The organism is Mesorhizobium sp. M0676 (assembly GCF_040320535.1).
Lineage (GTDB): Bacteria > Pseudomonadota > Alphaproteobacteria > Rhizobiales > Rhizobiaceae > Mesorhizobium.
Genome location: NZ_JAMYPU010000007.1, coordinates 1 through 114,256 on the forward strand (window position 1 = coordinate 1; position 114,256 = coordinate 114,256).

The following is a 114,256-nucleotide window of genomic DNA, read 5'->3' on the forward strand; positions in this document are numbered from 1 at the left end:
CGGCGCGGGCGCAATGTATGGCGGGTACCCGGTTTTAAACACAAATTTTCGCCGTAATTTTCTGGGCACATGGGCGGCCTCTTGGTCCATGGGTACGCCCTTTCCTATTGGACTGACGATCTCACGCGCCTCTGAGCGTCAGGTGCAAGGTCTCGGCGAAGCGATCGGGATAGGGCGCAAAGCCCATATGGTCGCCGGGGAAGGCGGCGCGCTTGCTGCCGAGCCTGTCGGCCAGCGCCTTGCCCATGCCGTCGATCGGCTGGCCGATGGACTCTTCGCCGATGCCGACCACGACCGGGCGGCCGCGCAGCGCCTCGATATCAGGACGGTAGAGCGACAGCGGCATGACGCCATGCGCCAGCCAGTATTCGAAATTGCCGCTGACCCTGGCAAAGGTCTCGGCCTCCTCGGGCGACGGTTCGAACGAAGGCGGTCCGTCCTGCGGCCCGGCTTCATCCTGACCCGGCCCTTCCGACAGGCTGTTCTCGCTGAAGAATTTCTGCATCGCCGCCTTGACACCCTGGCTGCGATAGGTGTCGTGCAGGTCGCGCATGCCGGCCAGTGACGGCGACGGGTCGTCGAGCAGCATCATGCTGGGCGGCTCATGCGCCACCAGCGCACGAACCCGGCCGGGATGGCGGGCGGCGAGGTTGAGCCCGATCTGGGCGCCGCCGCTGGTGCCGAACACATAGGCCGGTCCGGCGCCAAGCGCCTCGATCAATCGCGCAGCATCGTCGCCATGGACATCGAGGTCCTGCTCTTGCGGCTCTCCGTCGAAGGTGCTGCGCGAATTGCCGCGCGGATCATAGGCGACCACCGTGTAGCGGTCGGCGAGGTGGCCCGCGACATCGGCGAAGACGCCGGCGTCCTGCGGTCCGCCGGGGATTATCAACAGTACGGGGCCGGAACCGCGCATCTCATAATAGAGGCTGGCGCCCGGTACTTTCAGCGTCGACGTTTGGGGGGTCATGTCCATCTCTCCTGTTGTTCTCATGTCAAAGTTCGGGTTTGCGCCGGGTCCGATCATTTGCCGGTCACAACCATGAGGTTGCCCTCGCTGTCGCGGAATTCGGCGACCGTGCGGCCCGGCTGCCAAGGCGCTTCCTGCGGCTCGGTGATGATTTCGACGCCGCGCGCCTTCAGGCCCGCGACCGTTGCCTCGACATCGCCATCAACGAGCACCAGCACGGGCTCAGTGCCCGGCGTGTCATCGGGGCGTTTGACGAAATGCAAATTGGTGACGGCGCCGGGAAATGTCAGCTCGATCCAGCGCCAGCCGCTGTCGCCCATCAGCTGGTCCTCCGCCACCTGGCAAGCAAGATGTCCGGTGTAGAAGGCCTTGGCGCGGTCCTGGTCGAACACCGGCAATTCGGCAAACTGGATGTGCATGATGGGTCTCTCCTGCTCCTGGACGGCTGCCGCGCAGCCGTCGACGGGAAAGACGATCCGGACGATCGAAAAGATTCGCCGGGCGACGAATCTTTTCGAGGCCGCGAAACGTCTTCTCCGTGCAGAGTTGAAAAACAGGAGACGACAATGGGCTACAATCTCATCCGCTACGGCGTGAAGGACGAAAGCATCGCCGAGAACCGTATGCTGGTTGCACAGGTGTTCGAGGCACTCGACGACACGAAGCCGCAATCCGTGCGCTACCTCGTCCTGGAACTGGAGAATGGCGAGTTCATCCATCTTGTCAGCCAGGATGGCGACGGCCTGACGGGGCTCGCAGCCTTCAAGGCCTTCAGCGCCGATCATGCCGGGCGCCGCTCGACGCCGCTTGCCAGATCGCCGGCAAAGATCGTCGGCAATTATCGTATGCTGGCCGGCGAGGTCGTGCCGGCTTGAATGCAAAGACCGGCATTTTGGGAACGGACAGGATGAACACAGCAAAACTCGACCGCGTTGCCCTGGAGGCGATGCTCGGCGCCTTGCGACCGAAGCTGCACCGCTACTGCGCCCGCATGGCCGGCTCGGTGATCGATGGCGAGGACATCGTCCAGGAGACACTGATCAAGGCACTGCAGGCCATCGACGGCGACGCCACCGTTGGGCGTCCGGAGCAATGGCTGTTCCGCATAGCCCACAATGCCGCGCAGGATCATCTGCGCCGGCGCCAGCGGGAGCAGGCGCGCATGAGCGAGACCGACATGACGACGATCGAAGACCCCTCCGCAAGCGCCGATGCGAGGCTCGCCACCGCCGCCAGCCTGCGAAGCTTCATGCAGCTGGCAACAGTGCAGCGCAGCGCCGTGATCCTTATCGACGTGCTTGGCCTCAGCCTGCACGAAACCTGCGAAGTGTCCGGCGCGACGCTGGCCGCGACCAAGGCAGCGCTGCATCGCGGGCGGTCGCAGCTGCGCCTACTGGCGTCACAGGACGAGCAGGCGCCTGCCCCAAAGCTCGACGCCGGTGACGAGCGGCGCCTGCGCCGCTATGTCGACCTGTTCAACGCGCGCGACTTCGACGCCGTGCGCGCGTTGATCGCCGAGGATATCCAGCTTGAAGTCGTCAACCGCACCCGCATGCGCGGCAAGGCGCAGGTTTCCAACTATTTCGGCAATTACGACCGTGTCCAGGACTGGGCGCTGTCGCTCGGCTTCGTCGACCGCAGGCCGGCCATCCTGATCCGCAACCCGCAAACGGGAGATGACGCCGTGCGCGGCTTCATGCTGGTCGACTGGCAGGATGGAAAGGTCAGCCATATCCGCGATTTCCGCTACGCGCCCTATTGCCTTGCCGATGCGGACATCCGCTTCATCGACGAGTAAGCATCGGCCAGAGAGCGCGGACTTCGCGCCTCAGGCGAAGCTTTGCAAATTGGCGTCCTGCAGCTTGGAGCCGGCGAGCAAGGCCTCGAGCACCTGCTTCTTGAGCGACAGGCACTGCGAGCGGGCAAGCTTTGCGATGGCCGAGACTTCGGCCAGCTCGCAGGCAAGCACCAACTCCTTCTGCTGGCCGATGATCGCTTGCGTGAAGTCGCGCGATTTGAAGCCGAGATGGAGGACACGCTCCGACTGGTCGAGCGTTTGGTCGAGCAGGCGAACCAGCCGCAGATTGCCGGAGAGTTCGGCCAGGGCCAGGCGAAAGGCGCGGTCGGCCGCCAGAAAGGCGACATGGCTGCGCAGCGTCTCCGGCTTCAGCACCTTCTGCGCCGCCAGCCTGATGTCGTCGAGCCCGCGTTCGGTGAGGTTTGCCGCGGCCACCCGGAACACTTCCGGTTCGATCAGGCTGCGGACGTCGAAGATCTCGTTGACTTCGCGCAGGCTGAGCGGTGCGATGACATAGCCGCGGCGCGGCTCGCTCTTGATCAGCCCTTCCTGCGTCAGGCGGGCCAAAGCCGAGCGGATCGTCGCCTTTCTGATCTGGTAGCGGTCGCCGATCTGCTTTTCGGTCAGGCTTTCGCCGGGTTGCAGGACGCAGGCGACGATGTCGCTCTTCAGCTGCTCATAAGCTTCCTCGCTGCGCAATATGTCGGCGGTCGACGGCGCCTTGACGGCGGACGGTGACACTGATTTCGGAAGAGCCATATCTGCCTGCCCGTTTGGTCTGCCCGCGTAGTCTGCTTGCCGGTTTCGACCATCCGGTTGACGGGTCTGCCGGCATTCGCTAGCCTGAGCATCTCAGTTGTATTGGTTGAGCTTCCCAATGGAGATGACGCCAAATGTCTCTTGCCGCCAACTCGCCTCTCTACGCCGTAACCGCCGATATCGTCAACGCAGCCAAAGGTGCTCATGCCTTCGAACGGGTCAAGGCGGTGCTGCGCGAACACACCGATCGCTTCCATGCATCAGGCGTGCTCGCGCATGAGGAACACGACGATGAGGTGCTGCTGCATGCCAGCCCGGACTTGACCATCTACCACATCACGCTGTCGCCCGGCCTGCAGTACCCGCCGCATAACCATCTGATGGATGCGCTGATCGGCATCTACAAGGGTAGCGAGACCAACTTCATCTATCCCGTTGACGGCAGCGAGATCGATGCGCCGGAACGCCACGACATCGCGGCGCCCGCCGTGGTGCACATGACCCCTGATACTGTGCACGCGGTCGCCAACACCGGCATCGCCCGCTCAGGCGCGCTGCATGTCTATCTCGGCAATCTGACCGAGACCCACCGCCACATGTGGAGCCCGGGCAGCACCCACGCCGAGCCGTTTGACAATGAGCGGTATCTGGCTGGAGCGAGGCCTATTGGGCCCTGATCCGGGAAAGGCGGAAGAAAAGTGAGCGTGCTGCGCGGCGCGTGAATGAGCATTCAGCGTCGCTGCGCCCAGATAACGGTCGCCGCGTACTCTCCCGTTTCAAGAACATCGCAGCGCGTTTATAGCGCAGTCAGGCTGACGACTGGGGTAATAAATGAAGAAGCCCGGAATAGGCGGCGTCCAGTTCTCCAGCACTCGGATGAGGCGGTGCTCGGCAACGTGTTCCGCGACCTGCTCTTCATATGCGAGCCCAAGACCGGCTAGCGGATCGCAGGAAATCGCAGATTCGGCGGAAATGGCGCGCCCGAAGAGACGCAGCGTACGATCGTCTTAATCATTGATTCTATTAATCTATTTTACCGTAACGTAGCATGTCTGTAGCATGAACCGGTGACAAAAACCAGTCGCGACCGGGCTGACCGGTTTGGGCACGGACCTCGCAACACTTGCGTTGGCAAATGACTGATTTGGGGACCCGGAAGTTGACTGTCAGCTTTCAGGGTGAAAATCGCATAAGCAGGCATTCGCCGCGAGGAGCCAGCGTCACAGCCACGCGACGCAACAAACAAGCTCCACGAGCGTACCCCTTCCTGTAAGCACGAGTTTCCCGTTCTGCCTCCTGTGATCTACCAGACCATCAAGGCAGCCTTATTGATATTCCGAGGCCAGTTGCGGTCGCATTTGCGGGGTCGACGACCCCTCCCTCCATTTTTATCGGAAAGATACTGGTTGTCCGGGCGGGCCAAACCTGACACCGGCGCTTGGAGGCAGCATCGAGTATTCCGAAAATTTCCGGATACAATTGTCAGCCATGCCGTAGCCATGGCGCATTTGCGTTCTCAGGCGCCGGATTCTCGTCGCAGTCAAGTTGAGCCGGCGGACGCTCGACGGCCTTAGAGGGCATAGCTGAATTTTCGATCCGGTGGCTCCGCGTCGTCGTGCGCGCGCTGCTGTCCAAGTACATAAGCCGGGGCAGAGATGTCCCGGCTTTTTTGTGTTTGGTGACCGCATCCGGTATCGAACCGGCTGAGGCGAGCGAGGGTTTCCCTGGCCCCAACCCTCACGCTCCTTCCCGCCCTTTAGCGCCGCTAGCGTTGTGCAATCCCGACGATCCGGGTAGTGCGTTGCCTGATCCAATCGGAATTGTGAAGCATGGCCCATCTGACAAAAAGACAGCATTACGTCCCAGTTACTTACCTGGAATCCTGGGCAGGTTCGTCCGGTCGAGTCGCTCTGCATGATCTCGAGGGGAACAAATGCATTCACACCGCGCCCGAAAATGCGCTGGCCATAAGCTGGTACTATGAGGAGGATCCGACTTCGCCGGACAATCGCGTCGAGGCGATCCTTTCTGCCGCCGAGGGAAAAGCCGCAACTTCGCTGAGGAAGCTCATCGCAGCATCGAGCGCTTTCTCACCGCAAGAGGTTGCACGCAATCTCAATAGGACGCTGACTGTTGAGGACGAGACAGCTCTGAAGGAGTTCGCCTGTTATCAATATCTTCGCGTACCCGGTGCGATTGAGCAAAAAGCATTTGAGCTGCAGACCACCTCGCTAACCGAGGAAGAGAAAAGGCGCGGTTTGAATCCAGGCTATTTTACGGAGAGTGGATTCGATTACGTTCTTCCACGGTTCCGATCGATGAACTCGATTTTTTACGTTTCTGAAGGCACCGAGTTTATCACGTCTGATTGGCCGTGCTTCGATATCAGCGATTCCGATTTTGCTCCGGCGTTGGGAGAGGAAGTGGGCGTCAATCCCGGCGTTGTGACGTACTGCCCCCTGGCGCCTCGCATTACCGTGCTTCTCGTGCATAGAGAGTTTTCAGGGGGGACTAAGAAGGCGCCGAGGGGATCAGCAATGCCGATGACGAACCAGCTAGTTCGGAACCAAAACGCACTCGTTATCCAGCGGGCTGTACGCTGGGTGGTCGCATCAAAAGATGAGCCATTCATTTTTAAGGCCGCTGGCAAACGGGTTCAGGAGAGTTGACTCCATGGCTGAGATACTGGTCGATCTTAAGGTAGGCGTCCCGGTCAAATCTCCGATTCTCGATGTGCGGGTCATCGCCCTCTACAAGGGCAAAGAGCCCGGGCCTTTTGATTATCTTCAAGGCATGCGTTCAGGCATCCTCCGGGCGTTAGGCAATCCGGAGGAAACCGAGGTGGCGCGCCGCTATCATCGCCGGGAGCAAGAGTTTTTCGAACTGCTTTCCCAGAAGGTACCGGGGCCCGTCACCGCCGTTTTGTCCCCTCCGAGCGATTTTGCGTGGCAAGCCGAGCCCTATCGGGAGGCGATAAAAAGGAAATTTCCCAATGCTATCGATTTGACCCCGGCCATGACGCGCCCCGGTCAGTTTCGTGCGGGGAAGGGGGCCACAGTTGACCAGGTCGTCTCCGGTTTGAGCTACCAGCCACAGGGTACCGAAAACGGAATCGAGCAGCTCGTCATTGTCGACGACACCTTCACCACAGGCACGACCGCGGCGGCTATCGTGTTGCTTCTGCGTGAGCATGGCCTGCCTGAAGAATGTGATGTGATCCTGGCTTGCCCGCTTTGGCTCGATACAGTGACTTGATTGCAGGTGTGCCCCTGAAACGCGTCAGAGTCGCGTTTCACATGTTCCGCGTTTCGACCAAAAACAAGCTCCACCCGCCTCGGATTAGAGACTCAGCAGCCGCAAGCGTTCAGCATTTTTGCGGGGATCATGGCAAGCCGGTCGGTGAATTCGTTGAGGTGGACCTGGCCGAAACCATCGACGAATTGAACTGGGAAAGCGATAAACGCCGCGAAAAGGCAGGACCTTCCCTGATACTCACTCGTTTGGACCGCCTTTATAGGTGGGCGCATCATTTCGGCGATGTCCGATACGCCCCAGCCAGCCTACGGGATCAAGCGACGGATACTCTGAGAGGGCGGTGAAGCTGACGGAGATGGAGCGACCGGCACCCAGGGGGTTGTGGATGGCTGAGCCGATGGCACCGAGGACGGTGGCTGGCTCGCAGCGGTGATTTGCTGCACGGCGGACACGCTTCCTGGGTTGTAAGCGATCATTGGCCCGGAACGACCAGTTATAAACCCGACGGAGCCGGGGGCTGCGTAGCGGATAACGCCGTCTGGAAATGCAGTTGAGCATGCTCATGCGCATTCAATGGTGCCCTGAAATGAACCTTGTTGAAGTCAACTGCGAATGAAGCGGCCGAGTTCCATTGGCTTCTTGGAAAGAGAATGGGACTGCGGTCGCCGAATTGGATCGCAAATGGTTCTTCAAGATTCCGGCGTGTTGCAAGCCCATTGACCGATCGATGGTCAGCACCGAGACTTCATCCTGTACCTCACGGTTGTGGAGAGAGTTCATGATGTATCGACGCGAAGTGCTGACCGGACTTGGCGCCTCGGGATATTGCTTGCCGAAAAGCAAAATCGGGTAGACCATAGATGAAAGAGTGTGTCGCTAAACAACTTCCGATCCTGAGCGGGGGGGTGGGGAATGATGGGCGCTTATTTAGTGCAGATTGGCTTGGCTAGCCTTCTGGCTCTCGGGACAGCTCTGCAATCTGCGATCGCCGCAGAAACCTGCGTCCGCGTTTCTTCGCTGGCCTCGCCGGCAGTCCCGCCCGACCCCTCCAGCGAGGGCGGCCTTTCGACATTCACGGGCAAGCTTGATTGTGGCCTGGTTCCGGGAGGAATTGCCTGCCTTTCGAAGGATTCGCTCCCGTTCGACCAAGCTCTCGCAGCACTGAAGGAGATCGCGTCCGCCGCAGCGAGGTGTGCCGGCGCGAAGCGGCACATGTTCTACGCCAACTCCGTGACGGCCGTCGTCGCCATGGACGGCGAGCCAGAGATTATTGTGGCCCTTAACGAGGCGGGCGGTCCGGAGTCGAATTCCTTTCACGTGCGTGAGTTCATTCGGCGCAAGGACGATGCGACCGGAACGGCGGACGCGCCGAAAGCGAGCATCGCGCCGAAAAGCGAGGGCGGGGCCAACGGGGCGGGTCTCGCTACCTCCGCTAAGGTGCCACCTCTGCCGTGTGACCAGTTGAAAGAAGTGCTGTCGAAGAATGACAAGCTCTTTGAGGCACTGCGTGGTCCAACAGAGGACGTCGATCAATGGACCGCCAATCTGCAACTCGGCGGATGGCAAGACTGCTATATCGCGCTGCTCGATCCGAATCAGGCCTATTTCACCTGCAAGAGCGGCCCCTTCGCGCTGAGTGAGCAGATCATCGCTGGGATCGAGGTCGTAAAGATCGATGTCGGTGCATGCCTCGGCTCTGACTGGCAGGTATCCGCACGGACTGATCACAAGAAGCGCGCTGCATACACCTTCGAACGCGCGGTCGAGGATCCGTCGGTAGAAATTCGCCAATCGCAAATCGGTAGAAACAAGGACTGGTGGATTTCACTGGATGTCACCTCGCCGACGCCCTGACGTGCGGGTCACACCACTGGCTCCGGAGGACTGGATTGTGAGACTGCGCCGATTCATTGTGATGGCTTTCGTGATTCTAATGTCGTCCACGCCGGCATCGAACGCGGGTGACGAGAAGATACTGCCGAGGCCACTCCTCGATTTTGCAGACGTTCGCAAGGCACAGATCGCGATCTTGTCGGCCGCCGCGCAGGAACCATCCTCCGCGGCGCGCGACAAGGTCGTGCTCGATGCGATTGAACTCATTGCTCCCTTGGCCGACAAGGGGGACGGGGAGAAGGTGGACCTCGCCCTCGCCCGCGCAGGTTCGACGCCGGACAACGAGGCCTTGCTTGCCAAGTGGCGCAAGCTCCGCGAGATCAGCGTTTCCGTCCAGAATTCTTCCGACGTGCTCCCTCTTGATCCGAGCGGCACCATGCGCGGGGAGGTCAACGAGATCGCGCTGGCAGCTCTGGCTCCCGATCGCGACACGCTTGTCATCCTTCGGCGACAGGTTGACGCCCTGCCGGCCACCCGGCGTCGCGATGCGCTTTCGATGGGGGTCGTAGCCGAGCTCGCCATCGTCGATCGGTTGGCCAATGACAATGCCGCCGTGGCGGCAGATGTCGCCGAGAGCATTCGGGCCCCCGGGTGGTCTTCGACGACGGCGCCGCTTGTTCTCCAGCTGGTGCAGTTGAGGGCGGCCGCGGCGGCCGACGCGAGCCGCGGAACCGACACCGCCCGCCGTGCGCTCGACGAAATGCTGGATACGGCAAAGCGCGCGCGTACCTACTGGTCGTTCCATCCCGCCCTGACGTTATTCGACGAGGCAGCGGCCAACCTTGCCGTGCAGACAGGCCAGAAATCGGTTGGGCGCTCCCTGCTCTCCTCGCTGATGACCGAGGATCGCGGGGGTGAGGGAGCCTATCTCGATCAAAGCCAGCTCGCTGGCCTTGCATTTGATCTCGACGACATTCCACTCGCAACACGCATTTTACTAGGTTCACTTGCGTCGAGCACGCCGCCGGGCGCCCGCGCCGGGGATGACTGGCTACAAACGGTCCAGCTATTCTACGGCCTCCATGTCGACGATAAACTCGCCGCGAGGGCGTCGGTCCTGTCGGCTCTCCTTGGTGATCCAACCATGGCCCCACCGAACTCCCCCGTTCATGATTGGCTGCTCCTCCAGCTCGGGGAACTCTACCTGGACGCCGGTCAGGAGATCGGGGCACGCGCGCTGCGGAAGCTGGGAGCGAGGCAGGCGCCTCCTGAGGAAGGAACAGTGGTAGCGGATGCTCCGCAGACCGCCGCCGCGCTGGAGGCAAAAGCTCTGGCGTTCGATCCAAATCGTGGCGACTCCGATCCCGCGGGACGCGCTGCGGTCCTGAGGCAGGCCATTCGGCAGCGACTTTATGGCGAGGGTTTCAATGACGAGGGCGCCTTCATTGCGCTCAAGATTTTGATCGGGGACATCAATAGCCTTAAGGCGGCCGGCGGCGCCGGCGAGGTTGACGACATCATCGGGCGTCTCGCGCAGAACTTGCCCGAGTTACTTAAGCCACCACCCCCGCCGAAAGGCGCGCAACTTGATAACTTCATGATAAACGTCGAAGTGGGGATCACCTCTGTCGTCGAGGAGTTGCTTGCCGACGGCTACGAAGCATCTGCCGAACGACTACAACTGGCCGGCTTCGACTTCGAAGCGACCCAGATTCGCGCCAACTTAGCGAGTCATTACGCCGATGGCTCGCTCGGGACATCGGTCACGGCAGCGAGCATTCTCGGCCAGCGCATGCTCAATGCGCAGTTGCAGGTTCCGGCTGTGAATGCCTTCATGCGCGCTATCGTGAGGCCGATTGGCGGTGGGCAGCTCGGCGATCTCCCAGAAATCGAGGAATTCTCCATCCTCTCCGCTCTCTCGACGCTGCTTGAAGGCGCAGGTGACGAGCCTATTGCCGGCCGCTTCAGCGCTGGTGTGAAGGCGCTGCAGTTCGATTTCACAAAGTCCGTTTCGCCTTCCTCGTTCTGCGAGACGCTCACCACATTGGCGCGAGGCGCTGTACAGAACCGGAACACACCGATCGGTGCGACGCTCATGGAAGAGATGCGCGCGGCCTGCCCTGATAGCGCCTCCGATATGACGGCCGAGGAGCCGCCCACTATTTCAAACGCCTTGCCGACAACCTGGATCGATGAGGAGGTCCGCCTGCGCACGCTGCAACCGCCTGGCGAGGGTGCCCAAGGCAAGCCCGGAGCAAGTACGGATATCACCACCTTTTCTTGCCGGACCGAGGGTGGTTTCTCGGACCCGGTCCGCGTTGCGCGCCTCGCGGCGCTTGACAGCGCACGCTCCATCCGACCACCGGATAGCCGCCTCGAGGCGCAAGCCCTCCTACGCCTTGCTGCAAGCTATGATGCGAGAAGCGAGCCCGGCATTGTCCTCGATTTGTGGCGTTCGACCCTTGATGTCTCGCTCTATGGCGAAACTCCATCTGGTGAGGCGAGCGGAACTGCGCTCGCCTGCCTCGGCGAGCACTTTCTGGCGCTCGACAGGCAAACCGAAGCGCGCCGCCTCGCAGAGGCTACAGACCAGCAGGTGCGCGCGCGATTGCCGGACGACTACGATGCGTATAGTTCCGCGCTGCGGGCGGCATCGCCCGTGCTCGCTGACATGGCATTGCACACACCCGCCGATGCCTCCAACGGGATCGATGCCCTGACGAGCCTCGGCGCGGAAACACTGCCACCGCGGCTCGTCAGCGTGCTCGCCGACGTCCGGCGACGTGCGCGCGTCGCCCCGCCATCGCGAACAGCCGAAGACCTCGATCGCCTGAGCGCTCTCGCCACCTCGCGGCTGGGGATCGAAAGTCGAGCGACCGGACTTGTATATGCGGTGCAGGCCGAGCACGAGATCCTTGCCGGCAGCATCGATCACGCGATGGCCTTCGCCGATCTGCTTGCGCTTTCAGAGGCGGACCGGTCCCCAGCCGGTCTTGACGACAACGATTTGCACGAGCTGGCGGATCAGCTCCGTCTGTGGGCCGAGGAGATCCGGAGGCAGCGCATGGAGATCCAGCCATCGCTCGCTGCCTTGGCACAGCTTGAGTCGGATCCGGCGGCTGATTCGGCCCAATTGGCGCATGACCTGCGGGATTTGGTCGCTCCAGCGATGCGCGCCGGGCTGCCGGACACCACGCTCGACGTGTTCCGCCGCTGGATTAAGCTGCATCCGGACTTCGATCAGACAGAGTCGTTCATCCAACGCTCATCGCCTGAAGACGCTGTCTCCGACATCGTGCAGGCCTGTTCGTCGCTGCAACTTGACTCTATGGGGGTGACCGATCCGCGTTTGTTCCCTCGGGATTGTGCTTCGGTGGCGTTCGCCGTCGCGAACCTTGTCGCCGCGGATGCTCTTGAGGTGATGCACGCCGAACAGCCCGAGCAGCGAACCAAAGAGGAACTTCCTTACTCGTTCGAATACGTGCACGACAGCCTCGCTCCGCTCCTTGGGGATGGGCGCTTCGAGGGGGAGGCGAACCTCACGGATCTGTTCAGATGGTCGACCGAAGTGCGCCCGACGCGGCTGAGCACCACGGTCGACGATCTGGTGATTGCAGACGGTTCCAAGGATGGACAGCCGCGCTTGGCCGTACAGTGGCACCGCGCCCTGTCCACATGGCTGCGGGACCAAGCCAAAGCCGAGTGCGCTGCCGATTCCGACGCCGGCTCCGCGGCGGCATCTAGCGCTAGAGACGCCGCAAGCGCCTCCGCCGGGGCGGTCGCCACCGCATGGCGCGACATGACGGCGGGCTTGCCCGACGAGGCCGTGGTCGCTGCGGCACCAGCGCTCGACGTCGCTGCGCTGCAGGGCTCTCTCGCCGAGAACGAAGCCATCCTGGACTTCATTGTGACCGGGAACCAGGTGATCATTTGGCTCGTAAAGAGAAATGAGTTGACACTGCGCTCGGTGCCGCGGGGAACCTTGAAAACGGATACGGACACTCTTCTGGGGCAAATCAGCAGCCACGAATCGCTGTCGGAAGGCTTTTCCTTCGATTCGTCCGAACGTCTCTACGCGCAGTTGCTGGCGCCAATCGAGGGCAGACTCGAAGGTGTGAACGAACTCTATATAGCGGCCGACTACGAAGCGGGACGCGTTCCGTTCGCCGCTCTTGTGAGCTCGGCGCCTGCATCGCCGGTTTGGCGGGTTTCCGACCACTGGACGCCACCCTGGCTCGTCCGCCAATTTGCTGTCACCGCGATCCCGTCCATCGGTGGGTTCGCGGCATCCAGAACCAAGGCAAGCCGGGCGCCCCGAGGCGTCCTAGCGATGGGCGACCCACTGGTGAGCGCCGTCGATCCGGCCGCGCCGGAGGGAGCGTGCGAGCGGGTCCTGGCCGGTAATCCACCGCTTGCGACAAGCGAAACTCCGGCTCCCTTGCCTCCGGCGGCCGTATCAGCTCTCGGGCCAACACCCGGAGCCGCCACCGAAATCGAGAAAGCCAACTCGGCCGCGGGGCGGCTGGGCCGTCCCATTCTCGCCAGAGCCTCCTTCTCGCGTCGCAACCTGCTCGAGGCCAGTCTGTCCGATCAGGGTCTGCTCGTCTTCGCCACGCACGGCGTCAGGGAAACTCCGTGGTCTTCGGCAAGGCTGCTCGTATCACCGGAGAGCCCTCAGGACAGCCACTGGCTTACAGCCGAGGACGTGGCGGCCCTCCCTCTCGACGCCGATCTGGTTATTCTCTCAGCCTGCAACAGTGGGCTCGCGTCCGGGCGCGGGGGTTTCAACTCGCTGATGACTGCGTTCATGGCGGCGGGCGCGCGACAGCTCGTGGCGACCTCTTGGGAAATCGGGGCGCAGACGGCCGAGGCCATCACGATGCCACTCGTCCGGAAATATGTCGCTGACGGGTCGCGCAACTTCGACAAGGCGCTCCAGTCCGGGCAGAACGATATGCTGGCGGCCCCCTACGGCACAGCAATCCGGCATCCCTACTACTGGGCGGGCGTTTTCCTGCTCGGAGCCTCAACCCGCTAAGGAGCAATGGTCATGTTCGACACGAGAGTCGTGGCGGTCCTGTCGGTTCTGATCGCCCTTTGCCTTGGCGATCCGGTGTGCGCGGACGAGGACGACTTTCTGGTATTCTCCGTGGCTGGAGACGCCACGATAGACGATCTGCCAATGGCGGTGGGAGAACATGTCGGCCAGAAAGCGCGGATTTCAGTTCCGGCCGGCGGGGAGGTCACGCTCTTCGGGCCGTCCGGGAAAGTGGTCGTCAAGGCCGGTTATAGTGGGTTGCTGACAGCATCCGAGGCGCCTGCCGCTCCACCAGCCAAGCCCGCCGTCACACCGTCCCTATGGCGGTTCGTGCTGTCGACGATAGCGTTCGCCGGTAACCGCGGAACGGAAGCGCAAGATGGGGTTAGCGGCTGGGCGTTTCGCATCGACACGCCTGGGAGGAAATGCCGTGTGGCAGGGCGCCCAGCTTCGATCGGCGTCCCGACAATCCTAGTCGGACGCCTGGCCTTTGTACGCGAGGTGGCCAGCGGCCGTCAGGCAATGGTCGCGCTCCGCGCGCAGCAAGCAGACTGGCCAGCGTCGTTACCCCTCGCCAGATCGTCCACTTATGAGTCGGTGATCAGCGGCCTCGGCAAGCGCGTTCGGTTTCAATTGGTGGAGATCGCGGGCGCGTCCACTCTGTCGGATCAGCTCCTGCGACGGCTCGTAGAGACCGGATGCAGCGAACAGCTGCTTCAGTTCGGCGCGGCGGCCCCGGCCGACGTGGTACTCGGGGACGGACGATGAGCGGCGACGGTGCCCTCCCGCGACTGAAGTCACTTCTGGAATCGCTCGGAGCCGCCGCGGCAACCTTGGCCTTGATCGGCTACTGTTCGCTTCGGGCCCATCTGAACCACCTCGGAATTCCTTCCTCGGTAGACGTGCCGACTGTCCTCTACTTGCAAGAAGCCTATTTATTCGTCTCGGCCTGGATCGCCACCGTCCTTCTGCTGTCTCTGCCTGCCGTTCTGGTCTACGGCATCGGAAGGCTTTCAGCCTCGTGGTTCCTCCGATTCCCGCTTGACCTGACGACGAGGTTATTGCGGATGTCCGCCGCGATCTTTGTCTGGGCCGCGCCGATCTTGCTACTGCTCGCTGCGAGAACATTGATGCCGAGCGAGCAACTCGCCAACCTGCTATGGCGGCAGTCGCCCACTGAGACCGCCGGTCCCGAAATCTTCGCCTGCGCCGTCGCTACTACGCTGCTCGCGCTGTCGATCGCCGCTGCCGATCCACTCTACGCAAAGGCCGGGGAGACGCTCGGCTGGTATGCCGCCCAACTGCTTCGACTGCTGCAATACCTTGTTGCGGCAGCTCTTCTGTGGGTTTCCATCTTCATCTTCAATACCACCCCGCCCACAATCCCTGACTATCCCGTCGTGAGGCTCGTGGCCGCCGACGACAAGCTTATTGCGTGCGGGCTTCTGGTCTTTTCCTCCGCCTCTGAACTCGTCCTTTGGCGCGAGTACCGGGCGCGTCCGGGCGAAAGTCTGTCGATATGGCCACGAACATCCTTCCGCACCTTGCGCTTCGACGGCCGAAACACACTGGGCGATTTCGCCAACGCGGCGTCTGCCGCGAACTGCGGCGATGCGCCTCTGCAAGGGAGCCGATCGCTAAATTCAGCAGAAGGTATACCGCGACGATCTGGATGACATTGGCACTCAAGACTGCGTTCGGCGACGGCGGGCCGGCCCTCCAAAACCCGGCGACGTTGAATAAGCATTCACCGTTGACATAACGATTACAGCTCCGAAAGGAGAGATTTAGGAGTGCCAAGTAACAATGGGTTGATTAAAAATTCCCTGCTCTCGGAAACAGGAACTTAAAAGGAAGCTATCAGCAAAGAGCGATAAGGGGGAGGGTGCCGCCCCATTGATCAGCTAGTGAGATGGGCGCGGGCATGCTAAGATCCGCGCAAGTAGGAAGAAGGCTATGCGAGGAGAGAGCAGATGTACGCGTTAAATCGCCACCTCTTAACAACGTTCACTCTGGTGATTACTCTTGCCGCTGTATCGACAGCAGCGGGTGCGGATTTTTGCGACGATGTCCTCGCCGCTCTGGGAAAGTCGTCCGATCTAAGCGCATTGCGAGGCAAGCTGATCCAGGACAAGATTTGGGAATCCAATATCCCTTTTCCAGGAATTCCGATGGCGATTGACGATCCGTGCACTGTAGAGGAATCGGACGACGGAGAATATTATCTGTCTTGCAATATTGTTACCACGCGGAAAAAAGACGTTGCATTGGAGGCTTATACCACCTTCAAAACCTACCTGACGAACATTTGCCCTCTAGAATCAGATGCTACGTTCCAGGAAATGAAGTTTATGGATTATCCAAGTCTAAGCTTCTCGCACAAGAGCGAGACAGAAAGAGGGATGCTCATTGTCATGGAGACTTCACAACTTACGGCGGGTCTAGAGGCGGTTCCTGCGTGGATAGTAAACCTGACAATAAGAAAAGGGGAAGAATAAGTACGCATCTGTTAGCTACACGCGGCGCAGAGATCGAGTTCGTCGATGAAGAATTCGATGAGTCGGACAGGGGGGTAGCGGCGCCAGTTCCAGTGACACTGCCGAAATTTGTGGAAAATTTGCTTCACCCTCTCCAAAGTAGTTTTGTGGTGTGCATCGGGCAGATCAGCAGGCTTGTGGAGGGAACGCCAATTGGTTGGGATGCGGCTCTGACCCTTATGCGTGGGCGAAGACCAAGTACCCTGATGAATGCAAGAACGTTGAACAGAAGGTGCTGTCCGACGTTTCCGGAAACCAATGTGGGTACGCCACTGTGCAGCTTACGTGCATTCAATGAGGCCGCTCAGTGCCCGCCCGAGGCACCGTAGTTGGAACGGAAACCGCTGCCTCTCGATCGATGTCGGCCATCCTGCAACGCACCCTCGGCGCACGCACCGATGCCGCAGATTTGATCATAAATGGAAGCAGATGAGCCGGCGACACAATACTGTTTCTAATAGGTATGATGGTCTAGTTGTTTAGACGTGGTTTCGACGGAGGAAACAATGTCGGAAGAAAATAATGCCTCTCTTCGGGCCTTTGTGAACGGCGTCCTCAGGCGCGACAGCATGGATATCGAAGCAGCAAAGGCACGGCTCCGCCCCGAAACAGTCTCTGAAGGCGTCGAGGCCGTGGCGCCGCCTCCTCGCTCCGAGTCGGATATGCTCGAAGCGGTTATCAGCCTACATCGCCCGGTACTTGCCGTGGTAAATGACAAAGTCGATCCGGATGCCACCAGCAACGGCATCGACACGGAAGAGGCGGAACTCACGAAAATCGTCCGCGGGAGCACAGAAGCGCTCGACCGGGTGATCCGGTCGGTGGGTCGCATCGATCTGCCTGGAGACGGCAGCTACCCCTGGATCGGTACGGGCTGGATCATCGACTCCGAACTTGGCAACGACATCATTGTCACCAACGCGCATGTCGCCAAGCACTTTGCCGAGCGGTCCGGTGAGGGCTTCGCCTTTTCGAGGCTGCCGTTCAAGAGCACACGCGAAACGCCCTATGTCGACTTTCGTCACGAAGGCGCGGACACACCCGCGCGCTCATTCGGCATCAGCGATGTGATCTATATCGCCAACGACATCGATGCCGCATTCCTTCGCGTCAAGCGCCAGGGCTCCGCCGACGGGCTGTCGCAACCCATCTCGCTGCTGTCAGGTTCTCCCAAATCAGGAACATCCGTCGCGACGCTCGGCTATCCCGGTGCCGACCCCGGTGTCTACGACGTCGCCGCGCTCCTCAGGATCTTCGGCAATGTCTTCAACACCAAGCGGCTGTCGCCGGGGCGCTTCATAGGAACCGATGGTCTGGGTCTGATGCACGACTGCTCGACCATGCCGGGCAGTTCCGGCTCGATCCTCGTCGAGCTGAGCACAGGCAAAGCACTCGGCCTGCACTATCAAGGTGTTCCATTCAAATCCAACCATGCAGTCCCTGCGGCGGCCATCGCCAAGCTCATCAAGGATCGGCCATGGGCCGGTGGGTCTGAAGCCCGCAAAAATACCCCGAAGGCTGGCAGTGGCGAAGGAAATCCGACAATGGGAAACAACAACAGCGATACCAAGATTCAGCTCGCTGCCGGCGTCATCCGGATCGAAATCCCGCTTCAGATCACCATCAGGCTGGGAACACCCGTCATCGTGTCGGGCGGCCAAGCCAGCGCATCGGGATCCGTGGCCGGAGCCGACCAATTGGCCCTGGCTGCGAGCCCCGCTGAGGCGGCGAAAGCCGTGGCGCGGCAGCTTGCCGACCGGGCCGACATTGTCGATGTCCGCTACACCTATCTGTATCGCGACGGATTGCTAACCGGCGATAAGGGCATAGTGGTTCGCACGATGCCCGATGCGCCGGAGGACCTCTCGAGTCTGGATCTTCAGGCACCCGCGAACGGCGTTCCACTGGTCGTGGAAACGGCCGATCTTGCTTCGGTGGCGCGCAAGCTCGCGCCCGAAGCCGTCGAGCAGCCAGACTCGCTTGAGGCAGCCGCCAAAATGGCCGGCTACCAGAGAGATCTGACGTTGACGAAGTTTGCGCTTGAGCCGGTCAAAGAGCACATGCAGATGACTCTCCATGTAAGTCCGGAGGCCGGGTGGCGCGTGCTCGCGAGCTTCTTCAGACCGAACGACTACAACCGCATTACCGTCGGCATGTACAATTTCACCGCCCCGCACATCATCGGCGCGGTTAAGATGGGCCTGCAGCGGCGAGGTTCTCGCATGACAATGACTCTCGACCGCCTTGCGAGCGACTCCATCGGTGGTACCGGCGTCAAAGAGCACGACGTGGCGGAAGAGACGACACTCGACGACTTTGCCAATCTGGCGAGAAATCGCTTTAAGTGGACGCCTGCGGCGTTGACTGGCCCCAACAAGCTCTTCTTCAACGCCTATCACATCAAGGTCGCCGTCCTTTCGCAAGGTGACGATGACAACAAGCGGTTCTGGCTGTCATCCGGCAACTGGGCGTCGTCAAACCAGGCACCCTTCGGCGACGACAGGCCGATCGAGAGCCTGACCTGGTCCGACGTGCAGGACTACGATCGCGATTGGCACGCGGTCGTCGTCAACGACACGCTCGCGACACTGTTCCGCAATCATCTGGAACAGGACTATGACGATGACGTGGCTGCAGGTCGGGAAGAGGCGGCTGGGGGCCAGTTGCCCGACCTCGTGGTACCTGACGGCTATTTCGTCGAGGCGCCTCGGCCCAAGCCGCGCTACACCCCCTTCCCGCCGCTCAAGCTTGACGAAGAGATCGAAGTCACTCCCATCCTGACGCCCGACAACTATCCGGAGATAGTCACACCGCTCATCAAGAATGCGAAATCCCGCGTGCTCTTCATCAACCAGTCCTTCGACATCAAGGAGGACGAAAGCAGCATTCCGGCCCACTATCTTGGCCTTCTCAAGGCGCTGTTGAACAAGCAAAAAGAGGACGGGGTCGACGTACGTATCATCTTCCGCAGCGGCTACGGCAAGGAGCGCGACATCATGCGCCGCGCTGTAGAATTCGGGTTCGACAAGGACAAAATAAAGTTCTACGGCACATGTCACACCAAGGGCATCGTCGTGGATGACCAGCTAGTGCTGCTCGGCTCGCAGAACTGGACCGGGGCCGGGACCAAGTTCAACCGCGACGCCTCACTGCTGGTGCGGCACAAGAAGGCCAACGAATACTTCGCCAAGCTCTTCCAGCACGACTGGGACAACCTGGCCACCAACCGCGTTGCAACCATCCACCCCGGTGGCAGTGTGAGGCTCGCATCTGGCGAGGAAGCCTTGGTCGCCGCCGATGGTCGCCGGGTAGCCCTCAGCGATATCCTGGATCCCTGAAATGACGCCCCTCCCCAAACCAACCCGCCGCAGCGCCAAACGCGAAAGCGGCTATGCGCTGCCTCCGACAGCCGGCGACATCGTTGCCGACGCGACCAGTCGCACGCGTCTTGGCCTGATGAGCGAGACCAACGGCGGCAGCTCCATTGAGAAGGTACCGGGCTTCAATATGCTCCGGCCCTTGACCGCCGGGTTCGGTCAAAAGACCTTGGCCGATCCGGCCATTCTCGCGTCGACGCCGGATGGTGGCTATTTCTCGACCTTGCCACGCGCCTTGAGGCCGCCAACCGAAGGCTACGGACCGCAGGGAAAGCCAGAGGACGTCATCGGTATCGACGACCGGGTCCAGGTCGTCGATACATCGGTGATTCCGTGGCGCTGCATTTGCCACCTCGAAATCACCTATCAGTCCGGCCAGGTTGGTTTCGGCACTGGATGGTTTGCTGGTCCACGCACGATCATTACCGCCGCCCACTGCCTGTTCACGCGCGGTGAAAGCCCACAGACGGCCGACCAGATTAGAATTGTTCCAGGACGTAACGGCCGACTCGCCCCCTACGGCTATGCGCTGGCGACGCAGTTCAAATGGGCGCCCGGGTGGGAGAAGGCCAAGACTGACGCAGAAGCTGCCGCCCACGACTATGGCGCGATCTTTCTCGACAAAGATTCCGACGTCAACGGCGCACCTTTCGGCGACCGCATCGGCTATTTCGGTATGCGATGGTACGCCGCTAACGAGGAGGCCCAACTCGACATGTCAATCGTCAACACTGCGGGCTATCCGCACGAAGCCACAAAGGCCTACGGAACGATGTGGTTCAACGCAGGGCGAGTCAGGATACAGAAAACTGGCAAGCCAGCACCGCAATTCCTAGAATACATGGTCGACACCACCGGCGGCCAGAGTGGCAGCCCGGTCTTCGCCCTCGACTCCAAGAACAACCAACGTCTTGTCGTTGCGATCCATACGACGGGAAACTTCGTCAACCGGGGCGTCCGGTTAACCGCGGAGGTGTTCGAAACACTGTCTTCCTGGGTAGGTCCAATGGGGTGACTGAAATGCACAAAGGTTGCCCGTCAGTGAGGCGCAAAATGTGGCGACGAAACTGTCCGCGCTGCTCAGGGAATTCGCCCCATAGCGCCAGCAACAATAGTAACAGTCCCCTCTTACGGACGGGTCCTCTCATACTGCCTTGTGGGCCATGAAACGGAGGGCAAAATGCGGAAATGGCTTAAAGCATTGATGGGCAAGGGGAGCGACGCTCCTCGCGAGAGTGGCACGCCAGTGCGGTCCGAGCCTGAGGCCACCGACCCGGCTCCCGATCCGCCGTTGCAGGGACTGGAGGTAAACTGCCCACGACCGATCATCGATTTCATGCCTGATCTTTACGAGCAAGTTGCGGCGGTGAAGGCAGATGCCAAAGTCAAAGTGGAAAACGAACACTACTGGCGACATGTCGGTCATGTTGTGGGGGCAGCCTATGCGTTGCTGAGCTTCATGCTTGAGTCGCTTCCCGTGATTGCGAACCAAAAGGTTCAAGCCCTGCTGGCGCTGAAGTATCTCGAAGCGACACATGGCATATTCCAGAAATATTTCAGTGATTATGACGAGGACGGTTATGGCGCGGCTTCGATTGCCGAAATTATCGAGTTTGTGGAGAAGTCTTTGAATGGTCTGACAGATGCGCCGTCGCCGTCTTTTTTGCGAGATTCGGCGCAAATCGAGGCACGAGCCAACGCTTACGATCGTTATGAGTTGGCCTGGGACCCGACTTATTTGGAAAGTGTCCTCGTTTCCCCGAGCAAAGCTCACCCGCGGATGGTTGTTGAACTTGCAGTCAATGCCTCGCTGGATCAATTGGTTCGAGTCCATTCTCTGGTGGACTCAGACGAGCTCCATGAGGCCGTGTCGCTGATACCTCAGTTGAGGCGTGGCCTCGAATTCCAAGCGAGCTTGCAAGCGATTTTAGGATGGAACTTCCGAAACCTACGCCTGCTGTCGCTCTCCGGGTTGCCGTTTCATGTCGCGCGCTATGAGTGCCTGCACATACTTCAACTCAGCCTCAACGCTCACAAGATCTGGGCACCGGTGGGCAAGCCGGACAGGGTCGCAGTTGACGGGGCAATCAGCGAGCTGATCGCCCAGTCGCAGCGGATCGACCGCGACTTCTATGACGCCGACGATGTCGCGGAAATGCTGGGGTTGGTGCTTCGGACATATCATGAAGGCGTGTACGCTGACGGGGAAACGGATGTAGAGGAGTTGGAAAAGTCTGCGTCCCTGCAGCGTGACAATGTGGCCATGCTAGTTTGCCGGATCAATCTCGCTATCGCCTATCAAGACTACCCGGTTGCCAGGCACATCCTCGATAGCGCAATCAAGTTTGCCGGCCGGTGCAGGCAAGACATCACGTCAAAACTAGGGTCGCAGTCGTGGTGCTGCATCGCTCGGGCGATTGGCGAGTTGTGCACTTCACAATCGCGGGATGAAGAGGCGCTAACCTGGGCCTGCGAAGCGGTTTCGGCGATGGCATCGCGCTCTCACCGTCCAGCCTTCGCATCACCCACTTTCATGGACGAGATCCAGGCCACTTCGATCTTTTCTCTCGTTTCAAGCGTCCTCCGAAGCAAAGACAAGGAGAGCGTTATAGGTCAGCCGCAGTTATGGTTGCTGCTGAAAGGGATGTCGGCTCTTCGCGACCACATTCGTTCTCCCAACCTGCCAGCCGGGGCGGGGATGGAACTCGCCAGTCTGCCGATCGACACCAGGTTGTTCGTGTATTTCAAGATCATCAATCTGCAGGCGCTATGGAGCGAATATATCGAGCGCAACAAACAGGCGCGTGAATCCTGGCGGTATGCTGTGCGCGCCCACCGTACTACGAAAGCGCTGGTGGGCGCGACCAACGTTGACGATTACTTTGCGGCCTACGCGAAATTAGAGTCAGCCGATAGTGAATATAAGCCAGAGCTTGAGTACTCAAGGTACATCCTTTTCCGGCTGACAGGCGGTGACCAGACGTTGAAGTTTTTTGATCTCGGCCACGCCGCGGCAATCGACAGGATGATTGCGGACTACCGGGGGGTCGTTTGCGGCCTGGGCGAGGCTGAGAGCCGGGCGAAGCTAATACCTCCGGCGCGAATAACGATCACCCATTTTCCTCCGTCTGAAGACGAGGTAACGGATGAGAATTTCTTCATTCCCCTCAAGGCGTTGCGATTGAAGTCGGCTCTGGGTCTGGGGTTTTCAGCCCAGCATGACACAGAACTCATCATTGTTCCGGACAGCGAAATATTCCGCATCCCGCTCAATACGATTTTTATCAATTGCAGAGCGGAAGACGATGAGCGGGTGACTGTCTCGAAGGCGTTGACCTTGGCCCAAGCACTGTCGTCCCTGACATCCGGATCTGCGGAACCCGTCACGTTGTCGCAGGGGGCCATTGTTGCAGACCCGATCTACGATCTCGACGATACAGTCCAGCGGTCAGATCTCACTCTCGATTTTTCCGCTGGAGAGGCTGCCGCGATCGGGGTAATTTTTCCATCAGTTCACCTGACTGGCCTTAATGCCAACAAGAGAGCGTTCCTCAACTTGAAATCCCCGTCGTTCATCCATCTCAGCACACACATGACCACACCAAATGACGCCGTGGTCCCGACCGACGAGATGGCTCTGGTGTATGGCGACCTTCTGTTTCGCAAGGGACCACAGGAATCTGCGCGCGACCGCGGTATCGCTCTTTCCGGCATGGCTAGTCGCCAGATGAAGGATGCATTCGTCGATGACGAATTTGGTTCCGGTGTGTTGTCGGGGGAGGAGTTCCGCACATTCAATCTGACGGACACAGTTTTCATAACGTTTGCCGGCTGCGACAGTGCCGTTGTTGACGTGGATTCAGCTTCCGGCTTGGCGGGTTTCATCCATGATGCACTTCAAGGTGGTGTAAGGTTTGCTATCGGATCTGTCTGGCCACTCAGCGACGAGTTTTCGGCTTTGTTTTTCACCCGCTTTTATCAAGAGCTGTCGGAGGGCGCTAGTTCAGGAGCAGCCTTCCAAAAGGCGTTGGCCAAAACACGCTCTTCTGCGTCATCGACATTCCAGTGGGGGAGTCTTGATTTTTATGGAGATCCATTCGTTAATCTATCGCTTAATTAGTCGCCAGATGGTCTGGGCGCTTTAGAGGAGAGGGCGTTGTCTCTAGTGTCTATTGAATCTCCGTTGTTTTCGACCCCAGGACTTCGGGCCTCCATCGAGAAAATGATCGCCGATAGTGGAGTTGAGGGGGGCATTCAACTGAAAGGTCACCCCGGAGCTGTTCGTAGCTTCGATGCCTCGGTTGTAATTAGCCTCGTTGGCTTGGCTGGAACGGTCTTGGGGAGCCTCATTGCCGGGCTGATTAAGCTTGCCGGTGACAAGGACGGCAAAAAGATCGTCATTACGACATCGAACGGCGGTCACATTGAAATACCCGTTGGCACGACGCCCAAAAAGCTGGCGCAGTATATATCCGCCCTCAACGGTGATGACGTTAAGAAGCTAAGGCTGGAGTGATATTTTGCGCTGGCAAATGGGGCCGGCGGAAGTGGCGAACTAAGCACGCGGGGCGACCGTACAGCGCTGTAAGTCGTGAGGTCTGTTGGTCTTCGCGTCATTTGCTACCATTGAACACGCGGGGCAATTTCGTTGGATTGCGACAGCTTCGCGCCTTTTATTTCGGACACGGGCAGGTACAGAGCACCAGTCTGATTGTCCGCAGAAAGCCGGGGTTGCGGTTTGCCAAGGCCGTATCGCGGGCAAAGCCACCACTTTGCAGGCGGCAGACCGAACCTGCCGATGATACTGCAGCGCTGACCCTGCATTATGACTCTTGGCGCCCGGTTCAGGACGAGCCCCCTGAGGCGTTGAAGTCGCCCTTGTCGAATACACTTGGCCGGATCGCGCACCGTCAACATGCGCATGGCGAGCAAGACCTATGGCCACCACCGCGAGACCGTGTTGATGGCCTCTATGGTTCCTGTGACATTGGCGCCGCCCGCCGATGCGGCAATGATGGGCGCCGCTTCGCCGACCAGCTTCAAGGCCCCGATCCTGGACCGCTGCGCGATGTCGCGGGCAAGGCTGCTGTTGCTCGCGCTCACCGTCCAGAGCATCTCACTCAGCCGCGCAACCTCCGCTGCGTCTCCTTTCGCGGCAGCCTCGCCCATTGGCTTCATCCACGCCTGCTCGAGGATTTGGCGTGAAAGCGCCTCGATTGCGCCTGACACGCTCTCGCAAAAAGATGCGCTCTCGGCCACTTCGGCGCGCAGCGCCAGCCGGTCGTCAAGCGGGACTGCGCGATGGACCGTCTCTGGGCCAAGCAGTTTGACGCCCAACTCGCGCTCGCTTGCAAGCGGTATTTCAGCCAGGGCCCGGAAAGCGTCTTCGCGTCGGCCAAGCGCTCCCATCTCCAAAGCGATGCTGAGATAGGCGCGTGCTCTGGTCTCGATTGAACCGATCCTTGCGGCAACCTGCCCCGCCGCCTCCATCTTGCCCGCCGAGGCTAGTCTTATGCCCAACTCGTGCAATTCATCGTCGCGCGCCGCCGGAGCGTTGATGCCGCAAACGGCGGTTACAGCAAGCTCCACATAGCCCAGATCTGCAGCGCGGCGCGCGGCGCGGCCGACGATGCGCGCATTCAGGTCAGAGTTTCTGATGCGGGTTGTGGCGGAAAGCATTGCTTCCAGTTCGCCGGGCGATTTCAGCTTGGTCATCGTCAGCGTCAGTGCTTCGACGATCCACCACTCGCTATGGCGGTTCGAGGCAGCCTCCACGAACGCAGACAACCGGCCCGCGCTGATTGCCCCGATCAGGTCGATCATGATCTCGGTCAAGCTGGAGAGCTGTCGTCCGACCGCTTCCCGATCTGCATAAGTTGCCAGCAGATTTTCGGGATATTCTGACGGAAGGAAGGGCATGAGCTTGTAGACGGCAGCAGACTGCTGGTTCAAATCATTGTTTAGAAAATATTCTTCAAGAAGCGACTTCAGCATTTCTTTATCTGTCAATACATACAACCCAATGCGCATGATTGAGTCATACTCAAAATCCGAGTCTGCCGGCCGCATCTTGGACATGGCTTCCGTCCAAAGCGCCTTTGGATCGGTACGCAGTGAGTAGAGGGCCAACTCCGAAGACCAATAGAAGTGCCTCGCAAGGCAGGAAAGCAATTTGTCCTGCTTCAACCCGTCGAGCCGTCCGGTCTCGAGCGCGGCGAAGAAGTCCGTCCTGAAATCGACGACGCTGATGGTTCCAGCCAGGGTTTCGATGTCGCTGTCAGCCTCCAGGGTTGCCAATTTCCCGAGAGCTTCGAAAAGACCAATCTCATAGACGAAGTCGTCTGATGAGGGTGTCGCCGACGACATATCGGTGGCGTTGTCCAGGTCACGAACCTCGAACTCCGGAATGAGGCCAATCGTGTGTAATGCCTTGAGACGCTTTTGCGCCTCCGCCCGAAGCTCATGCGGTGTGTTGGTCGCCAAGGCTGTGGCAATGGTGATCGCAAGGCTTTCACTTTGCGGTCGGTCGTCGACGATCAAATCGGTGAGATCAAAGCTTTCGGAAGCTGACTTGTCCTCGTGAGTGGCGGTTTGGATGGAAGCGTTTTGCTGCTGTCGGTGGGCGCGGGTCGCGTCGGACGGATCGCCCGGGTGACTCAGGCCGACGCCATTGCGCGCTTGGGCAAGACCTTGCCCTTGCGGCAGTGGGCGGGCCAACGCCAAGCATTCGTCGATCGCCGAAAACGTCTGGTCAAATAGCCTTTGCAGCATCGCCGATGGGCAATAAGAGATACATCTCGCCAAGATCTCCGCCTTGGCCAATCCGGCGGGCCATTCGGCGATCTTTGCCAGGCTGAGCGCCATGACCGGGGCCCTCAGCGACTCCGGTAGGGCGATCAGGAACGTGACCTGATTTGAAGGGCCAGCACACCACTGCACAACCTCACGCAGCAGCGCCTCCTGTTGCGCCGGTGGAACGAGCTCCACAAGCGCCGCGGCAAGAACGGTGCGCCTTGCGGTGGGCGCCTCTGCGAGCAAAGTCTCTTTTGCGCGCGAGATCGCGGCGCTCACGATATCGGGCAGATCCGTTTGGTCTTGCGGTCCGCTGTCAAGCAGGCTGGTGACCGCCTTGGCAAGGCTTACCAGGAGTTCCAGTCGCTTGTCGTTGCTAACCTCGCTTACAACCCAATAATAGCCTTTCGCAGCCGTCCAAATCCCGCTTCTGACGAGTGAGGCAAGCACCGCGGGAGACAGGCGGCGAGCGCCGGATATCGATGACAGGCAGAACGCCCATAGCATTTGCTCGGCCGCGAATTCTGGGCCCTGCTTGATCGCAAGGGCAAGCATCTTCTCCAGATCGGCCCGATAGCTGGCAAGTTCTCCTTGCTGGTCTTTGATCTGAAACCAGATGTTGCGGCCACCGGCGTCTTCGGCAAAGAGGAGGTCACGCAAGGTGCTAAAATCGTTTGCCTGGGCAAGATGCCATGCGAGATGATCGTGGATATAGCCATCATCGGGAATGGCGGTAAGCGGCCCGGGATGGGTCTTCCGGTAATTGCGAACGACGCCGGCATGCGCTTCCGGCCTGGGAATGCCAAGCCCGCTGGGTGGCGGCAGACCGAGCCGCTTTTGTGCTGCATCCCTGAGAAGGGCGTGCATGGCGTAGGCATTGTCGGCCTTTTGCAAGAGGGCGTCATCCTGCAAGGCGTTCAAGATCATCGACGCGGCTTTTAAGGGTTTACCAAGAAAATGGGCAGCGATCGCCGCATCGAACTTAACGCCATCCGGCATCATGCCTAGACGTATGAATGCCTCCCACAGAGGCCGGTCGCGAGCAGCCAGCAGGTTGATACTGAGCGCAAGGCACTTGTCGATTGCCAGGCGCCCCGGCGATGACACGCCGTGGTCTTCTTCATCGACCTCGACAGCGAGAAGTTGGTCGCGAATGTCCGACAGCGAATAGCCACGGCCGGCCAAGGCTCCGGCAAGCTCCAAGGCAAGCGGGAGGTGCCCGAGTTCGCTGACAAGCAGCCTCGCGTCCTCTTCTGCGGTTGCGTCCAGCGATGCACCAGCCGAGCGCTTCTTCAGCAGCATCAGCGACTCGTCGTCGCTCATCGCGTTCAGCGTCCAGATCTTGGCGCCAACGCGGTCGGCCACGTGCGCGAGGCGGGTCGTCAACAGGGTGCGGCAAGCCGAACCGCCGACGAGAAGCGGCTGAGCGTCGGCCTCGTCCCATGCATCGTCGATGACGATCAGCATCGACTTGTTTTGAAGCAGGGTGCGCAGATATGTGCTGCCGCTTTCCAGCGACAACGGCACGTCCAGTTTCTCGCCGAGCGAGCGCAACCAATAGGTCATCGTCTGGAGCAGATGCGGCGTCTGGCCAAGGCTGGTCCACAACACCCCGTCGGGGAAGCGTTCGCGAACCTTGTCCGAGCGTGCGGCAGCGATTGCGATGCTGGTCTTTCCGACGCCACCAAGCCCGTGCACCGCGGCAATGGCCAGCGCGTGGTTTGAACTCTCATCGGAGATAAGTCTTGCGATCAAATCGTCCAGGTCGCCGCTTCGCTCAACATAGTGGGATGGCAAGGGCGGTATCTGCTGGGAAAAGCGCCCCGCCTCGGGTCCACTTGCGCCGCGAGCATTGTCCTTTTCAAGTTTCTTTTGAGCATCAACCGCGCGTTGCCATGCAGGGTTGGCGCCAATTTGTTGCACGCCGAGACTGTCCAGCGCTCGACCCAGCCGCTCTCCTGAGACGATCCATCCGCCAAGGTCTGTGCGGCGGTCGCGCGTGGCAGTCACCATTCCGGACACGGCCCGGGTCTTCATGTTGAGCAGGGGGCCGCCGCTGAATCCGGGCTCGATCTGTCCGCCTTTGAGCTTCCCCTCCGATTCCGTGGCGCCGCCGGGGCGGCGATAGTGCGTTTCGCCCTCAAATGTCGCGCTGAATTGGTCAAACTCCTCGCGTCCGGATCGCGCCGGAAAGCCGATGCCGATGACCTGGTCGGACACGAGCATATTAGGATCGAGTTCGACAAAATCGTTGTCGGTTGACCCGACCTTGACGAGCGCGATGTCATCACCAAGCAGCCGCGCAATCACCACGCCGTCTTCTTGGTGAAGCGAACCGTCGCTTCGCCAATGCTTCACAGCCAGGACATTGCCCTCAATGTCGCCGACCACGTGATGGCAGGTCACCAAGATGTCGGGGGTGATAAAAAAGCCCGCACCTGGGCGCTTGCCCATGATCTGGCGGCAACATGAGCGCAAATGGGCGACGATAGGATCAGACATCGTGTTCAGTTGGTCTAGGCCCCGGCGTGGGCCCATTCCATGCTGATCTTGAGGTTGGCCTTTGTGCTACCGCGGGCGATCAGGGCGACGAGCTTGCCCTCCTCGAGCCCGAACTCGATGCCGACCTCGACCGCCGCCTTGCTGGGCTGGGCTTTCTTGATGGCGCTTCCGATGTGGTGCGCGATTTCTCCGACCAGGGTCGTCACACGATCGAAGGGTATTGAATCCAGGAGGCCGACATCTTCACGCCCGCCTCGCAGCTCGACCTCGATAAAGACACCGGAATCGCCCAGCTGCTGCCACCCGGTCGAGCTCTCGTCCATCCAACTCCTCCTTTGCATCTTTTCGACCAGCGTGCTTGTCTTATAAGCTGTCGTGATTGAACCTTTTCTTTGAAGTCTAGTCTAGCGCCAAGTTCTCGCCAGCCCCTGTAGGATCACCAAATAACTCGGCATATTCGGCCGCGGCACCATCTATCTCGGCGCGAGATCATCTGGATCTGAGGCGAAGAGAGCCTTCTGCAGTGCGCCTTACGGTGGCGAGCGCCACGCAGCAGCCATTTCGATGCAAGCGCGCAAAGACGAACTCCGTATCGGCGCGCTCACTGGCGCCGTTTATCAAAGGCACAGCGACCACCTAGTTTACTGCGGAGGGATATCAATAATCTGGCAAGGGTCGAGCACGATATACATCACGCGATTCGGGACATCCACGTTATATTCTCCCAGCTCACCCGAGATGACAATTCCCGGCCGAATAGCCGAGACCAGCCGCAGCCGTGCCATACTCTCTGCGTCATCTGTGGACACACGACAGAAGAACCCTTTTCCGGGCGTAAGAGCAGGTCCAACCTCGGCAGCGAGTTGGATGAGCCAAGATGATGGCTCCTCCGTGTAATCAGAAACAAAGGCTGTCATTTGAGCGACTCCTCGCTGCCGCAGCTTCGCTTCGGCTTCTCCAGCATTCAATGGGTTGGATAGGAGCAATAGGTGTTCTGCAAAGAGCTCCCGCATATCGTTATACGGCGGCGACTTTTGAGCAGCCGACCCTCCGTCCGCGTTCGACGAATTTGCGTCGGCTTGTGATACGGCGCCTATGGCGTCGCTTTTTTCGGCTTCTGCCAATTGTTCACTGGATGAAACACTCTCTGGATTGAGCGTGACAATCACATCGTTGCCCGCCAGCCCTGGCGAGTTTGCGACGATGTCGTTATACGGCGCGCATTTGGATACCGCACGTAAGGCTGAATTGAGCAGGACTTGGTCCGACTTGGTCGACGCCAAACCCTCGTCAATCCCTGTTGGCTTTCCATCGAGCTCTCCGGTCGGCAATAGACGCATGCGGATGGAGACCGGGTTTTTCGCATCCGACGGATAACTCCAGCAACCGAAGATTCGGGAAACGAGGTCGTCCAAAACCTCTTGATTGATCTCGGCTCCGGCTTTTGATGACTGGTCTACAACTGTTGCTGCAGACGCCGAGGGAAATCGCGCGTCGAACAGGACGGCGAATTGAAAACCGGGTGTTCCCGCCGGCGCCATGACCGAAACGATTAGCGAGGCAACCCAGATCAAAATGTATCTTCGCGCTGACCTCTTCGTCACCGCTGCGGATCTGAAGAAATAAGACCAAAGCGACATGTTAGTACTCCGTGAATTCAAAGGTGTTGCGAAGCCATGTGTGATGGAGCGCGCCCGAGCGTTGAGTTGCGTGGCGGTCGGTGTCGGCGACCAGTTGCGCTGAAGGGCGAGAATGTAGAGTATACTCCGTGGTGAAATACTCGACAAGGCGCTGCTCTCTCGTTCATGACGATACGAGAGGTGCTAGCCTTCAATTTGAAGGCCCTGAGGAACGAGCTTGGGCTTTCGCAGGAGGAGCTTGCTCATCGGGCGGAACTCGACAGAACCTATGTCAGCTCGTTGGAACGGAACGTTTATAGCGCCTCTATCGATGTGGTTGATCGACTAGCCAAGGCGTTGAACGTCGACGCTGCCGACCTCTTGAAGCGACCGAAGACAAAGAGGTGATCTCCTAGCCACTAGCGGCGCGCCTCATATTAGCTCAGCGGTGGCTCACACAAAAAATGGCGTCGTGCGGGATGATGTGCTGCCGTCCTTTAGGCCTTGGCCGCTCGTGTGCCATGCGGCAGGCCTCGAGAGAGATCCGCGCATAGCCGCTACTGTCGAATAGGACGAGGGAGCTGCGGCTGATACGGCGGACGACCGTCCAATGGTTCAGCGAGCCAAAGACTGACAACACTACGGCCTGACCTGGTTGTCCAACCCAATCGCCGAGACGACGCAATATCTCTTCAAAACATGGCTGTTCGTCTCGGCCCAGCATAGATTTCGCACGGATGGTCAGATCGTGTTCGGTCGCCAGATGCAAGATCGCGGCCTTCAGCAAATACCTTAAAGGCTGTGTGTCGATACCGTTCGACGCGGCGTGAGCCGCCCCTACTGATTGATCGACCGATTCCAGCAATGCGACAAAAAGATATTGCCAAACGGCTGGCCGGAGAAGGTTGCCATGCACGCCGAGCGCATTGAGTTGATGACGGCGTAGATGCCGCAGAGGCCATCGAGCTCGCCCTGGCGAAAGGGAAGAAGAATAGGATGAGACATCAGATCTCCTCCAGCGTGGGTTTCGCGGGTCTAAGAGGCAGTCGACTGCAATGGGCCTTCAACGCGCACCACTCGAGCTGGCAGGGAAAGCTGTCGCGTATGTTGTTGCCATTACAGACGGCCAGTTCGTCGGCAGCACAAAATCGCCAGACAGCGTGCTGAAGCGATCGAGGTGAGATTGAACCGTCGACAGTAGATAATCGCGCTGCCAGGTCGCGCAGCACCGTCTCGCAGCCGGTCGAGCCGTAACATCGTTCACCGTAGAGGTGGTCGGCTTCGTAAGCGGTCAAGATGCCGGTTCGATGCAAAAAATTGTGCACCAAAGAGTCGACCACGACGATCGACGCGCCAACAATGTTCCAGCGTTTGCGATCATGACCGGCACTCAACAAGATATTGGACAGCATCATACCGGCGAGTTTGCGCGAGACGCCGACGATTTGCGTGAAAGCCGTAAGCAAGATTTCGCGACCGGCGTCCACCGCTCGCTCTTCGTCGTCGGTGACGTAAAGCAGCCTATCGATGAAGCCGACTAGGTCGCCATCGCACTCGTCGCGGATGAAGAAGTAAAGCGAAAAGGCTTGCTCGTTCAGAACGCCTTTTCGCAGCACCAGCTTTGGTACCGGGCAGGCAGCCAAGCCGTCTGGGTTAGCGCATGACACGGTTGCCTTGCGATAGCGGCAGCCGCGATAGCTGTCGAAGTCTTCAAGTTTTGGACAGAGCGGCTGGCTTGCTAGTGAGCCGGCAATGCCGTGCCATTCGGCATTGCCGTGTTTGGCGATGTAGGCTCGCGCGTGAGAGTCTCGGATTCCTTGATAGCTAAAGCCGTCAATTAGTGTGCGGTAGAGCGACGACGTATCAGCCATCGCAATCGCGTCGGACAGCTCGACCGATTGATCGAGGATCATCGGGTCCAGAAGGGCACCGGCTTCTTGTGAGGTTAGGGAGCGCAACACGGCGAGCATTGCGACTGCCTCGTCAATGTTCTGCACCATGTTTGCCCCCTCAATACTCATCGGCGCGCATGATGGTCATTACGCGTGAGGTCACGTTGGGGTCTGCAGCGTTTGGCGAGTGATATGTTCGGGTTAGGTCGTAGTAGTCGATCTTCCAGAGGATTTTTATGTCATCGACGGTCATCACGGCGCAGTCGCGCTGACCATAAGGATCGTTCTCCGGCGTAAAGGCATCGAACTCAGTAACTGCTACGATGATCTTTCTGACCATCGATGCACCGAGCCCGGCGATGCCTGTTGTGATAACGAAAGTGCCGCCGAGGCGACGGATCCTCAGATCGTCATTGAGCTGTCGAATTTTGGCGAGGTTTTCATCGAGCATTTGGTTGATCATTTCGACGTCGGCAGGTGACATTCCGTGATCTTTATCGGTCATGAGTTTTTCCTTTCTTGAGCGCGAGCGGATGCGACCCGGCGGCACACCTGTGCTGGCGGGTGAACAAGTCGGTTGGAGAAGGGCGGGACTAGAGGAGACGCATCAGCTTGCGTTGCGCGGTGGCGTCGCCGTCTATGTAGGACTGTGTGGTGGTGAGGGATTTATGGCCGGCGAGTTGCTGAACGTCTCTGAGCGAGCCGCCGGCCTTGTGTATCAAACGAGCCGCATGGGTAATGAAGGTTCGCCGGCCAGAGTGTGACGAACAACCATCGAGCCCAAGGTCGCTGTAGACCCTGGCAAACCAGTTCACGATGGTTTTGGCGCTCATGCGGGAGCGGCGCTCCGACAGGATGACTGCTCCGACAAGATCAGCCTTATTAGCAAGCTGCCTGAGCACTTGCGCAAGGTCGGGATGCATTGGAATGCGGCGGCCGCTGCCCTTCTTCGCCGCCCAGCCCGGCAGTTCGATCGAGGGCCCGATCTTGCCACTCGCGGTGAGTACCATCGACCAGTCCAGTGCCGCGATCTCGCAAGCCCTAAGTCCGGCCCGGAAACTTAGCAATACAATCACTTGGTTTCTGTGCGGCAGTCGGCTTCGCTTGCTCCACGCGATGAGCGCACGCATTTCCGACGGCCCCACCAGTTTGGCTGGCTGGCCACGCATATCAGATGTCCTTTGGCTTGATGTGTCGATGCCGAATGGCAGCGCGCTGTTACTCGGCGCGTGACAGCACCATAACACGTTTCGGCGACAAATGCAACCAAAGATTGCATTTGTCAAAAATCGGTTGCATGAAAAGGTTTTGGCGGGGGCATTCCCCCGCCAAACCCCAACATCGCGATTATGGTCTCGGCGCAATCACCGCTACAGTACGCCGAGCCATGGTGAACGACGGCATATTCGGCCAGTCGCGCCAGGACAGTGTAAGCCGCTCGCCGCTCGAGTCTTCAGCTAGCACCACGGCCTCCCACCATCCATCTTCACGGCCAACCGTGGCGAGCACGATTGACCCTGCCGATATACCTGCCCAAAGGTCCGGCCCAGCGGAGGGCATACTGCTGACTGAGCCTCCCTGTTGCTCCCCGCCCTCTGACGGTTTCAGCTCTTGCTCGGTGCCGATCAAAGCGGCGAACTTGTCATAGACATCCTGTTTTACAAACGAGCAGCTTACCCTACCCGCCGCCGTCAAGCGACCGGCTGGTATGTCGGCTGCAAGCACGACTAGCTCTTCGGTCGCCGGAACTACTACCGCGAAGCCTTGTCGATGGGCTGCCACCACGGCGGCATCGATTGCTTCACCAGAGAAGAAAGCAGCGCGGGGTTTGTTGTCGACATTTGCAGCTAAGATTATGGCTATTCCATCCATGGTTATGTCCTCACGAAAACAATTCACAAAGTAGAACATAACATGGACAAAGCAAAAAGTCAAATATAGAGACAAATATATCGCCGAACGCGACGAGATCTGTATACAAATTATGTACCTGCTGTACGCCGCCTGAGCGGTCGCCAGGGTCAATATATGAATGGAAATAGGGTCAAAAATTCCTCGCCTCGCATTGCTAACGCTCTTTTCATTTACGCAGTAGGTAAAATATCGAACTGCGAGGTCGCCGGCACGGCGATCGCGACTGACGAGGAAAAGCGCGAAGGCAGTCTAGTTGAGCTACTCCGCCCGCATTGGCAGCCGGCGCACAGGACAGAACCTCAGAGCATCCGGGTTGACGCAAAAATTCGTCGGTTTGCGCAACCGCAGCCGTGATATGCGTAGAAGCAGCGAACCGGCCATGTCGATGGTCTCCTCGATTGTGTCAACCATCGCGGCGCCCTCAATACTCATCAGTCCGCATCACGGTCATCACGCACGATATTACGTTGGGCCCTGCAGCGTTTTGGCGAGTGATTTGTTCGAGTGCGATCGTAATAAGCGTTCTTCCAGATGATCACGCCCATCCACCGGCATGACCGCGCAGTCGTGCTCCGCGTACTGGTCGTTGTCCTTCGTGAAGGCATCGAAGTTACCGATCGGCCATGATCTGGTCGACGGCCGCGGCACCAAGTCCGGCTATTCCCGGCGTGAGGATCGTACCACCGATCCGGTGGATGCGGAGTTCGCAATTTCGATCGTAAAAATGGGGATGTTGAAACTTCGCATGGGTAGGAAAGGAGGATCTTCAAAAGATCCCCATTTTCCGGATTTAACGCGAAAGATTTCGATCAGAAATTCCGCCATTTTTTCCAAAAAAAGGGGATCTTCAAACATCCCCATTTTTACGCTCAGGCGAAAAATTGTGGTTCCGTAAAACGCTAATTCGATTTGCGATGAAAAGTCGCCGGGCTGGTTGTCTTCACCCGGAAACGCTTCGCTCCATAGCACTTCAGGTCCCGCGCGAGTTTCACCGCGCGTGAATTGATCGGCTTTTGTCAATGAGGACCACGACCATGCACAACAAGTACCAAATTCTCCCACGAAATATGCAGGACGAAATTGATGCCTTCGGAGATATGATCACCATGCACATTGACGCAGGATGGACACCATTTCTTATCACGCTGATGTTTCGACACATCAGTGGGAGTGAAGCCCACCGGTTTTCCGTGATGCTGGATGAAACCAAACGCGCTTACTCAATCCACGCGAAGCGTGTTGGTCGTCATTTCCGGTCAGAAGAAAGTCGCGCAAAAATGTCGAGGTGGTTCATGCTTCCGGACTTCCCGATCTTCAAATTTCAGAAGCAGTCGCTAAAGGCCTCGTCGATAAACGATGGACAGCACATCCAGGGTATCTATCTTCTGCATTCCGAGAATCGGCTTAAGAAGAGTCCTACGTATGAGTTCAGGGATGAGCGCCACCGTTATACCCGGCCCGACCGCTCGTTGACGATCATCGACGCCAAGCTGATTGACAAAACGCCACGTGACGCGGTCGACTACATCTGCAAGGCTCTTAAGACGGGAAGAGCGGACCGCGATCAGCTCTTCATCCTGCCGGACGACCGTTAGCTCAAGATTTCAAAACGATCACCTTTTGGTGTCGGGGTAAGCCTTTTTGGACCGCGATCACCTTATCGGGTGGCTTGCTCGAACGGCCACTCGACTTCTGCAGCTTCACGCTCGGTTTTTTCATTGGTTTCGTTGCGGAAGGATATGAGCGCTTTCTCAACCCCTTTTTTTCTAACCAATAAAAGATATCCCTAGGAGGGACTCTTTGAGCGTGTGCCAGCACCATTGCTTTGGCCCACGCGCTGATGGTTTGGACCGGGCGCTCATCAGTTATGGCGAGCAGGTAATGAAAAAGCGACGTATCCGCCCGCTGCCGACGCTCGAGCTTTTCTGCGCAGTACCGGGCCAGGCTGTCGGCCGCGTTTGATTCATAGGTCTCCCAGGCGACCCGATAGATCTTCGACATCTGACAATATTTGGCTTTGTTGCCGCCCTGAGGCTGGCACCGCCTAACCGCTGACTTCAAGTCCCTTACGACCCCTCGCCAGTCAGCTTCACTCAATTGTGCCGGATTTCGCGCCAAGATAGCACCTATTGCATGTGACAGTTGAGCTCGCCGAAATGAGACAAGACACCGCAGTTCTGATAATCGTTCAATCTTGCAAGAGGTCAAGGAGCGGTTTGCTCTGGACAATGTTCGGTGTTGTCGTGCGTGGCAGGGTGCGAAACCGCCTGAGTCATTGCGGCTTCCCATCAGACATTGGCAGGATCGATGAGCCGAAATTGGCGTTGAGTTCACAATGGCCGAGGCGCCTCCCAACGCGTCGACTCCGACCGCAATCGCTGGAAATGCGGAGGTTGGTGGGCGATTCACCGCAAACGGCACGATCCAATCATGCGGTTGCGGTGCGCGAGAGTCGGGTTTGCGGCTTGCAGTGTCGTTGAGGATACCAACCGCTGGCGCTCGTTAGACCCGCCCTATCTCAGGCGCAAGTTGGTGGCATGGCTCTCTGGAAGGCTCGGACTGGTGAAGCCTTCGGGTTGGTATTCGCCGCGATCCTGGGGTGTAGCCGTGGTGACTGCGCCGTTGTCCAGTAATGCGGCACCATGTCAACGAATAGGGTACAATAACTGGGGACTTTACCCGCCGCCCCTCCATTCGAAGCCGCATTTGTCCGGCTTCCCATTGCAAAAGCTACAGAATTGCTGTAGCTGTTGCGCATGACGGCCGCTGTCGCGCACAGTTTGTGCGAGGCGGTGTGGCGACACGCTAGATGTAGATATGTGGTCGATGGGTCGAAACCAACCACACGCATTTTTCGCGCAGTTATTGGTGAAATGAACGCACCTAGGCAGCCATCTCAGCCCGTCCGGACCACACGTGCCGATGTTGTGGTCACCATCTGCACGTTTCGAAAACAAGCGCGGCCGACGGTCGAGTCAACACCCGCATCCCTGCCCATCGACACCCAGGAGAAGGTGCAAGCTGCGTGGATCGAAAAGGTCCAGCGACTACCCTTTAATGTGGCGGCGGGCAAAATTTACGCGGGACGCGGTTTTTCGTTGGCAACTCGTGCGTCAGAAATCGCTTCGGCCAAGCTCTACATTCTGTCTGCAGGACTCGGTCTGATTGCTGCGGACCGCAAAGTTCCTTTATATGGCCTCACAGTGTCCGCGGGGCATTCGGACTCTATCGCAGCCAGAGTTAGGGGTGATTTCAACCCCGGCGCCTGGTTCTGTGGCTTGCAATCATCGCCCCTGTCGGACCGTTGGGTCGACGCAGTTGGTCGAGGTTCCGGACGCATTCTGATCGCACTCACTCGACCCTATGCTCAAATGGTCGGTGAAAGCCTGAACGCACTTGGCCCGCTGGCTTTAGCTCGACTGAGAATTTTCGGTGCTTCCCTTGCCTCTGCATTGCCGCCGGCGTTGCATCCTGCGCTTGCTCCCTACGATGCGCGACTAGAGGCTATCCTGCCTGGAACCCGGTCAGATTTCTCCCAACGGGCGTTGCATCATTTTGTGGGGTTGGTTGCGGGAGAGGGCAAGCAGGATCGTGACGCCGATTATGCGGCAGTTACCAGCGCCCTCGCCAAGGTGACGGCGCCCGAGAGGCCGCGCCGGCCGCGTCGATCTGATGCAGAGTTGCTTGAGTTGATCGCGGCTCGCCTGGAGTCGCAATTGGGCGTCGCGCGCATGTTGCGCGCCCTTCGAGACGAAGAGGGTGTCGCCTGCGAGCAATCCCGGTTCAGTCGGCTCTATCAGATTGCCCTTCAGAAGAGAGAGGCAGCATGACACGGCCCCGGAATACGACGGAGCCTACACTCGCTGTGCGCGCGGTTAGGACAGAGCAAGCGGACAAAGCTGTTTACGCCTTTTTTGTTGCTGGCGCAGATCTGCTAAAAATTGCGGAAATCAGCCGCGTCCACCGCGACGGCGAAGGCACCTTGCAAGGGTTTCAGCGCAAGGGGATCAAGAATCACGTTCAGGCGATCACAGAATTCCTAGACCAGGGTCCTGTGCTTTTTCCGAATGCCATTATTCTGGCGATCTCGCCACGAGCACGCTTCACTCAAGCACGGGGTGAGAGACCGAGTGGCGACGTCCGGGTTTGTGAAGCAGGGACGTTACGAATCCCACTACCGAAGGACGGCCCAAAGGCGGCATGGATAGTGGATGGCCAGCAGCGCTCGATCGCTCTGTCGCAAGCTCAAAACAAGAGCTTTCCGGTTCCGGTTGTTGCCTTTGTTTCGGAGGAACTTTCAGTTCACCGAGAGCAATTCATCTTGGTCAATAAGGCCAAGCCCCTTGATCCTCGACTGATCAACGAACTCCTTCCGGAAGTGGATACCGCGTTTCCGCGGGACCTTTCATCTCGGAAGATTCCTAGTGAACTGGTCAATCTTCTCCAATCGGCGCCCGACTCCCCGTTCCGCGGTCTCATCAAGAGGTTGTCCGAAGATTCCTCCGATGCGGTGGTTACAGATTCCGCTTTGGTCAAGGCGATCAGAAACAGCATTGGTAGCGCTCTCGGCTCCCTGGCCCCCTATAAGGCGACGGCTGAATCCCCTGCCGACATCGACGCCATGTATCGCGCCCTTGTCGCTTATTGGAGTGCTGTGCGCGTCGTGTTCCCAGAGGCGTGGGGTCGTCCGGCTACCGAAAGTCGACTTATGCACTCGGCGGGGATCGAGGCCATGAGCCTCTTGATGGACCGCATCATGTCGCGTGCCGCGCCCGGCGCAGACTTGCTCGCTCACGCGACCGAGTCACTTTCACGCATCGCTCCTTACTGCCGCTGGACCAGTGGCCGGTGGACCGAGCTTCAACGTGATTGGAACGAAATTCAAAATGTCGGCCGTGACATCAAACTTTTGTCCGGTCACCTGGCGCGCCTCGACCACATGCACGCCTTCGCCAAGGTGGCCTGATGAAGTTTCTCTTTGCAGACAGCGTCGATACGATCGACCCCGACTACGATTTCATTGAAGATCGCAACGGCAGAGGCCGGTTAGTTCACCGGGACGACGAGTACCCGCACGAATTCCTGGAGCAAGCACCGTATGACGGGATCCTCGTATCCCGCGGCATCGTGGGAGATGTAGGGCACCCAGGGAAGTATTCTGAAGCTCAATTAATGCGATTCCGTCGAGAGGGCGCGCGGCGATTTCTGCGTTATCCGCTCGAACGATTTCCGGAAAGCATCATGCTGGGGGACTGTGGTGCCTTCTCGTACCGCAACCTACCAGAGCCACCCTATCGCGCTGAAGACACGGCCGAGTTTTATGCCGACGGCGGCTTCACCCACGGATGCTCACCCGACCATCTGATCTTCGATTTCGACGATGTTGGTGTGACCCGCAATTTGCATGATGTCCCTGAAGATGTGCGCGGTCGATATGAGATCACGCTTCAAAATGCCAGCGAGTTCCGCCAAGCCTCAAAGGCGCTAGGACCGGGATTCACGCCTTTGGGCGTCATCCAAGGGTGGTCAGCAGAGAGCATGGCGGAGGCCGCACGGAACCTGGCGAACATGGGATACGACTACTTGGCCATTGGGGGCACAGTGCCCCTGAAGATCGGACAGATCCGCCGCGTCTTGGACGCGTTGCGTGCCGTCCTTCCAGACCATGTCCGCCTTCACCTGCTCGGTTTCGGAAAGATCGAAGAGTTGGCGGTGCTCGAGAAGTACCGCGTAACCAGCTTTGACACGACTTCACCCTTGCTGCGGGCGTTCAAGGACGCACGAAAAAACTACTGGTCCCGCACGGCCAGTGGCGATCTCTCATATTACACGGCAATACGCATCCCTCAGGCTACCCAGAACAACAAGCTCAAGCAGAAGGCGCTTGAAGGGAGCCTCAACCAGGAGGATGCGAGGCGCCTCGAAGACACCGCCCTCTACCACGTTCGCGCCTATGCCGCCGGCGCGGCCACACTGGATCAGACACTTGATGCGGTGATGGAGTATTGGGCGGCCCTCAATTGGGACGAGGAGGCTTCGCCGGGTCGTCGAGCGGATGCAGCGGCCCGACAGCGCAAGACATATACGCACACGCTTGGCGATCGACCTTGGGAACGGTGCAACTGCCGGGTCTGTCGGGAAAGCGGTGTGGAGGCCGTTATTTTCCGGACCTCCAATCGCAACAAGCGCCGCGGCATCCACAACCTCCACGTCTTCCACACCCACCTAAATGAATTTCGACTGGAAACTGTATGAGCAAAGAGCATGTAATTAGGTTCGACGCACTCGCGCCGGTTCAGAGCGACACGTTGGCGGTCTTCACCTTCGTCGCCAAGGCATCGGATGTTGCGCGCATCGCCCGCATCGAGCGAGCAGGACGCGACGACGGCGGCGCCCTTCAAGGTTTTCAGAGACCGCAGATAGCGGGCCACATTCGCGAAATTCGCGATTACCTGGAAAAGCCGAACTCAATCTTGCCCAATGCGATAGTGGTCGCTTTCATGGGTGGTGCTCGATTAGAGCCCGCGATGAGCCCAGGCGGCCGCCTTCAACAATTGGTTGTCGATACGTTCAATGGCCCTCCTGGCTGGATCGTCGACGGGCAGCAGCGCTTCACTGCGCTTTCCGAGCTTCGCGGCCGCGAGTTTGAAGTGCTCGTTTCAGGCTTTCTCTGCGAAACAGAGGAGGAATTGCAAAAGCAGTTCATCCTGGTCAACAACACCCGACCGCTGCCGAAGGCGCTTGTCTATGAGTTGCTTCCTAAAGTCGGTGATCTACCCACACGCATGTCGAGCCGATCACAGGCCGCCCTTGTTACCGAGGCACTCAACTATCGAAAGGGATCTTCGCTAAAGGGGCTGATCAAACAACAAACCAACCCAAAGGGCGTGATCCGCGACACCGTCCTCCAACGGGTGATCATGAATTCCCTCAGTGACGGAGCCCTCCGGCTCTATGCAGGCGAGGACCAGCTTCTGCTCGCGCAGGGTGTCACGACGATGAGCGAGTTCTATCACGCGGTTCAGCATGTCTTCTCGGACGATTGGGTTGGGCAAACGCCCAAGTCCTCTCGGCTACTACACGGCACGGGTATCATCGCGCTGGGCTATGTCATGGATTTTCTGAACAGCGTTGCAGGCGCCTCCACAAGAGACGAATTTGCTGCGGGCTTGCGACTGCTCAAAGGAAAGACCGCCTGGAGCGCGGGCGAATGGGAGTTTGGTTCAGAGCGCCGTCGCTGGAACGGGTTGCAGAACGTCCCGGCCGATGTCCGGCAACTGTCGTTTCACTTAATCCAGGTCCTCAAACGGCGCCTCGCCGAAAACGAGAAGGCAGCCTGAGACTATGAGCTACGCAGTCAAAGAGATGTTTTACTCGTTGCAGGGCGAAGGTCGTCACACGGGGCGGCCGGCCGTTTTCTGCCGGTTTGCGGGTTGCAACCTATGGAGTGGTCGGGAACGCGACCGAGCGAAAGCCGCCTGCAATTTTTGTGACACCGATTTTGTCGGCGTCAACGGCATTGGTGGTGGGCGGTTCAACGATGCGTCTTCCTTGGCAATCGGGATTGAGAATATGTGGGGCGGTGGGATGTCCCAACGATTCGTCGTTCTCACAGGTGGCGAACCGCTCCTGCAGGTGGGTGATGAGCTTGTGTCGGCACTCCATGACCGCGGGTTCGAAATTGCCTTGGAGACCAACGGCACGCTGGCGGCCCCCAACAAGATTGATTGGATTACCGTTAGCCCCAAGGGGGCGACAACCTTGGCGCAAACTACGGGAGATGAACTGAAATTGGTGTTTCCCCAAGCCGGCCTGGATCCGAAGGCCTTCGAAAACCTCGCGTTTGACCACTTCCTTCTGCAGCCGCTCGACGGTCCTCAACTCGAGGCAAATACAGCGGCGGCGATAGCCTATTGCCTGCAGCATCCGCACTGGCGCCTATCTCTCCAAACTCACAAATTCATGGGGATCCGATAATGTACGAACTGAGCAAGGAGTTTCGCTTCGACGCGGCGCACACGCTCCAACGTCAGGTTGAAGTCGAGCCGAGCCGCAGGATTCATGGCCATTCCTACCGCGCAGAGGTAGTCGTTCGCGGCCGTCCTGATCCGGAGAGTGGCATGGTCATCGATCTAGGATTGCTCGATCAGGCCCTCGAAGAGGCTCGCGATGGTCTCGACCACCGCTTTCTGGACGAGATTAATGACCTTGGACCCGCGACAATGGAAAACCTTTCGTCGTGGATCTGGCGGAAACTCGCGCCGATCTGTCCGAACTTATGGCGAGTGACTGTAAGGCGCGATAGCGACACCGGAGCCTGTAGTTTCTACGGTACGGACACTCAGTAATGTCAGATGCATCCGCGCTCGTACTTTTTTCCGGCGGTCAAGATTCCGCTACATGTTTGGCTTGGGCTCTCGATCGGTTTGAGCGAGTAGAGACGATCGGCTTCGACTACGGTCAGCGGCATCGCGTAGAACTCGATGCGCGTATCGAGTTCCGTGCTGGCTTGACGACAGCTTTTCCGGCCTGGGCCGCAAAGCTCGGTGAGGATCGTGTTCTCGACCTGTCGGTGCTCGGCGAAATCAGCGACACTGCGCTGACGCGGGAAGTTGAAATTGCCACAACGTCTTCCGGTCTACCGAACACTTTCGTGCCCGGTCGTAATATCGTTTTCCTCACCTTCGCCGCCGCAGTGGCCTACCGCCGAGGTCTAAAGCATGTGGTGACAGGCGTCTGCGAAACCGATTTCTCAGGATATCCGGACTGTCGAGACGACACGATCAAGGCGCTTCAAGTTGCCCTCAATCTCGGCATGCAGAGCCGCTTCGTTCTAGAGACGCCACTGATGTGGATCGACAAGGCGCAGACTTGGTCCCTTGCGGAGCGTCTAGGGGGGATTCCCCTGCTAGATCTAATCCGGGACCGCACGTTGACCTGCTACAATGGCGACATCGAGCGTACCAACGAATGGGGTCGTGGCTGTGGCGGGTGCCCGGCTTGTGAACTGCGCGCCGGAGGATATCAAAAGTTCCGCTCAGTGGTTCAGGAGACAGCCGATGTCTGATCTGGATACCAGGCGCAGGATCGAAGGCGCGATATTCCTCGTCGCCTTCGCCTGCACAATCCCACTTGCCAACTGGCTCATCGGAAATGTGGGCACTGTCTGTGTACCAGATGGACCATGCCTCATCCCGGTTGCGCCGGGCATTGTCGCACCCAGCGGCGTTCTCGCGATCGGCGCAGCATTGGTTCTCCGCGATCTTGTCCAGCGACGGCTCGGCCTCATCTGGTCCTTTGCCGCCATTGCTGTGGGTGCGGTTCTTTCGGCCTTCTTTGCGCCTCCTGCATTGGTTATCGCCTCAACGGTCGCCTTCGCCCTGTCGGAAACGGCGGATCTTCTAGTGTACACGCCGCTTCAGCGTCGCGGCTTGGTGCTAGCAGCGACTGCCAGCAGTGTTGTGGGCCTGATCATCGACAGCATCGTGTTTCTCACCCTCGCGTTCGGAAGTCTCGATCTTCTCCCAGGGCAGATCCTTGGTAAGTTATGGATGGTCGCTGCGGCACTACCGGTATTGGTCTGGATTAGGTCGCGGGGTCGCCGGCTTGGCATATTGACGCCTTAGTCGAGAGCGTTGATCAACGCGTCCGGACAACGTGTCTATGCCGCCTGCGGCCAAGCGTCGACGTTCGACAGGATGTTCCGAGCGCCATAACGCCTCCAAGTAACGTTGGAGGGCGATAATGAAAGTTGCTTAGCTGGAGCGTGAATGATTTAGTCCACTTAGGGGGTGGACCACAATGATTCTAAAGCGGGCTGATTTCGCGAGGCGAGCAGGCTCTATCACCCTACGCGCACCGGCGAGCGATCTTGCGTGTTCGTAAAAGCGATCTCCGGTGAATTAGCCGGCTGGGGGATCGGCAAGCTGCTGTCGCAGGACGGACCGACATGCACGGTTGAATATTTTGATGCGCCGATGTTGGAGCCCGTACTTAGGCAGTGCTCGTCGTCGGAACTCCGCTCCGTCTCGATAGCTGCTCAAACTCGAGTTTATGCAGCCGAAGCTACTTTCGGCTTTTGGGAAGTAGGTCGGGTTCTTGATGACCACGGCGACAGCCAGTTGGTCAGATTCCCAAACGGCAAGACGCTCTACCTACCGATCTCTAAGGTCTTTGTCCGCTGGGATCGCTCGATCAAGGATCCAACGTCATTTTTGGGTGCTGGAATCAGCGAGACGCCGCGGTTCGCTGATGGACGGGGACCTTTCGTGCGCACTCTCTTGCAACAGCGTTCGGCCGCGCTAGGGATGTCCGCGCTCCCTTCATCTGCAATCGATCTGGAGGCTCATCAAATCGAGGTGGTGCGGACGGTATTGCAGGATCCGGTCCAGCGGTACCTACTCGCGGACGAGGTTGGGCTGGGTAAGACGATCGAAGCGGGCGTATTGATCCGCCAATGCATTCTCGACGATCGCGAGGCGGCTTACATCGTTGTGATTGTACCGGACGCGTTGGTCTCCCAATGGCGGATGGAGCTTTCGGCGAAGTTTTTCCTCGGGGATCTGCTTGATAAGGCGATCTTTGTCGAGCCGTTCTCTGGCCGTGAACGCATCGCCTCGCACGTCGCGAAAGCGACGATGCTGGTGATTGATGAAGCGCATCACGTCGCTGCTGACGGAGCTAAGGAATCGGTGTCGGTCTACGACCTTCTCGTGAAAGCGGCCCCGCGAATCGAACGCGTCCTGCTCCTCTCCGCGACGCCTGCCCTGCACAACGAACGTGGCTTTCTCCGCATGCTGCATCTGTTGGACCCCCAGGGCTATCCGCTCGATAGCGAGGAAGCGTTCCGGCGCCGCATCGAAAGCCGGAAGGCCTTGGCCGAGATTGTCGCCACCCTCACTCCTGAGAACGCCCTCTACCTCGACTATACTTTGGACCAGCTCTCGGAATTGTTCCCGGACGACCTGCGTCTAGGGCAGGAGACCGGTCGGTTGCGGGAGCTTCTCACGAAAATGCCCGCTGAGGACGACCCCAAACTCGTCGAAGCTATCGCCAAGGTTCGAGACCACCTGAGCGAGGTCTATCGATTGCATCGAAGGATCCTGCGTCATCGACGGCGGAGCGTCAGCGGCGTGACGCCCGATCGGGCGGGCCTGGAGGAGGTCCACTACACCTCTGTCGCCACATCGCGGGCGGCCGATCTCGCCGAAGACTGGCGTCTTACGGAGATGTCGGAACAAAATCTCAGCGATCCAGGGTCGGTTCGCCTCACCGCAGCGATCGACCTCGCTGAACAAAGATTGGGATATAAGTTGTCCGCCAGCGATGGCGTCCGCCAACGATGGTCGCCGTCAGACCTGGGAGCCTCCGAGATATATCAGCGAGCCACGGCCGCGCTGACGGATTCCATGCGGTCAGCTGACAGATTTGAGGCGCTTGCACGGGCGATTGACGCGCGATCATTGCCGAAAGTGCAGTTTATCGTTTTCTGTTCTGATCCGGAGACCGCTGACGCGCTGGCGGCTAGCCTTTCTACGAGCCTTGGGGTCGTTGTAGATCGACACGACCCTAAGGGCGAGGCTTGGCGGGCGTTTTGCGACGACCCGAACCGACCGGTACTCGTCTGCGACTATCGCGCCGAGGAAGGGCTCAACCTCCAGGGCGGCGAAAAGGTCGTCGTCCATTTCGATCTGCCCTTGAACCCCAACCGCGTCGAGCAACGTCTGGGGCGAGCAGACCGTTATGGATCTGGTCGCGCCGTCAAATCACTCTCGCTTTGCTGCGACAGTGATCCTCTCGAGGCCGCTTGGACACGTTACCTGGATGACGGGCTCAAGGTCTTCGATCGATCGATCGCAAGCCTTCAGTATCTGACTGAGGAAGTGGTCAAAGACCTTCCAAAACTGTTGCTAGTGGAAGGCGTAGAGGGAGTCGAGGAACTTCTCCAACAAGACGGCGGTGACGACGGACGTATCGAGCGTGAGATTAAGAGCATCGACGAACAGGACGCATTGGACGCGCTTGGTGCCCCGCGGGCCGAAACTCTCGACGCACTATCGGACCTCGACGATCAATGGCGTCAAATCGAAGCTGACATTAGCGGGTGGGTGCAAACAACGCTGCAGTTTGACCGCAGACAGGATCCCTATGCGCGGGACGCGAGGGAAGTTTCATCGGCGCCTGGAGGCGTTTTCCGATACCGGTATTTGACGGGCGATCGCCACACGCTCATTCCGCTCGAAGCGTTCGTGCAACGGTGCCGACCGGCGATCGACACTGAACTGAGGGTCGTCGGTCGCGATGTTTGGACCACCCCGTATACCTATCGACGCCTTTCGGCTCTTTCGCGGCAGGGGCGTTCCGCTGGCGCTCGGGTCCTGAGGTATGGTGATCCGCTCCTCACGGGTCTCAGCGATATCACTCAGCGGGACGAACGAGGTCGTTCAACAGGAGTGTGGCGGCACGCGCTAGGAACCCCGGATGGGGCCGGTCCTCTCTTTTTCCGATTTGACTTCGTCGTCGAAACGGATGTTAGACCTGCAGTGGAGGTGCTTGACCTAGCTGGTCATCTCACGTCGTCGGCGCTCTCGTCCGTCGGCCGCAGGGGCGACATGGCCTTGGCCCCCTTCTTCCATACCGTCTGGCTTGACGCCGATTTGCTAGAAGTGAGCGATGCGGCCTTGATCGCCGCTTTGTCAAAACCTTATGCGATCGAGGCCGGCGATCAAGGCGGGCGGGACTTCAACTTGAATCCCAGGCGTTGGCGCATCATAAGAGAAATGGGGCTTGCCCATATAGAGGAATGGCCGGAAGTTTGTCGCCGAGCCCGAGTGCGAGCGGAGGAATGCCTCAGGGCTCTTCCACTCTTGAACGAGGGGTTAGATGAGGCGGCCCGGCGCGCTGAAATGGCCGATGCAGCGCGCCTTGGCCTGCTGCAAGCTCGCGCGCATCGTTCGGAAGTCGGTGACCTGCGTGATCTCGAACTTGAGCGAGGCTTGTCCGAGCAATTGATCGTCGGGATCCGGTCGCCGCGGGTCTCACTCGACGCGGTCACAGCATCGTTCATCGGCAAGAACTTGGCCGTCGCCGCAGCGTTGGCACGTGCATGACTGGGCCCGTTCTTGATTTCGAACACCTCTACGAAGTCCTCGCAGGCTGGCCTGCTATCCCTGTTCCAGCGAGCGCGCGAGACGGCCTCTTCGAAAGGGCGCGGCACATCCTTCTGACAGCGAGCGTTGGCACGGGCTCGTTGCCGATTGCCGACCTTATTCCGATCCTCAAGCACATCTTGCGGCGGGAGTCGCTGCAGGCCGGCGCGAATGCGCAATTTAGGGTGCCACTGACGAATCCTTGGCCCAGCGAACCGGAATGGGCGCGGTTCGGTGTCAGTGCGCATAGCCAGACAGATCGCGACCTTCTGATCGAAGCCCTGCCTTGGGCGCCGACCTGGCTGTCGAGATCAGATGTCCCCGTGTTCGAGGATGTCTTTCGGCAAGCGATCGTGCGCAAGGATTGGACCACCCCAATCGACCCCTTCCTTGCCGAGCCCAGCGGTTTTGCTTCCTACGTTTCGCCGGGCCAACGCGAGGCAGTACGAAGCGTATTTTTGATGCGCCCAGGCGACACTCTCATCGTCTGCCTTCCCACCGGTTCAGGGAAAAGCTTCGTCGCGCAAGCGCCGGTCCTAGTAAGAGGCCCCGAGGGCGGTCTAACGCTCTGCGTCGTGCCGACGACAGCGCTCGCCCTAGATCAAGCTCGGCAGATGTCTGAGAGGCTGGCCGGAAGGGCTCGTGCCGGCGCAGGGGAGCTCCACCTCGCCTGGCATGCGGGCCTCTCTGTCGAGAGGAAGAACCTTATCAAAGCGGCTATTCGGCAAGGACGCCAGGGGGTCCTTTACTGTTCGCCGGAGGCCGTGACGGGTGCCTTGCTCCCGGCGTTATACGACGCCGCAAAGGCCGGTCTGCTCGATTACTTCATCGTTGATGAAGCACATTTGCTCAGTCAGTGGGGCGATGGCTTTCGACCCGCATTCCAGATGATCGCGGGCATTCGTCGCGGCCTGCTTCGAGAATGCCGGAACGAACCGTTCCGGACGATTTTGATGTCCGCCACCCTCACGCCGGATGCCATCGGGACGATCGACGCGCTGTTTGGACCGCCGGAGTTCGTGCAGATGGTCGCGTCCGTCCACCTTCGCCCAGAGCCGCAATACTGGATACACCGAGAGGACGACTCCGCGGCCAAGCAAGCGAAGATACTCGAGGCGGTCCGCCACGCTCCTCGCCCACTCATCCTCTACGTCACAAAGCGGGCGGACGCTGGATCTTGGCGCCGGCGCCTTCAGGCGGAAGGATTCGGCCGCGTCGCCACGTTCCACGGCAAGACGCCGGACTCCGAACGGCTGAAAATCATCGAAGATTGGTCTCAAGATCGGATAGACATCATCGTCGCAACCTCGGCGTTCGGTGTGGGCATCGACAAGAGTGATGTAAGGGCCGTGATACATGCCGCCGTGCCCGAAACGGTCGATCGGTTCTACCAGGAGGTCGGTCGAGGTGGTCGTGACGGCGCCCCCGCAGGATCGTTGATGATATACGGCAAGGCGGACCTCGATGTCGCAGAACGAATCGCCTCGCCATCACTGATCAGTGACGAACTCGCGTTCGATCGCTGGGAAGCAATGTATCGAAACGCCACGAAATTGAACAATGTGGGGCGCCGGTTCTTGCTCGACGTCTCGACAGTGCCACCCAAACTTCGCCGCCAGACCGACTACAATCAGGCCTGGAACATGCGGACCCTAATCATGATGGCTAGAGCGGGCCTGTTGGACTTGGACGCTATGGCCCCAGAAGTCCTAGAGCAGAGTACTGAAGAGACTGACGCTGACTTTGATCGTCGCACTGAGGATCATTGGGCGTCCTACTACACGCGCTGTATCATCGAGGTGAACTTCGGCAACCACCTTGACAAGCCAGGTTTTTCCTCACTGATCGCTGCAGAGCGGTCCCGCGCGTTTGTCGCCGCGGAGGACAATGGCCGACTACTCAGTTCGTTGATCAGCGGCAACTACGAGATCGGGGAACTGTTGCACGGCCTCTACCAGAGTTACACACCCGGCCGAGCCGTCATCGTCTCAAGCGCTTGCGGCGGCTGTCCCAGCCACCGGCGCGATGACGTCACCAATATGGATTACGCTGAACCGGCAGTTTCAGGCATCGAGCGGATAGTAAGGCAGGACATCTCAGCGTGGATGACCAAATTTCCGCATCTTTCAGCTGCCGCCCCGATCATTTTGATCCTTCCCGACCCATGGGACGACGCAACTGCACTATCCATCGCGTCGGATGCGGTCGCCGTTTTCAACGCGCACGAGGTTGCTGTGTCGCGCCGCTTTAGGTCGGCGACTCAGGCGCTCAAGACTCTGCACAGACGATCCCCCAGCGGAATGGTGCTTCTAGAAACGCTTGAGGACGAGGTCAGAAACCCGTCCACCGCCCCACTGATCCGCGTGAGCATTCTTTCGGAGCAGAGTCCGCCGCCACCCCATGTTTTTGAGATATCGCGGCCGCTGCACCTTATCGTTGCCTCGGCGTCACTTGCCGATCCATATCATCCCGGTCGGCGTCTGGGTGAGGTCGGAGCCAACACGCTGACGTTAGAACAGTTCCGTTCGGGAGCACGCCAATGACAGTGCTGAACCAAGCCAGCGACGGCCAGGTGAACACGCTGATCGCGCTCGTCAGAGCGTCGGTTAGCTTCGGGCCCCGGTCGCGTGGAGATCTCCTCGCGATGTGCGGGGGTGATCTCGAAATTGTCGAAAAGTCGAAGCTGAACGGGTCATTTCTGCGATGGTTAGAACTGGGTCTGTTCGAGACGGTCGACGATCTCACGGCACTGAGGGAACCCTATCGATCTCGCCTCGGAAGTGATGTGTCTAAAGTGGAGACGCTGCTACCAGCCGTCGCGCGCGAGATCGCGTTGCTCACCGAAAACAATGCTCGATTCTGGGAGCAAGAGGGCTCTAGAAGCGCAGACTTGAGCCGTGGTCTTTCTTGGATGCTGGCGCAGGACGTTTATACGCTCGACACCTCGAACCATGCCGCAATTCAGGCCTTAGAAGCGGTCCAGGTGAAGGACCCGCAAAAGCGGATGCTCCAGAACGACACCCGCTACAACACGCTGAAGTCCTGGATGACATATCTTGGCTTCGGCCGCGAAGGCCCGCTCTTCGTTGTCGATCCTACTGAGGCCCTCAGAGGGGTCCTCGACGACGTGTTTGACAGCAACGCGCCGCTCCCCGCCCGCGCCTTCCTTGCCAAAATAGCGGACGCTCTGCCGGTGCTCGATACCGGCCTGTACCGCGCCCGGGTCGAGGAAACCCTTAAGGACTCGACCTGGGAGCCTGCCGCCGAGGGCGTGTTGTCGACTTCGCTGTCCAGGGCAATCGAACGCCTCGTCGACGCGGGCGAACTCGAATTCGAACAACGAGACGACAACGAAGAAGGCCTTCAGATGACAGGTTTCGGAGGCCGCCGCTGGCGCGCCTTCCCATACATTCGTCGCGGCCCCACCCGTACCGGAGCCGCGTAATGCTGGACAACTACTGGCCACTGGAATCCCAGGTCAACGCCTGCATCAAGAACGAGGCCGAGACCGCGGATGTCGCCGTTCTTTTGGCAGTCCACCAGCCCTCATCGTTGGTGACGATCGACGTTGGCACCGGCACGCACACGGTTGTCAGCGAGCAGGATCTGCTCGACGCCTTTCTGACGGACAACGTGCCGGGCGGGACCCTCCTGTTTCCGATTACCGGCGCCTCGGGCGCGGGGAAATCTCATATCATTCGTTGGCTTGACGCGCAGCTCCAGCGATCACCGAAGCGCGACAAGCTTCACGTAATCCGTATCCCAAAGAGCGCGAGCCTTCGGAACGTCGTGGAATTCATCCTCGAGCCCCTCAAGGACAACGCCCGGTATAAGGCCGCTAGTGAGGACCTCAAGCGAGCCGTCGCCGAAGTCGACGTCGCGACCGCTGCCGTCACTTTTCGGGCACACCTAGAGAACGCGCTGGCCGATATTCGAAGGAAGCTGGAGGCCGAGGCCCAGCGACATCCGGAACGGACAGACCTTCGACCCAAGATCGGTCACGCGAAGGACCTGCCGAAGCTCTTTTCCGATCCGGCACTCTCGCAGCATTTCGTAGAAAACGTGTTGTCGCGAGTGGTCTCGCGTTCCCTTCGGGGCCGCAACGAAGCCGACGACGAGGCCGACGATCAGACGCAGTTCACTCCTGCCGATCTCGTCCTGCCGAATAGTGTGAATCTGGGTGATGCCTCTCTTCCAGTTCGACAGTACTACAAGACGATCGTGGCCAGCGCCGACCCGGCCCGGGTAGGTGTTGCGATAGATCTGCTGAACGAGGCTATCGACCCCGCAATCGGGAACGTGTTTCAACTCCAACAGTCTACGGGCGGAATCACATTACAAGATATCATTCTTGCAGTTCGGAAGACCCTTCTCGATGAGGGAAAGGAACTCGTTCTGCTCGTGGAGGATTTCGCGGCCCTTTCAGGTATCCAAGACGTTCTTTTGAAGGTTTCTATCCAGGAAGGCGAACGGGACGGGAAGACAGTGCGCGCGACGATGCGGACTGCAATCGCCCTGACCGACGGCGTGCTCGCTTTTCGCGAGACAATTTACACGCGAGCCCAGCGCGAATGGGTGGTTGGCGGTCGCGATCTGTCTGACGAGGAGATCAGAGCATCCGCTGTGGAACTCGTTGGCGCCTATCTGAACGCTGCGCGATGGGGCGAGGACTCTCTTCGGCGGAAGTTCGCCGACTCTGATGAGCAGACCGCAGGCTCTTGGCTTGGCACGTGGCGCGACGAAGATGACGATGCCGCCCAGGAGCTTCTTGGCGCCTTCGGTGCATCGCGTGCTGGCCATCCCTTATTTCCTTTCAATCGTCAGGCCATCACAGCCCTAGTTGACGCACACCTAGTCAAAAACGGGCAGTTGGTCCTTAACCCCCGCAAGGTTATCAACTTCATCCTGCGCAGCACGCTGCTGTTACGCAGCGAGTTCAAGGCAAAGGCCTTTCCTTCCGCAGATCAGAAGGCCGTCCTCCCGAACTCCTGGCTCGTCGGCTGGGTCAGACGGGCGGGTCAGACGGAGGCGAACCGCAAACGCCTTGGCCCATTGTTGGCCATTTGGGGTGGAAACCCGACGACGTCTGAAGGCATCGCAGGCGTGCCGCCAGGTATCTTTAAGGGGTTTGGGCTTCCTACGCCGGCGGAATTGGACAACATCACTTTTTTGGCGCCGGAAGAACCCGTTGAAGCCACGCCGACTGCCGCCACATCAACGCCAGCGCGCAATACACCTACCCCCTCCCGCGCCGCAACAGACCCTTGGTTCAGCGACCTCCAAGCCAAAGTCGACGCTTGGTCGGCCGGAACCCCATTGGGGCAGGCCGAGGCCAACGCTATCCGATCGGCGTTGGCAGGGATGATCAAGGACGCGATCAATTGGCCGGCTCTGCGTTTGCGGCCGCAGTCGATCCGTCCAGGCTCAATCCACATCGCCAATGCCAAGGGCAACGCTCCCGCCAAGCGGGTCCTTCATGTCTGTGAGCGTTTCGAGGATGAAGACGGCCGGATCCGCGCCGCTATGCTCGGAGCATTGAGGTACACGCGAAACCAACAGCGATGGGCTTACGAGGGTGCAGACGATGATTACGTTGCAACGTGCAACCTCGTTGACAAGCTATCCGCGCAACTTAGGCCCATGCTCTTGGATGAGGCTAGTCGGCAAATCAACGCGATCACGAGGGGGCTCATCATGCAGGCTCGCGTTGCCGGGCTCACGCCGCCAGTGAAGCTGAACAACGTGCCGGCCCTCCTCGCCGCAACATTCGAACAGCTGCCACCTATGGTGCCCCAGGCCTTCGACGACGGCTGGGAGAAAGTTCGAACTTCCGTTTGGGGCGATGTGAACGGCACACCGGCCCGAAAAACTCTTCAGAAGGACCTGCTTGATCTCCTGGGCACATTCCAGGGAACTGGCTCGGTGCTCTTTGGCCTAGATGGCGTGCGTCTTCTAGACAGCCTGGCCGCCGGCGAAAAGGATATCGAGGCGGAAACCGCTTTGCCAGAGGACCTGAACCCGGAGACGCGAGCCTATCTGAGCCCGCTAAACGCGAAGCGATTGTGGGCTCAATTGCAGAGCGTCATTCGGAAGTTACACGACTTCCGAGCACAATTGAGTGGCTACATCGATGCCGATTTCGACAAGAGCGCCTTCATCGAAGAGCTTGAACAGGTCGCGTCTTTGCTGATGTCGACGTCGAACTGGACCCGCAACGACATTAGTCTGAAGGACTTCGAGCGGCGCCTTATAGAGTTCCGAAGCACCCCAATCGTGGACCTCGTCAACAAGGCGACGCTCGTTGATGAAGCCAACGCCGAGCAATTAGCCAAGGTGCTCAACGCTCTCGGTTCACTGGATCTCTCATCAGTAGACCGCACCGTCTCGTTCTTAAACATTGTGGATGTCATCGTCACTGGCGCCGAGCAGACCGTCGACCGTGTTTATTCCACTCACGAACAGGCCAATCCGGCCAAAATCGCAGACGAGATTGACGCGCTCTTGACCCTACTCGCCAACGACAGCGTAAGTGAGTTCCAATGAAAGACGCACTCCCACTTCGCGTCTCAGCGCTTCGGCAGAAGCTGACTCGACTTCAAGGTCTCACGGCGAACGCGAAGGAGGCCAGCGATCTGGCGGTATTGCGAAAAGAACTGGCGACGTCAGCGCAGGCCGTTGCGAACTTAGTCAGGCAGCAGACAATGCTCTCTGGCTTGGGCGTCAAGATCCAGCCGCCGGCAAGCCTCAGCAATGTTCGAAAGAGAGCCACCACAGTCAGGGAAAAGTTTCGGACCGAGAAAAAGTCCGCAACCCTAAAGAAGGGGACGGGATGGACGTCGCTATTGAGCGACGGAGACACGGCGATCAGCGACATCGAGCGAGCTCTCCTGGATGGTTGGAGAGATTTTCGCATTGCTGTCTACTCTGGCGACACGCCAAGCGTCATCGACAAACGGATCGCCCGCACGCCGCAAAATGTGCAGGCTCTTAACGAGTACGAGCAGGTTTACAGCCAGTTCTCGGCTCTTTTCCAGACAGTGCCTACGAGCGCCGCAACCGTTGAGACCTCCAAGAAACTCGCGAGCGATCTGGTACGGATCTCAGAGAAGTTTGATTTCGCGGTTGGCACCGAGGTGAAGCGATTTCTGGCTGCGGTTCAGAGCGGCGGAGCTCCGCTAGCCCTGTTGACCGCCGAAGTGTTGAAGTGGCTCGCCGACAACAAAGCTACGGAAGGTTATCTGATTCGGGCCTCGCGCCAGCCATGACCTCCGACGATGCACTGCTGATCACCGTCCTGGACCAGATGGAGCAGCAAGAGGCTCGTTTGCTGTCATGGGGCTTAGTAGACGCGTTCCTAACCGGCCAAGAGCTTCGAGAGATCATCGATGATGCGTTGAACGCGCTCCCCTCGTTCGATGGTCTAACAATTCTTCACGCCTCGGATGTGCTTGAGAAGCTCCTCCAGCGGACTCTGGTTTTCGACGTCGGGGAGGAACCCGGAGAGCGCTTTCGATCGAGGATGGCCGAGGGCGTCAGGCTAATGTTTCGGCTACGACAGCTCTTTCCGAAGCACTCCGGCCCGATCGGTTGGCAGGACGCGCCGACGCTGGTCGCCGACTTCCGTTTCATTTGGAGACGCCGGCGATATCCCAAGCGAACCATCTCGGCCGACGCCGCGATTGCCGAGATAGCCGAAGCACTTGGTGATCACGAGGCCCGCAGCGCGCTCGACGCCCTCGTGCGGGGCTACGGTTCTGATTTCACGCTGTCGAAGTTCCAGGTGGCTGCCACCAAACGCATTCTCTCTGGCCTCGACAGCCCATCGTCCCAGGCCACCTTGGTGAGTGCGGGAACCGGTAGTGGCAAGACGCTGGCCTTTTACCTGCCAGCCATGGCGCAGATCGCCGCACATATTCGGCGTGATAGGTCGGACACCCGCTGGGTTAAGGTTCTCGCTCTATACCCCCGCAACGAGCTCCTGAAAGACCAATTCGCCGAGGTCTACTCCCAAGCACGCGCTCTCGACGCTACCTTGGCCGCGCAGGGAAAGCGAAAGGTCCTGATCGCTACCTTCTTTGGCCCTACGCCGGCAAATATGAAAGCAGCCGAACACGGGTACGGCGATGAGAAACGCGGGAAGTGGCCCGATCATCGGGATGGGATTGTTTGTGAATCGATGCGGTGCCCGACAGAGGGCTGTCAGGGCAACTTGGTTTGGCTCAACGAGGACCGGAAGCGGAATTTGGAGAACCTCCGTTGCGATGCGTGTGGCCATCGCATCCGTGAGGACGAGATCATCCTGACCCGTGAGCGCCTGAATTCAGAGAGCCCGGACATCCTCTTCACCACAACGGAGATGCTGAACCAACGGATGGCGGACTCCGAGACACATCACCTTTTTGGGCTGGGCGCTAAAGTAGAGCGCCCCGTCGAAATGATGCTGCTGGATGAAGTCCACACCTACTCGGGTCGCTCCGGCGCGCAGGTCGCGTTCCTTTTGCGCCGCTGGCGTACGCTGCTACGAAAGCCAGTTAGCTTTGTCGGGTTGTCGGCAACGCTGCGAGATGGCGCCAAGTTCCTGGCCCAGCTGACGGGCCTTCCAGAGCAGGCGTCGGTCGAGATTACGACGATCGCATCGGACATGATCGACGAGGGCGCCGAGTACATGCTCGCGCTTAGAGGCGACCCCGTATCACAGGCGGCCCTTATGTCGACCACGATTCAGGCCGCGATGCTTACCTCGAGGATTCTGGATAATCCACGCGAGCGAAAGAGCCACGGTGTCTTCGGCGAGCGCCTGTTCTTGTTCACCGACGACCTCGATGTCACGAACCGCATGTATTATGCGATGCTGGATGCCGAGGGCCGAAACTCATGGGGGAACTTCGACACCCAGAACCACCCTCAGGGCGGTTTGGCCATTTTGAGACGCCCAGCGGCAAGTCTGTTGCGCAAGAGTCACGGCCAGGATTGGCAGGCTCCGCTCGATATCGGGCACGAATTGAATGGCGGAGACCGTAAGGCCGTCGGACGTGTCATGTCGTTGGATCCGGGCGTCGGTCAGAACCTCGACATTGTCGTGGCCACCGCCGCCCTGGAAGTTGGATACAACGACCCCCTAGTTGGGGCCGTCATTCAGCACAAGGCTCCCCGGGATGTCGCTCAGTTTCTGCAAAGGAAAGGCCGGGCCGGCCGCCCCCGCCGGATGCGGCCTTGGACAATTGTGGTCCTATCGGATTACGGGCGCGACCGCATCGCCTACCAGGGCTACGATCTTCTTTTCGATCCTGAGTTGGCGGTGCGAACTCTGCCGACGGGCAACCGCTACGTCCGACGGATCCAGTCGGTTTACGCGACGCTCGACTATTTAGGCCAACAACTCGACGCGGCGTCAGACGGTAGCGTGTGGCGAAACCTCAGCGGTCCGACCACTTGGCGCGCCGATACCGACCGCCAAGCCCGGATGGTACGCGCCATCACACGCATCCTTAGTGAACCCGCTGAACGTGACCGCTACGCAGCCTTTCTCGGCCGCGCACTCCGGCTTGCCGACAAGGAAGTCGCGCTTCTCCTTTGGGACTATCCCCGTCCCCTTCTGACCGAGGTCCTGCCGACAGCCCTTCGACGGCTAGAAACCGCGTGGCGAACCGAGGGCTCCAGCCCCGAGACCGTGATTAATAACTCCCCGTTGCCGGAGTTCGCGCCCGCCAACCTGTTCAGCGATCTGAACTTGCCGGAAGTCCTAATCGCTCTGCCTTCCAGGAGCGGACAGACCCCCGCTCCTCAGGTGATGCCGATCTTGCAGGCGATGCGCGATTTCGCGCCCGGCCGGGTCTCTCGCCGGTTCGCCTTGAACCACGCGGCGGAGCGGCACTGGGTGTGTCCCACCTTGGACACTAGTCCTCGCCAAAGCGTTGCCCTGGCGTCGATCTTGGAGGCAGAGCCGCTCGGCGAGTGGGCGGTGACGACGGACATAGGCATCTTCCGCTACCCCGTCCATCGACCTCTGCGGATCATCACAGAGCAGACGCCGCATAACATCCTCGACACCTCCCAGGCTCGACTGGAGTGGCGCACTCAGATCGTTGCGCGGGCGAGCGGTCTCGTCCTTGAGATGCCTCAACGGGACCCTTGGTCGAGCCTTGTCTCTGAGGTTCGATTCTTCACGCACCAAAACCTCGCCCCCGTGGAGGTTCGGCGTTTTGCGGTCGCTAGCGCGGCCGAGATAAAGTACAAAAACGGTAGCACGGCTCAAAAGACTTTTACTTTCGAGGCTGACGGCAATCCAGCAGCCGTCGGATATAGCCTCAACACCGATGCGCTGTGCTTGAAGCTCGCTCACCCCGAGGCGCTTTGGTCATCGCTCGGGGGTGAAGGCAGTGCCCTCTATCGCGCCATGCGTACGGCTCGCTTCCATCACCAGGCGACCCGTGGGCCGTACTTGGCGAGCGTCGACAACGTCTTCGCGCGGGAATGGCTGGCTCATCTTCTGCTCGCCGCCCTCTCGAACGAAGCCATCGCCAAGTCGATCTCGCTGCGAGAGGCGGCGGAAAACCTCGCAACCGGTGTCGCCGACCTTTCGCTCGGTGCGACGCTGACAATCCTTTTCCAGTCGGCCGTCGTCGACGACGCCGACGCCCATGGCAACACGCAAGACAAGCTGCGTCAGTCCCTTTCGATCCACCTAGCAAACCCCGCCGTCGTCGCCGACCTCCACAGTCTGGCGGCGATCCTCTGGACCCCGGTTAGTCAATCCTGGGAGCCATGGCTACAAGAACGCTTCTCGGTCACGGTCGCGGCGGCGGCGATGAATGCCATCGCGAGCCTGTGCCCCGATATTGACGTCGACAGCCTGGTCGTCGACATCGACGCCGGGCCGCGCGAGCCAGACGATGTCTTCGCGGCCTCGTCGCGCGAAATCTGGATCAGTGAACTTTCACCAGGCGGCAATGGCCTGATCGAAGATGTTCTGAAGCAGTATGCGGATGATCCTCGCCGGTTCTTCAGCCTCATGACCGCCGCTCTGCGGGACAATGATTTTCTGCTTAGCGATTTCCAAATGGTTCGCTTTCTTGAGGAATTGGAGACGCATCCGGGTGGCGATATTGCTGGCGCTACGGCCCGATATCGGTCAGCATATGGCGCTAAGCAGAGCCATGTTCGCCTCACCGAACTGAGGCACACCTTGGCGGCAGAAGGGTATGTCACCTTCCACGCGTTTGTTGTCGCCGTCGCAAATAGGATATTGCGCCCTGGGTCCGGGCCTGCGAGCGATAGCTTCCTGCTCGCGGCACTGACTCGTTGGTCTTCGGAGGAGGTACGGCTCGGCGTAGAGTTGGATGCGCGCGTCATCGCCTATCGCCTCGCACGCCGCGCTGACATCGACGCTGCGCTCGTCGACGCAGGCATTGAGGTCCCTACTATCAACCCCGATCAGTGGCGCTTTTCCGTCATCTACAGCCTCCTCTGGCCTCGCGGCGCCCACATCCGCCGATCTGGCTTAAGTCTGTATTCAGCTTTCCGCGATTTGCCGTCCGCAGAGCCACTGTTGCTGAAACCCCACCTGGGTCGCGGGCTTGAAGTCATCGCCATCCACACTGAGGGCTGGGAAGAACTGTGCCTCGCACGATTGGCAATCGAAGGTGCCGCGACCCTGATCTGCCCTATGAACGCGGCATCCGATCTAGCGGACGCGCTGAGCTTTCTTGCCACGAACCCCGTACAAGCCGACTATCTCTCTGTTTACGCCCGTGTTCAGGCGGTGCGGCGTGTACAGGACGCCTTCGAGATCGACCTCGATATCGCGGAGGCGGTGCAATGAGGTTTGAAAGTCGACGCATCTTCAAGAGCCTCGCCACCAGCCAGAACGTGGTTCGCGAACTGCTTCAGATGATGTTTTTGGGCGAACTGATTTCTCCTGGAGGACAACGCGCGTGGCTGGTCAGCCCTTGGATCAGCAATGTGGTGTTATTCGACAACCGCGCCGGAGGCTTCAGTGCCGTCAATCCGGAGTGGGGCGCGCGCGAGGTGCGTCTTATTGAGATTGCGCTCTATCTTATGGCACGCGGGACCAGCATTGGCATCGCCACCAATCTTGACGAGCACAATGACGCGTTTTTGGACGCGCTAACGGTTGGCGCTGAGGAGGGTGGGCTATCAGAAAAATTGAAAATTGTTAGGCGCAAACATCTGCACGTCAAAGGCATTCTGCTAAAACGTGGGCTCCTGACGGGATCGATGAACCTCACGTATCGCGGCCTTGAGTTTAACGATGAGACCGTCGTCTACGACACGGCCCTCCAAAGGATCGCTGAGGCCAGACTGAATTTCGAATCCTATGGAAGGTCAGAGGGATGATCGCCGGCCTTTCCGAAACCGAGCGCCCGTGGCTGGAGCGGTTCTTCGGTGCGCCGAACGAATTGATCTGGGCCGACATCGAAAAAAGCGCCGCCCCCGCGGATAGGCTCGACGCCGTCCTGCCATGGTTGTTGAGGCTGAAGGATGGGGCCTCCGACGCGCCGATTATCCTACCGTTGTACCGCAATGGGACCGTAGCCGGGTGGTATGCCACGGCCTCAACAAAAGAAGGCGAGCAGCGACTTCGAGCAACTCTCCGCGCTTGGTTCGGACCATCATACCTTTCCCACCTGCAGGTCGCCGATTCTGCAAACCCCAGCGCGGAGGCAATGCGGACCCGCTTCGGCAAGCAAGTCCTGGCTTTCAAGGGGCCCGACAGCTCCAAAATAGGCGAGCGCCTCGCGTTGCTGGCAAAGCTGGACGCCCAACGCCCTCATCTAGGCCGAACCGAACCGCGACCCGTAGGCCGGGTGCGATCCGATCTGGAACGTGCGTTGCTCTCTCGGGATGAAGTGAGTGCACTAGCACTTATTGCTGAACTCCGTGGCTCTGGCCGATTGAACGAGGAGAATCTCAGATTTCTCGATATCCGGCTCATGGCCGGGCTCGGCCAATGGGAGCAGATCGCTCGCGACTACTGGACGATCAAAACTCTCGCTGACCTTCCCCTCCCGCCACAGACCCTGTCGGACCTCGTCGAGGCTCTTTATCGAATCTATGTCGATGAAGCTGAGGTGGCAGGCGACGCCCGAGCGGTTCGCCTTGCGTTCGAAGAGCGGGTCGCCAAGCCCTTTCCGAGGCTGTTCGCGTCGCGCCACGGCGTCCGAACACGCCGCGTGGTAAAGGCCTTCGTTCTCTATGAAAGCATCCAGACAAAGCCGGACCCCACCATTCTCGAAGGACTATTAAGTCTACTTCCCACGGAGGACGCAACCTGGGCTGATGCATTCATCGGCGCGTCGAACAAACTCGAGTCCGCTGTCGTGGACAAGGCGCAGGGTGGGCCAGTCGCTCAGTTGTCGGACGAGGCCGAAGCAGCATTCGAAGACGGCCAGTACGATCGGGCATATGAACTCTACTTAGCCAAGCCGCTTCACCGGAAATCGCTCAGCGTGCTCCTGTCGTGCGTCCAATTCATCGGCACGGCGGAAGCCCGACGCCGGCTACTCGACACATTCGACGCTCAACCATCAGTTCATGAGGATCTGCCAAGCGCCCTCGTTTTGCGCCTACAGAGCCTGCGCGATGGGGCTCCTTCGGAAGAGTCGGAGACTGAAGGGCCTCTTGAACCAGCCGGTTGGATGCGCTGGGCTCGGCGTCTAGCTGCCGGATATCCTCCCGAGACCGCAGAAGCCGAGGTCCTTAACGACCGGGCGATGTGGGACGCCGTTCCGTTGCGGTCCAACGTCCAGCTCTGCGGGGAATTTTCCAACCTGATCGGGAATCTCAGCGACGGCGCGGCCGACGTCGCGCGACGTTCCCTATCACTTATAGTGCCCGCCTTTTTCCCGGAGGGTGAGCCTACCACGCAATCAACTAAGCCTTTGGCGACTGTAATCCTGCTCCTGATCGCAATGGACGAAGCCGTGGCCCGCGGAGATCTTGAGATCCTGAGTACGATCCTCGCCGCGCTGCTCGAGTTTGGGCTCAGCACCCAAGAGTATGTGACGACAGTCGCCGACCTTGAGGCCATCCAAGATCGAGTGGCGTCATATGCCAATTTGGCGTGGTCCTTGGACGTATGCGAAGCTCTGGCGATTTCGCCAGCGCCCTCTAGTGAAGCGAACGAAGCCAGATTGCGATTTTTTCTCAAAGTCGTCAGTCAATCGCATGGCTTTGCGCATCGGCTCGGCTCCCACGACTTCCTGCCGATCAAGCTTTTGGCCCGTGACTACGGCGTGGATCCTTCCGCCATTGCGGACCTCCGCCCGACCCTTAAGGCGGCCGACGATGCCGACACCGGCGAGATGCTCGCGGGTAAGACGATCGGTATTTACACCCTAACGGAGGCGGCAGGCGCGCGCGCCAAGTCAGCCCTGAGGGAGCTCTTCCCATCCTGCGCCGTCGAGGTGAACTCTGACACGGTGTGCACCTCGAGCCTTACGAACCTCGCGAGGACAGCGGACATCTTCGTGTTCGCGTGGCGAAGTAGCAGTCACCAAGCCTTTTTCTGCGTCAAGGATGCTCTAGGCGGTCGCGATCCCATCTACGCGGCAGGCAAGGGAACGGCGAGCCTGGTGAACGCGGTGCGCGACGCTATTAGGTAATTCTGCGAGACGGGTTCGTCCGGACGCCTAAGGTACCGAAGTATCGCCCGAAGCAAACATACAATGCGAGCCCCATCCAGAACGTCAGCCGGGACATAGAGAGGCTACGCGACTATCTGATGAGGATAATTCGCGACGACATTCGAAAGGGCGGCAAGACCGCGCCGGCAAAGGCATAAGGATCGGACCCATGGCAACACAAGCGAGCAACGACACCGAGATCACTGAACAGGTCCGAAAGGCCTGGTTGTGGGTCAAGGACTCTCCCCTGGTCATCGATGACGAGAACATCGCTCGCTTCTACGATGCGATCGTCCGTCCGGCATTCAAGGACGGGCCGCGAACCATTCGTCTCACCAAGGAGCAGAGCGAGGAAGTCCAGACGAGCTTCATGGGCACGGTGCGTGGTGGCTTGTCCGGTCTTTTCGGCATGTTCACGGCGGAAGCCGAGGGCAGCGCGCAACGGCAGAAAACCAAAGGTGGTAACGAGGGGAGCGAACAGGAACTGGTGCTCGAGCCGATCAACACGTCGCACCGTCAGCTTGAACAGTTGATCGTCTACTATTCGCTGCTTCATCCCGAGCGCCTTCTCGTAGGCGACAACACCGCGCTGCTGGACTGGCATGGCAGACACCTCGCCCAAAGTCTACCGCGAGCCCTCTGCTTGATCGACCTGCCGCCTGGGCTCCGCTTCATCCCGATGGCCGCCGAGTTCGAGAACGGCAAGGTGCAGCGGCTTTTCCAGGATCTGGCGAGAAAGGCCGGCCGGGATTTGCCAGCATACGATCGCGACCACAAGGCAGCCTACTGGCTCAGCTTGACCGACCTAGCAGAGCCGGCGCGGGCCGCCGAGGTTATCGAAGAGGCATCTGCGGAGCACGGAAGGATCGAGTGGATCGATTTCCGCGTGGTGCTCGATGGGACTGGTAGCTCGGTGCACCTCCATCTCGAGTCGCGCGGCCGCTACTTCACTGGCGCCTTCGCATATACGGTAATTCGCCGCGTTGGCGGTCATGGCCTTCGCCTCGTTGGAACGCTCAAGGACGGCCCTGATATGAATGTCCTGGCTATTTACGAAAAGTGAGGTCGTCGATGAGTGCTCCGTCTGGACCGCCACAATGAATTTGCGGCTGCGGCATGCTTTGCCTGAAGTTCGACTTTGATCCAGGCGATTGGCGCTTCCCTCGTGTCCGCAGTCTTTTCAGCGTTTTAACAAAGGTAGAACGCCCCCTTCTGGCCTAACACGGGGGTATTCGTGGCCGTTTGGCACGAAAGTCACGAGTGGCTTTTCCAGCGCGGCAACACAAGTCCATCGTACGTAACCCGATCGATCTCAGCCTTCAGCCGCTCCAGCGAGATGCCGCGATCCATAACTCCGTCGCTCCGGCGCATTCGTCCATAGCTGCGGCCGACTCCGCCACCAGCATGGCCAGTGAAAGCATGATGAACTTCCTCGGTGAGGCCAGCCTCGCGGCACGCACGTTTGAAGGTGTGACGAAACGAATGAAATGTCTTCGATGAGCTGTCGACGGCGTACTCACCCAAGTAGCGGCCAAACCACTTCGACCACAACTTTGCTTTCGGTCCGATTGGCGAACTGAACTCGGCCCAAAGCGGATCGTCAGCCTTTGCCTTCTTCGCTCGTTCAGCGACATAGTCGAGTAAACCAGCGGCGATGAGGTCGCGATGGATCGGCACTGACCGAGCCGAGCTCGTAGTCTTCAGGTTCTGATCATCGCCGTCGTCATTGAAGTCGATGAAAGCAATGCCGGCGCCACCGGTACGAATGTCACCGAGCCTGAGCTGCGCAATCTCAGATCGCCGCGCGCCAGCGTAAAGTGCAATGACCGGGAACCAAAAAGCGGCTTCGCCTTTGCCGCCGAGTTGACGCTTCCCTTCGACGAAGACCGGTGAAGCAAATAGCTTGTTCAACTCGCCGACGCTGAATGGCTCGTAATGGCCCTTTTCCATCGTTGATACATCGAAGGTTACATAGAACGGATTGGACCACCCCGAGGCGGCATCGAAGTGTCCGTCCTTCTCAGCCTTGGTCAGAACGCCGGCGAGAAGATTCAGGCTCTTGTTGATTGTCTGAGCGTCCCTTGGCTCGTAGGCGCTGAGATCATTCTTCAGCAATTCGGGCAACCGCATCTTCGCCAGCTTGTGTGGCAGTCGCTTCGGCACGCGAGCGAGCGCGTCGCGAAATTCACGAGTGTGCGTTTTCGTGATCTTGCCGACGTCGAGGTCACCATGCAATTCAACAAACCTCTGCACGGCCCGCGTTGCTTCGTTGATCGACTCCTGACGTGGCTTCCGAGCCGACCGACTGTTCGATTGTGACCAGTTCGCCAGGGCGGTGGTTATTGGCAGAGCTTTCGTCGTGGGGAGCTCAGGGGTTGCGATCTCCTCTCCGTTCAGCCGCTCCGTAATAGCTTGCACGGCCTTCCTCTGTGCCTTGATGAATGCGAGCTCAAGCTGCCGCCAGGTGGGATCATCCGGGTGGAGGACTATCCCGGCGTCCTCAACCGACTTGTTGATGATCCGGTGGATCGCTTCACTGCCGCGCATTTTTGCAACTTCATCACGCGACAGCTTGTCGAGCGAGGCTACGATTGCTCGATACGCCGCAATGTCACCGTCAGTCATCCCGGCTCCATCCGGCGAAAAGGCACCGGTGTCGAGGTCGAGTCCAAGACCCTTCCTGCGCAATGCCTCGTCGTTTCTCATCAGCCTTGCGGTGTGAGCAGCTGCAAGCGCATCGATTGTAGCTGGCGCGATCTCTGTCGGCGGCCCGTCTGTAAGTGATTTCCTGGCAAGATCGACGAGACGGTGAGCTTCTTCGATCAAAGGAAGGGCGGCTCGTTCGGCTGTTCGCTGATCGTTGGTTCGCAACGATTTGACCAGCTCGCTCTTAAATCGGCCAGACCTGCGGTTCACGCACCATTCGATTTCTTCCGGCCAAGGCATCGGGAACGGCCGGCCCGCTATGTCGTCAGGCAGAGCAAACCGGAATTCGAACCGGTTCGCGCGACGTTGGAGGTATTTCATGCGCGCCATTTTACACCCCGAATGTAGCACGCGAAAGTAGCACGCGTGCAGATCAGATCGCAGTAAAATCAACGCCTTAAGCGATTTCAAGCACTTGCTTGAAGAGTGGCGCGCCCGAAGAGATTCGAACTCCTGACCCCCAGATTCGTAGTCTGGTGCTCTATCCAGCTGAGCTACGGGCGCGCAACAGGCCATGCTTTACATAGCCCCGCTAACCGATCCTGACGACCGGCCGCGACAAGACGTGTTCCCTAGCGACTGAATTTCCGAAAAGCAAGCCAATCCGGCAAAAGTTTTGTCGCAGCTGCTTTCGACGGTGCCGATCAAGGTGTGCTGAGATTCAGCTCAGTCCGGCTTCGGCTGAATATCAAATACAGCTCAGGCCGGGCGGCGCAGGCCGCTGCGGGCCTGGTCGAGGCGGACCGGCTGGTCGGGGATGGTGACGGCGAAGGTGGTGCGTCCGCCGATCGATTCGACCAGCTCCACCGTGCCGCCATGGGCGCGGATCAGTTCGTGCGCGATGGCCAGGCCAAGGCCGGTGCCGCCGCTGCGGGCCGAGCCGCGAAACGCCGCGAACAGGTTTTCTCGCGCTTTTGCCGGCAGGCCGGGACCGGTGTCGGTGACAATGATGCGGCTTACGCTGCCTATGCGCTCGGCCGATACGGCGAGCCGGCGCACCAGCGCGCTCTCGGCGTCGGCCGCCATCGCCTGCACCGCATTGCGGCACAGATTGGTGAGCACGCGAAACAGCTGGTCGGAATCGGCATCGACCTCGAAAGCGAGCTCGACGGCATTGACGAACTCGATGCCATCTTCGATGTCGAGCAGGCCGTGGACGTCGTCGACCAGCTGGCGCAGCCGCAAGCGGCGGCGTGAGGGCGCCGGCTCCTGCGTGCGACCATAGTGGAGCACGCCTTCGGAATAGGAGACGGCTCGGTCGAGCGCGCGCAACAGCTTTGGCGCGAAGGCCTGCACCGTCGGGTCCTTGACCAGGCGCAAGCGGTCCGACATCAGCTGCGCCGAGGCCAGGATGTTGCGCATGTCGTGGTTGATCTTGGAGACGGCGAGGCCAAGGTCGGCAAGGTGCTTCTGCTCCGACAGCATCTTTTGCAGCCGTTCCTGCATCTGCGACAGTTCGCGCTCGGCAACGCCGATCTCGTCGGCACGGGCGGCCGGGTGGATGATGCGCCCTGGATCGTCGGGCGCCTCGGAAAAGGACAGCATCGAGCGCGTCATGGTGCGGATCGGGCCGATCATGATCAGGTCGATCGCGGCATAGACCAGCATTGCGGTGAACAGCGAGATCAGCAGCGAGACGAAGGCGACGTTGCGCGAATAGCGCAGCATGGCGTTGCGCAGGGAATAGTCGGGCATGATCAGCTCGAATTCCTTGTCGCTGTCGCCGACGGGGCCGAACACCCGCAGCATGCGCTTGCCGCCGAAGAACAGCGTATCCAGCGCCCCGGTCATGCCCTTGATCATGCCGACATTGGCGATGTCGATATGCTCGTCGACCTGCGGCGGCATCTCGGCCACCACCAGCAGGCGCGATACGCCGCCGTCGCGCACCGCGATCGCCTTGGCGCCGATTGCCATCAGCACGTCGTTCTGGGCGGCGCGGGAGAGCGAATTGGGCTCGCCCTGCACCAGCACGATCGACACCGCGGCAGCGGTGCTTAGCCGCTCCTTCAGCCAGGCCAGGCGGTAGCTGGCGATCCAGGGCAGGAAAATGAGGACTTCGGCCAGGAGCACGAAGACAATGGTGAGCAAGAGCAGCTTGGTCGACAGGCCGCGCGCCAAGGGCACTGAACGATTGGGCACCGAACGGCTCGCAACCGGGCGAACGGTCGCCGGGCTGGCATCGGCTGTCGCCGGGCCGCTCCCTTCATCCGCTGATGCAACTTCGCTCATTAAGGCCTGTCTTCACAAACGCTTGATCGGTTGAGATTAGGCGATTGCGGCTTTTTTGCCAATTTCATCCTTCGTTGGACGATGGTACCAGCAATAAAGATAGCCTCGAACTGGGTGTTCGCGCCGCGACGAACGGGGTGTCGCGTCGTGACGAACTGGCAGTTCGCACTGCGACGAACTGGCGTTCGCGCCGGATTGACTCCCAAAACCCTTCTTTCTATAAGCCGCTCACGCTCGGGCCATTCGTCCCGGCGCGGTTTCGATCGCGCCAATGCCGGCCCGGCAAAGCTCCTGTTACACAGTGACAGAATCAAGAAGGGCCGCACCCCGCGGTATTAAAACAAATGAAGCGTACCTACCAACCGTCCAAACTCGTCCGCAAACGCCGGCACGGTTTCCGTGCTCGCATGGCCACCAAGGGTGGTCGCGGCGTCGTCGCAGCTCGCCGCAACCGCGGCCGCAAGCGGCTCAGCGCCTGAACGGAAGACGAGATCGTTGCCCGCAACCGGCAAGCCAGTGGGACCAAACCCCAAGCGGCTTCTGAAACGTGCGGAATTCCTGGCCGTCCGCCGCGGTGAAAAGCGGCGCGGGCGGCTTTTTCTCGTCGAAGTTCTCGACCGCAATGACGGCCTGCCGCCGCGCGTCGGCTTCACCGTCACCAAGAAGGTCGGCAATGCGGTTGTCCGCAACCGCGTCAGGCGGCGGCTGAAAGAAGCCGTGCGCACCCATGCCGCAAGTGACATGGCGCCCGGCAATGACTATGTCATCGTCGGGCGTGAAGACGTGCTCACCATTCCGTTCGGCCAGTTGAAGGCCGAACTCTCCCGCCGTCTCAGCGGAACACGATAGGCCAAGGGCTTTCGATGGAAAACAACCGGAACTTCTACATCACCATCGTCTTGTCGGTGCTGATCCTCGGGCTGTGGCAATATTTCTATGTGCTGCCGCGCAGCGAACAGCAGCGCGAGGCGGCCCGCATCGAAGAGCAGCGGGCGGCGGAGCAGAAGAAGGCGGCCGAGGCCGCCAATCCCGGCGGCACGCCGGCGCCCGCGGCGCCCGGCGCCATTCCAAACGCGCCCGGCACCTATGTCACGACGCCGGAAGGCCGCGCGCAGGAAGTGGCCAAGACGGCCCGCGTCAACATCGACACGCCGAGCCTGTCGGGCTCGATCAACCTCACCGGCGCCCGCCTCGACGACCTAAAGCTCAAGCACTATACCGAGACGGTCGACAAGACATCGCCGCAGATCCAGCTGCTCAATCCGCAGGCGCTGCCCACCGGCTATTATGCCGAGATCGGCTTTGTCGGCAGTGACACGACCGGCACGGTGCCGGGCCCGGAAACGGTCTGGAGCGTCGACGGCAATGCGACGCTGACGCCGGCGACGCCGGTGACGCTGACCTTCACCAACGACAAGGGCCTGACCTTTAAGCGCATGATCTCCGTCGACGGCGACTACATGTTCACCGTTTCCGATGCGGTGCAGAATTCAGGCTCGGCCCCCGTCACGCTGTCCAATTACGGCCGCGTCATCCGTTTCGACAAGCCGGCCGTCGCCAGCTCCTATGTGCTGCATGAAGGGCTGATCGGCGTCACCGGCACGGAAGGCCTGCAGGAGCACAAATACGCCGACATCGAGAAGAACAAGCTCTATACGCCGAGCAAATCGACCGATGGCTGGCTTGGCATCACCGACAAATACTGGGCGGTCACCCTGGTGCCGACCGAGAAGCAGCCGTTCCAGCCGCACTATGCCTATTACGACAATGGTCGCCCGCGCTACCAGTCGGACTTCCTCACCGACCCGATCACCATTGCCGCCGGGCAGTCGGCGACGGTCGAGACCGAGATCTTCGCCGGCGCCAAGGAAGTCAACAAGATCAACGCCTACGCCCAGGACCGGCAGATCAGGCTGTTCGACCGGCTGATCGATTGGGGGTGGTTCATCTGGATCACCAAGCCGATGTTCTACCTGATCGACACGCTGTACAAATTCTTCGGCAATTTCGGTCTGGCCATCCTTGCCACCACCGTCGTCGTCAAAACCCTCTTCTTCCCGCTCGCCAACAAATCCTATGCGTCGATGGCGAACATGAAGAAGGTGCAGCCCAAGATGCTCGAGATCCGCGAGAAATACGCGGACGACAAGATGAAGCAGCAACAGGCGATGATGGAGCTGTACAAGACCGAGAAGATCAATCCGCTCGCCGGCTGCTGGCCGGTGGCACTGCAGATCCCGGTGTTCTTCTCGCTCTACAAGGTGCTCTACATCACCATCGAGATGCGGCACGCGCCGTTCTTCGGCTGGATCCAGGATCTGGCGGCGCCCGATCCGACCTCGGTCTTCAACCTGTTCGGCCTGCTGCCCTTCGCGCCGCCGGCATTCCTGCCGCATATGGGTGCCTGGGCGGTGGTCATGGGCATCACCATGTTCCTGCAGATGCGCATGAACCCGACGCCGCCGGATCCGACGCAGGCGCAGATCTTCACCTGGATGCCGGTGATCTTCACCTTCATGATGGGCAGCTTCCCGGCCGGCCTCGTCATCTACTGGGCCTGGAACAACACGCTGTCGATCCTGCAGCAGGGCGTGATCATGAAGCGCCAGGGCGCCAAGATCGAATTGTGGGACAATTTGGCGGCGCTGTTTCGAAAGAAACCATCGCCGGCTGAATAGAAGGCGTGGCAATCAAAGCCCCGGCTCGTCCGGTGTTTTTTGTGGACGAGGCGCGCATCACGTTCCCGTGAGGCGCGAAACTTGCGGCGTGCATCCGGCGTGGCTGCTGCTGTACCGCCAAGGCCGATCAACACCGATCAGCCCTAATCCGAAGACCGCTGTTTTTGATCCGTGACCCCGTCATGTCCATCGCGGGGATGCGGCTCGTGGGATGGGCATTCGCCTTTAAGTATCTGTTATTGTTATTGTTTTTTACTCTGCATCGAAACTTTTCCGCAATCGCCGCGTAACTCTTCCCGACAATCGAATCAACAATTGTCGCACCAGAAGGGTTCTCCAATGGCAAAGTCCATCCTCAAGGCATTCTGCTTTTCCGCCGGCCTGGCTCTATCGGGCCTCGCAGCGACGACGGCCTATACGCTCGCCAATCCCGCCGTTGGCGGCGCTGCGATGCTGACCTCGAAGAACATCGTCGAGAACGCCCTCAACTCGCCGATCCACAAGACGCTGGTTGCCGCCGTCAAGGCCGCCGGCCTGGTCGACACGCTGGAAAGCGCGGGACCCTTCACGGTGTTTGCGCCGACCGATTCCGCCTTCAAGAAACTGCCGGCCGGCACCGTCGCCACGCTGGTGAAGCCCGAAAACAAGGACAAGCTGACCAAGATCCTGACCGCCCATGTCGTGGCCGGCAAGATCTCGGCCAAGGATATGATGACCAAGGCCAAGGCGATGGGTGGCAAGTATGAAATGAAGACCGTCAGCGGCGACACGCTGATCGCCGAGGTCAAGGGCGGCTCGCTCTACATCGTCGACGAGTCCGGCGGCGCCGCCAAGGTGACGGTCGCCGACGTCAACCAGTCGAACGGCGTCATCCACGTCGTCAACAAGGTGCTGTTGCCGAAGTAACGGCTTTACGCAACGGGGAATGACGGCGGGCTGCGACGGGCTTTCTCGGTCTGCCTTCCCCACCTCACGAGGAGGTGCCATTCTTTTGAAGCCGTCTTCGACACCACCGGGGTCCTGCTTGTCCTTCGCAGGGCCCCGTTTTTTTGGGTTTCAGGGCGCCTTAGCCGACGGCGGCGGTCGACCTGATCGTGATCTGCCGCGGCACGAACTGAACATCGAAGCCCAGCAGGGCTCGCTCATCGGGCGATTGGTGCTATAGGGCGGATCACGCCATCTAGAATGGCGGCTTTAATTTGCGCCACTCTCGACGGATCTCGCCATGGACGGACCCAACCCAGACATCAAACACCCCATCCCGATGCACACCCGCGTCGGCTTCCTCAAGCCCCTGGTCACCGCGCCGAATATCGAGATCGGCGAGTTCACCTACTATGACGATCCTGACGGACCGGACAAATTCGCCGAGCGATGCGTGCTGCATCATTATCCCTTCATCGGCGACAAGCTGATCATCGGCAAGTTCTGCGCCATCGCGGAGGGCGCGCGCTTCATCATGAACGGCGCCAACCATGCCATGTCCGGCTTTTCCACCTATCCGTTCAACATTTTCGGTCATGGCTGGGAGCAAGGCTTCGACCCGAAGACGTGGTCACAGGGAGTGCGCGGCGACACGGTGGTCGGCAATGATGTATGGATCGGCATGGGCGGTGATCATGCCCGGCGTGTCGGTCGGCAATGGCGCCATCGTGGCGGCGAAATCGGTGGTGACGCATGACGTGCCGGCCTATGCGATCGTCGCCGGCAATGCGGCAAAGGTGGTGAAGATGCGTTTCGACGACAGGACGGTGCGGCGGTTGCTGGCTGTGGCGTGGTGGAATTGGCCGGTGGACAAGATCGGCCGCAACCTCAACGCCATCCGGGGCGCCGATATTTCCAGGCTGGAGGCAGCAATTTGAACGCGCTGGGCAACACGGTCATCGGCACCGACCTGTTCACCAAGGGGTGGATCTTCATCCGCGGCGTGCCGGCGATGAAGTTCCTGCCGCCGGAGGGGCCGCCTGAGATCGCCTTTGCCGGCCGCTCCAATGTCGGCAAGTCGTCGCTGATCAATGCGCTGGTCGGCCATAACGGGCTGGCGCGCACCTCCAACACGCCGGGCCGCACGCAGGAGCTCAACTATTTCGTGCCGGGCGGGTTTTCCGGCGAAGGCACCGACTTGCCGCCAATGGCGCTGGTCGACATGCCGGGCTACGGCTATGCCAGCGCGCCGAAGGAAAAGGTGGACGATTGGACCAAGCTGGTCTTCGACTATCTCAAGGGCCGCGTGACGCTGAAGCGGGTCTATGTGCTGATCGATTCCCGCCATGGCATCAAAGCCAAGGACGACGAAGTGCTGTCGCTGCTCGACAAGGCGGCGGTGTCCTACCAGATCGTGCTGACCAAGACCGACAAGATCAAGGCCGCCGGCGTGCCGCAGCTGATCGAAGAGACATTACTGAAGATCAAGAAGCGGCCGGCGGCGTTTCCGTTCGTGCTCGCCACGTCGTCGGAAAAGGGCGAGGGTCTGGACGAACTGCGCGCGGCGATCGTGCTGGCGGCCAATGGCGGTTAAAAGCAACTCCGGGAAAAGTGTGAAGCGGTTTTCCGTCCGGAGTTGCGAAAAAAGACCTTTGGCTAACTAGGCCTTTGCCTTGGACTTCGCCTCGAGCGCGATCATCTGATGGCTTTCTTCCTCGGCAAGCTTTTCGGTGCCGTAGGACTTCAGGAACAGGCTGACGCCCGACCGCACGATGTGGTCGATTTCATCCTGGCTCGGCGCCTTGGTGCGGTAGGCGAAGATGCACTGGCGAAACAGGCCGGCGAGGCACAGTTCGGTGAATTGATAGGCGGCAAGATCGACATCATCGATCTTGAGCAGGCCGCGTTCGATGGCTGCATTGAGGAACTTGACCACCTTGTCGTGGCCGCGTTTGGGGCCACGTTCGTAAAACCGCGCGCCCATGTCCGGTATCCTGTCGGAGGCGCCGATCACGGTGCGTTGCGCCTGGATGACCTTGGCCGAGGTGATCTTCATCGACAGCACCTTGCCGAACTTCACCAGCGTCTGGCGCAGATCGTCGGCGCGGTCGAGCATGTCGTACATGTTCTTGAAGATGGTGCCGCGCTCTTCCTCGATCAGCGCCTCGAACAGCTCTTCCTTGTTGGCGAAGTAGACATAGATCGTGCCCTTGGAGACGCCGGCCTCACGGGTAATGTCGTTCATCGACGCCGCTTCGAAGCCCTTGTCGATGAACACGCGCCGCGCGCCCTCAATGATCTGGCTGCGCTTGACCGGATCCTGGCCCGCCGCCGGGCGGCCGCGACGCGCACTATCCAGCACATCGCACGGATCATTTTCGACGTCGGGTAACGTGTCGGCCATTAAAGTCACACCTCGCGAAATAATTCGAACCGAGCGGTTCGATTGCTCTTGATATGGGCCTGCTTTAGCGCTATGTCAACGTTCGCATCGAACCGAACGGTTCAGTATAACACATTTTCCTTATGTAGCTACGGTAGCGAGATATCATGTCCTCGAACACGCCAACCACCGCCGAAGTCCGCCCCTTTCCCAACGCCAAGGTCTCGCCGGTTATCGAAGCGCCGGAAGCGCCCATCAAGCCTGCCGCCGAAGTTTCGGCCGAGGTGCCGGCCAAGAAGAAGCAGTCGGCTCGCTCGTTCATGCTGCCGATCATCGGCCTCGCTCTGCTCAGCGCCGGCGCCTGGTATGGCTATAATTACTGGACCGACGGCCGGTTCCTGATCTCGACCGACGATGCCTATGTCCAGGCCGACATGTCGTTCGTCTCGCCGAAGATTTCCGGCTATGTCGATCAAGTCAAGGTCTCGGAGAACCAGCAGGTCAAGGCCGGCGATCCGCTGCTGACGATCGACGACGGCGACTACAGAATAGCCGTTGCCCAGGCGGAGGCGCAGATCGCCACGCTGGCCAAGACGCTCGACCGTATCGACGCGCAGACCAAGGCGGCGCAAGCTTCGCTGCAACAGGCGCAGGCGCAGAAGGTCGCCGACCAGGCGGCAGCCGACAACGCCGCTCGCGCCCAGCAGCGCGCCGCGCAACTGGTCAAGACGCATGTCGGCACACAGGCGCAACTGGACGATGCCCAGACCGCTCTCGACCAGGCCAATGCAGCCCTCGTCGGCGCCGACGCGCAGATTGCAGCCGCACAGGCCAATATCGGCGTGTTCGAAGCGCAGCGCGCCGAATCGGCCAGCACGCTGGCTTCGCTGCGGCTGAACCGCGACAAGGCCGCGCGCGATCTGTCCTTCACCGTGCTCAAGGCGCCTTATGACGGCGTCGTCGGCAACCGCTCGGTCGAGCAGGGCGACCTCGTCAGCCCCGGCCAGAAGCTCGCCGTCGTGGTGCCGCTGGACAAGCTCTACATCGTTGCCAACTTCAAGGAGACGCAGCTGGCCAAGCTGGTGCCCGGCGAGAAGGTGCGGGTCTCGGTCGACGCCACGGACGGCCATGATTTCGAAGGCACGGTGTCGTCGCTGGCGCCGGCTTCGGGTGCGGTGTTCTCGCTGCTGCCGCCGGAAAATGCCACCGGCAACTTCACCAAGGTGGTGCAGCGCATCCCGGTTCGCATCGACGTTCCGGCCGATGTGCTGAAGGCAGGCAGGCTGCGCGCCGGCCTGAGCGTGGTCGTCGCCGTCGACAGCCGCACGGCTCCGGCTACGGCGAACTGAGCGAAAGCCGGGAGCAACGCCATGGCAACCGCAACCATAACCGCAGGAGCGGCGCCGGCGCCTGCCATGCCGGCGGTGCCGACGACCATCTCGACGCGCCGCCTCATCGCCTTCCTGGCGATGGTGTTCGGCATGTTCATGGCGATCCTCGACATCCAGATCGTCTCAGCCTCGCTGGCCGAGATCCAGGCCGGCCTCAGCGCCAGTTCCGATGAAATTCCATGGGTGCAGACCGCCTATCTGATCGCCGAAGTGGTGATGATCCCGCTGTCGGGCTTCCTCAGCCGGATGCTGTCGACGCGCGTGCTGTTTGCAGGCGCCGCGGCCGGCTTCACGGCGGCCAGCGCGCTGGCCGCGACCGCCACCAACATCGACCAGATGATCGTCTACCGAGCCATCCAGGGCTTTATCGGCGGCGGCATGATCCCGAGCGTTTTCGCCGCCGCCTTCACCATCTTCCCGCCGTCGCGCCGCGCCATGGTGTCGCCGATGATCGGCCTGGTGGCGACGCTGGCGCCGACCATCGGCCCGACCGTCGGCGGCTATATCAGCCATGCCATGTCGTGGCACTGGCTGTTCCTCATCAATGTCATTCCAGGCATTCTGGTGACGGTCACGACCTGGACCCTGATCGATTTTGACAAGCCCAATCTCGGCCTGTTCAGCAAGTTCGACTGGTGGGGCCTTGCCGGCATGGCGGCGTTTCTCGGCTGCATGGAATATGTGCTCGAGGAAGGTCCGAACCATGACTGGCTGCAGGAACAGGCCGTGTTCATCTGCGCCATCATCATGGTTGTCGGTGCGGCGCTGTTCTTCTGGCGTGCCTTCACCGCCGAGGAGCCGATCGTCGATCTCAGGGCCTTCACCAACGTCAATTTCGCCTTCGGTTCGCTGTTCTCCTTCGTCATCGGCATCGGCCTGTACGGTCTGACCTATCTCTACCCGGTGTTCCTCGGACGCATCCGCGGCTACGATTCCTTGATGATCGGCGAAGCCCTGTTCGTCAGCGGCCTGGCGATGTTCGTCACTGCGCCGATTTCCGGCATCCTGTCGAGCAAGATGGATTTGCGCATCATGATGATGATCGGGCTGTTCGGTTTCGCTGCCGGCACATGGTGGATGACGCATCTGACCGCCGACTGGGATTTCTGGGAATTGCTGATCCCGCAGATTCTGCGCGGCAGCTCGATGATGCTGTGCATGGTGCCGATCAACAACATTGCGCTCGGCACCTTGCCGCCGGACCGGCTGAAGAACGCGTCGGGCCTGTTCAACCTGACCCGCAACCTCGGCGGTGCGGTCGGCCTTGCCGTCATCAACACCGTGCTGATCGATCGCAGCGCCTTCCACTACGCCAGGCTGGCCGAGCATGTGGAATGGGGCAGTGCGGCGGCGCAGACCAAGCTGCAGAACATGACGCTCGACTTCCAGCAGACTCCCGGCCTCGACGCCACCAAGGCGGCGATCTCCAAACTGTCGGGCATGGTCCAGCAGCAGGCGTCGCTGCTGTCGTTCATGGATGTGTTCACCATGCTGACCGTGCTGTTCGCGACCATGGCGGTCTTCACCCTGGTCATCGCCAAGCCGGCGCCGCCCGCGGGCAGCGGTGGCGGAGGCCATTGAGCGCGCCGGATCCCCCGCCTGGCGCCCTCATGTGTGACCCCGGAAATCACCCCCGATTTCCGGGGTCACGCTTAAGCATCGATCGTTGTCAAGCTCCTTGGTCGAGGCGGCCCAAACCATTTGGTCAGCGAGTCGGTTAGCCCGGCTGCTTCAGGGCCGCCGACCCAGGCCACATAACCGTCAGGCCGGACCAGCACTGCGCGTGGGGCTTCGACTGCCCCCAGCACCGGAAGCTCCCACGCGCCATCGTAGCTGGCGTCGACCAGCTGAATCCGCTCCACCCACTGGCCGATACCAAAAGCGCCGGGCTCACCAAGATTAAGCAGCAGCGGCCGAGCGTCGTGCAGCAGGGCGAAAACCGGCAGCGGACCGGCAGCGGTGACGAGGTCGAGATCCGGCATGCGACGCCCCAGCAGCGGATGCCCCTCGCCAAGATCGTAGTGGATGTCCAGGCCGGACAACATGCCGGCAAAACGCTTGCGCGGCTCTTCCATGCCGAGAAGTTCCGACACTGTATCGCGCAGCGCCTTGGTGCGCTCGTCTTCGCGACGGAGCACGACCGACGCCATGGTGTTTTTCATCACACGCGCGGCAATCGGGTGGCGCTCTGCCTGGTAGCTGTCGAGCAGGCTTTCGGGCGCAGTTTTCCTGACCACTTGGGCGAGCTTCCAGCCCAGATTGACCGCGTCCTGCACGCCGGTCTGCAGCCCCTGTCCACCGTCCGGTGGATGCACGTGCGCGGCGTCGCCTGCCAGCAGCACCCGCCCCTTGCGGTATGAGGCTGCCTGCCGGGTCATGTCGGTGAAGCGGGCCAGCGATGTTGGATTGTGGACGCCGTAATCGGTGCCGTAGACGGCAATGAGCGCCTCGCTGAGCTCATGCAATGTGGGCACGCCGCCGGCCCCGACCTCGCGTTCGGTCACCAGCACCCGCACCGTACCGTCTTCCAGTCTGCTGAGGCCGTGAATTCCGATGGCATCGCGGTGGATACCCCATTGCGGCTCTTCCGTTACCTCGATCTCGGCGATCAAATTGCTGGTTGTCGGCTCGGAACCGGGGAACTCGATGCCCGCCGCCTTGCGCACGAGGCTTCTGCCGCCGTCGCAGCCGACGAGATAATCGGCACGAAGCGACCCGCCATCGCTCAGCGCGACATCGACGCCGCCGCCATCCTGCACCAAGCCTGTCACCTCGCGGCCACGGTAGAACGTGACGCCAAGCTCCTCGACCCAGTCAGCAAGGATGCGCTCTATGTGCTTTTGCCACAGCGCCAGCCCGTAATTGTGGCGGGTGGGGAAGTCGCTGATATCAAGCGAAACGCCGGCGAAGCCTGCGACCTGTGCGGTCTGGCCTTGCGACAGGAACCGATCGGCAATGCCGCGCTGGTCGAAGATCTCGATGGTGCGCGAATGCAGGCCGCCCGAGCGCGCGCCCGCGAGGTCCTGGTTATCGCGCCGCTCGACGATGGCGACATCGATGCCGGCCAGGGAAAGCTCGCCGGCCAGCATCAACCCGGTCGGGCCGCCGCCGGCGATCACCACGGAATGGGATATTCGCGGCCGGTCCGCATCAACACCGTCGGTCGATTTGGAGGTCGATTTGGGCTCGCCGTCGCGAGCCCGTGCTTCAGTTCGTTGCATAGGTTCTGGCCCTCTCGTTAAGGGCTGCGGAATCTACGCATAAAAAGCCGTCTGCCAATTCTTGAAGTTGACTGTTTTCGCCCCATTTCAAGATATAGGAGGCGGTCGTCACACCGGCGCCAAATCCCCACGCCGCTAAAAGACGCCGAACGGTCAGGCAGTGGCCGGCTTGAAGCTGAGCGCAACGCCGTTGATGCAATGGCGCAGGCCGGTCGGCGCCGGGCCATCGTCGAAGACATGGCCGAGATGGCCGCCACAGCGGCGGCAGTGGACCTCGGTACGGGTCATGCCGAGCGAACGGTCCTCGGTCTTGCCGACGGCGTTGGCAATCTCTTGCCAGAAGCTCGGCCAGCCGGTGCCGGAATCGAACTTGGTCTCCGAGGAATAGACCGGCAGGTCGCAGCCGGCGCAGGCGAAAATGCCCTTGCGGTGCTCGTTCAGCAGTGGGCTGGTGCCGGGATATTCGGTGCCTTCCTTGCGCAGCACATTGAAGGCTTCGTCCGACAGGATGGCGTGCCACTCGGCGTCGGTCTTGGTGACCTCGAAGGTTTCGGCAGCTCTGGCGGACTGGGTTCCGCCCAAGCGTAGCGCTGCCAGGGCGCCGGCGACGGCCGCAAAGGCGACGCCACTCAAAAGCAAGTCGCGACGGTTCATGACGGAAATCCTCCTGCGGATCATTTTGCCAGATTTGGCCGCCACTGGAAAATCAAAAGCCGGTGACGGTTGCCCTGCAAACCGAACGCTCCAAGCCGGCTCCGCGTTTTGTGGCGGACGGCGTGGAGCGCTCGGAAGATTGCGCGGCCCGCGAAGGGGGAGCCGCGCAATCAGAGAGCTTACCGCCTGTTCGTCGGCGGCAGGGGCTTTGTTACATCTTCGGCAGCAGGACCTTGTCGATGACGTGGATGACGCCGTTCGACTGCTCGACATCGGCGATCGTGACATTGGCGACATTGCCGTTCTCGTCGGTCACGGTGACCTTGCCGCCATCAGCCTTGAGCGACAGCTCGCAGCCGCCAACCGTCTTGACCTTATGGGTGCCGCCATCGGCCTTGGCCATTGAGGCGACATCGGCGCCCATCGCTTTAGCGCCGATGACATGGCAGGTCAGGATCTTGGTGAGCTTGTCCTTGTTCTCGGGCTTGAGCAGCGTCTCGACCGTGCCAGCCGGAAGCGCGGCGAAGGCCTCATTGGTCGGCGCGAACACGGTGAACGGGCCGGCGCCCTGCAGTGTCTCGACCAGGCCGGCAGCCTTGACGGCGGCGACCAGTGTCGTGTGATCCTTCGAATTGACGGCGTTCTCAACGATGTTCTTGTTGGCGTACATGGCGGCGCCGCCAACCATCGGATTCTCGGCATAGGCGATTGTGGCGAGGGCGGAGACGGCAATGGTACCGGCGAGCAAAAGGGTGGCGATTCTACGCATAGTGTTCGAACTCCTCGGGGTTATTGTTTCCTCTTTCGGGAACATGAGGAGATACGGAATAGAACTGCTTGAGTTTCCGCGCGCCGGGAAAAATTATCCTTTATTTTGTCAGCGAATTATCTCCGGAGATCGAATCTCTAATCTCCAGCAGCGTATCCAAAACGAAAACAGCGGAAGATGTACTTCCGCTGCCTTCATTATCAGGTCATGGTTTTACGATCTATCAGATGCCCTTCAGGTCGCCCGCGGCAACGACCGGTCCGGTCGGCAGTCCGGTCGTCGAACCGCCCGTCGGCTCGACGCTGACGGCGAGCACGGCGCCCTGCGCCAGCTTCTGCTGCACGGCCGGGGTAACCGGGATATGGGCGACCTGGCCGGCGGGGATGACGCCCATCGAGACCGGAGCATTCTTGCCCTCGATCATCCACAGTTCGAAGTCCTTGCCGGCGGCGCGTTCGCCCGAAACCAGCGACAGGCCGACATCGCGGCGCGATGCGTCGTAGACGACGAGGTATTTGACGTCGCTGCCTTCGGCAGCCAGCGAGGCGACGAGGCGCTCCTGCGGCACGACGACCGGCGACCTGACGTAGGGCACGGCGACATAGAGTACCAGGGCCGCGAGAGCCGCTGCGGTGAGGCCGCGCCAGAAGCTAAGGCTGGACCACAGGCTGCCGCTCGGGGCCGTCGTCGACGCCGCGGTGGAGGAGAACAGCCGGCGATCGATAGCCGGCTTGATGGTGGCCGGCGGCTCTACCTCAGCATAAGCGGCAGCCATCGGCGAGAGGTTCACTTCCCAGGAATCGACGAGACGGGCAAAGCCGGTCTCCGCGTCGATGCGTCCGGAGGCTATCTGGCGTTCATCCGCCGGCAGCACGCCGAGAACGTATTCGGCGGCGAGCAGGTCGTCGCCTCCACGTTCCGGTCCATTTTCTTCTGCCAGGGTCATCTTTCCAGACATTCTCTAAGTTTCAACAGGCTGCGGCGCAGCCATGTCCGCATCGTGTTGAGCGGAACCTTGTGACGTTCCGCGAGCTCGGTGTAACTTTCGCCGTTCAAATAAGCACCCCGAACGGCTTGGGCCCGGTCTTGTTCCAACTCTTCAAGGCACTGATAGATGCGCTCGGATTCACCGCCCGCAACAACCATAGCCTCTGGCCCCGGACCGGGGTCAGCCACGTCGAGCGCGGCATCGATATCGGCAGCGGGCTTGCGTCGCGACCGGATGCGATCAATCGCATGATTGCGTGCTATGGCCACCAGCCAGGAGATTGGGCTTAGATCGGAAACAGCGAAACGGTCCGCCTTCGTCCAAACTTTTACGAAGACCTCTTGCAGCGCTTCTTCCGCATCTCCGCGATCCTTCAATACACGAAGGCACACGCCGAAAAGTTTCGCACTGGTTTGCCGGTAAAGCAGATCGAACGCAGTCCGATCCTTCATCGAGGTCCGGACAATCAGGGTGGAGATATCCTGCGGCGTCATACGGACAAGCTAAGCGATCACGATTTATTTGCAAAGGCAGAAATCTTGTTGTCCACGCAAACGATGTCCTCGCCCGATCGCCAGTAATCGCCGGTCGTGCCAAGGAAATCGGCTGTCGTTAGCCTCCCGCAGAAAGGGGAACAGCAATGTCGGCCGAACAGATGCTGTGGGAGAACGATGCAACCGGCTTGGCGGAGCTGGTGCATAGAGGCGAGATCTCGCCGCCGGACCTTGTCGATGCTGCGATCGCGCGCGCCGAGGCAACCCGATCATTGCGCATCCGCCGCTTGCCTGAGGCGCCATGGACCCGAAGGGGGCCGACGAGCTCATCGAAAACCTGCTCGACAAATTGCATTTGACCCGTCTCTTGGAGATCAGATCCCTGTTTGGGCAATTGATGGACAAGAGCCTGTGGTTCACCACTGGCCGGCGATCCAGAATGGCCTGCCGCTCGACATCCAGGGCGTCGGCCGCCCCGGCGACGAGCAGACGGTTTTGTCGCTCGCCGCGCAGATGGAGAAGATTTCCGGCTGGCTGACGCGGCGGGCGCCGCTCAAGGTGCCGGCCTGATCCGGCAGATTTCATCATCGTGATAGCAAAGCTGTTTGCGGCCTGGGCCAATTCCCGCTAAGACGCCGCCGTCCTTACCCGCATCCAGGGAACCATGCCGATGACGGAGATCACCGCCACCGCCGAAATGCAGGCCGCCCTGCTCTCGCGGGCCCTGCCCTATATGCAGCGCTACGAGCACAAGACGGTGGTGGTGAAATATGGCGGTCATGCCATGGGCGATATCGAGCTCGGCAAGGCTTTCGCCCGTGACATCGCGCTGCTGAAGCAGTCCGGCGTCAACCCGATCGTCGTCCATGGCGGCGGGCCGCAGATCGGCGCCATGCTGGCCAAGATGGGCATCGAATCCAAGTTCGAAGGCGGGCTGCGCGTTACCGACCAGAAGACGGTCGAGATCGTCGAAATGGTGCTGGCCGGTTCGATCAACAAGGAGATCGTCGCGCTGATCAACGCCGAGGGCGAATGGGCGATCGGCCTGTGCGGCAAGGACGGCAACATGGTGTTCGCCGAAAAGGCGCGCAAGACCATGATCGACCCGGACTCCAACATCGAGCGTGTGCTCGATCTCGGTTTCGTCGGCGAGCCGGTCGAGGTCGACCGCACCCTGCTCGACCTGCTGGCACGCTCGGAAATGATCCCGGTGCTGGCGCCGGTGGCGCCGGGCCGCGACGGCCACACGTACAACATCAATGCCGACACCTTTGCCGGCGCCATCGCCGGCGCCTGCCAGGCGACGCGCCTTTTGTTCCTGACCGACGTGCCCGGCGTGCTCGACAAGAACAAGAAGCTGATCGACGAGCTGACGGTGGCCGAAGCCAAGGCGCTGATCAAGGACGGCACGGTGTCGGGCGGCATGATCCCCAAGGTCGAGACCTGCATCGAGGCGATCGAGCGCGGCGTCGAAGGCGTCGTCATCCTCAACGGCAAGACGCCGCATGCGGTGCTTTTGGAACTGTTCACCGAACACGGCGCCGGCACGCTGATCGTGCCCTGAGGTGCAACTGGCTTGGCGGCCAGTCGATCGGCTGGCCAGCCGTTAGGCAGGCTGGGGCAGGCGCGCGATGACCTTTATCTCGAAGTCGAAGCCGGCTAACCAGTTGACGCCGACCGCCGTCCAATTGGTGTAGGGCGGTTCACCGAACACCTTCAGCCGAACGGCATCGATCACGGGCCATTGCGCTGCCGGATCGGTGTGGAAGGTGGTCACGTCGACTATATCGTCGAACGTGGCGCCCGCTGCTTTCAGCACTGCCGCGAGATTATCGAAGGCAAGCTGGACCTGCTTTTCGAATGCAGGTTCGGGCGACCCGTCCTCGCGGCTGCCGACCTGGCCCGAGACGAACAAAAGATCGCCCGATCGGATTGCAGCAGAATAGCGATTGATCTCGTAGAGAGCCTGCCGGCCGGCAGGAAATCGTGTCACGTTTGGTCATTTTCACTCCATTGTCCGGGGCACTCACATACGTCCCGTATGCATGAGGTGGGTACATACGCTGCGTATGTCAATAACATACGGTACGTATCTATGAATGGCAGCGAGCCTGTCAGGCGCCGGCAGAGATCGCGACAGCCGCTTCGGCCGGCTTGCGCGACGGGCGCATGACGACCATGGATTCCTCATCGGCATCCTGCGGAGCGCCCCAGAACTCAGCCAGCGTCGGACCATCCTTGAGGCGGCGGTCGCGGGCCAGAAAACCCCAGACCTCGCGGAACCACACGCGGCGGCCCATTTGCGTGTACCAGCGCATCGAATGGCGCTGTTCGGGATCGGGGTGGAAGAGAATGCGCGTCAGCGCGTTCGGCCGCGACTGCACCGCGACCTCGATCAGCTTGATCGAGAAGAACAGCATCCACGGTTTCAGCCGGGTCATCTGCAGCACCTGGTGCTTGTAGTCCCACAGCCGGGCATCCGTCTGGATCACCTTTCGGTTCTTGGCGATGCGGAAGAACGGCGTCCAGCGGTGCGGCGTGACATAGAGCGCCTGGATCTGGTCGGGGTCATAGGCAAGCAGCTGGCGAAAGCCGCGCCACAGATCGCGAAAGGTCTCATCCTCGAACCCGGCCACCCAGGTCGCCATGGACAGTATGCCATGCTGGCGGAGCAGCCGGATTGCCTCGCGGTCGGATGAGGTGCTGCCGCCCTTGCGGATCAATTGAAGCGTCTGTTCGTCCGTGTTTTCCATGCCGAGCAGCCAGCGGATGACGCCGGCCTTGCGATAGAGGTGCAGGATGTCGGCATCGCGCACGATGTCGTCGGCCCGGGTCGAGCCGACGATCAGCACCGGCACGTTCTCGGCGATCAGCGCATCGAGAAAGGCGCGCCAAACCTTCTTCGACACGGTCGGGTTTTCGTCGGCGAGGTTGATCAGTTCGACGCCGTGCTGGCGGTGCAGCCAGGCAATCTCCTGCGCAAATTTCTTGGGGTCGCGGTGCCGCCAGCGGGTCCAGAAACCGCGCTGGCCGCAATAGTTGCACAGATGCGGGCAGCCCCGCGAAAACTGCATGACCACGGCGCGCTTGCCGCCCCAATAGCTGTAGCGGCGGTGATCGATCAGCTCCCAGCTGACGCGGTACTCGTCCAGATTGGCAGTGGTCCCGGCCGGCCGCGTCGCGAAGGGGCGGCCGAGATCGTCGCGATAGGCGATACCCGCGACATCGCCCAGCGGCCGGCGATTGTCCAGTGCCACGACCAGGGCAAGGATGGTTGCCTCGCCCTCGCCGCGCACGATGAAGTCGAAGACATCGCTCGCCGCCAATATGTCGCGCCAGTGATAGGTCGGGAACACGCCGCCATAGATCACCAGCGTCGCCGGCTCGAGCGCCTTGACCATGCGGGCGATCGCGAGCGCGGTGGGATGCGCCGAGGTCGAGCCGGAGTGGCCGATCAGGATGCAATCGGGCTGGCCGCTGAGCGCATCGCGCACCAGCGTTTCCAACGGCATCGGCCCGAATTCGGCATCGACCAGCCGGACTTTATGGCCGGCGTCGATAAGCGGGCCGCCCAGTGCCAGCAGGCCGAGCGGTGGCAGATGGTCATCGGGCACGCGGCTGCCGATGGCGGTGTGCGGCGGATTGATCAGCACGATGTTCATGACGGACCTTTGAGCGACGGTCCGCATGGCGTAGCCGGCGTTTCAGTTTCGCATTTGGGCTCCGTTCAGCAGTTTGCGTGCAGCTTTTCCGCAGAAATGGCGATGCGTGTCCTACCGCCTGAGGTGGGCGAGCGGCACGTGGCCCGGGCCCTTGATGTTCTGCAGCACCAGCTGGGTGTGAACGTCGCGCACGCCGGCAAGGCGCATCAGGCGGTGCATGACGAAGGCGTTGAGTTCGTCGACCGACGGCACCATGACGTGCAGCAGGAAATCGTGGTCGCCGGTCATCGTCCAGCATGACGACACTTCGTCCATGCGTTGCACGGCGGCGATGAAGGTTTCGGGCGAACCGTCGCTGTGGCTGGTGAGGCGCACCTGGATGAACACCTCGACCATCAGGCCGACGGCGCGGCGGTTGAGCACGGCGGCAAAGCCCTTGATGATGCCGGCCTCCTGCAGCGCCTCGAAGCGGCGGGCGCAAGGCGTCGTCGACAGGCCGATCTCCTGCGCCAGTTCGGACACGGGCTTGCGTCCATCGCGCTGAAGAACATCCAGCATCTTGATCTCGAAATCGTCGAACTGAGGCATTTTCACTCTCTTTCAGCTTCTGCTTGGTGATTTTTACCTCAAATCATGGACCCAAGCCATCATCAAAGCTGAATTGCCTCGCCGGCCGCCGCTAGACTCTGCGGACAGATTCAAGTGTCACGATCAGGGGAGAAGAACCATGACGACGATGAGCGTTGCCGAATATGCCCGTGATTGCGCGGCGCAAGGCCTGCGTGGCGACTATTCAGTGTGCCGTTCCGACTTCACCGTGGCGCAGGGCTACAACTACAGCGCCGACGAACAGGCGGTGTGGCGCACGTTGTGCGACCGGCAGACCAAGCTGACGCAGAAGCTGGCGCACCATTCCTATCTCGATGGGATCGCCGCACTCGGCCTGCTCGACAAGATCCCGGATTTCGGCGCGGTCTCAGACAAGCTGCGCAAGCTGACCGGCTGGGAAATCGTTGCCGTGCCTGGCCTCATCCCGGCCGCGCCCTTCTTCGACCATCTCGCCAACCGGCGCTTTCCGGTGACCAACTGGCTGCGCACCAAGGACGAGCTCGACTACATCGTCGAACCCGACATGTTCCACGACTTCTTCGGCCATGTGCCCATCCTGACACAGCCGGTGTTTGCCGACTTCATGCAGATGTATGGCGAAAAGGCCGAGAGCGTGATTGCACTGGGCGGTGACGAGATGATCACCCGGCTCTACTGGTACACCGCCGAATACGGGCTGATACAGGAGGAGGGCCAGAAGCGGAAAGCTTTCGGCGCCGGGCTGATGTCGTCGTTCACCGAATTGCAGTTCGCCGTCGCGAGCACGGACGCGCACCACGTGCCCTTCGACCTCGAAACGGTGATGCGCACCGGCTACGAGATCGACAAGTTCCAGCGCGCCTATTTCGTGCTGCCGTCCTTCGACGTGTTGCGCGATGCGTTCCGGACCGCCGATTTCAAGGCGATCGTCGCCCGCCGCAAGGGGCAGCCGGCGCTGGATCCAGCGACGGTTTAGCAAATCCTGAAGGGTTTGCGCGGCACCTACCCCCACCCTTAATCCCTCCCCACAAAGGAGGACGGAGATCTCGTTGGCGCTGATTTCCGAGGGTTTCGACACCAAGGCATGGAATCCTGTCGCGCCGTTCGCTTTTTTGACAATCAGACGGTAATGACTTCGTCACACCGTGGATGACTTCGTCACACCGTGATTACTTTGGTCAGATGGTCGCCTAGCCGGCAGGCAAGCGCTGTGATCGTCGTCGTTGGATTGCATTCGCCAGAGGTGCAGAATACCGAGGAACCACCGACATAGAGATTATCCATGCCGTGCACCTTGCAGTTGGCGTCGACCACGCTCTTGACGACATCGGTGCCCATGCGCGTGCCGCCCATGTGGTGGTGGCCGGCCAGTTCCTCATCCGTCGGGTAGTCCTCGCCATTGGTCAGCCAGTCCATGATGCGGACGCGGCCGAGGTCCTTCTCGATCAGCGTCGTTCCGAACAACTTGAGCCCCTCGAGGATGGTGCGGCGCTCCAACGGCGACTTCTTCCAGTGCAGCTCGATGCGCGGCACGCCGGCACGGTCGACATCGGTCTTCGACAATTCGATATGGTTCGAGGCCAGCGGCGCCTGTTCCCAGGCGACGTAGAGCTGGGCGGCGCAGCGCAGGTTCTGGCTGAGCTGGTAGGCGACCCATTCGGCGGCCTCGGGCGCGGTGCAGGCAAGGTCGGCAATCAGGCTCTTGACGCCGGCATAGGGCGTCTCGATCAGGCGTATGCCGAAATTCATGATCTGCAGCCGCTCCATGGCGGCGAGCGTCGGCGAGAAGAACGCCTCGTTGACGGCATCGACCTCGAACTCGCTGTAATCGGCCAGGATGGCATTGCCGCCCTCGAAGGTCGGGTGCTCCATCCAGTAGCGGCCAAGTGCCGTGGCGTTCGGCACCACGCCGCCATTCGAGCGCTGGTTCGACCATAGAAGCAGCCGCGAATTCTCCAGCCCGCCGGCGCAGACGATGAAATAATCGGCGCTGAAAGCGCCGGCATCCTTGCCGTTCGACCACAGCCTGGCGCCGGTCACTCGTTTGCCGTCCCCGGCAAGATCGGTGGCATAGGTGTTGAGCACGAGCGCTATGTTTTTGCTCTTGTCGAGCTCGTCGGAGAATTTCTCGCCAAAGCGCACGGCCGGGCTCTTGATCAGCTGCACCCAGCGTATGTCGTCTGAAATCGGCACATCGGGCTTGAAGTCGGGAAGCTCGAGTATGTCGTGCACCTCGGGCAGATAGGGCTCGATGTCGGTCCGGGCGATTGGCCAGCCGGTGTCCGGCGCCCATGCCTTGGGCTCAAAGTCCTGCTTGTCGAGCACGCGGCACCAGCCGGCCCAGTGGTTCGACGACCCGCCCATGAAGCGCAGCCGGGTGATGTCGAGATCGAAATATTGATCGCCGACCGTGGAGCCGCGGTAGAAATCCTGCGACTCGTCGCTGAATTCGCGTGCGCCGGCCTCCAGCACCACGACCGGAATGCCGGCGGCGCCAAGCTTTCTGGCAATGGTGGTGCCGGCCGGCCCGGAGCCGAGAATGCAGACCTTGGGCTTGAAATCCGAGGCTCGAAACGCCTCATAGCTGTCGAAGATCATGCCAGGTCGCTCCGCTTCAGGATCCAGCCATTGACCACGACGATCTCGTCGGGATCGGCCGGGGGGCGGTCGCTGTCAGGCAGCTTGCGAAAAAGCTGTAGCGCCGGCATCGCAATCAGCGCCTGCACGATGGTGCGGCGCGACATTTTCCTGATGAAGAAACTCATGACACGTCTCTGGATGGGGGCTTCGATCCACGCATGGCGTTCCCTGAACGGCACAGGTACCGGCCAGACATGCCATTCCCGTGCCAAGCCTTGCCTGTAAACGAGTTACAACCCGGTAAACGGCGCAGTTGCGTGGAAACAATGTTGGCGAACCGTTAACAGCCCCACCACCAACACCTAGGCAGCTTCGGAAATGTCCCGGTCGAGGATCGACAAATTGCGGCCGCGGTGCTTGGCCTCGTAGAGCCGGCGGTCGGCGGCGCGCATCAGGTCCGAGACATCGGCATCTTGCGCACAGGTGATGCCGCCGATCGAGACGGTCAGCGGCACCGTGCGCTCGTCGACCGGACGAAAGCGGACCAGCTCGACTTCACGGCGGATGCGCTCGGCCACGCGCCGGGCTTCGGCTTCCGTAGCGCCGACCAGGAAGGCGCCGAACTCCTCACCGCCAATGCGGCCGAGCACGTCGCCGCTGCGGACGCCGCGCTCGATGGCGCTGGCGATCAACACCAGTGCGTCATCGCCGGTCAGATGGCCGAAACTGTCGTTGATCGCCTTGAAATGGTCGGCGTCGATGATCAGCAGCGCGCCGCGATCGGATTTGCGCCGCGAGCCGTCCAACGCGGCAAAGAAGCTCTCGCGGTTGAGCATGCCGGTCATGTCGTCGCGGCTCGCCTTCGCCGACAGGCGCCGATGCGCGGCGGCGAGCTGGGCATGCGCGCGGGCGAGATCGCGATGCGCGTTTTTGAGTCGGTCGCTCTGCCAGAAGGTGCTGGCGCAGGCGATCCAGGCGAGCGCCAGCGGGCACACCGTCGATGTCAGCCAGACAGTGCGGTCGACCGGAAAACCCATGGCGGGAACGATGATCAGCGTCAGCAAAAGCGAGATGGCTACCGAGCCGAATGCGACCGCGGCGGACTTTAAGACTATGCGACTCATCGCTGGCTCCCACTGAACCGTCTCTGTGCCAGCAAGCCCTGAAGGCCACCTTTCCGTGATGGCTAAAATTTGAATGGTGAGCCCATTTTTACAACTCTAGATGCACATAGGTTGTGGATAAGCTCTACATCAGAAAGGGGTTCGAACGGCAGATATTTCATGCCATAAGGACGCCATGACCACGCTGCCCGATCCCGCCCGCTTCGCCCATGTCACCGACTGGGTGTTCGACCTCGACAACACGCTTTATCCGCACCATTCGAATCTGTTTTCGCAGATCGACGTCAAGATGACGGCCTATGTCGGAGAACTGCTCACGCTGCCGCGCGAGGAAGCGCGCAAGCTGCAGAAGGAACTCTATCTCGAATATGGCACGACGCTGAACGGGCTGATGACGCGCCACGGCATCGACCCCGACGATTTTCTCGAAAAGGTGCACGACATCGACTATTCGTGGCTGGTGCCGGATCCGGTGCTGGGCACCGCCATCCGCCAGCTGCCCGGCCGCAAGTTCATCTTCACCAATGGCGACCGCAGGCACGCCGAGCGCACCGCGCGCCAGCTCGGCATACTCGACCATTTCGACGACATTTTCGATATCGTCGCCGCCGGGCTGACGCCGAAGCCGTCGCGGCGGACCTATGAGAAGTTTGCCGAACTGCACGCCGTCACCGGACACAATGCGGTGATGTTCGAGGATCTCGCCCGCAACCTCGAGGTGCCGAAATCACTGGGCATGACCACGGTGCTGGTGGTGCCGCGCAATTTCGAGCCGACCTTTGCCGAGATCTGGGAACGCGATCCGGCCAATGAGGACGACGTCGATTTCGTCACCGACGATCTCGCGACGTTTCTGACGGGGATAGTGGAGGGGGTAGAGGAATTGAGGAGCTGAAGAATTGAAGAACTGGTGAAAGGGAGACCGATCCGGACCTCCTTTTCCTCAATTCTTCAGTTCTTCAATTCCCGGTTCCCCTACTCCCCCAACTTGTAGAAGCGGCTGATGATCCCCCAGGCCTCGTCGGCGGTGTCGACAAAGTCGATGATATCCTGGTCGCCGGGCGTGATGGTGCCTTGTTCGGCCAGGAAATCGAGGTCGATCGCGCGCTGCCAGAACGCCTTGCCGAACAGGATCACCGGCACGCGCTCCATGCGGCCGGTCTGGATCAGCGTCAGCGTCTCGAAGAATTCGTCCATGGTACCGAAGCCGCCCGGAAACACCGCGACGGCCTTGGCGCGCATGACGAAATGCATCTTGCGGATGGCGAAATAGTGGAAGTTGAAGCACAGCTCCGGGGTCACATAGGCGTTCGGCGCCTGCTCGTGTGGCAGGACGATGTTGAGGCCGATCGACGGCGCGCCGACATCGTCGGCGCCGCGATTTCCCGCCTCCATCACGCCTGGGCCGCCACCGGTGACGACGACGAATTCGCGGTAGTAGGACGTCGCCGATTGCTGTGAGCAGAGGCGGGCGAATTTGCGCGCCTCCTCGTAGTATTTGCTGTTTTCCTCGAGGTTTTTCTTCTGCGTCTCGTTCTTGGCGGCCCAGGCCTCGCCGCCGGGCTCGGGAATACGCGCGCCGCCGAACAGGATGACCGTCGAGCGGATGCCGCGCTCGGCCAGGATCATTTCGGGCTTCAAGAGCTCAAGCTGCAAGCGCACAGCGCGCAATTCCCGGCGCGTCATGAAGTCGGGATCGTTCCAGGCCAGCCGGTAGGTTTCGGCGCGCGTCTGCGGCGTGTCGGGAACGCTTTTCGAGCGCTCCAGATCCTCGTCCGAATGCGGCAGCGGCGTCCATCCCGCCTTTTCCATAGGAGTCATATGCTTTCTACCCGTCCCAACAGTTCACTTGCGCCGTCCCATGGCGCACGCGCGATTGACCCCCAATACGCCTTAACATAGGGTCCGCGCGACTTTCAAAACAAGGTTAAGGCCGACGGCCTTAACAGCGTGGTAACGGAGCGAATTCATGTCGAAGCCTGATCTGGCCAGCCTCGAAAAGACGATCGAGAAGGCCTTCGAGGAGCGCGACACGATTTCGACCGCGACCCGGGGCGAAACGCGCGACGCCATCCAGTCCTCACTCGACCTGCTCGACCGTGGCACCGTGCGCGTTGCCGAGCGCCAGCCCGATGGCAAATGGCATGTCAACCAATGGCTGAAGAAGGCGGTGCTGCTCTCGTTCCGGCTCTATCCGATGGAGATCATCAAGGGCGGCCCCGGCCAGGCGGTCTGGTGGGACAAGGTGGCGTCGAAGTTCGACGGCTGGAGCGCGGTCGATTTCGAGAAGGCAGGCTTCCGCGCCGTGCCGTCTTCGATCGTGCGCCGCTCGGCTTATGTCGCGCCGGGCGCGGTGCTGATGCCGTCCTTCGTCAATGTCGGCGCCTATGTCGATAGCGGCACCATGGTCGACACCTGGGCCTCGGTCGGCTCCTGCGCCCAGATCGGCAAGAATGTGCACCTCTCGGGCGGCGTAGGCATCGGCGGGGTGCTGGAGCCGATGCAGGCCGGCCCGACCATCATCGAGGACAATTGCTTCATCGGCGCGCGCTCCGAAGTGGTCGAGGGCTGCATCGTGCGCGAAGGCTCGGTGCTCGGAATGGGTGTGTTCATCGGCCAGTCGACCAAGATCGTCGACCGCGCCACCGGCGAAGTGTTTTATGGCGAGGTGCCGCCGAATTCGGTCGTCGTCGCCGGCTCGATGCCGGGCAAGGCCTTTCCGAACAACGAGCCGGGCCCTGGCCTCTACTGCGCCGTCATCGTCAAGCGCGTCGATGCTAAGACCCGGTCGAAAACCTCGATCAACGAACTGCTGCGTGATTGATCCTGTCCGAGCAACCAGAGCGCTCCAGATTGCCCAACACACCACCACTTCCCTGGCTTTTCTTCAGCCTCTCAGGGCGCGTCAGCCCAAGTGCCTACGTGCTCGCCGGGCTGCTGCTGGTGCTTGCACAGTTTTTCCCGCTCTACCAGTTGTCGAGACTGGAACCCGGCACCGCAACCAGCCAGAACTGGGCACTTGTGTTCTGGGTCGTTTTGCTGATCTCGACATGGTCGAGCTTTGCGGTAACCGCAAAGCGGTTTCATGATTTCGGCAAGCCGACTTATTACGCGTTGATCTCTCTTATCATCGGCCCCATTCTTCTCATCGTTCTAGCGTGTTTCCGCGGTGACCCCGGTCCGAACCGCTACGGCAAACGCAGCAACGCGCCGGCTGAACCATGAGCGCCGACCGGATATCTCGCCATGCGCTACCGCACGCTTGATCCGAAACTGATCATCGACACCGCCGAGCGGCTGGAAGAGCGCGTCGCCGAGCGTTTTCCCGATGCCGGCCTGCGCGGCGTCGCCGCCGAACTGGTGTCGCTGTCGCGCGACCTGGCCAAGGCGGCGCAGGCGCTGGAAGCGCCGATCTGGTGGCTGCGCGGCGCCATCGTCGCCGCTGTTGCCGCCGGCGCGCTGATCTTCCTGTTCGTCGGCACCATCCTGCCGCTCATCCATATCTCGCAGGCCGACGATGCGGTGCAGTCGGTGCAAGGCATCGAAGCCACGATCAACATGATGATCCTTGCCGTGCTCGGCCTGCTGGCGCTGATCCGCACCGAGGAGCGCATCAAGCGCAAGCGGGTGTTTCGCCAGCTGCATGGGTTGAGATCGCTGATCCATGTCATCGACATGCACCAGCTGACCAAGGATCCGGCAGCATTGTCCGCCAATTTCAGGCCGACCGCGCATTCGCCGGCTCGCATCACCAATGCCGCCGACCTGGCGCGCTACCTCGACTATTGCTCGGAAATGCTGTCGATCACCGGCAAGATCGCGGCGCTGTTTGCGCAGTCCGTCAATGACGATGTGGTCATCGACGGCGTCAACGACGTCGAGAACCTGGCGTCCAACCTGTCGCGCAAGATCTGGCAGAAGATCACGCTGATCGAGAACCACCCGGCGGCGCAGCCCGTGCCGGCGCCAGGCCCGGCGAGCAAAGCGCCGGCTCCGAGGCGCGCACCAAAGCTGTGACGCGGCGGGCCCACGCGCCTGTTTTGCGGGCCAAGGCCCGAGGCTCGCGGCAAGTAGACTATCCAGTGACGGTTTCCGGCGTCAGCCCGGGTGAGCCGCGCTTTTCCCGCTCGGCCTGCCGCACCAGCGCGGTGACCCGCTTCAGCAGAGGCGCCGGCGTGCCGGCCTTTTCGGCGAGGCTCAGGACGGCCCCCTGCAGGTCACCGATCTCGGTCGGCCGACCACGCTGGAGGTCGTCCCACATCGACGAACGCGCCTGCGGGTCGATGGCGAGCATGCGGCGGGCGACCAGCCGGAACAGCCAGTCCGGCAGCCGGAGCAGTTTCGGCAGCAGGACGGGATGCAAGCCGCCGATTCGTGCCGGCGCGATATGTAACGCCTTCATCGCCGCCAGGGCCTCGTCGATCTGACCGGCCAGGATCCGCCGCCAGCGGCGGTCGGCAAGTTCGCTCGCCAGCGGCAGGCCGGACAAGGCGACAAGCGCGTTGTTGAGGTTGATCAGCAGCTTGCCCCATTGAACGGCTTTCATGTCGGGATGGGTTTCCACGCCAAGCCCTTCGACATCGAGAAGGCCGGCAAGGCCGGTCACGCCATCTTCGATCATGACCTTGCCGTCGCTGGCGCGATGCACGTGAAGCGGCAAATTGCCTATGGCCGACTGGACGACATTGAACGGCACCATGCCGGCGAGCACAGTCCGTCCACCGAGCCCGGCGCGTAACCGGTCGGCATTGCCGACGCCGTTCTGCAGGCTGACCACCACGACATCGCCGCGCGCATGTCCGGCAACAAGCGACGCCATCTCCTCGGTAGCGCCGTTCTTGACCGTCACCAGCACCACGTCGGCGCTGGCGAGGGCAGCGGCGGGATCGGTGGTGACGGACTCCGGCCGCATGGATCGGTCGCGACCATCGAGATCGGTGATGCGCAGGCCACCGTCCAGCAAGGCCGTCGCTATGCCTGGCCGCGCCAAAAACAACACCTTGCGTCCGGCCAGCGCCAGGCAACCGCCGACATAGCAGCCGATGCTGCCGGCGCCGGCAATGACGATGGTCTTTTCGGCGTTGGCCATGCGATTATCTCGTGTTGGCCTGCACTATACGACATTAAAACCATAATGTCGGCGGCAGGACCGGTCATCATCTCTGGCCGTGACAGGCCTTTCGCTTTCGACTATCGCTTTGCCCATGAAACTGCCGACCGATCCCGCCGCCAACCTCGCGACCCTCATACGCTGCGCCTCCGTAACGCCCGCCGAGGGCGGCGCGCTGGCTGCCCTGGAAGGCATGCTGAAGCCGCTCGGCTTTTTCGTCGAACGCCCGGCGTTTTCCGAAGACGGCACCCCCGACATCGAGAACCTCTACGCGCGCCGCTCCGGCAATGGGCCGCATCTGATGTTTGCCGGCCATACCGACGTGGTGCCGGCGGGCGACGAGGCGTCGTGGACGCATCCGCCCTTTGCCGCCGAGATCGCCAAGGGCGAAATGTACGGCCGCGGCGCCGTCGACATGAAGGGCGGCATCGCCTGTTTCATCGCCGCCGTGGCGCGCCATGTCGAGAACAAGGGTGGTCCGAAAGGCTCGGTCTCGCTGCTGATCACCGGCGACGAGGAGGGGCCGGCGATCAACGGGACGACAAAACTGCTCGACTGGGCGGCGGCCAGGGGCGAGAAATGGGACGCCGCGATCGTCGGCGAGCCCACCAATCCGGACACGCTCGGCGACATGATCAAAATCGGCCGGCGTGGCTCGATGTCGGGCAGTGTCACGGTCAACGGCCGCCAGGGCCATGTCGCCTATCCATTGCTCGCCGACAATCCGGTGCGCGGCCTGATCAGCCTGGTCGACGCCTTGCTGTCGCCCGTCTTCGACAAGGGCACGAAGGATTTTCAGCCGACCAATCTGGAAGTGACCTCGATCGATGTCGGCAACCCGGCGACCAATGTTATTCCGGCCAAGGCGACAGCCACCTTCAACATCCGCTTCAACGACACATGGACTGCCGAGACGGTGCAGGCCGAGATCCATAACCGCCTCGACCAGGCGGCGAAGCGCAAGAAATACCGGACCGGCAAGACGCCGGTCGACTACGAGCTGATCTGGCGCGACCGGCCGAGCCATGTCTTCCTGACGCGCGACGACAAGCTGATCGGGACGCTGCGCGGGTCGATCAAGGCGACGGTCGGCAAGGAGCCGGCGCTGTCCACCTCGGGCGGAACCTCGGATGCGCGTTTCATCAAGGACTATTGCCCGGTGGTCGAGTTCGGCCTCGTCGGCAAGACCATGCACATGGTCGACGAGCGCGTCGCACTGGCCGACCTCGAGACGCTGACCCAAATCTACCAGCGCTTCATCGATGACTGGTTCGAGCAGGGCTGATCATGCTTTCGGTTGACGAGACCTCTTCATCGCTTAACGGAGCCTGGCGGCTGATGCTCGGAAAGGCCGACGGCTTGCGGCTGCTCGACCTGTCGGCGGACGGCTTCTGGAATTCCTTCTTCGCCATCGTCGTCGCCGCGCCGGCGATGATCGTCGGCTGGGTCGGCACGGCCAACGAGATCGGCGATCCCAATGCGTTCGCCGGCCGGCTGGGCATGTTGATTCGCCTGGCGACCGTCGACCTCGGCTCGTGGCTGCTGCCCCTGGTTGTGCTTGCCCTGGTCGCATCGCGCGCCGGCATCGGCGACCGCTTCGTCCACTATGTCGTCGCCAGCAACTGGGCGTCGGCGATCACCGCCTGGATGCTGCTGCCTTCAGCGCTGATCAGGCTTTTCCTGCCGTCCGGCAACCCGGTTGCCGAATTGGTGTGGCTGGCTCTGGTGGTGCTGTCGCTGGTACTCTCCTGGCGGATGACCAACGCCGCGATCGGCAAGGGCGCGGCTGTCGGCAGCGCCGTGTTCGCAGGCATGTTGGTGGTGTCTCTGGCCGTCTTGTTCGGCCTAGTGGCGCTGCTCGGCATCACGGTGCCGACCGCCGCTCCGGCTTAGAACTTCTCCGGATAGTCTACACCGACGAGAAAAAGCCCGTCGGGCGGCGCCACCTGGCCGCAGGCGGCGCGGTCTTCCGCCGCGAGCGCTGCCTTGAGGTCGGCGGCGGTCCAGCCGCCGTCGCCGACGCGTTTCAGCGAACCGACCATGGAGCGCACTTGGTTGTGCAGGAAAGAGCGCGCCCAGGCCCTGACTTCGATCAGGTCGCCCTGGCGGCTTACATCGAGCCGCTCCAGCGTCCGCACCGGACTGTTGGCTTGGCATTGCGTCGAGCGGAAGGTGGTAAAGTCATGTCGGCCGAGCAGGACTTTCGCCGCTTCGTGCATGGCGTCCGCATCGAGCCGCTTCGGCACCCACCAGACCTTGCCCTTTTCCATCGCTGCAGGCGCGCGCCGGTTGAGGATGCGGTAGAGATAGTGCCGTCCGGTGGCCGAGAAACGGGCGTCGAACTCATTGGGGACAACCGTCGCCTGCAGGATGGCGATGCGCGCGCCTGCCGCCTGCAGGTGGGCGTTGACGGCGTCGCGCACCTTGTCGTTTGGCCATGCCTTGGCGAGGTCGACATGCGCCACCTGGGCGGTCGCATGCACCCCGGCGTCGGTGCGGCCGGCGGCGCGTATCCGCACCGCCTCACCGCAGAATTTCTCGATCGCCTGCTCTATAGCCTGCTGCACCGAAGGCTGATCCGCCTGGTGTTGCCAGCCGGCGAAGAGGCTGCCGTCATATTCGATATCGAGACGAAAACGCGGCATACACCCTTCGTTCAGGCGGCGAGTGCGGTAAAGGCCTGGGCGTAGACCAGTTTGCCTTTTTCGGGTGCGTCACCCCAGGCCAGCGCCTGCAGCGCTTCGCCCTGATATTCGCTCTCGAACTTTTCGGCGCGCGCATGATTGTAGCCGAAGCGGCCGTAATAGGCCGGATCGCCCAACACAACGGCGAGCGTCTCGCCGGCATCCCTGAGGCGGATATGCGCCTCGCGGATCAGCGCACCGCCAATGCCCGAGCCGTGGAACGAAGGTTCCACCGCCAACGGCGCCAGCGCCACGGCTGCAAACTGCTTGCCGCCGTTCCTAACGAACAGCCTGGAAAACAGGATGTGGCCGACCACCTGGCCGTCTTCTTCCGCCACCAGTTCGACAACGGCGTCGCCGCCGGTGACCAGAGCGTCGACCAGCCCGGCCTCCGCCTGCTGGCCGAATGCGTGTTCCTCGACCAGGCGTATGGCCTCGCGGTCCCGCGGCGTCGCGCCGCGTATCGACATCATGCTCATGAGAACTTCATTCCTTTTTCGATCTTGGCCCCGCGCAGAAACTCCTTCGCGGCAGCAGGCTTTCCGCCCGCCCGTTGAACTTCGACCAGCCTGACCGCGCCCGACCCGCAGGCGACCGTCAGCCGGTCATCGAGAATTCCTCCCGACTCGCCCATGCTTTCAGAAAGCGTACCTTCAGAAAGCGTCGAGCGAAGCAGTTTCAGCCGTTCCGTGCGGCCGCCGATGTCGGCCTCGCACCAGGCGCCGGGGAATGGCGACAGCCCGCGAATGTGATTGTGGACCTCCGCAGCCGGGCGCGTCCAGTCCACACGTGTCTCCGACTTATCGATTTTCCTGGCGTAGGTCACCCCGTCAGCCGCCTGCAAAGTCGATGCCAGGGTATTTGTCTCCAATCGGGACAGCGCTTCCACCATCAGCGTGGCAGCAATATTCATCAAGCGGTCGTGCAGATCGCCGGCCGTCATATCGGGCTCTATGGCGCATTTTTCAACCAGTGCCACCGGACCGGTGTCCAGGCCCTCTTCCATGCGCATCACCATCATGCCGGTCTCGACGTCGCCGGCCATAATGGCGCGCTGGATGGGAGCTGCACCACGCCAACGCGGCAAAAGCGAGGCGTGGCCGTTGAGGCAGCCGAGGCGCGGAGCCTCCAGAATAGCCTTCGGCAACAGCAAACCATACGCGACGACGACCGCGACATCGGCACGCAACGCCTGGAAAGCAGCTTGCTCGGCCTCGCCCTTCAGCGACAGCGGCGTGCGCACTTCGATGCCCAGCCGCTCAGCCTCGCGCTGCACCGGGGACGGTGTCAGCTCCAGCCCGCGGCGGCCCGCGGCTCGCGGCGGCTGGGTGTAGACGGCTGCTATCTCGTGCCCGGCCTCGGCAATCGCGCGCAGCACCGGCACCGAAAACTCCGGCGTGCCCATGAAGATGACGCGAAGCGGCATTTTTCGTCCAGTATCCTGTTCTGCGCGCGGCAGTCCGCTCAAGCGTCTGCTTCAAACGGGTTTACGATCTTGAGGTCAAGCTCTTCGAAGTCCTTAATATTGCGCGTCGCCAGCATAGCGTCGTGCGACAGGCAGATGGCAGCGATCATGGCATCGGAAAGGCTGATCGGCCGGCCGATAGTTTCCCGCATTGCCCGGAGCTTGCCCGCCAGACGGGGAATGGGACCGGCAAATTCGACGACACGTCCCGAAAACTGCTTCGAAACCAGGTGGTCAAGTGCACGGACGTGGCGGTCCGAGCCGGTCTTGTTCAGAAACCTTTCGGCTCCAAAGGACTGCTCCATGACAACAGGACCGCAGAGATAGAGGTCGAGCAGGTCCTGTCTGCGAAACCACTTAGCGACGTTTGGATCGGGCGCGGGCCGGCTCGCTTCCGAGACGACATTGGTATCGAGGATTATCACTCGAAATTCTCAATGGTGCGGCCAAAGTCGCGTTTCCGTTCCGCTTCGATCTCATCCATCATCTGCGCAAATTCGTCGCTGATTGCATTTTCCGAGGCGAAGGCAGCGCGAATCGCATCCCAAGCCGTGAGTCCAGGCTCGGCCTTGCCTTCTTTTTCCGCAACCATGCCTTTTCGCAATAAATCGATCGCCTTGATCGAGAGGCTTTGGCCGCCCTTGCGTGCCGCATGCTCGATTTCACGCTTCAACGGCTCGGGAATATCTCTGATCAACATATCGCCCATCTGAGTCTCCAGTCTGATATCAGTGATATCACGCAAGGAAGCGTCTCTCAATAGGGGCGGGTCGAGACGGGATTTTGTGCGAGTCGCCGAAAGCAGGGCCTATCCCACCAGCTTGCCCGGCGCCTTGTCCTTGGCGAGCTTCTTGAACTTCTTGACCACCATGTCGCGCTTCAGCTTCGAGATGTGGTCGATGAACAGCACACCGTTGAGATGGTCGATCTCGTGCTGCAGGCAAGTCGCCATCAGGCCTTCGGCCTCGATCTCCTGCAGCTTGCCGTCGCGGTCGAGATATTTCACGCGCACCGAGGCGGGACGCTCGACCTCGGCGTAATAGTCCGGGATCGACAGGCAGCCTTCCTCGTAGACCGAGCGGGCGTCGGCGCTTTCGAGGATTTCGGGATTGATGAAGACATGCGGCGCCGGCGGCTCGTCTTCCTTGGCGAGGTCGATGACCAGCATGCGCAGCGGCTCGCCGATCTGGATTGCGGCCAAACCGATGCCCGGCGCATCATACATCGTCGCCAGCATGTCGTCGGCCAGTTTGCGCAAAGGCGCGTCGACGCGTTCGACTGGTTTGGAAACCTGGCGCAGGATGGGATCGGGAAGGATGATGAGCGGCTTGATCGACATGGCGCCTCACCTAAAACGTCGCAGGAGAAGCGTCAACCGGTGCGAATCGGTCTCGTTCACGTTTTGATCTGTGCCAGGTCTGCGAATCGGCTATGCTGGCGGGATGAACGACCTGAGCACCATCCTTTCCGAACCCGTTGCCCGGCTTGGCGCCACGACGATCACGCTCGGCCATGCACTGGCCCTCGGCGCGCTGGTGTTTCTCGGCCTGTTCCTGGCGCTTGTCGTGGCGCTGTGGCGATCGGCCAAGGCGCGCACCATCGCCGCGGCGGAAGCCGCCGACCACGCCCGCGACGCCGAGGCGCGGATGGCCGGCATTTTGCAAAGCCAGGCCGAGATGCAGGGCCGCATGGGCGCCATCGCCGACGTGTTCGGCGCAAGGCAGGCCGAACTCAACCAGTCGATCGGCCAGCGCCTCGACGCCATGACCGGCAGGCTCGGTCAAACCATGACCGAACAGACCAAATCGACGCATGAGAGCCTCGCCAAACTGCAGGAACGGCTGGCGGTCATCGACACCGCGCAAGGCAACATTCAGTCGCTGGCCGGCCAGGTCGTGCAATTGCAGGCGATCCTGTGCAACAAGCAGACGCGCGGCGCCTTCGGCCAGTCGCGCATGGAGGCGATCGTCGCCGACGGCCTTCCGATGGGCGCCTACGAGTTCCAGGCAACGCTGTCAAACGGCAGCCGTCCCGACTGCCTGGTCAGGATGCCGAACGGTGCGCCGCAGCTTGCCATCGACGCCAAGTTTCCGCTGGAAGCCTGGAACGCCATCCGCGCCGCCGATGGCGCCGAACAACAGAAGATCGCGGCCCAGGCTTTCCGCCGCGACATCGAAATTCACGTCCGCGATATCTCGGAAAAATACCTGATCCAGGGCGAGACGCAGGACACCGCCTTCATGTTCGTGCCGTCGGAATCGGTGTTCGCCGAAATCCACGAGAATTTCGACGCCGTGGTCCAGAAGGCGCACCGGGCGCGTGTCATCATCGTCTCACCGTCGCTTTTGATGCTGTCGATCCAGGTCATCCAGGCCATCCTCAAGGACGCCCGCATGCGCGAACAGGCGCATCTGATCCAGGGCGAGGTGATCCGGCTGATGGAAGACGTCGCGCGCGTCGACGAACGCGTGCGCCGGTTGCAGACGCATTTTGGCCAGTCGGCCAAGGATATCGACGAGATACTGGTGTCGACGTCGAAGGTGACCAAGCGCGGCCAAAAGATCGAAGCGCTGGAGTTTGGAGAAAACGAAGCCGAAGTGCGCGGTGGCGGACCCGCCAAGGCCGAAGCCGGAGTGCGGGTGGCGGATTCCAAGACGGGGCAGCTCAGGCTACGTGTCGTCGAAGGCGACGATTAAAGCGCGTCGCGCTGAACGGATTCATACGACGCGCTTTAAAAGTCTTTGTTTTGATGCATGTCGTTGTCCCAGAACCGCGGCACACTTCTGGGCGCCATGCATTAGACCGTAGCCACGATCACGTGCGCCTGGATCTTGGCCGCAACCTCGCCGCTGCCGTGTCTGGCTGCAATCACGGACGCGGCGTGATCGGTTGCGGCTTCCAGTTTTCCTCTAGCCTCGATTTCGTTGCGAAGCGGAGTTCCCTGGCAATAGGCAACCGCCGGAAGGCGCGGCGAGGAGGCACGGCTTTGTTCGGCCCTCGTGTCGATCACCACACGGGAGAAACCTGCGGCTTCCAACTCGCCGCGGATCAATGCAATGTCATTGTAGCCGTGCGGCGTGCGGGCGAGAAAGCGGGGCGGATCGTTCGGAAAAATCTCCGCAAGAGCATTCGTCACATCATTGGCGAATACATTCTCTTCGATGCGATCCCACACGTTGAACAGGAAATGGCCGCCGGTCTTCAGGACCCGCTTTGCTTCGCGATAGCCGGCGGCTCGGTCGGGAAAGAACATCGCGCCGAACTGACAGCAAACGAGATCGAAAGCCGCATCTTCGAACGGCAGCGCCAGAGCATCCGCCTGACGCCATTGTATACGACTGTCGGGAGCTTGTCGCGAGGCCGCGTAGTCGAGCATAGGCTGGTTGAGGTCGGTCACGACATAGCTTGCGCCGGGAGACAGTTTTGGAGCCAATGCGCGGGTGACAACGCCGGTACCGGCGGCGACTTCCAGGACGGCGCCGGGCGACAAGGACGCTGCCCGTCGTGCCAAATCCGCGGCGAACGGCTCGAAGATCAGCGGCACCATGTAATGGTCGTAGTTTTCCGGAATCGAGCCGGCAAACACTTTGTCCGTTTCCGACATTGCTATCCCCCGCCATCCGTTTGATGGCTAGCCTAGCACATTATTGGCTGGTTTGGGCCGCGTTTAACCGGGAGGCAGGTGCTACTGCGCCTCTACGATGCTTACGCCCTCGAATTCCGGAAGCCAGTGCAGGGCCGATCGGTGCCATTTCTGTTGGGTCGGAACGAGATCCTCGCGTTGCCGCGCGGTCCCCGCCCTGATCCCATAGACCTTCGGCCCGTCGCCAACCGACGTTGCGTAAAGATGGGAACCGCAGTCGCCGCAGAACGCCTGGGCACGCTTGGCGCCGCTCGATCCCGTCTTGATATAAACCTTCGGTGTGCCCTTTGTGATCCTATAATGATCCTCAGGCGCGGGAACAGTGACACGAAAGGCGGTACCGGTCAGTTGCTGGCAGTCGGTGCAATGACAGATAGAGGTCTTTTCCGGGTCGACGTCTGCTTCATAAGTTATGGCGCCGCAATGGCACCCACCATCGATTTTCATCGTTGATTCTCCGAAATCCGTCGGGTGATCTTAGCGGGACCAGGCGATGGCGCCAACGGTGGACTGCTGGTCCAGAACTAGTCCGACGCCGCCTCGACCTGCTTGCGCCGGTGCTCCCAGGTTCCGGTCGTCTGCGGCTTGACGAACAGTCTGGTGATCTCCGGCATTTCTTTTTTCAAGAGCGCCTCGATGCGCTCGACACAGGCTTCGATCTCAGGCGCCGTCAGATGGTCCTCGAATTCGATGCTCAGCCCAGCGACGATCTGTTGCGGCCCGAGATGGACGGTGAGAACGCCGTTGGCCCGCTGCACTGCCGGATCCTGCTGGGCGATGGCCAGCACCTTGGCCTGCACTTCCGGGGAGGCCGGCTCACCGATGAGCAATCCCTTGCTTTCGCGCGCCAGAAAGATGGCGGTGGCGCCGAGGATCATCGCGATGCCGATCGAGGCGACGCCGTCGAGTTCGGGCATGTCGAGGAGTTCGGCCGCCAATATGCCGGCGAAGGCGACGAACAGACCGAGCAGGGCGGCGCTGTCCTCGAACAGGATCGTGTAGACGCTCGGATCCTTGCTCGATTGCACGGCCTGCAGCCAGCCTTGCTTGCCCTTCTGCTGGCGGAACTCCTTCAGCGCCACGTACCAGGAGCTGCCCTCGAACAGCATTGAGAGGCCCAGCACGATGTAGTTGATTTTGGGATTGGCGACCGGCTCAGGCGCCATGATGTGGACGACGCCTTCATAGAATGACACGCCGGCGCCGAGCGCGAATACGAGCAGGGCGACAATGAAGCTCCAGAAATACAGCTCGCGGCCATGGCCGAGCGGATGCGTGCGGTCCGGCGGGCGGGCGGCGCGGTGCATGCCGTAGAGCAGCAGCCCGCCATTGCCGGTATCCACCAGCGAGTGCACGCCTTCCGACAGCATCGCCGAGCTGCCGGTGAAGAAGGCGGCGACGAATTTGGTCACAGCAATAGCGAGATTACCGGCGAGCGCCGCGTAGATGACCGTCTTCGACCCGCCATGTGCTGCCATGCTGTCCCTCCAAGGAACCTGATGTAACGCCCCTGAGCTCCACAGGCATCACAACGCACGAATCGCCCGGTCGTTCAGGGTCTTGTAGGCCAGCTTGCGGAAAGACGCCCCTATTCGATGATCTCGTCCGTCCACACCTTGAAACCAGCCAGCGTGCCCGGTCCGAAGATGTGGGTCAGCGGCACGTCGGCGGCGTCGCGACCCGACGCGATCAGGATGCGGCCGATGCGTGGCGAATTGTTGCGCGGGTCAAAGACATGCCAGCGGCCACCGAGATAGACCTCCATCCAGGCTGCGAAATCCATGCTCGCCCAAGGTTTGGGCAGGCCGATGTCGCTGATGTAGCCGGTGCAGTAGCGGGTCGGGATGTTGAGCGCACGGCAGAAGGTGACCGCGAGGTGGGCAAAGTCACGGCAGACGCCGCTTTGCTCGCGATAGGCTTCCGCCGCGGTGCGGGTCGGCCGCGCATTGCCGTAGCTGAAGACGATGTGGTTGTGGACGAAGTCGCAGACCTCCTGGACGCGCGCAATGCCAAGCGGCGTATGCCCGAACAGCCGCCAGGCTTCGCTGGCCAGCAGATCGCTCTCGCAAAAGCGGCTCGGCAACAGGAAGAGCAATGTGTCCGACGGCAGATCGCGCACCTCGTGCTGCCAGGCCATCAGGTCGCCCATCTCGAACGTGCCGGGGTCGCGGATTACCGAATCGGTGCCGAAGGTGAAGCGCCCGGGCGGGGCGACGAAACGGTTGCACCAATTGCCGAAACTGTCGCGGTAGCTCTGGATCGGCACCGGCGGGTTGGAGGTCAGGAAATCCGGGCGCTCGAGATCGGAGGCCCTGGAGTAGTGGACATTGAGCATCGCGATCAGCGGCGTTTCCTGCGGAAAATCGAAACTCATCTCGCTGCCGATGCGGATTCGCATTGTCGTCCTGACCGCACCGCCTGATCATCGCCGGGCGAAGGCATGGCCGATGCTGCAGTGCGAAGACAACCATGGCACGGACCGCAATGGTTTACGAGCAAATTAGAAACCGGTTGAAAGCGGCCCGCCGGCGCCGGCGACAGACGCCAGCCCTCTTGCAGTCCGGCGTTTCTCTTGTTTCACTTGGCCTCCCAGCAACTGGAGGAACGAATCATGGCTAAAGGTGCGATGAAGGCGGGCAAGGAAGCTCGGAAGCCGAAAAAAGACGCCAAGAAGCCTGCCGCGGCTCCGGCGCTGAAGGCGCCGCCCGTGAAGGCGATGAGGCTCAAGGAAAAGTAAGCCCGCCTTAGGTCGTCAATATCTAGGGACGGTTGAGATCCGGGCAAACCGTTTCGGCGCAGATTTTGACACCGGCGGCATGAACGATGCTGCCGGTGTTTTGTTGATCCGACCGGCGCAGCCGCTTATACCGAAGCGGCGAGGACGACCTCGCGCCTTTCTCAAAAGTCCGGCCGGGACGCCCCGCCATCCTCATGGAAGGAGTGCATCCCGATGTCGTGGATTTTTCTGTTCTTCGCTGGTCTGTTCGAAATTGGCTGGGCGATCGGCCTCAAATACACCGACGGCTTCTCGAAGCCGCTGCCGACGGTGCTCACCGTCGCCTCGATGATCATCAGCCTGGGGTTGCTCGGCCTGGCGCTCAAGACGCTACCTGTCGGGACGGCCTATGCGGTGTGGACCGGCATCGGCACGGTCGGCACGGCGCTGCTTGGCATCTGGCTGCTGGGCGAGCCGGCGACGGCCATCCGGCTCGCCTGCATTGCGCTCATCGTCTGCGGCATTATGGGGCTGAAGCTCGCCGCCTGAGCAAAGCAACCAAGGAAATCGACGCACAAACACATTCAGGGCCGCTGGAAGGCGACCCTGATGTCCGATCGTTTCGATCGAAGCGTTAGCGGGCGGAGAAGCCCGGAGGCGTCCTGCCGGTACGCTGCTTGCGGGCCGCATAGCGTGCGTCGCGCTTGGCCTTGCGTTCGGCTTCGTCGGCCAGCAAACGGGCAATGCGCTCGTTTTCTTCGGCTTCCTTGATCTTCGCTTCAGCCTGCGCTGCCTCTTCGGCCGCAATACGCGCCGCCTCGGCTGCTGCCTCGCGCTCGGCCTTCTCGACCGCCTCGCGTGCCAGCTTTTCCTGCTTCAGCCTGGCCTTTTCGGCCTCGCGTATTTCGCGAGCCTCAAGAATCGCCTTGCGTTCGGCCTGTTTGGCCAGAACCGCAGGATCATCAGCCGCCGGCTTCGACTTGAAGCGCTCCAGAAGCGCCTTCTTTGCCTCGTTCGCGGCATTGCGCCGCTCGAAAATGTCTTTTTCCCTGTAGATAGCCAAGTCCACTTCCCTGAAGTCAATTCGCGACGCTTACATACGCGCGAAAACCGAGAGTTCAAGCGCCAAAACGGTATGCCAGCCATGAAAGTTTATGCTGTTGCAGCCGGGAGACGCGTTTTCCCTGAAACAAAGCCGGCCGAAACCGACATGCACTGTTCACTATCCGCCCCTCTGGCGGCCGGGGCGGCTCGCCGCTACCTCTAGCGGCAAATCAGAACATTTGGATGACATGCCATGGAACTCGGTCTCTACACTTTCGCCGACGTCAGCCCGGAGCCCGGCCCCGGCGCGATCGGCCCGCATCAGCGGCTGCGCAATCTGATCGAGGAGGTCGAGCTGGCCGACCAGGTCGGCCTCGACGTCTTTGGTCTGGGCGAACATCACCGCCCCGACTATGCCGCGTCCGCGCCGGTGGTGACGCTGGCCGCTGCCGCCGAACGCACCAAGCGCATCAAGCTGACCAGCGCGGTCACCGTGCTGTCCTCCGACGATCCGGTGCGCGTCTTCCAGCAGTTCGCAACGCTCGACCTTTTGTCGGGCGGCCGGGCCGAGATCATGGCCGGGCGCGGTTCGTTCATCGAATCCTTCCCGCTGTTCGGCTACAATCTCGAGGACTATGACGAGCTGTTCGCCGAAAAGCTCGATTTGCTGCTGGCCATACGCGACGGCGTCAAAGTTACCTGGTCCGGCAATCTGCGCGCGCCGATCAACGACCGCGGCGTCTATCCGCGGCCGCTGCAGGACAAATTGCCGATCTGGATCGCAATAGGTGGAACGCCGCAATCTGCGGCGCGCGCGGGCGTGCTCGGTTTGCCGCTGGCACTGGCCATCATCGGCGGCGAGCCGGCGCGGTTTGCACCGCTGTTCGACATTTATCGCGATGCCGCAAGGCGGGCCGGTACCGACCCCTCGGGCCTTGCCACCAGCATCAATGTGCACGGCTTCATCGCCGGCACCACTGAACAGGCGGCCGACGATTTCTATGGCCCGCAGGCCGAAGTGATGAACCGCATCGGCCGCGAGCGCGGCTGGGGCCCGACCTCGCGGGCGCATTTCGATCAGTCGCGTGGTCCGAACGGCGCGCTGTTCGTCGGCGATCCGGAGCAGGTGGCGGAAAAGATCGTCGCCCAGCACAAGATCTTCAACAATGACCGCTTTCTGCTGCAGATGGCGATCGGCGCCATGCCGCACGCCAAGATCATGAAGGCGATCGAACTCTACGGCACCAAGGTGGCGCCGATCGTGCGCAAGGAGACCGCCAAGCCCGGCGTCGCCGTCGCAGCGCCAGCCGCCTGAGCGACGGGCGGCCCGGATTGAGGGCCTTGCCGGCTAACGGAACCTTGGGCTTGCAGAGGCGTTTCCGTCAGGGGAATGCACCAATTGCGGTGCGCCGCTGAGGGAAAATCATGAAAGCCGAACCCGCCGCTTTGGGTGCTGGCCTTGCCGAGACCGAAGAGGCGAGAGTTGTGGCGCGTGCCGACACGCATCTGATGCGTTCGCTGCTCATCGGGATCTTCCTGTTCATGGCCATCTACGCGCTGTATTTCGCGCGTGCTTTCTTCATGCCGGTCATCCTCGCCTTCCTGCTGACGCTGACGCTGACACCAATCGTGCGCTTCCTGCGCAAGCGCGGCATTCCGGAAGTGGTTTCGGCGACAATGTTGGTCGTGCTGTCGATCTGCGTCTTCGGCGTTGCCGGCTATCTGCTCAGCGGCCCGGTCATCGACCTTCTCAACAACACCTCGTCGATCGGCCAACAACTTACCGAACGGCTGGCGCAATTACGGCGTCCGCTCGAGAGGATCATGCAGATCTCGCATCAGATCGAACAGATGACGGAGACCTCGCAGGAGCCGGGCATCCAGAAGGTGGCGATGGCGCAGTCCGGCGTCCTGTCGGCCGCCGCCAGCAACGTCCTGTCGGCGGGGACAAGCCTGACCATCATCTTCGTGCTGTCGCTGTTCCTGCTGGCGTCAGGCACGATGTTCTATGAGAAGATCATCCAGTCCTTCGCCAGCCTCAGTGAGAAGAAGCGGGCTTTGCGCGTCGTCTATGACGTCGAGCGCGAAATCTCGCATTATCTGCTCACCGTCACCGTCATCAATGCCGGTCTCGGCGCGGTTATCGGCCTTGGCCTGTGGGCGCTCGGCATGCCCAACCCGCTCGTCTGGGGAACGATGGCGGCGCTGCTCAACTTCCTGCCCTATGTCGGCGCGCTGATCACCATCGTGCTGGTCAGCGTCATTGCGATGATCAGCTTCGACTCGATCACCTACGCCCTTTTGGCGCCGGGCTTCGTGCTTTTGTGCGACATCGTCGAAGGCCAGTTCGTTACGCCGATGGTTGTCGGCCGACGCCTCGAGATCAACGCCGTGGCGATCTTCATCGCCATCGCCTTCTGGTCCTGGCTTTGGGGCTTTGTCGGCGCGCTGATGGCGGTGCCGCTGCTGGTCGTCGTCAAAGTGTTCTGCGATCATTTCGATGGCCTCAGCCATGTCGGCAATTTTCTCGCCGCACAGCAGACGGCCGTGGTGGAGGAGGAAGCGGCCGAAGAGAACGGAAAGGCCGCGCCATAAGCTTGCCGCGCCTGTCCGTCATCTCGCATTTGTTGTCTTCAGGCGGAGTGCCTATATCGAGCCGGTCAACCCGGACCCTGCGATGAACGATGCCTCCTTCGACCTCGATTCCTATTTCGACCGCATCGGCTATCGCGGCCCGATCGATGCTCCGCTCGGCACGCTGAGCGCGTCGCATCGCCAGCATCCGCAGGCGATCCCGTTCGAGAATATGGACCCGCTGCTTGGCACCAGCTCGACATCCTCATTCCCGACCGCGCCTTCGAAACCAGGGTCAGGCAGTTGAACATCGTAAAGGCTTGAGGCCCATGACCGCACTTTCCGTTCTCGACCTGTCGCCGATCGTCGAAGGCAGCGACGCCTCGCAATCGCTGGCAAATTCGCTCGACCTAGCCCGCCATGCCGAGCGGCTCGGCTACCAGCGCTACTGGCTGGCCGAGCACCACAACATGCCGGGCATCGCCAGCGCGGCGACCGCCGTCGTCATCGCCCATGTCGCCGACGGTACCAAGACCATCCGCGTCGGCGCCGGCGGCATCATGCTGCCCAACCATGCGCCGCTGGTGATTGCCGAGCAGTTCGGCACGCTGGCGGCACTGCACCCCGGCCGCATCGACCTCGGCCTCGGCCGGGCGCCCGGCACCGATATGGGAACAGCGCGCGCGCTGCGCCGCAATCTCGAGGCGTCAGACAATTTCCCCCAGGACGTCGTCGAGCTGATGGGCTATTTCCAGCCGGCCGCGGAAGGCCAGCGTATCCACGCCGTGCCCGGCGAAGGCCAGAAGGTGCCGGTCTGGATCCTCGGTTCCAGCCTCTATGGCGCGCAGCTCGCCGCCATGCTCGGCCTGCCCTATGCGTTTGCCTCGCATTTCGCGCCGGCCGAACTCGACCATGCGCTGGAGATCTACCGTTCGCGCTTCCAGCCTTCGGAACAGCTGGACAAGCCCTATGTCATGCTCGGCCTCAACGTTTTCGCCGCACCGACCGATGGAGAGGCCAAACTGCTGTTCACCTCGTTGCAGCAGGCCTTCGTCAATCTGCGCACGGGGCGGGCCGGCCGCCTGCCGCCGCCGGTCGAGGGCTATGACCAGACGCTCGAGCCGATGGCAAAAACCATGATTTCGCAGGCGCTGTCCTGCGCCGTCGTCGGCTCTCCCGAAACCGTCCGGCAAGGCATAGACGCGTTCGTGCGCCGCACCGGCGCAGACGAGCTGATGGTGACCGCGCAGATCTTCGACCATGCGGCACGCGTGCGCTCGTTCGAAATCCTGGCCGAGGCGCATAAATCGCTGTCGCAGGCCGCGTGACGCTTTTGCCTGTGTCTGCTGTGGGCAGGCGCCTTCCTCAGCCAGGAGCCGCCTCTCTCACGCATAGGTGACGTTTTCTTGTGGTTTCGAAGCCCTGACTGGGCGCTTCGCCGGGGGATCGCGCAGATCCTGGGGCTTTGAGCGCGGTTTGAGCACATCCGGGCCGCCGGGCGGCTGTTCAAGGGCGCCAAGCGCGGCGCGGTGGATGCCATGCGCAGAATGCTTGCGCCCGATGCCGCCTGTTCTTATATACGCGCCAAGCCGCCCAGTGCCGGAATGCCGGTTGCCGGAGCGGAATTTCTTGTGAACAGGGGCTTTCGTCGGAACGCCTTACGGGTCCTGAGAGCCTGCTTAGCGGAGAGACTAGAAAAATGGCAAAAGTAATCGGTATCGATCTCGGCACCACCAACTCCTGCATCGCCATCATGGATGGCAAGGAGCCCAAGGTCATTGAAAATGCGGAAGGCGCGCGCACGACGCCTTCCATCGTCGCCATCTCGGGCGACGGCGAACGTCTCGTCGGCCAGCCGGCCAAGCGCCAGGCGGTCACCAATCCTGAAAACACCATCTTCGCGGTCAAGCGCCTGATCGGCCGCCGCTATGACGACCCGGTGACGGAGAAGGACAAGAAGCTTGTCCCCTACAAGATCGTCAAGGGCGACAATGGCGATGCCTGGGTCGAGGCCGGCGGCAAGAAGCAGTCGCCCAGCCAGATCTCGGCCATGATCCTGCAGAAGATGAAGGAAACGGCGGAGGCCTATCTCGGCGAGAAGGTCGAGAAGGCGGTCATCACCGTTCCGGCCTATTTCAATGACGCCCAGCGCCAGGCCACCAAGGACGCCGGCAAGATCGCCGGCCTTGAGGTGCTGCGCATCATCAACGAGCCGACGGCTGCAGCACTTGCCTACGGCCTCGACAAGAAGGATGGCAAGACCATTGCCGTCTATGACCTTGGCGGCGGCACGTTCGACATTTCGGTGCTCGAAATCGGCGACGGCGTGTTCGAAGTGAAGTCGACCAATGGCGACACCTTCCTCGGCGGCGAGGATTTCGACATGCGTCTCGTCGAATACCTGGCGGCCGAGTTCAAGAAGGAACAGGGCATCGACCTGAAGAACGACAAGCTTGCGCTGCAGCGCCTCAAGGAGGCGGCTGAAAAGGCCAAGATCGAGCTGTCGTCGACGACGCAGACGGAAATCAACCTGCCCTTCATCACCGCCGACGCGACCGGCCCCAAGCACCTGACGCTGAAGCTGACCCGTGCCAAGTTCGAGCAGCTGGTCGACGATCTCGTCCAGCGCACCATCGAGCCCTGCAAGGCGGCGCTCAAGGATGCCGGGCTGAAGGCTGGCGAGATCGACGAAGTGGTCCTGGTCGGCGGCATGACCCGCATGCCCAAGATCCAGGAGATCGTGAAGCAGTTCTTCGGCAAGGAGCCGCACAAGGGCGTCAACCCGGATGAAGTCGTCGCTTTGGGCGCCGCCATCCAGGCCGGCGTGCTGCAGGGCGACGTGAAGGACGTGCTGCTGCTCGACGTGACGCCGCTGTCGCTCGGCATCGAGACGCTGGGTGGCGTGTTCACCCGCCTGATCGAACGCAACACGACCATCCCGACCAAGAAGAGCCAGGTGTTCTCGACCGCTGAAGACAGTCAGTCGGCCGTGACCATCCGCGTCTTCCAGGGCGAGCGTGAAATGGCTGCCGACAACAAGGCGCTCGGCCAGTTCGACCTGGTCGGCATTCCGCCGGCGCCGCGCGGCGTGCCGCAGATCGAGGTCACTTTCGACATCGACGCCAACGGCATCGTCAACGTTTCGGCCAAGGACAAGGGCACCGGCAAGGAGCACCAGATCCGCATCCAGGCCTCTGGTGGCCTTTCGGACGCCGACATCGAGAAGATGGTCAAGGACGCCGAAGCCAATGCCGAGACCGACAAGCAGCGGCGTGCTTTGGTCGAGGCCCGCAACCAGGCCGAGGCGCTGGTGCACTCCTCCGAGAAGTCGCTGAAGGAATATGGCGACAAGGTTTCGGAAACCGAGCGCACGGCGATATCGGAGGCTATCACGGCGCTGAAGGCTGCTGCCGAAGGCGACGATGCCGCCGACATCGAGGCCAAGTCGCAGACGCTTGCCGAAGCATCCATGAAGCTCGGCCAGGCCATGTACGAAGCTTCGCAGAAGGAAGCGGCGGAAGCCGACGCCAAGGCGGACGCGGCCAAGGATAGCGATGTGGTCGACGCCGATTTCGAGGAAATCGACGAAACCGACGAGAAGAAGAAGTCGGCCTGACCGGTTGACGGCAAATAAAGCGGAAAGCCCGGCGCAAAGCCGGGCTTTTTTGCAACCCTCGCTGAAAAAGTGCGGGCCTTGCCGAAAAAGTCACTGAAAAACACAGGCACAAGCGCGCCGGCCCTAGCATCCGGGCAGCACCGCTCCTAAATCGAGACAACGTGCCGGCAAACGACGCAACATGCATCAAGACGTTGAGCATCCGGACTGCGGGAAAAGATGAAAGCTGATTTCTACGAGACGCTGGGCGTGCAGAAGGGCGCCGACGAGAAGGAGCTCAAGAGCGCTTTCCGCAAGCTGGCCATGCAGTTCCATCCCGACCGCAATCCCGGCGATCACTCATGCGAGCATAAGTTCAAGGAAATCAACGAAGCCTACGAAACGCTGAAGGACCCGCAGAAGCGCGCGGCCTATGACCGTTTCGGTCACGCCGCCTTCGAGCAGGGCGGCATGAATGGCGGCGCGCAAGGTTTTGGCGCCGGCGGCTTCGCCGACATTTTCGAAGATATTTTCGGCGACATGATGGGCGGGCGCCAGCGCCGCTCGTCGGGCGGCCGCGAACGCGGCGCCGATTTGCGCTACAATATGGAAATCACGCTGGAAGAAGCGTTTGCCGGCAAGACCGCGCAAATCCGCGTGCCGGCCTCGATCTCATGCACGGAATGCTCCGGGACCGGCGCCAAGCCCGGCACCCAGCCGGTGACCTGCTCGATGTGCCATGGCCACGGCAAGGTACGAGCGACGCAAGGCTTCTTCTCGATCGAGCGTACCTGCCCGCAATGCCAAGGCCGCGGCCAGACGATCAAGGACCCGTGCCCGAAATGCGCCGGCCAGGGCCGCGTCACCGAGGAACGCTCGCTGTCGGTCAATATCCCGGCCGGCATCGAGGACGGCACCCGCATCCGGCTTGCCAATGAGGGCGAGGCGGGCCTGCGCGGCGGCCCATCGGGCGACCTCTATATTTTCCTGGCGGTGAAGCCGCATGAATTCTTCCAGCGCGACGGCGCCGATCTCTACTGCAAGGTGCCGATATCGATGACGACGGCCGCCCTTGGCGGCTCGTTCGAGGTGACGACGCTGGACGGCAGTCAGACCAAGGTGAAAGTGACCGAAGGCACGCAGAACGGCCGCCAGTTCCGCCTCAAGGGCAAGGGCATGCCGGTGCTGCGCCAGCCCAATGTCGGCGACCTCTATATCCAGACCGCGGTCGAAACTCCGCAAAACCTGTCGCGCCGCCAGCGCGAGCTGCTGGAAGAGTTCGAGCAGCTGTCGTCGAAGGACAATTCGCCCCAGTCGAGCGGCTTTTTCGCCCGCATGAAGGACTTTTTCGAATCCTTCGGCGAGCACTGAACCCAAACCAAGGCCGCCACGCTTCCCGAACGTCATCAACATCTTATGCCAGATCGCGCCTTGCCTTGGACCTGTTAGCTGCTAAGTAGCGTTCGGGGAGTGTTGAGGAGAACTTGCATGGCACGTGGTCCGGGATTGCGGAAGGCGCTGGCGGAAAAGTTCGACGACGAACTCAAATTCTTCAAAGGCTGGATCGACAAGCCGAAGTCGGTCGGTTCGATCGTGCCGACAAGCTCCATCACCGCCCGCAAGATGGCTTCCATCGTCAATCCGAAGTCCGGCCTGCCGGTGCTTGAAGTCGGACCCGGCACAGGCGTCATCACCCGTGCAATCCTCGCCCAGGGCGTTAAGCCCGAAAACCTGTACGCGGTCGAATATTCCACCGATTTCGTGCGCCATCTGCGCCAGCTCTACCCCGGCGTCAACGTCATCGAGGGCGATGCCTTCAATCTCAACGCCACGCTTGGCGAGAAGAGCGGGATGGTTTTCGATTCCGTCGTCTCCGGCGTGCCGCTGCTCAATTTTCCGGTCGCACAGCGGATCGCCTATATTGAAAGCCTGCTAGACCGCATCCCGGTTGGACGGCCGATCGTGCAGCTGACCTATGGGCCGTTGTCGCCGATCCCGCCCGGCCGCGGCAATTACACGGTCAAGCATTTCGACTTCATCTTCCGCAACATCCCGCCGACGCAGCTGTGGATCTACCGGCGCGAAGCGCATTAGCTGGTATTGGGGGCGGGAGAAGTCTCTGGCCTTGTAGAGGATCGACGTCTCCCGAAGGAAGCTCGATTGAGGGTCGATCCACATCCTTGACTGTTATCCGCCTCGCAAACTCGTGGCGACCTCTCTGATCGCCGCGCACATGGCCCGCACGGCCGTTGCTTCGGCGCTGCTGGAGAACAGAAGCAGCAGAGGCCGACGCGCACGCGGCTCCAGAGGACGCCTCGCGACGGTTCGCTGCCAATCGGCCGGAAACGCCAGGCCTGGCGCAATCGACAAACCGCGCCCGGCCCCAACCAGAGCAAGCAGCGCCGCCATATCGCTCGCCGACAGGATGACAACTGGCGCAACGCCAAAATCCTGGAACAATTCGGCAAGCATTGGTCCGCAGCCGCCGCTCGACATGATGAATGGCTGGCCGTCGAGAGCGCGGATCGGAAATGACCCGCCTTGGACTGAGTTCTTTTGCGATGACGCCACAAAGAGTTCGTCGTCGACAAGTTCCTCGGCTTGGCAATTGCCGGCGATGTAGGACAGTCCAATATCGGCGGCACCGCGATCGACCCACTCCGCCACTTCGGTATCCGTGCCCAAGAGCAGTTCGACAGCAAGCTCCGGGTGCCGGACGGAAGTAATGTTCAACGCATATGGAGCAATCTTTACCGAGGCGCTGCTGACCAGCGCGAGCCGTACTCTGCCTTTGATGGAGTGTTCCCGTAGGCCGACAAGACGGCCTAAAGCATGCAAAGCGGCGCGCGCCGCGTCCAAAGCCGCCTCGCCGGTTGCGGTGAAAGCGACACCGCGCCGATCACGTATGACGAGGGGCGCGCCAACGATCTCCTCCAGCGCCTTCATTGCATG

Annotated in this window: 100 protein-coding genes, 1 tRNA gene and 3 pseudogenes (1 of these 104 cut by a window edge); 60 read left to right on the top strand and 44 right to left on the bottom strand. The window is 60.8% G+C overall.

The window, feature by feature from the left end:
• Positions 1 to 121: 121 nt before the first annotated feature.
• Positions 122 to 970: an alpha/beta hydrolase gene (locus tag NKI35_RS09310; RefSeq protein ID WP_245266207.1), complete on the bottom strand. Its 849-nt coding sequence runs from the start codon at positions 968 to 970 to the stop codon at positions 122 to 124.
• 53 nt (positions 971 to 1,023) lie between these two features.
• Positions 1,024 to 1,389, bottom strand: coding sequence for a VOC family protein (locus NKI35_RS09315; protein WP_352520651.1), 366 nt, complete (start codon positions 1,387 to 1,389; stop codon positions 1,024 to 1,026).
• Between the two features lie 147 nt (positions 1,390 to 1,536).
• Between NKI35_RS09315 and NKI35_RS09320 the strand changes: the two genes are divergently transcribed.
• A complete protein-coding gene (locus NKI35_RS09320) occupies positions 1,537 to 1,845 on the top strand; it encodes a hypothetical protein (RefSeq protein WP_023681378.1) in 309 nt (102 codons plus the stop codon).
• 32 nt (positions 1,846 to 1,877) lie between these two features.
• Positions 1,878 to 2,768: a sigma-70 family RNA polymerase sigma factor gene (locus tag NKI35_RS09325; RefSeq protein WP_023752340.1), complete on the top strand. Its 891-nt coding sequence runs from the start codon at positions 1,878 to 1,880 to the stop codon at positions 2,766 to 2,768.
• Between the two features lie 30 nt (positions 2,769 to 2,798).
• Here the strand turns inward: NKI35_RS09325 and NKI35_RS09330 are convergent, their stop codons facing one another.
• Positions 2,799 to 3,527 carry a GntR family transcriptional regulator gene (locus NKI35_RS09330; protein ID WP_352739636.1) on the bottom strand — a complete coding sequence of 243 codons (729 nt, stop codon included), beginning with the start codon at positions 3,525 to 3,527 and terminating at the stop codon, positions 2,799 to 2,801.
• Between the two features lie 134 nt (positions 3,528 to 3,661).
• Here NKI35_RS09330 and NKI35_RS09335 point away from each other — a divergent pair, with 134 nt between their 5' ends.
• Positions 3,662 to 4,204 (top strand): autotransporter, encoded by a 543-nt coding sequence (locus NKI35_RS09335; RefSeq protein WP_352739638.1) that lies wholly within the window; start codon positions 3,662 to 3,664, stop codon positions 4,202 to 4,204.
• Between the two features lie 99 nt (positions 4,205 to 4,303).
• Here NKI35_RS09335 and NKI35_RS09340 read toward each other — a convergent pair.
• Positions 4,304 to 4,468: pseudogene (locus tag NKI35_RS09340) on the bottom strand (LysR family transcriptional regulator); the annotation flags it as partial.
• Positions 4,469 to 5,356: 888 nt separating this feature from the next.
• On the opposite strand from NKI35_RS09340, the gene NKI35_RS09345 reads away from it, so the two are divergent.
• The 11 genes from NKI35_RS09345 (at position 5,357) to NKI35_RS09395 (ending at position 24,083) form a co-directional block, all read left to right on the top strand.
• Positions 5,357 to 6,196, top strand: coding sequence for a DUF4238 domain-containing protein (locus tag NKI35_RS09345; RefSeq protein ID WP_352739640.1), 840 nt, complete (start codon positions 5,357 to 5,359; stop codon positions 6,194 to 6,196).
• Positions 6,197 to 6,200: 4 nt separating this feature from the next.
• Positions 6,201 to 6,782, top strand: coding sequence for a hypothetical protein (locus tag NKI35_RS09350; RefSeq protein ID WP_352739642.1), 582 nt, complete (start codon positions 6,201 to 6,203; stop codon positions 6,780 to 6,782).
• 912 nt (positions 6,783 to 7,694) lie between these two features.
• Positions 7,695 to 8,636, top strand: a complete 942-nt coding sequence (locus NKI35_RS09355) for a hypothetical protein (RefSeq protein WP_352739644.1) — start codon at positions 7,695 to 7,697, stop codon at positions 8,634 to 8,636.
• Positions 8,637 to 8,697: 61 nt separating this feature from the next.
• Positions 8,698 to 13,653: a CHAT domain-containing protein gene (locus NKI35_RS09360; protein ID WP_352739646.1), complete on the top strand. Its 4,956-nt coding sequence runs from the start codon at positions 8,698 to 8,700 to the stop codon at positions 13,651 to 13,653.
• A 12-nt stretch (positions 13,654 to 13,665) separates the two neighbouring features.
• Positions 13,666 to 14,421, top strand: coding sequence for a hypothetical protein (locus NKI35_RS09365; RefSeq protein ID WP_352739648.1), 756 nt, complete (start codon positions 13,666 to 13,668; stop codon positions 14,419 to 14,421).
• On the top strand, positions 14,418 to 15,329 hold the full coding sequence (locus NKI35_RS09370) for a hypothetical protein (protein ID WP_352739650.1): 912 nt from the start codon (positions 14,418 to 14,420) through the stop codon (positions 15,327 to 15,329). The genes NKI35_RS09365 and NKI35_RS09370 overlap by 4 nt, the downstream gene beginning before the upstream one ends.
• Before the next feature lie 297 nt (positions 15,330 to 15,626).
• Complete coding sequence (locus tag NKI35_RS09375; RefSeq protein WP_352739652.1) at positions 15,627 to 16,151, top strand: hypothetical protein; 525 nt, start codon at positions 15,627 to 15,629, stop codon at positions 16,149 to 16,151.
• Positions 16,152 to 16,696: 545 nt separating this feature from the next.
• Positions 16,697 to 19,528 (top strand): phospholipase D-like domain-containing protein, encoded by a 2,832-nt coding sequence (locus tag NKI35_RS09380; protein ID WP_352739654.1) that lies wholly within the window; start codon positions 16,697 to 16,699, stop codon positions 19,526 to 19,528.
• 1 nt (position 19,529) lies between these two features.
• The gene (locus NKI35_RS09385; protein WP_352739656.1) at positions 19,530 to 20,582 is read left to right on the top strand and encodes a trypsin-like serine peptidase; all 1,053 of its coding nucleotides are present in this window, start codon (positions 19,530 to 19,532) and stop codon (positions 20,580 to 20,582) included.
• Between the two features lie 165 nt (positions 20,583 to 20,747).
• Positions 20,748 to 23,687 (top strand): CHAT domain-containing protein, encoded by a 2,940-nt coding sequence (locus tag NKI35_RS09390; RefSeq protein WP_352739658.1) that lies wholly within the window; start codon positions 20,748 to 20,750, stop codon positions 23,685 to 23,687.
• A 45-nt stretch (positions 23,688 to 23,732) separates the two neighbouring features.
• The gene (locus NKI35_RS09395; protein WP_352739660.1) at positions 23,733 to 24,083 is read left to right on the top strand and encodes a hypothetical protein; all 351 of its coding nucleotides are present in this window, start codon (positions 23,733 to 23,735) and stop codon (positions 24,081 to 24,083) included.
• A gap of 419 nt (positions 24,084 to 24,502) precedes the next feature.
• On the opposite strand, the gene NKI35_RS09400 is transcribed toward NKI35_RS09395, so the two are convergent.
• The 3 genes from NKI35_RS09400 to tolA all read right to left on the bottom strand — a co-directional run bounded on the left by NKI35_RS09400 (position 24,503) and on the right by tolA (position 30,435).
• Positions 24,503 to 28,813: an NB-ARC domain-containing protein gene (locus NKI35_RS09400; protein WP_352739662.1), complete on the bottom strand. Its 4,311-nt coding sequence runs from the start codon at positions 28,811 to 28,813 to the stop codon at positions 24,503 to 24,505.
• A gap of 62 nt (positions 28,814 to 28,875) precedes the next feature.
• The gene (locus NKI35_RS09405) at positions 28,876 to 29,184 is read right to left on the bottom strand and encodes a CU044_2847 family protein (protein WP_352739664.1); all 309 of its coding nucleotides are present in this window, start codon (positions 29,182 to 29,184) and stop codon (positions 28,876 to 28,878) included.
• Positions 29,185 to 29,502: 318 nt separating this feature from the next.
• On the bottom strand, positions 29,503 to 30,435 hold the full coding sequence (gene tolA / locus NKI35_RS09410) for a cell envelope integrity protein TolA (protein WP_352739666.1): 933 nt from the start codon (positions 30,433 to 30,435) through the stop codon (positions 29,503 to 29,505).
• A gap of 231 nt (positions 30,436 to 30,666) precedes the next feature.
• Here tolA and NKI35_RS09415 point away from each other — a divergent pair, with 231 nt between their 5' ends.
• Positions 30,667 to 30,888, top strand: coding sequence for a helix-turn-helix domain-containing protein (locus NKI35_RS09415; protein WP_352739668.1), 222 nt, complete (start codon positions 30,667 to 30,669; stop codon positions 30,886 to 30,888).
• Positions 30,889 to 30,922: 34 nt separating this feature from the next.
• On the opposite strand, the gene NKI35_RS09420 is transcribed toward NKI35_RS09415, so the two are convergent.
• The 6 genes from NKI35_RS09420 to NKI35_RS09445 all read right to left on the bottom strand — a co-directional run bounded on the left by NKI35_RS09420 (position 30,923) and on the right by NKI35_RS09445 (position 35,306).
• Positions 30,923 to 31,396 carry a hypothetical protein gene (locus NKI35_RS09420; protein ID WP_352739670.1) on the bottom strand — a complete coding sequence of 158 codons (474 nt, stop codon included), beginning with the start codon at positions 31,394 to 31,396 and terminating at the stop codon, positions 30,923 to 30,925.
• An 88-nt stretch (positions 31,397 to 31,484) separates the two neighbouring features.
• Entirely contained in the window at positions 31,485 to 32,480 is a 996-nt protein-coding gene (locus NKI35_RS09425; RefSeq protein ID WP_352739672.1) for a hypothetical protein, read from the bottom strand.
• Positions 32,481 to 32,490: 10 nt separating this feature from the next.
• On the bottom strand, positions 32,491 to 32,877 hold the full coding sequence (locus NKI35_RS09430; protein ID WP_352739674.1) for a DUF3768 domain-containing protein: 387 nt from the start codon (positions 32,875 to 32,877) through the stop codon (positions 32,491 to 32,493).
• A gap of 88 nt (positions 32,878 to 32,965) precedes the next feature.
• Positions 32,966 to 33,541, bottom strand: coding sequence for a tyrosine-type recombinase/integrase (locus NKI35_RS09435; protein ID WP_352739676.1), 576 nt, complete (start codon positions 33,539 to 33,541; stop codon positions 32,966 to 32,968).
• 178 nt (positions 33,542 to 33,719) lie between these two features.
• Positions 33,720 to 34,244, bottom strand: a complete 525-nt coding sequence (locus tag NKI35_RS09440) for an SH3 domain-containing protein (protein WP_352739678.1) — start codon at positions 34,242 to 34,244, stop codon at positions 33,720 to 33,722.
• Between the two features lie 699 nt (positions 34,245 to 34,943).
• Positions 34,944 to 35,306 carry a hypothetical protein gene (locus tag NKI35_RS09445; protein WP_352739680.1) on the bottom strand — a complete coding sequence of 121 codons (363 nt, stop codon included), beginning with the start codon at positions 35,304 to 35,306 and terminating at the stop codon, positions 34,944 to 34,946.
• A 14-nt stretch (positions 35,307 to 35,320) separates the two neighbouring features.
• Here NKI35_RS09445 and NKI35_RS09450 point away from each other — a divergent pair, with 14 nt between their 5' ends.
• Complete coding sequence (locus NKI35_RS09450) at positions 35,321 to 35,881, top strand: hypothetical protein (RefSeq protein ID WP_352739682.1); 561 nt, start codon at positions 35,321 to 35,323, stop codon at positions 35,879 to 35,881.
• Position 35,882: 1 nt separating this feature from the next.
• Here NKI35_RS09450 and NKI35_RS09455 read toward each other — a convergent pair whose 3' ends face one another.
• On the bottom strand, positions 35,883 to 36,287 hold the full coding sequence (locus NKI35_RS09455; protein WP_352739684.1) for a hypothetical protein: 405 nt from the start codon (positions 36,285 to 36,287) through the stop codon (positions 35,883 to 35,885).
• Between the two features lie 926 nt (positions 36,288 to 37,213).
• On the opposite strand from NKI35_RS09455, the gene NKI35_RS09460 reads away from it, so the two are divergent.
• The 17 genes from NKI35_RS09460 to NKI35_RS09540 all read left to right on the top strand — a co-directional run bounded on the left by NKI35_RS09460 (position 37,214) and on the right by NKI35_RS09540 (position 63,142).
• Positions 37,214 to 38,116, top strand: coding sequence for a hypothetical protein (locus tag NKI35_RS09460; RefSeq protein ID WP_352739686.1), 903 nt, complete (start codon positions 37,214 to 37,216; stop codon positions 38,114 to 38,116).
• A gap of 35 nt (positions 38,117 to 38,151) precedes the next feature.
• A complete protein-coding gene (dbpB, locus tag NKI35_RS09465; protein WP_352739688.1) occupies positions 38,152 to 39,252 on the top strand; it encodes a DGQHR domain-containing protein DpdB in 1,101 nt (366 codons plus the stop codon).
• Positions 39,252 to 40,541: a tRNA-guanine transglycosylase DpdA gene (gene dpdA, locus NKI35_RS09470; protein ID WP_352739690.1), complete on the top strand. Its 1,290-nt coding sequence runs from the start codon at positions 39,252 to 39,254 to the stop codon at positions 40,539 to 40,541. Before dbpB (NKI35_RS09465) ends, dpdA begins: the two co-directional genes overlap by 1 nt.
• On the top strand, positions 40,538 to 41,626 hold the full coding sequence (gene dbpB, locus NKI35_RS09475; protein WP_352739692.1) for a DGQHR domain-containing protein DpdB: 1,089 nt from the start codon (positions 40,538 to 40,540) through the stop codon (positions 41,624 to 41,626). Before dpdA ends, dbpB (NKI35_RS09475) begins: the two co-directional genes overlap by 4 nt.
• 4 nt (positions 41,627 to 41,630) lie before the next feature.
• Complete coding sequence (queE, locus tag NKI35_RS09480) at positions 41,631 to 42,263, top strand: 7-carboxy-7-deazaguanine synthase (protein ID WP_352739694.1); 633 nt, start codon at positions 41,631 to 41,633, stop codon at positions 42,261 to 42,263.
• Positions 42,263 to 42,634 carry a 6-pyruvoyl trahydropterin synthase family protein gene (locus NKI35_RS09485; protein ID WP_352739696.1) on the top strand — a complete coding sequence of 124 codons (372 nt, stop codon included), beginning with the start codon at positions 42,263 to 42,265 and terminating at the stop codon, positions 42,632 to 42,634. Before queE ends, NKI35_RS09485 begins: the two co-directional genes overlap by 1 nt.
• Positions 42,634 to 43,353, top strand: coding sequence for a 7-cyano-7-deazaguanine synthase QueC (gene queC, locus NKI35_RS09490; protein WP_352739697.1), 720 nt, complete (start codon positions 42,634 to 42,636; stop codon positions 43,351 to 43,353). Before NKI35_RS09485 ends, queC begins: the two co-directional genes overlap by 1 nt.
• A complete protein-coding gene (locus tag NKI35_RS09495; RefSeq protein ID WP_352739699.1) occupies positions 43,346 to 43,912 on the top strand; it encodes a VUT family protein in 567 nt (188 codons plus the stop codon). The genes queC and NKI35_RS09495 overlap by 8 nt, the downstream gene beginning before the upstream one ends.
• A gap of 249 nt (positions 43,913 to 44,161) precedes the next feature.
• Positions 44,162 to 47,395 (top strand): protein DpdE, encoded by a 3,234-nt coding sequence (dpdE, locus tag NKI35_RS09500; protein ID WP_352739701.1) that lies wholly within the window; start codon positions 44,162 to 44,164, stop codon positions 47,393 to 47,395.
• The gene (gene dpdF, locus NKI35_RS09505; RefSeq protein ID WP_352739703.1) at positions 47,392 to 49,977 is read left to right on the top strand and encodes a protein DpdF; all 2,586 of its coding nucleotides are present in this window, start codon (positions 47,392 to 47,394) and stop codon (positions 49,975 to 49,977) included. Before dpdE ends, dpdF begins: the two co-directional genes overlap by 4 nt.
• Positions 49,974 to 50,879 (top strand): protein DpdG, encoded by a 906-nt coding sequence (gene dpdG, locus NKI35_RS09510; RefSeq protein ID WP_352739705.1) that lies wholly within the window; start codon positions 49,974 to 49,976, stop codon positions 50,877 to 50,879. The genes dpdF and dpdG overlap by 4 nt, the downstream gene beginning before the upstream one ends.
• Positions 50,879 to 53,977, top strand: a complete 3,099-nt coding sequence (gene dpdH, locus NKI35_RS09515) for a protein DpdH (protein ID WP_352739707.1) — start codon at positions 50,879 to 50,881, stop codon at positions 53,975 to 53,977. The genes dpdG and dpdH overlap by 1 nt, the downstream gene beginning before the upstream one ends.
• Positions 53,974 to 54,699, top strand: a complete 726-nt coding sequence (locus tag NKI35_RS09520) for a hypothetical protein (RefSeq protein WP_352739709.1) — start codon at positions 53,974 to 53,976, stop codon at positions 54,697 to 54,699. The genes dpdH and NKI35_RS09520 overlap by 4 nt, the downstream gene beginning before the upstream one ends.
• On the top strand, positions 54,696 to 59,255 hold the full coding sequence (gene dpdJ, locus NKI35_RS09525) for a protein DpdJ (RefSeq protein ID WP_352739711.1): 4,560 nt from the start codon (positions 54,696 to 54,698) through the stop codon (positions 59,253 to 59,255). Before NKI35_RS09520 ends, dpdJ begins: the two co-directional genes overlap by 4 nt.
• Positions 59,252 to 59,791: a phospholipase D-like domain-containing protein DpdK gene (dpdK, locus tag NKI35_RS09530; protein WP_352739713.1), complete on the top strand. Its 540-nt coding sequence runs from the start codon at positions 59,252 to 59,254 to the stop codon at positions 59,789 to 59,791. The genes dpdJ and dpdK overlap by 4 nt, the downstream gene beginning before the upstream one ends.
• Positions 59,788 to 62,058 carry a protein DpdD gene (gene dpdD / locus NKI35_RS09535; RefSeq protein WP_352739715.1) on the top strand — a complete coding sequence of 757 codons (2,271 nt, stop codon included), beginning with the start codon at positions 59,788 to 59,790 and terminating at the stop codon, positions 62,056 to 62,058. The genes dpdK and dpdD overlap by 4 nt, the downstream gene beginning before the upstream one ends.
• Positions 62,059 to 62,248: 190 nt before the next feature.
• Positions 62,249 to 63,142: a hypothetical protein gene (locus NKI35_RS09540; protein WP_352739717.1), complete on the top strand. Its 894-nt coding sequence runs from the start codon at positions 62,249 to 62,251 to the stop codon at positions 63,140 to 63,142.
• Positions 63,143 to 63,333: 191 nt separating this feature from the next.
• Here NKI35_RS09540 and NKI35_RS09545 read toward each other — a convergent pair whose 3' ends face one another.
• The 3 genes from NKI35_RS09545 to NKI35_RS09555 form a co-directional block, all read right to left on the bottom strand.
• A complete protein-coding gene (locus tag NKI35_RS09545) occupies positions 63,334 to 65,115 on the bottom strand; it encodes a site-specific integrase (protein WP_352739719.1) in 1,782 nt (593 codons plus the stop codon).
• Between the two features lie 97 nt (positions 65,116 to 65,212).
• Positions 65,213 to 65,289, bottom strand: a tRNA-Arg gene (locus NKI35_RS09550).
• 195 nt (positions 65,290 to 65,484) lie between these two features.
• The gene (locus NKI35_RS09555) at positions 65,485 to 67,017 is read right to left on the bottom strand and encodes an ATP-binding protein (protein WP_023728827.1); all 1,533 of its coding nucleotides are present in this window, start codon (positions 67,015 to 67,017) and stop codon (positions 65,485 to 65,487) included.
• 344 nt (positions 67,018 to 67,361) lie between these two features.
• Between NKI35_RS09555 and rpmH the strand changes: the two genes are divergently transcribed.
• The 6 genes and pseudogenes from rpmH to yihA all read left to right on the top strand — a co-directional run bounded on the left by rpmH (position 67,362) and on the right by yihA (position 72,213).
• Entirely contained in the window at positions 67,362 to 67,496 is a 135-nt protein-coding gene (gene rpmH / locus NKI35_RS09560; RefSeq protein ID WP_008833937.1) for a 50S ribosomal protein L34, read from the top strand.
• Positions 67,497 to 67,512: 16 nt separating this feature from the next.
• The gene (rnpA, locus tag NKI35_RS09565) at positions 67,513 to 67,866 is read left to right on the top strand and encodes a ribonuclease P protein component (RefSeq protein ID WP_023672264.1); all 354 of its coding nucleotides are present in this window, start codon (positions 67,513 to 67,515) and stop codon (positions 67,864 to 67,866) included.
• A gap of 14 nt (positions 67,867 to 67,880) precedes the next feature.
• Positions 67,881 to 69,695, top strand: coding sequence for a membrane protein insertase YidC (gene yidC, locus NKI35_RS09570; RefSeq protein ID WP_352739721.1), 1,815 nt, complete (start codon positions 67,881 to 67,883; stop codon positions 69,693 to 69,695).
• A 339-nt stretch (positions 69,696 to 70,034) separates the two neighbouring features.
• On the top strand, positions 70,035 to 70,601 hold the full coding sequence (locus NKI35_RS09575; RefSeq protein ID WP_352739723.1) for a fasciclin domain-containing protein: 567 nt from the start codon (positions 70,035 to 70,037) through the stop codon (positions 70,599 to 70,601).
• Positions 70,602 to 70,920: 319 nt separating this feature from the next.
• A pseudogene (locus NKI35_RS09580) lies at positions 70,921 to 71,557 on the top strand (CatB-related O-acetyltransferase).
• Positions 71,554 to 72,213, top strand: coding sequence for a ribosome biogenesis GTP-binding protein YihA/YsxC (gene yihA, locus NKI35_RS09585; protein WP_023673242.1), 660 nt, complete (start codon positions 71,554 to 71,556; stop codon positions 72,211 to 72,213). The pseudogene NKI35_RS09580 and the gene yihA overlap by 4 nt, the downstream one beginning before the upstream one ends.
• Before the next feature lie 66 nt (positions 72,214 to 72,279).
• On the opposite strand, the gene NKI35_RS09590 is transcribed toward yihA, so the two are convergent.
• Positions 72,280 to 73,023, bottom strand: a complete 744-nt coding sequence (locus NKI35_RS09590) for a TetR/AcrR family transcriptional regulator (RefSeq protein WP_023681357.1) — start codon at positions 73,021 to 73,023, stop codon at positions 72,280 to 72,282.
• A gap of 146 nt (positions 73,024 to 73,169) precedes the next feature.
• On the opposite strand from NKI35_RS09590, the gene NKI35_RS09595 reads away from it, so the two are divergent.
• Both NKI35_RS09595 and NKI35_RS09600 read left to right on the top strand, forming a co-directional pair.
• Complete coding sequence (locus tag NKI35_RS09595) at positions 73,170 to 74,351, top strand: HlyD family secretion protein (RefSeq protein ID WP_352739725.1); 1,182 nt, start codon at positions 73,170 to 73,172, stop codon at positions 74,349 to 74,351.
• Between the two features lie 21 nt (positions 74,352 to 74,372).
• Positions 74,373 to 75,974, top strand: a complete 1,602-nt coding sequence (locus NKI35_RS09600; RefSeq protein WP_023755369.1) for a DHA2 family efflux MFS transporter permease subunit — start codon at positions 74,373 to 74,375, stop codon at positions 75,972 to 75,974.
• Positions 75,975 to 76,045: 71 nt separating this feature from the next.
• Here the strand turns inward: NKI35_RS09600 and NKI35_RS09605 are convergent, their stop codons facing one another.
• From NKI35_RS09605 to NKI35_RS09630, 6 genes are all read right to left on the bottom strand, one after another.
• On the bottom strand, positions 76,046 to 77,614 hold the full coding sequence (locus NKI35_RS09605) for an FAD-dependent monooxygenase (RefSeq protein WP_352739727.1): 1,569 nt from the start codon (positions 77,612 to 77,614) through the stop codon (positions 76,046 to 76,048).
• A gap of 153 nt (positions 77,615 to 77,767) precedes the next feature.
• Positions 77,768 to 78,268: a peptide-methionine (R)-S-oxide reductase MsrB gene (gene msrB / locus NKI35_RS09610; protein ID WP_352739729.1), complete on the bottom strand. Its 501-nt coding sequence runs from the start codon at positions 78,266 to 78,268 to the stop codon at positions 77,768 to 77,770.
• Positions 78,269 to 78,479: 211 nt separating this feature from the next.
• Entirely contained in the window at positions 78,480 to 79,037 is a 558-nt protein-coding gene (locus NKI35_RS09615; protein ID WP_023681353.1) for a fasciclin domain-containing protein, read from the bottom strand.
• 223 nt (positions 79,038 to 79,260) lie between these two features.
• Complete coding sequence (locus NKI35_RS09620; protein WP_352739731.1) at positions 79,261 to 79,983, bottom strand: anti-sigma factor; 723 nt, start codon at positions 79,981 to 79,983, stop codon at positions 79,261 to 79,263.
• Positions 79,980 to 80,519 (bottom strand): sigma-70 family RNA polymerase sigma factor, encoded by a 540-nt coding sequence (locus NKI35_RS09625; RefSeq protein ID WP_352739733.1) that lies wholly within the window; start codon positions 80,517 to 80,519, stop codon positions 79,980 to 79,982. Before NKI35_RS09625 ends, NKI35_RS09620 begins: the two co-directional genes overlap by 4 nt.
• A 118-nt stretch (positions 80,520 to 80,637) precedes the next feature.
• A complete protein-coding gene (locus tag NKI35_RS09630) occupies positions 80,638 to 80,874 on the bottom strand; it encodes a hypothetical protein (RefSeq protein WP_352739735.1) in 237 nt (78 codons plus the stop codon).
• Between the two features lie 56 nt (positions 80,875 to 80,930).
• Between NKI35_RS09630 and NKI35_RS09635 the strand changes: the two genes are divergently transcribed.
• Both NKI35_RS09635 and argB read left to right on the top strand, forming a co-directional pair.
• The gene (locus NKI35_RS09635) at positions 80,931 to 81,089 is read left to right on the top strand and encodes a hypothetical protein (RefSeq protein ID WP_023732753.1); all 159 of its coding nucleotides are present in this window, start codon (positions 80,931 to 80,933) and stop codon (positions 81,087 to 81,089) included.
• A gap of 100 nt (positions 81,090 to 81,189) precedes the next feature.
• Positions 81,190 to 82,083 carry an acetylglutamate kinase gene (gene argB / locus NKI35_RS09640; protein WP_013528489.1) on the top strand — a complete coding sequence of 298 codons (894 nt, stop codon included), beginning with the start codon at positions 81,190 to 81,192 and terminating at the stop codon, positions 82,081 to 82,083.
• A 42-nt stretch (positions 82,084 to 82,125) separates the two neighbouring features.
• Here argB and NKI35_RS09645 read toward each other — a convergent pair.
• The 3 genes and pseudogenes from NKI35_RS09645 to NKI35_RS09655 form a co-directional block, all read right to left on the bottom strand.
• A pseudogene (locus tag NKI35_RS09645) lies at positions 82,126 to 82,522 on the bottom strand (RidA family protein).
• 111 nt (positions 82,523 to 82,633) lie between these two features.
• Positions 82,634 to 84,181, bottom strand: a complete 1,548-nt coding sequence (gene bchE / locus NKI35_RS09650) for a magnesium-protoporphyrin IX monomethyl ester anaerobic oxidative cyclase (RefSeq protein WP_352739739.1) — start codon at positions 84,179 to 84,181, stop codon at positions 82,634 to 82,636.
• A 111-nt stretch (positions 84,182 to 84,292) separates the two neighbouring features.
• A complete protein-coding gene (locus NKI35_RS09655) occupies positions 84,293 to 84,769 on the bottom strand; it encodes an Lrp/AsnC family transcriptional regulator (RefSeq protein ID WP_023687465.1) in 477 nt (158 codons plus the stop codon).
• Positions 84,770 to 84,908: 139 nt separating this feature from the next.
• Between NKI35_RS09655 and phhA the strand changes: the two genes are divergently transcribed.
• The gene (gene phhA, locus NKI35_RS09660; protein ID WP_023741310.1) at positions 84,909 to 85,745 is read left to right on the top strand and encodes a phenylalanine 4-monooxygenase; all 837 of its coding nucleotides are present in this window, start codon (positions 84,909 to 84,911) and stop codon (positions 85,743 to 85,745) included.
• 182 nt (positions 85,746 to 85,927) lie between these two features.
• Here phhA and NKI35_RS09665 read toward each other — a convergent pair whose 3' ends face one another.
• The 3 genes from NKI35_RS09665 to NKI35_RS09675 all read right to left on the bottom strand — a co-directional run bounded on the left by NKI35_RS09665 (position 85,928) and on the right by NKI35_RS09675 (position 88,473).
• On the bottom strand, positions 85,928 to 87,367 hold the full coding sequence (locus NKI35_RS09665) for a GMC oxidoreductase (protein ID WP_352739741.1): 1,440 nt from the start codon (positions 87,365 to 87,367) through the stop codon (positions 85,928 to 85,930).
• Positions 87,364 to 87,534: a hypothetical protein gene (locus NKI35_RS09670; protein WP_023673226.1), complete on the bottom strand. Its 171-nt coding sequence runs from the start codon at positions 87,532 to 87,534 to the stop codon at positions 87,364 to 87,366. The genes NKI35_RS09665 and NKI35_RS09670 overlap by 4 nt, the downstream gene beginning before the upstream one ends.
• Before the next feature lie 177 nt (positions 87,535 to 87,711).
• Entirely contained in the window at positions 87,712 to 88,473 is a 762-nt protein-coding gene (locus NKI35_RS09675) for a GGDEF domain-containing protein (protein WP_023681345.1), read from the bottom strand.
• Between the two features lie 175 nt (positions 88,474 to 88,648).
• On the opposite strand from NKI35_RS09675, the gene NKI35_RS09680 reads away from it, so the two are divergent.
• Positions 88,649 to 89,368: a pyrimidine 5'-nucleotidase gene (locus tag NKI35_RS09680; RefSeq protein ID WP_352739743.1), complete on the top strand. Its 720-nt coding sequence runs from the start codon at positions 88,649 to 88,651 to the stop codon at positions 89,366 to 89,368.
• 80 nt (positions 89,369 to 89,448) lie between these two features.
• Here the strand turns inward: NKI35_RS09680 and NKI35_RS09685 are convergent, their stop codons facing one another.
• Positions 89,449 to 90,294 (bottom strand): LOG family protein, encoded by an 846-nt coding sequence (locus NKI35_RS09685; RefSeq protein WP_023681343.1) that lies wholly within the window; start codon positions 90,292 to 90,294, stop codon positions 89,449 to 89,451.
• Positions 90,295 to 90,442: 148 nt separating this feature from the next.
• Here NKI35_RS09685 and dapD point away from each other — a divergent pair, with 148 nt between their 5' ends.
• Genes dapD through NKI35_RS09700 form a run of 3 tightly spaced genes read left to right on the top strand, consistent with a single transcriptional unit; the run spans position 90,443 to position 92,490 of the window.
• The gene (gene dapD / locus NKI35_RS09690) at positions 90,443 to 91,297 is read left to right on the top strand and encodes a 2,3,4,5-tetrahydropyridine-2,6-dicarboxylate N-succinyltransferase (RefSeq protein ID WP_023696035.1); all 855 of its coding nucleotides are present in this window, start codon (positions 90,443 to 90,445) and stop codon (positions 91,295 to 91,297) included.
• Positions 91,294 to 91,698, top strand: a complete 405-nt coding sequence (locus tag NKI35_RS09695; RefSeq protein WP_081725464.1) for a DUF805 domain-containing protein — start codon at positions 91,294 to 91,296, stop codon at positions 91,696 to 91,698. The genes dapD and NKI35_RS09695 overlap by 4 nt, the downstream gene beginning before the upstream one ends.
• Before the next feature lie 21 nt (positions 91,699 to 91,719).
• Positions 91,720 to 92,490: a hypothetical protein gene (locus tag NKI35_RS09700; RefSeq protein ID WP_023673220.1), complete on the top strand. Its 771-nt coding sequence runs from the start codon at positions 91,720 to 91,722 to the stop codon at positions 92,488 to 92,490.
• Positions 92,491 to 92,548: 58 nt separating this feature from the next.
• Here NKI35_RS09700 and NKI35_RS09705 read toward each other — a convergent pair whose 3' ends face one another.
• Complete coding sequence (locus NKI35_RS09705; RefSeq protein WP_352739746.1) at positions 92,549 to 93,562, bottom strand: 2-dehydropantoate 2-reductase; 1,014 nt, start codon at positions 93,560 to 93,562, stop codon at positions 92,549 to 92,551.
• Positions 93,563 to 93,677: 115 nt separating this feature from the next.
• Between NKI35_RS09705 and dapE the strand changes: the two genes are divergently transcribed.
• Positions 93,678 to 94,868 carry a succinyl-diaminopimelate desuccinylase gene (dapE, locus tag NKI35_RS09710; protein WP_352739748.1) on the top strand — a complete coding sequence of 397 codons (1,191 nt, stop codon included), beginning with the start codon at positions 93,678 to 93,680 and terminating at the stop codon, positions 94,866 to 94,868.
• A 2-nt stretch (positions 94,869 to 94,870) separates the two neighbouring features.
• Positions 94,871 to 95,476: a transporter gene (locus NKI35_RS09715; protein WP_352460000.1), complete on the top strand. Its 606-nt coding sequence runs from the start codon at positions 94,871 to 94,873 to the stop codon at positions 95,474 to 95,476.
• Here the strand turns inward: NKI35_RS09715 and truA are convergent.
• The 6 genes from truA to def all read right to left on the bottom strand — a co-directional run bounded on the left by truA (position 95,473) and on the right by def (position 99,071).
• Positions 95,473 to 96,228 (bottom strand): tRNA pseudouridine(38-40) synthase TruA, encoded by a 756-nt coding sequence (truA, locus tag NKI35_RS09720; RefSeq protein WP_352739750.1) that lies wholly within the window; start codon positions 96,226 to 96,228, stop codon positions 95,473 to 95,475. The genes NKI35_RS09715 and truA overlap by 4 nt on opposite strands.
• 11 nt (positions 96,229 to 96,239) lie before the next feature.
• The gene (locus NKI35_RS09725; RefSeq protein ID WP_023681337.1) at positions 96,240 to 96,746 is read right to left on the bottom strand and encodes a GNAT family N-acetyltransferase; all 507 of its coding nucleotides are present in this window, start codon (positions 96,744 to 96,746) and stop codon (positions 96,240 to 96,242) included.
• A complete protein-coding gene (gene fmt, locus NKI35_RS09730; protein ID WP_023728812.1) occupies positions 96,743 to 97,693 on the bottom strand; it encodes a methionyl-tRNA formyltransferase in 951 nt (316 codons plus the stop codon). Before fmt ends, NKI35_RS09725 begins: the two co-directional genes overlap by 4 nt.
• Positions 97,694 to 97,731: 38 nt before the next feature.
• Positions 97,732 to 98,157, bottom strand: a complete 426-nt coding sequence (locus NKI35_RS09735; protein ID WP_023732763.1) for a type II toxin-antitoxin system VapC family toxin — start codon at positions 98,155 to 98,157, stop codon at positions 97,732 to 97,734.
• Positions 98,154 to 98,441, bottom strand: a complete 288-nt coding sequence (locus tag NKI35_RS09740) for a hypothetical protein (protein ID WP_023696043.1) — start codon at positions 98,439 to 98,441, stop codon at positions 98,154 to 98,156. Before NKI35_RS09740 ends, NKI35_RS09735 begins: the two co-directional genes overlap by 4 nt.
• Before the next feature lie 99 nt (positions 98,442 to 98,540).
• On the bottom strand, positions 98,541 to 99,071 hold the full coding sequence (gene def / locus NKI35_RS09745) for a peptide deformylase (protein ID WP_023673213.1): 531 nt from the start codon (positions 99,069 to 99,071) through the stop codon (positions 98,541 to 98,543).
• Between the two features lie 103 nt (positions 99,072 to 99,174).
• Between def and NKI35_RS09750 the strand changes: the two genes are divergently transcribed.
• Positions 99,175 to 100,428, top strand: coding sequence for a DNA recombination protein RmuC (locus tag NKI35_RS09750; protein ID WP_352739752.1), 1,254 nt, complete (start codon positions 99,175 to 99,177; stop codon positions 100,426 to 100,428).
• A gap of 101 nt (positions 100,429 to 100,529) precedes the next feature.
• On the opposite strand, the gene NKI35_RS09755 is transcribed toward NKI35_RS09750, so the two are convergent.
• The 4 genes from NKI35_RS09755 to NKI35_RS09770 form a co-directional block, all read right to left on the bottom strand.
• Positions 100,530 to 101,336: a class I SAM-dependent methyltransferase gene (locus NKI35_RS09755; RefSeq protein WP_023673211.1), complete on the bottom strand. Its 807-nt coding sequence runs from the start codon at positions 101,334 to 101,336 to the stop codon at positions 100,530 to 100,532.
• 81 nt (positions 101,337 to 101,417) lie between these two features.
• Positions 101,418 to 101,822, bottom strand: coding sequence for a GFA family protein (locus NKI35_RS09760; RefSeq protein ID WP_023673210.1), 405 nt, complete (start codon positions 101,820 to 101,822; stop codon positions 101,418 to 101,420).
• A gap of 77 nt (positions 101,823 to 101,899) precedes the next feature.
• Positions 101,900 to 102,853 (bottom strand): cation diffusion facilitator family transporter, encoded by a 954-nt coding sequence (locus NKI35_RS09765; RefSeq protein ID WP_023701969.1) that lies wholly within the window; start codon positions 102,851 to 102,853, stop codon positions 101,900 to 101,902.
• A gap of 110 nt (positions 102,854 to 102,963) precedes the next feature.
• Positions 102,964 to 103,773: a transglutaminase-like domain-containing protein gene (locus NKI35_RS09770; RefSeq protein WP_023752351.1), complete on the bottom strand. Its 810-nt coding sequence runs from the start codon at positions 103,771 to 103,773 to the stop codon at positions 102,964 to 102,966.
• Between the two features lie 213 nt (positions 103,774 to 103,986).
• Here NKI35_RS09770 and NKI35_RS09775 point away from each other — a divergent pair, with 213 nt between their 5' ends.
• A complete protein-coding gene (locus tag NKI35_RS09775) occupies positions 103,987 to 104,112 on the top strand; it encodes a hypothetical protein (protein WP_006200611.1) in 126 nt (41 codons plus the stop codon).
• 213 nt (positions 104,113 to 104,325) lie between these two features.
• On the top strand, positions 104,326 to 104,640 hold the full coding sequence (gene sugE / locus NKI35_RS09780; RefSeq protein WP_023681326.1) for a quaternary ammonium compound efflux SMR transporter SugE: 315 nt from the start codon (positions 104,326 to 104,328) through the stop codon (positions 104,638 to 104,640).
• A gap of 85 nt (positions 104,641 to 104,725) precedes the next feature.
• On the opposite strand, the gene NKI35_RS09785 is transcribed toward sugE, so the two are convergent.
• Complete coding sequence (locus tag NKI35_RS09785) at positions 104,726 to 105,154, bottom strand: DUF6481 family protein (protein ID WP_023673205.1); 429 nt, start codon at positions 105,152 to 105,154, stop codon at positions 104,726 to 104,728.
• A gap of 234 nt (positions 105,155 to 105,388) precedes the next feature.
• Between NKI35_RS09785 and NKI35_RS09790 the strand changes: the two genes are divergently transcribed.
• The 7 genes from NKI35_RS09790 (at position 105,389) to pmtA (ending at position 113,398) form a co-directional block, all read left to right on the top strand.
• Positions 105,389 to 106,450, top strand: a complete 1,062-nt coding sequence (locus NKI35_RS09790) for an LLM class flavin-dependent oxidoreductase (protein WP_352739755.1) — start codon at positions 105,389 to 105,391, stop codon at positions 106,448 to 106,450.
• Between the two features lie 110 nt (positions 106,451 to 106,560).
• Positions 106,561 to 107,730, top strand: coding sequence for an AI-2E family transporter (locus NKI35_RS09795; RefSeq protein ID WP_023681324.1), 1,170 nt, complete (start codon positions 106,561 to 106,563; stop codon positions 107,728 to 107,730).
• An 82-nt stretch (positions 107,731 to 107,812) separates the two neighbouring features.
• Positions 107,813 to 108,016, top strand: coding sequence for a hypothetical protein (locus NKI35_RS09800; RefSeq protein WP_352537435.1), 204 nt, complete (start codon positions 107,813 to 107,815; stop codon positions 108,014 to 108,016).
• Positions 108,017 to 108,038: 22 nt separating this feature from the next.
• A complete protein-coding gene (locus NKI35_RS09805; protein ID WP_352739758.1) occupies positions 108,039 to 109,037 on the top strand; it encodes an LLM class flavin-dependent oxidoreductase in 999 nt (332 codons plus the stop codon).
• Between the two features lie 371 nt (positions 109,038 to 109,408).
• Complete coding sequence (gene dnaK, locus NKI35_RS09810) at positions 109,409 to 111,325, top strand: molecular chaperone DnaK (RefSeq protein ID WP_352739760.1); 1,917 nt, start codon at positions 109,409 to 109,411, stop codon at positions 111,323 to 111,325.
• A 219-nt stretch (positions 111,326 to 111,544) separates the two neighbouring features.
• Positions 111,545 to 112,675 carry a molecular chaperone DnaJ gene (dnaJ, locus tag NKI35_RS09815; protein ID WP_023681322.1) on the top strand — a complete coding sequence of 377 codons (1,131 nt, stop codon included), beginning with the start codon at positions 111,545 to 111,547 and terminating at the stop codon, positions 112,673 to 112,675.
• 117 nt (positions 112,676 to 112,792) lie between these two features.
• Positions 112,793 to 113,398: a phospholipid N-methyltransferase PmtA gene (gene pmtA, locus NKI35_RS09820; protein ID WP_023687484.1), complete on the top strand. Its 606-nt coding sequence runs from the start codon at positions 112,793 to 112,795 to the stop codon at positions 113,396 to 113,398.
• 93 nt (positions 113,399 to 113,491) lie between these two features.
• On the opposite strand, the gene NKI35_RS09825 is transcribed toward pmtA, so the two are convergent.
• Positions 113,492 to 114,256, bottom strand: the 3' portion of a protein-coding gene (locus tag NKI35_RS09825; RefSeq protein WP_023725309.1) for a LysR family transcriptional regulator. 114 nt of this gene lie beyond the right edge of the window; the window shows 765 of its 879 coding nt (coding positions 115-879); its start codon lies off the right edge, out of view — the gene reads right to left on this strand; the stop codon is at positions 113,492 to 113,494.

What these genes read in the sequence shown, in the direction of transcription:
- NKI35_RS09765 (WP_023701969.1), bottom strand. Translation starts at nt 102,853, where the DNA reads ATGGCAGCACATGGCGGGTCGAAGACGGTCATCTACGCGGCGCTCGCC.
- NKI35_RS09760 (WP_023673210.1), bottom strand. Translation starts at nt 101,822, where the DNA reads ATGAAAATCGATGGTGGGTGCCATTGCGGCGCCATAACTTATGAAGCA.
- NKI35_RS09715 (WP_352460000.1), top strand. Translation starts at nt 94,871, where the DNA reads ATGCTTTCGGTTGACGAGACCTCTTCATCGCTTAACGGAGCCTGGCGG.
- NKI35_RS09425 (WP_352739672.1), bottom strand. Translation starts at nt 32,480, where the DNA reads ATGGTGCAGAACATTGACGAGGCAGTCGCAATGCTCGCCGTGTTGCGC.
- dpdK (WP_352739713.1), top strand. Translation starts at nt 59,252, where the DNA reads ATGAGGTTTGAAAGTCGACGCATCTTCAAGAGCCTCGCCACCAGCCAG.
- bchE (WP_352739739.1), bottom strand. Translation starts at nt 84,181, where the DNA reads ATGAACATCGTGCTGATCAATCCGCCGCACACCGCCATCGGCAGCCGC.
- rpmH (WP_008833937.1), top strand. Translation starts at nt 67,362, where the DNA reads ATGAAGCGTACCTACCAACCGTCCAAACTCGTCCGCAAACGCCGGCAC.
- dapD (WP_023696035.1), top strand. Translation starts at nt 90,443, where the DNA reads ATGTCGAAGCCTGATCTGGCCAGCCTCGAAAAGACGATCGAGAAGGCC.
- dpdH (WP_352739707.1), top strand. Translation starts at nt 50,879, where the DNA reads ATGCTGGACAACTACTGGCCACTGGAATCCCAGGTCAACGCCTGCATC.
- NKI35_RS09310 (WP_245266207.1), bottom strand. Translation starts at nt 970, where the DNA reads ATGACCCCCCAAACGTCGACGCTGAAAGTACCGGGCGCCAGCCTCTAT.
- NKI35_RS09615 (WP_023681353.1), bottom strand. Translation starts at nt 79,037, where the DNA reads ATGCGTAGAATCGCCACCCTTTTGCTCGCCGGTACCATTGCCGTCTCC.
- NKI35_RS09355 (WP_352739644.1), top strand. Translation starts at nt 7,695, where the DNA reads ATGATGGGCGCTTATTTAGTGCAGATTGGCTTGGCTAGCCTTCTGGCT.
- NKI35_RS09345 (WP_352739640.1), top strand. Translation starts at nt 5,357, where the DNA reads ATGGCCCATCTGACAAAAAGACAGCATTACGTCCCAGTTACTTACCTG.
- NKI35_RS09790 (WP_352739755.1), top strand. Translation starts at nt 105,389, where the DNA reads ATGGAACTCGGTCTCTACACTTTCGCCGACGTCAGCCCGGAGCCCGGC.
- NKI35_RS09380 (WP_352739654.1), top strand. Translation starts at nt 16,697, where the DNA reads ATGTCGGAAGAAAATAATGCCTCTCTTCGGGCCTTTGTGAACGGCGTC.
- dapE (WP_352739748.1), top strand. Translation starts at nt 93,678, where the DNA reads ATGAAACTGCCGACCGATCCCGCCGCCAACCTCGCGACCCTCATACGC.
- yidC (WP_352739721.1), top strand. Translation starts at nt 67,881, where the DNA reads ATGGAAAACAACCGGAACTTCTACATCACCATCGTCTTGTCGGTGCTG.
- NKI35_RS09800 (WP_352537435.1), top strand. Translation starts at nt 107,813, where the DNA reads ATGAACGATGCCTCCTTCGACCTCGATTCCTATTTCGACCGCATCGGC.
- NKI35_RS09390 (WP_352739658.1), top strand. Translation starts at nt 20,748, where the DNA reads ATGCGGAAATGGCTTAAAGCATTGATGGGCAAGGGGAGCGACGCTCCT.
- NKI35_RS09365 (WP_352739648.1), top strand. Translation starts at nt 13,666, where the DNA reads ATGTTCGACACGAGAGTCGTGGCGGTCCTGTCGGTTCTGATCGCCCTT.
- phhA (WP_023741310.1), top strand. Translation starts at nt 84,909, where the DNA reads ATGACGACGATGAGCGTTGCCGAATATGCCCGTGATTGCGCGGCGCAA.
- NKI35_RS09385 (WP_352739656.1), top strand. Translation starts at nt 19,530, where the DNA reads ATGACGCCCCTCCCCAAACCAACCCGCCGCAGCGCCAAACGCGAAAGC.
- NKI35_RS09770 (WP_023752351.1), bottom strand. Translation starts at nt 103,773, where the DNA reads ATGCGAATCCGCATCGGCAGCGAGATGAGTTTCGATTTTCCGCAGGAA.
- NKI35_RS09630 (WP_352739735.1), bottom strand. Translation starts at nt 80,874, where the DNA reads ATGCAATTTGTCGAGCAGGTTTTCGATGAGCTCGTCGGCCCCCTTCGG.
- NKI35_RS09605 (WP_352739727.1), bottom strand. Translation starts at nt 77,614, where the DNA reads ATGCAACGAACTGAAGCACGGGCTCGCGACGGCGAGCCCAAATCGACC.
- queC (WP_352739697.1), top strand. Translation starts at nt 42,634, where the DNA reads ATGTCAGATGCATCCGCGCTCGTACTTTTTTCCGGCGGTCAAGATTCC.
- NKI35_RS09520 (WP_352739709.1), top strand. Translation starts at nt 53,974, where the DNA reads ATGAAAGACGCACTCCCACTTCGCGTCTCAGCGCTTCGGCAGAAGCTG.
- NKI35_RS09590 (WP_023681357.1), bottom strand. Translation starts at nt 73,023, where the DNA reads ATGGCCGACACGTTACCCGACGTCGAAAATGATCCGTGCGATGTGCTG.
- NKI35_RS09670 (WP_023673226.1), bottom strand. Translation starts at nt 87,534, where the DNA reads ATGAGTTTCTTCATCAGGAAAATGTCGCGCCGCACCATCGTGCAGGCG.
- NKI35_RS09675 (WP_023681345.1), bottom strand. Translation starts at nt 88,473, where the DNA reads ATGAGTCGCATAGTCTTAAAGTCCGCCGCGGTCGCATTCGGCTCGGTA.
- NKI35_RS09625 (WP_352739733.1), bottom strand. Translation starts at nt 80,519, where the DNA reads ATGACGCCGCAGGATATCTCCACCCTGATTGTCCGGACCTCGATGAAG.
- NKI35_RS09680 (WP_352739743.1), top strand. Translation starts at nt 88,649, where the DNA reads ATGACCACGCTGCCCGATCCCGCCCGCTTCGCCCATGTCACCGACTGG.
- NKI35_RS09455 (WP_352739684.1), bottom strand. Translation starts at nt 36,287, where the DNA reads ATGTCGAAGATCTATCGGGTCGCCTGGGAGACCTATGAATCAAACGCG.
- NKI35_RS09685 (WP_023681343.1), bottom strand. Translation starts at nt 90,294, where the DNA reads ATGACTCCTATGGAAAAGGCGGGATGGACGCCGCTGCCGCATTCGGAC.
- fmt (WP_023728812.1), bottom strand. Translation starts at nt 97,693, where the DNA reads ATGCCGCTTCGCGTCATCTTCATGGGCACGCCGGAGTTTTCGGTGCCG.
- dnaJ (WP_023681322.1), top strand. Translation starts at nt 111,545, where the DNA reads ATGAAAGCTGATTTCTACGAGACGCTGGGCGTGCAGAAGGGCGCCGAC.
- def (WP_023673213.1), bottom strand. Translation starts at nt 99,071, where the DNA reads ATGTCGATCAAGCCGCTCATCATCCTTCCCGATCCCATCCTGCGCCAG.
- NKI35_RS09555 (WP_023728827.1), bottom strand. Translation starts at nt 67,017, where the DNA reads ATGAGCGAAGTTGCATCAGCGGATGAAGGGAGCGGCCCGGCGACAGCC.
- NKI35_RS09405 (WP_352739664.1), bottom strand. Translation starts at nt 29,184, where the DNA reads ATGGACGAGAGCTCGACCGGGTGGCAGCAGCTGGGCGATTCCGGTGTC.
- NKI35_RS09755 (WP_023673211.1), bottom strand. Translation starts at nt 101,336, where the DNA reads ATGTCGGAAACGGACAAAGTGTTTGCCGGCTCGATTCCGGAAAACTAC.
- NKI35_RS09705 (WP_352739746.1), bottom strand. Translation starts at nt 93,562, where the DNA reads ATGGCCAACGCCGAAAAGACCATCGTCATTGCCGGCGCCGGCAGCATC.
- pmtA (WP_023687484.1), top strand. Translation starts at nt 112,793, where the DNA reads ATGGCACGTGGTCCGGGATTGCGGAAGGCGCTGGCGGAAAAGTTCGAC.
- NKI35_RS09415 (WP_352739668.1), top strand. Translation starts at nt 30,667, where the DNA reads ATGACGATACGAGAGGTGCTAGCCTTCAATTTGAAGGCCCTGAGGAAC.
- NKI35_RS09435 (WP_352739676.1), bottom strand. Translation starts at nt 33,541, where the DNA reads ATGCGTGGCCAGCCAGCCAAACTGGTGGGGCCGTCGGAAATGCGTGCG.
- msrB (WP_352739729.1), bottom strand. Translation starts at nt 78,268, where the DNA reads ATGAACCGTCGCGACTTGCTTTTGAGTGGCGTCGCCTTTGCGGCCGTC.
- NKI35_RS09595 (WP_352739725.1), top strand. Translation starts at nt 73,170, where the DNA reads ATGTCCTCGAACACGCCAACCACCGCCGAAGTCCGCCCCTTTCCCAAC.
- dpdD (WP_352739715.1), top strand. Translation starts at nt 59,788, where the DNA reads ATGATCGCCGGCCTTTCCGAAACCGAGCGCCCGTGGCTGGAGCGGTTC.
- NKI35_RS09485 (WP_352739696.1), top strand. Translation starts at nt 42,263, where the DNA reads ATGTACGAACTGAGCAAGGAGTTTCGCTTCGACGCGGCGCACACGCTC.
- sugE (WP_023681326.1), top strand. Translation starts at nt 104,326, where the DNA reads ATGTCGTGGATTTTTCTGTTCTTCGCTGGTCTGTTCGAAATTGGCTGG.
- NKI35_RS09375 (WP_352739652.1), top strand. Translation starts at nt 15,627, where the DNA reads ATGTACGCGTTAAATCGCCACCTCTTAACAACGTTCACTCTGGTGATT.
- NKI35_RS09665 (WP_352739741.1), bottom strand. Translation starts at nt 87,367, where the DNA reads ATGATCTTCGACAGCTATGAGGCGTTTCGAGCCTCGGATTTCAAGCCC.
- argB (WP_013528489.1), top strand. Translation starts at nt 81,190, where the DNA reads ATGACGGAGATCACCGCCACCGCCGAAATGCAGGCCGCCCTGCTCTCG.
- NKI35_RS09575 (WP_352739723.1), top strand. Translation starts at nt 70,035, where the DNA reads ATGGCAAAGTCCATCCTCAAGGCATTCTGCTTTTCCGCCGGCCTGGCT.
- NKI35_RS09540 (WP_352739717.1), top strand. Translation starts at nt 62,249, where the DNA reads ATGGCAACACAAGCGAGCAACGACACCGAGATCACTGAACAGGTCCGA.
- NKI35_RS09330 (WP_352739636.1), bottom strand. Translation starts at nt 3,527, where the DNA reads ATGGCTCTTCCGAAATCAGTGTCACCGTCCGCCGTCAAGGCGCCGTCG.
- truA (WP_352739750.1), bottom strand. Translation starts at nt 96,228, where the DNA reads ATGCCGCGTTTTCGTCTCGATATCGAATATGACGGCAGCCTCTTCGCC.
- NKI35_RS09315 (WP_352520651.1), bottom strand. Translation starts at nt 1,389, where the DNA reads ATGCACATCCAGTTTGCCGAATTGCCGGTGTTCGACCAGGACCGCGCC.
- NKI35_RS09335 (WP_352739638.1), top strand. Translation starts at nt 3,662, where the DNA reads ATGTCTCTTGCCGCCAACTCGCCTCTCTACGCCGTAACCGCCGATATC.
- NKI35_RS09320 (WP_023681378.1), top strand. Translation starts at nt 1,537, where the DNA reads ATGGGCTACAATCTCATCCGCTACGGCGTGAAGGACGAAAGCATCGCC.
- dnaK (WP_352739760.1), top strand. Translation starts at nt 109,409, where the DNA reads ATGGCAAAAGTAATCGGTATCGATCTCGGCACCACCAACTCCTGCATC.
- dbpB (WP_352739692.1), top strand. Translation starts at nt 40,538, where the DNA reads ATGAGCAAAGAGCATGTAATTAGGTTCGACGCACTCGCGCCGGTTCAG.
- NKI35_RS09600 (WP_023755369.1), top strand. Translation starts at nt 74,373, where the DNA reads ATGGCAACCGCAACCATAACCGCAGGAGCGGCGCCGGCGCCTGCCATG.
- NKI35_RS09430 (WP_352739674.1), bottom strand. Translation starts at nt 32,877, where the DNA reads ATGACCGATAAAGATCACGGAATGTCACCTGCCGACGTCGAAATGATC.
- NKI35_RS09450 (WP_352739682.1), top strand. Translation starts at nt 35,321, where the DNA reads ATGCACAACAAGTACCAAATTCTCCCACGAAATATGCAGGACGAAATT.
- dpdF (WP_352739703.1), top strand. Translation starts at nt 47,392, where the DNA reads ATGACTGGGCCCGTTCTTGATTTCGAACACCTCTACGAAGTCCTCGCA.
- queE (WP_352739694.1), top strand. Translation starts at nt 41,631, where the DNA reads ATGAGCTACGCAGTCAAAGAGATGTTTTACTCGTTGCAGGGCGAAGGT.
- NKI35_RS09350 (WP_352739642.1), top strand. Translation starts at nt 6,201, where the DNA reads ATGGCTGAGATACTGGTCGATCTTAAGGTAGGCGTCCCGGTCAAATCT.
- NKI35_RS09545 (WP_352739719.1), bottom strand. Translation starts at nt 65,115, where the DNA reads ATGGCGCGCATGAAATACCTCCAACGTCGCGCGAACCGGTTCGAATTC.
- dpdA (WP_352739690.1), top strand. Translation starts at nt 39,252, where the DNA reads ATGAAGTTTCTCTTTGCAGACAGCGTCGATACGATCGACCCCGACTAC.
- NKI35_RS09805 (WP_352739758.1), top strand. Translation starts at nt 108,039, where the DNA reads ATGACCGCACTTTCCGTTCTCGACCTGTCGCCGATCGTCGAAGGCAGC.
- dpdJ (WP_352739711.1), top strand. Translation starts at nt 54,696, where the DNA reads ATGACCTCCGACGATGCACTGCTGATCACCGTCCTGGACCAGATGGAG.
- NKI35_RS09700 (WP_023673220.1), top strand. Translation starts at nt 91,720, where the DNA reads ATGCGCTACCGCACGCTTGATCCGAAACTGATCATCGACACCGCCGAG.
- NKI35_RS09495 (WP_352739699.1), top strand. Translation starts at nt 43,346, where the DNA reads ATGTCTGATCTGGATACCAGGCGCAGGATCGAAGGCGCGATATTCCTC.
- NKI35_RS09360 (WP_352739646.1), top strand. Translation starts at nt 8,698, where the DNA reads ATGGCTTTCGTGATTCTAATGTCGTCCACGCCGGCATCGAACGCGGGT.
- dpdG (WP_352739705.1), top strand. Translation starts at nt 49,974, where the DNA reads ATGACAGTGCTGAACCAAGCCAGCGACGGCCAGGTGAACACGCTGATC.
- NKI35_RS09740 (WP_023696043.1), bottom strand. Translation starts at nt 98,441, where the DNA reads ATGGGCGATATGTTGATCAGAGATATTCCCGAGCCGTTGAAGCGTGAA.
- NKI35_RS09370 (WP_352739650.1), top strand. Translation starts at nt 14,418, where the DNA reads ATGAGCGGCGACGGTGCCCTCCCGCGACTGAAGTCACTTCTGGAATCG.
- NKI35_RS09620 (WP_352739731.1), bottom strand. Translation starts at nt 79,983, where the DNA reads ATGACCCTGGCAGAAGAAAATGGACCGGAACGTGGAGGCGACGACCTG.
- NKI35_RS09440 (WP_352739678.1), bottom strand. Translation starts at nt 34,244, where the DNA reads ATGGATGGAATAGCCATAATCTTAGCTGCAAATGTCGACAACAAACCC.
- NKI35_RS09325 (WP_023752340.1), top strand. Translation starts at nt 1,878, where the DNA reads ATGAACACAGCAAAACTCGACCGCGTTGCCCTGGAGGCGATGCTCGGC.
- NKI35_RS09655 (WP_023687465.1), bottom strand. Translation starts at nt 84,769, where the DNA reads ATGCCTCAGTTCGACGATTTCGAGATCAAGATGCTGGATGTTCTTCAG.
- NKI35_RS09795 (WP_023681324.1), top strand. Translation starts at nt 106,561, where the DNA reads ATGAAAGCCGAACCCGCCGCTTTGGGTGCTGGCCTTGCCGAGACCGAA.
- NKI35_RS09750 (WP_352739752.1), top strand. Translation starts at nt 99,175, where the DNA reads ATGAACGACCTGAGCACCATCCTTTCCGAACCCGTTGCCCGGCTTGGC.
- NKI35_RS09725 (WP_023681337.1), bottom strand. Translation starts at nt 96,746, where the DNA reads ATGAGCATGATGTCGATACGCGGCGCGACGCCGCGGGACCGCGAGGCC.
- NKI35_RS09775 (WP_006200611.1), top strand. Translation starts at nt 103,987, where the DNA reads ATGGCTAAAGGTGCGATGAAGGCGGGCAAGGAAGCTCGGAAGCCGAAA.
- NKI35_RS09400 (WP_352739662.1), bottom strand. Translation starts at nt 28,813, where the DNA reads ATGGGCAAGCGCCCAGGTGCGGGCTTTTTTATCACCCCCGACATCTTG.